The organism is Pseudomonas sp. AK-TSAG1-1 (assembly GCF_056821665.1).
On record NZ_CM165965.1, the window covers coordinates 2,218,438 to 2,333,780 of the forward strand.

Consider the following 115,343-nt stretch of genomic DNA (forward strand, 5'->3'; position numbering starts at 1 on the left):
GCAAAAACATCCTTGAAACCGGCAGTAACTTTGCCGTGGCAGCCACCCGGTTCTCCACGCAAAACTACCTGGATTTCAGCAACGCCGTGCAGTTGCTCGACGCCGAGCGCAATGGGCTGGACACCAGCCTGTTCGGGCGTCCGCGCAGTCGACTGTCACTGACCGCCAACCAGAGTCTGGGCGACTGGGGGCAAGTGGCGTTCAGTGGTTATTCGCAGAATTACTGGAACCTGCCGGGCCGCGATCTGCAGTACCAGTTCAGCTACAACAAGCAGGTCGGCGCGGTCAGTTATGGCGTCAGCGCCAACCGGGCACGGGTCGGTCTGGGCGAGATGGACACCAGCCTGCTGTTCACCGTGAGCATGCCGCTGGAGTTCGGTTCCTCCGTGAACCGCCCGCAGCTGTCGGCGCGGGTCATGCGTGATACCGATGGCCAGTACAGCCAGCAGGCGACCCTGAGCGGCACCGCCGGTGAGGACCGCCAGTACAACTATGGCGTGACTGCCGGCCACGATGGTGCGAGCCGCACCAACAGCACGTCGGTCAACGGTCAGTACATCGGCCCGAAAGCCATCGTCGGTGCGACTGTCAGCCAGGGCGCGGGTTACGACAGCCTGTCGCTCAACGCCAGCGGCAGCGTGGTCGCGCACCCCAACGGCGTGACCCTGACCCCGTATCGCGGCGAAACCATGGCGGTGATCACTGCCGAAGGTGCCGAGGGCGCCAAGGTCGTTGGCTTCCCGGGGCTGAAACTCGATCGCCATGGCAACGCCGTGGTGCCGTACCTGCGTCCGTATGAATTGAACGAAGTGGCAATCGATCCGCTGGGCACCTCGCTGGACGTTGAGCTCAGCGAAACCAGTCAGCAAGTCGCGCCACGTGCCGGTGCCGTGGTCGCGCTCAAATACGGCACCCAGAACGGCCAGGCCCTGCTGCTCAACGTGACGCTGGACGATGGCAGTGCGTTGCCGTTCGGCGCCGGCGTGGTCGATGACCGTGGCGTTTCGGTGGGGGTAGTCGGGCAGGGCGGACAGCTGTATGCCCGGGTCAAGGAAGGTGCACGCCGGTTGTTGATCAGCTGGGGCACCAAGGCCGATCAGCAATGTGCGTTGCCGTTGCCGCCGGGCAAGAGCGAAGGCAAGCAGTTGCAACAAGTGAGCGCGGTGTGCTCGGTGAACCATTCAGATAATCGCGTTGCTTCTGTGAACAGCGCACAGGGGTACAAGTGATGAAGATGATGCGTTTGCTCAAATCGGGTGCGGCGGTGGCGGGTTTGTCGTTGGCAGCGGGTGCCGCCATGGCTGACTGCGGCTTCATTGATGGCACATCGAGCATGGTCAGAACCCAGCCGTTGCTGGGCGGCAATTTGACCGTCGGCCGCGACGTGCCGCTGGGCGCGGAGATTTATCGGCAGACGTTTCAGGCGGCCACGTTTGTGCGGTTGTCGTGCTCTGCCGGGTTGTACAACATCGAGACTCGTCGAGGTCTGCCGGTCAGGCCGCTGGCCTTGTCCTCCTGGGCTGGCACGCCGTGGGCGGGAAATGTCTATCAGAGCGGCGTGCCCGGCATTGGCGTTGCGATCTGGTATGCCGGTAATGCATTGCCATTTTCCGGGAATGGGACCAACTGCGGCAGCGGCACCAATGTGTGTGTCTGGACGTTACAGAACACCCTGACTTTCGACATGTCCTTCATCAAAATTGGTGACGTGTCTCCTGGCACTATTCAGGGCGCCCAGCTACCAACGGTTGACCAGCGCTGGGTGACCAGCAACAACCTTGAAGTCAGTCGTGTGAACTTCTCCGGCAGCATCAACATCGTCTCGCGTACCTGCCAGACCCCGGACGTTTCAGTGCCGATGGGCACGCACATGCTCAACGAGTTTTCCGGCAAAAACTCGTTTACGGCGTGGAAGGATTTCTCCATCGCGCTGAACAACTGCCCGGCGTTCAATGGTTACTACCAGAATACCGGCCCGCGTTGGTTGAGCGACGGCAGCAGCAACAACCTCGACTCACGCAAGAACAACGTCCTGCAGGTGCGCCTGGACCCGACCCGCGCGGCCATCACCCCCAACCTCGGGATCATGAGCCTCAACCCCAGTGCACCCGGCGAAGACCCGGCGGCCACTGGCGTCGGCCTGCAAGTCGCTGACAGCAACGGCACGCCGCTGCCGCTGGCGACGCTGCGCGCCAGCGGCATCACTCCGCGTGCCGTCGAGGGCGCCAGTTACACCATCCCGTTGAAGGCCCGCTACATCCAGACCGGGGACAGCATCACCGCAGGCCCCGCCAATGCCACGGCGACCTTCACCATCAATTACTACTGATTGGCCGACTTGATTGAGCGCAACCCGTCCGGGTCCACAGATCAATAACGACCGGCCCCGGACGCCACTGTTAGGAGTGTTAGATGACTATTGAACGTGTGTTTTCCCACGCGCGCGTATCGGCCTGCCTGCTGATCGTGGCCGGGGCCTTGAGTGCCTGTGCCAGCGCACCGGTGCCCGAGCAGCAGATCACCCTGTCGAGGGATGCCGTCAGTCGCGCGGTGTCCGCCGAAGCGAAGCAATACGCGCCACTGGAGATGAAAGCCGCGCAGGACAAGATGTTTCTGATGGAGCGGGCCATGGGCGAACGTGATTACGTTCAAGTGCGAACCCTGGCCGAACAGATCGAAGCCGATGCCAACCTCGCCGAGCGCAAGGCGCGCGCGGTCAAGTGGCAGAAACAACTGGTCGATGCGCGCAGCGGCATTCAGGTGCTCAAGCAGGAAATGCTGCAAGACCCGGCCACCGGTTTCAACCCGCCAGCCAGCGCTCAATAAGGAACGTTTCATGTCGACTTTCAAATTACTGCCCGTCGTTTCGTTGTGCGCGCTGGTGCTCGCCGGCTGCGCCACACCGCCGGAGAACCCGCAATTGCTGCAAGCCCGTGCGCAGTTCGCCGCACTGCAACACAAACCTGAATCGAACACGCTGGCAGCCCTCGAAACCCGCGAGGCGTTCATTGCCCTGAACAAGGCCGACCAGGCTTCACTCAAGGATCGCAAGGCTCCGGACGTCGAGCAGTTGACCTACCTCGCCAGCCAGAAAATCGCTGTCGCCGAGCAGACCATCGCCATGCGCCAGGCAGAAGGCGGGCTGAAAAAGATTGATGCCGAACGCACGCAGGTGCAACTGGACGTGCGCACCCAGCAGCTCAAGGCCTTGCAGGCAATGAAGGCGCAGAAGACCGAGCGGGGCGAAGTGGTGACTTTCGGTGACGTGCTGTTCGACACCGGCAAGGCCGATTTGAAGTACGGCAGCCAACGCAACTTCGAGCAGTTGGCGCAGTACCTGACGGCCAACCCGGAGCGCAAAGTGCGGATTGAAGGTTTTACCGATGACGTGGGCAGCGATGACTTCAATCAGCGTCTGTCGGAGCGGCGTGCCGATGCGGTGGCATTTGCGCTGAAGCGCATGGGCATCAGCGCTGATCGCCTGATCACCAAGGGTTACGGCAAGCAGTTTCCGATTGCCGACAACGGCAGTGCGCACTCGCGTCAGCTCAATCGTCGGGTGGAGGTGATTCTTTCCTACGGTGCGGCGCCCGTCGGTACTCGCGGTTGATCCATGGCAAGCGAGCCTGCAATGGGCTCGCTTGTTTGATTGTGCTGACACTGGCGGTCAACACCGATCAGTTCTCTTGGGAAATTTCCTACAAGCATAGGGAATTTTCCTACTCAGAATTTTCGCTCAGCTCTCTAAATTGGCAGCCTCTTCGGGTTTGAACCGTGCCATGGCGTGTTTCGAACTCAGTCCGAAAAGCGCCGATGTCGAGATCGGCCCCCCTGAGGTCAAGCGCATGAAAGCCTTTGTTCCTGCATTTCGTCGAACGCCTGTCGCGGTAGCGGTAGCCTTGCTTGTACCGCTGCACGCCAGCGCCTATACCGCTTCGGTCAACAGCGGAGCAGTGGTCTATGACGAAACTGTCACCGCCGGACTGCAATCGATCGGCACCTCTGGCACGGCGTATCGTACGACCGTGAGTGGCAGTGGCTCGCAAAATGTGTTCATGAATGGCGTCACGCACGACACCTTGGTCGACGGTGCGACGCAGAGTGTCTCCAGTGGTGTCAGCCATGGCACGGTGGTCAACAACGGCGGTACACAACTGGTCGGTGCCAGCGGCACTGCCAATGACACCGTTCTCAACGACAGCCAGCAGACGGTGACCCGTTCTACGGCCAATCGCACGCTGATCAACGCCGGTAGCGTGCAGACCCTGGATGTCATGTCCATCGCCAATGACACACAGATTGGCAATAACGGCGTGCAGAACCTGATCAACATGGCCGTTGCCAACGGTAGCGTGATCGAAGCCGGCGGCGAACAGACGCTGCGCAGAGGTGTTTTGGGTGGGGCGGTGGCCAATGACACTCAGGTCCAGGGAGGTACCCAAAGCGTTTACGACACTGGCACGGCCAACCGCAGCACGGTGAGTAACGGCGGCCAGATCAATCTGTACAGCGGCGCGCAGGCCAACGGTGTAGTGGCAGGCGCCGGTGGCACGGTCAATATCATGGACAACGGCGTGAAAACCGTGGACTCGCTGACCCTCGACGGCGGTCGCCTGGCCTTCGTGCCGAGCACCGACGGCAGCTTCAAGACCTTCACCGTCAACGCCTTGTCCGGCAGCGGCAGCATTCTGATGAACACCGATATCGCCAGTCAGCATGATGACTTGCTGGTGGTGCAGGGCGCTGGCCTGGCCAGTGGCGACCACACGCTGATCGTCGGCGATTCAGGCCGCGAACCGACCTCGGCGGACGGGCGTCTAGTGCTGGTGGACACCCATGGCGGCAGCGCGAAGTTCGGCCTCTATGGCGGGCATGTCGATGCCGGCGCGTTCCGCTACACCTTGCAGCAGCAAGGCAATGACTGGGTGTTGGCCAGTTCCGGGAACACGCCAGTAGATCCGGTTACGCCCGTAGATCCGGGTAAACCGGTTGATCCGGTTGATCCGGTAACGCCTGTCGATCCCGGCAAGCCGGTGGATCCGGTAACACCTGTCGATCCGGGTAAACCGGTGGATCCGGTGGCGCCTGTCGACCCGGGTAAACCGGTGGGTCCGGTGACACCCGTCGATCCGATAACGCCGGTTGATCCGGTCACTCCGCCGCGTCCGGTGGACCCGGGTCCGGAGCATCTGTCCAAGGGCAGCAACGCCGCGATTGCCGCACACACCGCAAGTGCCGGTCTGTGGAGTGCGCAAATGAACGCACTGGTCAAACGCCTGGGCGAGTTGCGCCTGGGCCAGGATGACGGCGGTATCTGGACTCGGGCCATCGGCAAGCGCTTCGATGTCAGCGAGCACTCCAGCCGTGCCTACCGCCAAGACATCAGCGGTCTGGAAGTGGGCGCCGACAAGGCGTTCGCCCTCGACAGCGGCAAAGTCTATATCGGTGGCATGCTCGGCACGGCCCGCTCGGACCTGGACTTCGGAGAAGGTGCGTCCGGCGAGATCGACAGCCGTATGTTCGGTGTCTATGCCACCTACCTGAACGACAACGGTGTCTATGTCGACAGCGTGTTGAAGTACAGCCGCTTCGACAACGACATCAAGACCCCGAGCAATCTGGGCGAGTCGGTCAAGGCGTCCTACAACACCAACGGCATCGGTGCGGACATCGAGGTGGGTAAACGCATTGCGCTGAAGGACGGTTGGTTCGTCGAGCCGCAAGTCGAAATCACCGCCACCCGCGTACAAGGTGCGAGCTACACCGCCAGCAACGGGCTGCGGGTCAAGTCCGATGACCTCGATTCGCTGCAGAGCCGCGTCGGCTCGTTGTTTGGGCGCAGTCTGGAACTGAGCAACGGCATGAAAGCCCAGCCGTACGTCAAGGCGTCCTACGTCACCGAGCATGCAGGCGCCAGCAAGGTGCGGGTGAATGGCAATTCGCTCGATGCCGATCTGCCGGGCAATCGTGTCGAACTGGGTTTCGGCGGTGTATTGCAGGTCAGCGAGAAGAGCAAGATTTCGCTGGATGCCGAATACGCCAAAGGCAATGACATCGAGCAACCCTTCGGTGTGACCGTGGGCTATCGCTACCTCTGGTAAGAATAATCGCCGCATGGGTCAGACCTGTGTGGCGATCTTGTCGGCTTTCCAGAGGTTTCTGCCTGTCTTTAGGACTTGTCCTACATAGATCACCAGGGGACTTGGTTAGCGTGATCAGCACATTTCCCACGCTGTTGAATTCTATGTCCTACAAGTGCAGGCGAATTGTAATCGTCGAAGAGCAGCCCGTTCTGCAGTCCCGGATTGTTCGAGTCTTTCACGAGCTGGGCTATCGCGATCTCACGCCAATCCGTTCGTTTCGTGAACTGCTGGCGTTGACGCATTACGCCCATGACCCGTTCGAGCAATACGATCTGCTGATCATCAACGGCGAACTGATTACCGCCGCAGGGATTGATCCGGTGCGGTTCTTTCAGGGCAACCCGCAGATCCGCCATGGCGTGATTCACGATGCCCGGCGTGGTCAGCCCCGGGCCGAGGCGATATTCGTAACCGGTCGAAGACAGCTGTTGATGCTGCGTACGCCGGATCGCCAGAGCCTTGGCGCCGTGCTGGAGCACCTCAATGTCTAGGACGTTTCCCACGCAGCTTCAGACCTTTCCTCACGAGTTGAACGCTCAGGTAGCGGACACTCACAGGCCTTTCACCTACAACGAGCCCACCACCATGTGCAACCCGCCGCTTCGTATCCTGGTGCTTGAAGACCACCCGTTCCAGCGTTCGGTGGCGGTGAGCATGCTGCAGAGCCTGGGATGCCATCAGGTGTTTGAAGCCAGTGATGGGGCGCAGGCGCTGGCGCTGCTGGATGAGGTTGGCACGGTCGACATCGCCCTGTGCGATTTGCAGATGGAGGGCATGGACGGCCTGGAATTCCTGCAACGGATCGGGGCATCGGGGCAAGTGAAGGCGGTGATCATCTGCAGTTCGTTGTCGGCGGATCTGCGTCGCGCGGTGCATCAGATGGTCACGCTGCTCGGCCTGAAACTGTTGGGCGATGTCGGCAAACCGATGCAAGCGCAGGTGTTGGCCGGGCTGTTGGACACGTTCATCGACCGGCCGCCCGTCGCCGATAGCCCGGCCGGGGCTGTGACGTTGGCCAGTGAGGCTTCGGTACGCCAGGCGTTGGCCGAGCAGCAACTGCATGCCTGGTATCAACCCAAATTCAATCTGCACACCGGTGAAGTCTGCGGTGTCGAGGTGTTGTGCCGCTGGCTGCACCCGACCCGGGGAATTATTGCCCCGGCGCAGTTCATGCCGGTGCTGGAGCGCTGCGGCTTGCTCGACGACTTGCTGTTTTCCCAGCTGGAGCAGGCGCTGAAGCTGCACCAGAGCGCCCGGGCCAAAGGCTTTGCACTGAACATGGCGTTCAATCTGCAAACCGTGCAATTGGCCCATCCGGAACTGGCCAACACCCTTAAAACCACGCTGGCGCGGCATGCTGTGACGGGTTCGAGCCTGACTTTCGAACTGACCGAAAGTGGCTTGCTGGAAGCACCGGCCACCAGTCTGGAGAGCCTGGTGCGGCTGCGGATGATGGGCTGTCGCTTGTCCATCGATGACTTCGGCGCCGGGTTTTCTTCATTGCAACGTCTGTGTCAGTTGCCGTTCAACGAAATCAAGCTCGACGCCGAGTTCATCCGCAGCCTTGAGCATGAGCCACGTTGCCGGGCGGCAATCAGCAGCACCCTGGCGCTGGGTGAAACACTGGGCATGGCGGTGGTGATCGAAGGCATCGAAACCGATGCGCAGCGTCGTGAATTGCTGGCGCTGGGGTGTACGCAAGGGCAGGGCTACTGGTACGCACGGCCGATGGCGGGGGCCGATCTGTTGAATTGGCTGCAACGGCGCAACCATGGCAAAGGAACAGATGAATGAGCGGATTTTTAGGAAAGATCCTACAGAGCAGTTCTGGCGCGATGCGTAGTCTTGGCGCACCCACACCTGACCTTCGGGAGATCGAGCATGATCAATAAAACCCTGCGCATCCTGATTGCCGACCCACAGCATTTTCACCGGATGAAAATCGAGCGCCTGTTCAACCACCTCCAATACTTCCGCGTCGCTCCGGTGCAGAGCCTGCTGGAGTTGCTGACGCTGGTGGAATACGGCTGCGAGCCGTTCGACGCGGTGGTCATCAATGCCGAATTGGCGGCTGGGTCGTTGGACCTCTCGGGCTTTTTCCTGAACAACCTGCATGTGCGTCATGTGCTGATTTACAACGAGCCATCAGCCCCGGTGCAGACCCCAGCAGGCTTCGCTCAGGAGAACGTGCAGATCAGCCATGCCGCATTGCCGAACCTGGCAGCGATCGAGCACCTGATGGCCCGCGTCGATGTTAGGCCGGTGTGCGCATCGAATGTCTGGAACCCGGCGTCGGCCTTGCAACGACGGGCCTGAGCACGGTTTGGTGTTTGTCGCAACTGTCAGATCTGACAGGTAGATCCCATGTGATTCCCGTGTAACAGTCATAGCGCAGCCACTGCGTCAGGAGCAGCCGATGCCGGTGGCGCCTTTGTCATGTTGTTGCACGGGGAGCCGTCATGAAGTCAGCGCTGATCGTCGACGATCACCCGGTGGTGCGGGCTGCCGTGAAACTGGTGCTCGAAACCGAGCGCTTCAAGGAAATTCACGAAGCAGCGAGCGCCAGCGAAGCCATGGCATTGCACCGAGAGCACAAGCCCAAACTGGTGGTGCTCGACCTCAAGCTGGCAGGGGTCGGCGGCCTGGAAGTGCTGGAGCGGCTCAAGGCCAACGATCCCGGGTGCAAGGTGCTGATCTTCACTTCCCAGGACCCGCAGTATTATCAGGACCGCTGCCTGCGTGCCGGCGCCTTGGGCTACGTCGCCAAAACCAACCAGCTGCTGCAATTGCACAAGGCGATCCAGGCACTGATGTCGGGCTATTCCTATTTTGCGGCGCCGTCTGACAACGACTATACGTCGGCCCCGTTGCACCGCAGCGAAAAGCAGATGATCGACGAACTCTCCAATCGCGAGCTGAACATCCTCGAGCAATTGGCGCACGGCAAGCCCAACAAACTGATCGCCGAAGACATGCACCTGAGCCATAAAACCGTCAGCACCTACAAAACCCGCTTGATGAAAAAACTCGGGGTGAACTCGACAGTGCACTTGCGCGAATTCGCCAAACGCAATCATCTGATCTGAGTGACCTGATGAGTTCGCGAGGCTGGTTGTGTGTGTTGTGGTTGAGCATCACGACCACCTGTTGGGCCAGTGACTCGCCGCAACGCCTTGAGTTGTTGCCGCAAGCCGGACTGGACAATATCCACATCGCGCTCGATGAGCGTGACCGGCAATGGCTGCGCCAGCACCCGGTATTGCGCATGGGCATCTCCGGCCCGGATTATCCACCGTTCGAAATCACCCGCAATCAGCAAGAGCTGGAAGGGCTCACCGCCGATTACGCCGAGTTGCTGGCGCAATTGCTCGGTGTGCGCATCGACGTGCAGCGCTACGCCAACCGTGACGCGGTGATGGCCGCGCTCAAACGCGGCGAGCTGGACCTGCTGGGCACTTCCAACAACTTTGAACTGGCCGACCCGGACTTCAGGCTGTCGCGCCCCTACGCCGAAGACCAGCCGATGCTGGTGACCCGGCTCGATGAAACGTTACCGGCGGATCTGGCGGGCAAACGCATCGCCATGGTCGAGGACTATCTGCCACTGGCCAGCGTGCAGGCGTTCTATCCCCGGGCGGACGTGCAGCGCTACCCCTCCGCGATGGACGCACTCGGTGCGGTGGCGTTCGGGGTCGATGACGGGTACCTGGGTGACCTGATCAGCGCCAATTACCTGATCAACACCAATTACCGCAATGACCTGCAACTGGCCGGGCCATCGGGGCTGGACGCCAACCCCTTCGGTTTCGCCCTGTTGCGTAGCGAGGTACGCCTCAAACGCATCATCGACAGGGCACTGGCGGTGATTCCCATGGAACGCCGGCAACTGATCGAGCAACGCTGGAGTGCGGGGCGCGCGCAAGTGGCCGCACAGTCTCGGGTACGCCTCAGTGTCAGTGAGCGGGAGTGGCTGGACCAGCATCCGGTGGTACGAGTGGGGGTGATCGAAGACTTCGCGCCGCTGACGTTTTTTGATGCCGAGGGGCGTTTCAGCGGGTTGTCGGCGCAACTGCTCAACCTCATCAGTCAACGCACCGGGCTGCATTTCGAAGTTGTCCGGGGGCGATCGCTGGACCGCCAGATCGAGCAGCTCAAGGCCGGTGAACTCGACGTGTTGCCGGTGGTGACGCCCAGCAGTGAGCGCGAAGCCGAGCTGCAGTTCACCCGTGCATACCTGAACAATCCGTTTGTGCTGGTCGGATCGACAGCGCCCCGCAGCCTTCGTAGCCTCGACGACCTGCAAGGCAAACGGCTGGCGATTTATCGCGGTCATCCGTTGCGCGACTACATTCTGCGGCGCCTGCCGCGAGTGCGTCTGGTCGAGGTCAGCAGCCCCGCCGAGGGCATGGAACTGATTGTCAAAGGCCAGGCCGATGCGACCGTCAGTTCATTGCTGGTGGCGCGCTTTCTGATTGCCCGCCATTACCGCGAGCGCCTGCGCGTCACCAACACCATCGGCGATCAGCCGGCTCGCATCGCTCTGGCTACCGCACCGCAGGCCACGGCGCTGCACACGATCCTGAACAAGGCGCTGCTGAGCATCGCACCGCAGCAGATGGACGAACTGGTCGAGCGCTGGAGCCATGATGTGGTGGTGGAGGAGAGCTATTGGCTGCGCCACCGGCGCGAGATTGTGCTGGGGTTTGCCGCTGCGGCGGGGTTGTTGTTGCTGGCATTGGCCTGGATCGGTTTTCAGCGCTGGCAATTGCGTCAGCGTCAGCAATGGCTGCATCAACTGCAGCAGGCCAAGGATGCCGCCGACGACGCCAACCGGGCCAAGACCACGTTTCTGGCGACCATGAGTCATGAAATCCGCACCCCGATGAACGCCTTGATCGGCATGCTCGAACTGGCGCTTAAACGGGCCGAGGAGGGTGTGACCGACCGCTTGGCGATTCAGGTGGCGTCCGGTGCCGGCCAGCAATTACTGGCGTTGATCGGCGACATTCTCGACATCGCGCGCATTGAGTCGGGGCATCTTTCCCTGGCACCGGAACGGGCCAATCTGCACGAACTGGTGAACTCGGTGTGCCGGGTGTTCGAAGGGCTGGCGCGACAGAAACACCTGGTGTGGCGCGTCGAGCTGGATGCTCACAGTGAAGTCGACGTGATGCTCGATCCGACACGCTTCAAGCAAGTGCTGTCGAACCTGTTGAGCAATGCGATCAAGTTCACCGAACACGGCCAGGTGAGCCTGCAATTGTCGGTGAGCGCGACGCCGCTCGGGCTGTTGGACGTGACGGTGGAGATTGCCGACAGCGGCATCGGTATCAGCGCCGAAGACCAACAGCGCCTGTTCAGCCCGTTTGTTCAGGCCGGCAATCCTGGCCAGTCAGCGCGCAGCGGCTCGGGACTGGGGCTGGTGATCAGCCGCAGCCTCTGCGAAATGATGGGCGGCACGCTGCACCTCGACAGCACGCCGGGCCACGGAACCCGGGTGGAAGTCAGACTGCAGTTGCCACGGCTGAGCCCGCGCAAGCTTGAGTCGACACGCCCCGAAGTCGTGGATAAACCCGCGCGCTCATTGAGTGTGCTGGTGGTGGACGACCATCCGGTCAACCGTCTGTTGCTGTGCTGGCAACTGAGTGAACTCGGCCACCGTACGGTCGACCTTGACGACGGTGAGCAGGGCCTGGAGCGCTGGCGGGCACAGCCGTTTGATGCGCTCATCACCGACTGCAACATGCCGCGACGCAACGGTTACGAACTCGCTCGGGCGATTCGTGACGCCGAGGCGGCGAGTGGCAGGGCGCGTTGCCTGATTCTCGGCTTTACCGCCAATGCACAGATCGAGGAGAAGGTGCGCTGTCTTGCGGCTGGCATGGACGATTGCCTGTTCAAGCCGATCCGCCTGGCTGATCTGGATCTGGCGTTGCGCGCTGCCAGTCACCAGGAGAGAGACCTCGACCCGAACCTGGCAGCGCCGTTGACCGAACTCGATCTGAGCGCGCTGGAGCAGATGGCCGGAGACGATCACGCGGTGATGCAACGACTGCGCGACCAGGTGTTGCGCAGCCTGCAGGACGATCTGCAACGGCTGGAAGATTTGCGTCCCACCCTTGATCCGGGCGATTTACGCACTCTGGCGCATCATATCAAGGGCGGTGCGCAGATGGTCGGTGCCGCGCGAGTGGCGGCGGCCTGTGCGGATCTTGAACAGGCCTGTCGAGACGCTGAAACCCAAGCGGTCGAGCGCTCGGTGGAGGCGCTGCGCGTGGCCATGCTGAGCCTCGCGCAGCGTCTTCAAGGCTGACCGATCAATCCCACTGCGGGGCGATGCCTTTCGGGCTGGTCAGGCGCTGGCCGCGGTCCAGCGTGGCGATCAACGCCATGTCGGCGTCGCTCAGGGTCAGCGCGGTCGCGCCGAGGTTGCTTTGCAGGTTGGCGCGTTTGGTCGACGACGGAATCACCGCGTAACCCAGTTGCATCGCCCAGGCCAGGGTGACTTGCGCCGGGGTGGCCTGCAGGCGTGCGGCGATCTGCTGGATCAGCGGGTCCTTGAGCACTTCGCCATAGGCGAGGGTCATGTACGAGGTGATCTGGATGCCCTGGCTCTGGGCGAACTCGACCACTTTGCGGTTTTGCAGGTATGGGTGCAATTCGATCTGGTTGGTGGCGATGTGGTCGACACCGACGGCTGCGATCGCCTGTTGCATCAGCTCGACGGTGAAGTTGGAAATACCGATCTGCCGGGTCAGGCCCAGACGCTTGGCTTCCAGCAGCGCGCCCATGAATTCGGCGACCGGCACCTGGTTTTCCGGTGATGGCCAGTGAATGAGCGTCAGGTCCAGATAATCGGTTTGCAGCTTGTGCAGGCTTTCCTTGAGACTGTCGATCAGGCGGTCCTGAGCGAAGTTGGCGACCCAGATCTTGCTGGTGATGAACAACTCGTCGCGGGCGATACCGCTGGCAGCGATGGCCTGGCCGACCTCGGCTTCGTTTTCATAGATCTGCGCGGTGTCGATGGCCCGGTAACCGAGTTCAAGGCCCGTGCTCACCGAATCGATGACCACCGGACCTTGCAGGCGAAACGTACCCAGACCAAAAGCGGGAACAGACATTGATGACTCCAGGGTTGCAGTGGGAATGGGCAGGAGTATCCGCGTCTGCGTCCTTGAGAAAAACCGCTGGTGGGGCAAAGCACTGTTGAGCAGAAGTCATGAATCTTTCCCAGGAGTTGTGTGGTCTGGGCTGGCCTCTTCGCGAGCAGGCTCGCTCCCACATTGGATTGCGGTCTCCTGTGGGAGCGAGCCTGCTCGCGAAGGCCGCACCAACGATTCAGGCTATATCGCTCTGCGCAAATTCCTCCCCAGGAAAATCAATCAACGTGCGCACCGACGGTAGCAGTTCCCCGATGCCCTTCCGGCGGCGAATCCATGATGTTCCACCACTTGGGTGAAGTAGTAGAGGCTGTTGAGGTCTTCCACCATCGTTCTCCAGATAGAACGCTAAGGCCGATTTTTGCAGTCTAGTGCATTAATGGATACGGATTTATGCTTAATCCAGTGCATCACTCACCCCAATTGGAGACAACCATGAAAAACATCATTGGTATCTACACCAGCCCGCGCGGCCATTGGGTCGGCGATGGTTTCCCGGTTCGCACACTGTTTTCCTACGACAACCTGGGCCAACACATCAGCCCGTTCCTGCTGCTCGATCACGCCGGCCCGGCGTCATTCACCCCGACCACCGAGCGCCGTGGCGTTGGTCAGCATCCGCACCGTGGTTTCGAAACCGTGACAATCGTCTACGAGGGCGAAGTGCAGCACCGCGACTCGACCGGCAGTGGCGGTGTTATCGGCCCGGGCGATGTGCAATGGATGACCGCCGCTTCGGGGATCCTGCATGAAGAATTCCACTCGGATAACTTCGCCAAAACCGGTGGCAACCTGGAGATGGTGCAGCTGTGGGTCAACCTGCCCGCCAAGGACAAAATGGCTGCGCCGGGCTACCAGACCATTCTCGACAGCGACATTCCGAGCATCGCGCTCAAGGACAACGCCGGCAGCCTGCGCCTGATCGCCGGTGAGTTCGATGGCCACACCGGTCCGTCGCGCACCTTCACCCCGATCGACGTGTGGGACCTGCGCCTGAATGCCGGCAAATTGCTGACGCTGGACCTGCACGAAGGTCGCAACACGGCATTGGTGGTGTTGAAAGGTTCGGTGCAGGTCAACGGTCTGGAAACGGTGCGCGTAGGGCAGTTGGCGCTGTTCGAGCGTGACGGTCATCAGTTGACGCTTGAAGCCAGCCAGGACGCGGTGGTGTTGCTGCTCAGCGGCGAGCCTATCGACGAACCGATTGTCGGCCACGGCCCGTTCGTGATGAACACCGAACAGGAAATTCACCAGGCGTTCGCCGACTTCCAGTCCGGCCGTTTCGGCCAGATGCATGCTTGACGCAAAAAACACTGCGCTCTACACAGGACGCGTAGGCCGGTTCGAAGGCCAGGGACGGCCTGCCCCACCGCCTTCGGGAGCAAGCCCCCTCCTACAGGAAATTTCTATTCCAGGCATTTGCTGCACTTTGCTCCGAGGCAACAAGCCACACACTCGACCCCTGACACACCACAAAATCCATGTGGGAGTGGGCTTGCTCACGAAAGCGGAGTGTCATTCACCGATGATGCTGGCTGACCCACCGCCTTCGGGAGCAAGCCCCCTCCCACAGGAAATCTCTATTCCAGGCATTTGCTGCACTTTGCTCTGAGTCACCCAGACACACTCGACCTCTGACACACCACAAAACCCCTGTGGGAGTGGGCTTGCTCACGAAAGCGGCGGGTCATTCAGCGATGAGGCTGGCTGACTCACCGCCATCGCGAGCAGGCTCACTCCTACAGGGATTTTGGGGTGTTTTCGGGGACGGGTTCATCCTGCCAAATCAATTACTCCTACACTTGCCCAATCTGTGCGATCTTCTCGCGATTGGCCCGTGTCGGAGTGCTTTGATGTTGTCTTTTTTGACTGAACATCCGTTGTTTTGCGCGTTGATCCTGATCCTCCTCGATCTGGGCCTGTGGCGCCTGATCAGCTCCCGTGGCAGCGAATGGAAGCTGCTGGTGCGGGTGCTGATTTTCGGCCTGTTCAGTGCGGTACTGTTCAACGAAGGCCTCAACCCGATGGAGCCGGCGCCGTGGGCCGACAACGTGCCGCTGCACCTGGCGGCGACCGGGTTGCAGATCGGCTGGTGGCTGTTCGGCGCGCGCACCCTGACCGTGTTGATCGGCGCGGTGATGATGCAGCGGGTCGGGCACACCGGGCGCCTGTTGCAGGACCTGCTCGGTGCGGTGATCTTCCTGATTGCGATCATCGCCGCGCTGGCCTACGTGCTCGATCTGCCGGTCAAAGGCGTGCTGGCGACCTCCGGAGCCTTGGCGATCATCGTCGGTCTGGCGTTGCAGAGCACCCTGAGCGACGTGTTCTCCGGGATCGTGCTCAACACCACCAAGCCGTACCAGATCGATGACTGGATCTCGATCGATGGTACCGAAGGCCGGGTCATCGACATCGACTGGCGCGCCACGCGTCTGCAAACCAGTCAGGGCAGCATGGCGGTGATCCCCAACTCGCTGGCGGCCAAGGCCAAGATCATCAACTTCAGCCGGCCGAGCAATATGTTCGGCCTGGCCGTCAGCGTGCAGGTCAGCCCGCATGCGCGACCGACCACGGTGATCGACGCACTCGAACGGGCGATGCAGGGTTGCCGTCCGTTGCTGGACAACCCCTCGCCGAGCGTGGCGCTGAAAAGCTCCACCAGCACCGGCGTCGAATACGAAATCAGTGGCTTCGTGTCGTCGATGGACCAGAAACGTCCGGTGCGCAATCAGCTGTTCGATCTGGCCTACCGGCACTTGCAGGCGTCCGGGGTCAATCTGTTGTCGAGTGTGGAACCGAATGCGCCAAGCGGCCTGTCGCGGCCACGGGCGCTGCTCGACAGTTCACCGATTTTCTCCACCTTGCGCCAGGAAGAGAAAGATACCTTCAGCCAGAACATGACCCTGCAAACCTTTCGTGCCGGCGAGACGATTCTCGACGCCGGGGAGGTCAGCGATCATTTGTTCATCATCGAATCCGGTGTGGTCACCGTGACCCTGACCCGCCACGGCAGCCCGTTCGAATCCGGGCGCATGGGGCCGGGGGAGGTGATCGGCGAGGCCGGTATCCTGTCCGATTCTTCGGTGCCGGCCACCTTCGCGGCGAAAACCTTCTGCGCGCTGTACCGTATCGAGAAGACCTACCTCAAACCCTGCCTGGATGCCCGCCACGACATCAACGAGGCGATGAAGGCCTTGCTCGATTACCGGCTGCACAAGGCCCAGACGCTGACCCAGGACGTGCCGGCCGTGGTGGCGAAAACCGGCTTCCTGCAGTGGTTGCGCAACCGGGTGTGACGCGGTGGTCTACTCGTCTTCCGGGAGATTGGCTATTTGCCCGGGGCAGGGTTGGGACTACCTTAGTCACACATTCACCGGCCCCGGACACTCACCATGAAAGCTCGTACCGATTTCTACACCGCTTCCCCTGACGCCCTGAAAGCGATGATCGCGCTGGAAACCGCGGTCTCGAAACTGCCGCTTGAAAAGACCCTGGTCGAACTGGTCAAGCTGCGCGCTTCGCAGATCAATGGCTGCGCGTTCTGCATCGACATGCACACCGCCGATGCGATCAAAGGCGGCGAGACCCCACGCCGGTTGTTCGCGGTGACCGCATGGCGTGAAGCGCCGTTCTTCACCGAGCGTGAACGCGCTGCGCTGCTGTGGACCGAATCGCTGACCCAACTGAGCCTGACTCACGCCCCGGACGAAGACTACGAAGTCGTCGCCGCGCAGTTCTCGCCCAAGGAAATGGTCGACCTGACTGTGGCGATCAGCACCATCAACAGCTGGAACCGTCTGGCGGTAGGTTTCCGTAAAACCCCTCAGCTCTGACCGTTCACGGTCGATAACTGTGGGAGCGGGCTTGCTCGCGAAGGCGTCGTGTCAGTCACATTAGTGGTTATCTGACACACCGCTTTCGCGAGCAAGCCCGCTCCCACAGTGGAAAGTGCATACCACTCAGAAGGGTGATCAGTGCGCATCCGCACTCGGCGCGGCCGGTGGTTGCACCTTGCGCATCAAGGGCACCATCGCCGTGGCGATGACGAAGCACAGCATGATCATCAGGAAGGTGTCGCCGTAGGTCTGGGTTTGCGCCTCGCGGTACGTCAGCAGCCACAGTTGATGCAGGCCGGCGGTGATCCCGACGTCACCGCTCTGGCCCAGCGTCGCGAGATTGCCGCTGACCTGCGCCAGCCACTGGTTCATCGCCTCGTTGCTGCTGTTCAGATGTTCGGCCAAACGGGTGAAGTGCAGGTTGGTGCGGTCGTTGAGAATGGTCGCACAGGCGGCAATCCCGATCGCTCCACCGAGGTTGCGCATCAGGTTGAACAGGCCCGAGGCGTGCTTGAGCCGCGCCGGTGCCAGGCCTCCCAGAGTCAGAGTCACTGCCGGCGGCACCGCCAGTTGCTGGGCGATCCCGCGCAACGCTTGCGGCAGCATCAACTGAGCGGCGCCCCAGTCGTGGGTGATCGGACTGAACTCCCACATCGACAACGCAAACAAGCCCAGCCCGATCATCATGATCCAGCGCAAATCCATACGATTGGCGAGAAAGGCGTACAGCGGAATCGCCATGATCTGGAACACCCCGGTGGAAAAAACCGCCAGTCCAATGTCCAGCGCGCTGTAACCGCGCACTCGCCCGAGAAACAGCGGCGTCAGGTAAATCGTCGCGAACAGGCCAATGCCGGTGACGAAGGAAAAGAAGCAGCCGAGCGCGAAGTTGCGGTCCTTGAGGGCGCGCAGATCGACGATCGGATTGGCCACATGCAACGTGCGGCCGATAAAGGCCAGACCCGCCAATGCGCTGATCCATGCCGTGGTCAGAATCGTCTGATCGCTGAACCAGTTCCAACGCGGGCCTTCTTCGAGGGTGTATTCAAGGCAGCCGAGAAACAGCGCGAGAAAAACCATGCTCAGGTAGTCCGCGCCTTTGAGCAGCGACAACTCCGGCTGGTCGATTTTCACCAGCATCGGCACCGCCACGGCGACGAAAATGCCTGGCACCAGGTTGATATAGAACAGCCAGTGCCACGACGAAATGTCGGTGATCCAGCCGCCGATCACCGGCCCCAAGGTCGGCGCCAGCGACGCCACCGCACCGATGGTCGCAGCGGCAATCACCCGCTGTTTGCCGGTGAAGAAAAAGAACGCCGTGGTGAACACCAGCGGGATCATCGAGCCGCCGAGAAAACCTTGCAGCGCGCGAAAGGCGATCATGCTCTGGATGTTCCAGGCCACCCCGCAGAGCAGGCTGGCCAGGGTGAAGCCAACCGCCGAAGCGCAGAACAACCAGCGCGTGGAGAACACCCGCGACAGCCAGCCCGACAGCGGAATCACGATGATTTCGGCGATCAGGTAACTGGTCTGCACCCACGCGGTTTCGTCGGTGCCCGCCGAGAGTCCGCCCCCGATGTCACGCAGCGACGCCGAAACGATCTGGATGTCCAGCAACGCGATGAACATGCCGATGCACATCGTGGCGAAGGCGAACACTTTGGTCGCGGTGGCCATGTCGGCGGCATTGAACGGTTGCGCCGGGGCTGCGAGGGCAGTGCTCATGGCGCGACGGCCACGGCGGCGGTTTCAGCTGGCGCGCGGGTGTCGACTTCGGCGGTGACCGACAACCCCGGCCGCAGGTGGCCGAGCACGCCGTCGGCCGGGTCGAGCAGGATTCGCACGGGCACCCTCTGGACGATTTTGGTGAAGTTGCCGGTGGCGTTCTCCGGCGGCAGCACGCTGAATTGCGAACCGGTGGCGGGGGCGAGGCTGTCGAGGCGGCCATGGAACTCCTGGCCGGAGAGCACGTCGGCGCGGATGCTCACCCGTTGTCCGGGGTGCATTCTGGCGAGTTGGTCTTCCTTGAAATTGGCATCGACCCACAGCCCGCTGGCCGGCACCACCGACAACTGCTGCGAACCGGCCTGGGCATAGGCGCCGACCCGCGCGCGGCGGTTGCCGATCACTCCGTCAACCGGTGCGCGCAGTTCGGTGTAGCCGAGGTTCAACTGCGCCAGCTCACGTTCAGCGCGGGCTTGTTGCAGGGCGGCGCGGGCCTGTTGTTTCTGGGTGTCGATGACCGCCAGTTGGCGTTGTGCGGCGAGCAGTTCGGCCTGGGCTCTGGCACTCAAAGCTTGCGCGGTCTTGAAAGTGGCGTCGGCGCGCTGGGCGCTTTCCACCGACACGGCATTGGTGCTCACCAGCCGTTTGTAGCGGGTGTTGTCGTCCCGCGAGCGAGCGGTTTCGGCGCCAGTGGCATCGATGCCGGCACGGGCCTGGCCGATCACCGCTTGTTGCAGTTGTTCGGTGGCGTCGAGGTTGGCCAGCAGCGCCTCTTCGGCAGCCACGGCGCCTTCGGCTTTGGCAAGGTTGGCGCGGTAGTCCCGTGCGTCGAGACGGATCAGCACGTCGCCGGCCTTCACCGACTGGTTGTCGCTGACCAGCACTTCTTCAATGTACCCGGCAACCTTCGGCCCGATCACCGTGACATCGCCACCGATGTAGGCATCGTCGGTCTCCTCCAGAAAACGCCCGGTGCCCCACCAGTGAGCGGCGTACACGCCGACCGCCACCAGCGCGATCAGGCCGGCGCCGGTCAGCAGCAGGCGTTTGCGCAGGAGCGGTTGGGCAGTGGCGACTGCAACAGACAGGTCGGGCTCGAGGGTGGGCATGCTGGTCATGGCGTAATACCTGCGGAAACGGATCGTTATTACGGCTGTAATATGACGCGAGTAATATTTTGTGGCAATTGAATTTTTATGCCGGTCGTCAGTTGCTTATCTCAGCCAATGGCTGGGAGTGGTGCCGCTCATGGCCTTGAAGAACGCAATGAACGCGCTGTCGCTGGCAAACCCCAGCGCGCAGCCGCAGTAACTGATACTGCGCCCGGTGGCGAGCAATTCCATCGCACGCATCAAGCGCCACTGCTGGCGCCATTGCTGATAGCTCATGCCGGTTTCCCGCTGGAAGATCCGCCCGATGGTGCGGCTGCTGGCGCCGATCTGTTGCTCCAGCACGTGCAATTGCGGCGGCAGTTGTTCGGGCGCCAACAGCAGCGACGCCAGGCGTTTGTCTCGGGGCAGGGGCAGCAGCATCGGTTGTTGTGCAGCCTCTCGAATCTCGCTCAGGCACAGGCCAAGCAGATGAAACAGCTTGCCCTGATGCCAATCGCTGGCGAATTCGGCCTGTGCCATCGGTTCCAGCACCGCTCGCAGCAACGGGCTGACTTCAATCACGCACACCTGCTGCGGCAGCTCGCGGCACAGTTCGGGCAGCAGCCAGATCGAACGGTAATCGACGCTCTGTTGCATCACCGCCCGATGGCTGATACCGGCGGGAATCCACGCCGCTCGTGATGGCGGCAGGAGGCACAACTGCTGCGCCAGGGTGATGCGCGTGCAGCCTTGCCGGGTGTAGAGCAGTTGCCCGCGTTGATGGCAGTGCAATCCGGAATCGTGATCGCCAAGGGTGGAAGCGATGCCGATGACCGGTGCGCTGAAGTGATCAGGGTTGAAGGTCGCGTGGGCGTCGAGCCAGGCCATGGATTGTCCGATTTCAGAGATAAGTTGGCAGGGTTTGGATAATACGTCAGTCGAGACTTTTTAAACTCTTCGACGCTTTCACTTTGAAGAGTAAATCTCGATGAACAACAAACCCCTATTGTTGCTGGCGATTGCCCTGCTGATGTTTCCGCAGCTCGCCCAGACGCTCTACAGCCCGGCGCTCGGCGATATCGGCCGGGCCTTTGGCGTCGGGCCACAAGCGGCGGCGCAGACCTTGTCGGTGTATTTCCTGGCGTTCTCCTTCGGGGTGGTGACGTGGGGGCGGGTGTGCGACCGGATCGGTCGGCGTCCAACGATGCTCACGGGGCTGGCGATCTACGCGGCGGCCTGCGTCATCGGTTTGAGTGTGCGCAGTTTCAACGGCTTGTTGCTGGCTCAGGCCGTGGCGGCGTTTGGCGCAGCAGTCGGTTCGGTGGTGACCCAGACACTGTTGCGCGACCGCTTCCACGGCGCGGAACTGGCGCAGGTGTTTTCGCTGGTGGGCATGGCGCTGGCGGCCAGCCCGGCGATTGGCCTGTTCAGTGGCGCAGGGCTGGTGCATGGCTTTGGTTATCGCGGGGTGCTTGTGGCCTTGCTGTTGATCGCAACGGCGTTGTGGCTGTGGAGCTGGCGCGCCTTGCCGGAAACCCGCCCGTCAGCGCGGAGCTCTGTGGGGTTGCTGGACACCCTCGGGCGCATGCTGAGGGATGTTGGCATCTGGCGCTCGGCCCTGTGGATCGCCGCGTTCAACATCGCCCTGTTCAGTTATTACAGCCTCGGCCCGTTCCTGTTCGAACGGCTTGGCCTGAGCGGCGCCGCATTCGGCTACAGCGGGGTGATTCTCGCGTTGGGCTCAGGGTTTGGAGCATGGCTCAACCAACGGTTGCTGCGGCGCGGCTGCCACGCGCTGCAACTGATTCGCCTTGCCGCGATCTGCGCTCTGCTCGGGGGGCTGGGCGTGTGGCGGCTGCAGGACAGTAGCGCATTCGTGCTGCCGATGTTGCTGGTGGTGTTGGCTTTCGGCATGGCGATCCCGAATATTCTCGGTTCGGCGCTGGTCAATTATGCCGATCGCCTGGGCACCGCCGGGGCCCTGCTGGGGCTGTTTTATTACCTGCTGATCGGCGTCGGACTGATGCTCGCTGGCTGGGCGCAAGCCCTCGGGGAAACCCTGATGGCCTGCAGCGGCGTGGCCTTGCTGCTGACATTCAAGGCTGATAAATCAAATGTTTAAGAAATGTAAGCGCTGTAGGAAGCATCTTGCATTTGTGTAGGAAGGCTCTGACTATCACCAGCATTGATGAAGTGGCATTACGCCATTTTATGATTGCAAGGATGTTGCGTGCCGTATTTGCTTCGCGCTGTTTTTCGTCGTCGTTCCACGCGTTGCCCGCTGTTGTCGGCCTTGGTGTTGAGTGCGTGTGCCTCCTCGATTCAAGCGGCTGACCCTGTTGCGCCGGGCCAGGAAGTGCTGCGCCAGCAGCAACAGCAACAGCGCGATCTGCAACAACTTCAGCTGGAGCAACGCAAGCGCCAATTGGAGCGCGGCGCGTTCGGCCCGGCGCCCGCCACACCGGCGATCCCGCAGACAGTCGCCCCCGATGAACGCTGCTGGCCGCTAAGTGGCACGCGCATTGGCGGCGTCACCCTGATCGACAGCGACAAACTCAACGCACGGATCAAACCGTTGCTGGCGCCGTGCATGGGCGTCGGCCAGATCAACCATCTGCTGGCGACCATCACTGCGATCTACGTCGAGCAAGGGTACATCGCCAGCCGCCCGTACCTGTCAAACGCGCCGGCGGCGGGGCAGTCGCTGGATATCATGATCGACGAGGGCTACATCGAGTCCATCGAACTGGCCGATCAGAGCCTGCCCGTGTCATTGGGTGGCGCGTTCCCGCACATGCTCGGCCAGCCGTTGAACCTGCGCGATCTGGAGCAGGGTCTGGATCAGTTGAACCGCTTGCGCTCGATCGACCTGACTGCCGACATTGCCCCCGGCAGCCAGCCCGGTGCGTCGCGGATCATCCTGCGTTCGCGCACCTCCGGGCAGTCGCGCTGGGCGCTGGGGCTGGGGATCGACAACCTCGGCAGCGCCAGCACCGGGCGTGATCGCAACAGCGTCAGCCTGAGCTTCGACAGCCCGCTGCAACTCAACGATCTGTTGAGCCTCAGCGCCAGCGATACCTTGAATCAGGGCGACCGTTACAACCGCAACGCCAGCCTGTATTACGCGATTCCCTACGGCTACTGGACCTACAGCGTGTTCGCCAGCCACGCCGAATACCGCGCGCCGTTCAAACTGCCCAGCGTGACTTTCCACAGCACCGGTATCACCGATCAACTGAGCCTGCGTGCCGACCGCGTGTTGTGGCGCGACCAGAGTCGCCAGCTCAGCGCCAACCTGCAACTGGCGCACAAGGACGTCGACAGCTATCTGGAAAATGCTCGCCTGGGCATTCAGAGCCCGACCCTGACCGTGGCCGAAGCCGGGCTCAATCTGTTCTGGCTCGACCGTGCGGTGTGGAACCTCGACTTCACCTATTCACAAGGCTTGCGCTGGCTGGGCGCCGATGATGACGCCAATCATGCGGTCAATAACGTGCCCAAAGCGCAATTTCGCAAGTATCGCGCCGGCCTCAGCCAGTGGCGCAACGGCCAGTTCGGCGCGCAGGCCTGGCAGTGGCAGAGCCAGCTCAATCTGCAATACAGCCCCGACCCGTTGCCGGCCATCGAACAGTTGCTCGGCACCGACGATTCAGCGGTGCGCGGCTATCGGGTCAGCAGCGCCTCTGGTGCCAGCGGCGCGATCTGGCGCAACACGTTGCGCCTGCCGCTGCGCACCGACTGGCCGGTGCAGATCACCCCGCGCGTGGGCCTGGACAACGGCTGGCTCAAGGTCGACCACGGTGCACCGGGTCAACGCCTGAGCGGCGCCAGCGTCGGGCTCAACCTGGGCTGGAAGAATCTGCAAGTGGACGTCGATTACCAACGCGCCCTCAACACCCCCAACGGTTTGCAGCACGAGCCGGAGACCTGGCTGATGCGCGTGGGGTTACAGATATGAGCACCACCAAGACTCAACAAGCAGTGAACAGACAGCCGTCGGATCTGAGCGCGACAGCCACGGCCAATACTCAATCGCGCGCCGTGATGCCGTACTTACATGGAGACGTTTTTATGCCAGCACACACCTTTGCATTCCATCTTTCTCCTCGGGGCAAATTGCGCTGGGCGATCGCCAGCCTGTTCTTCGCCGTGCACCTGCCCAGCGCCATCGCCGGCGGTGTCGTGGTCGCCCCCGGCCCCGGCGGCACCGCGCAATTGCAGACGCAGGGCGGCGTGCCCATCGTCAATATCGTCGCGCCCAACGGCTCGGGCCTGTCGCACAACCAGTTCCTCGACTACAACGTCGACCGTCAGGGCCTGGTGCTGAACAACGCCTTGCAGGCCGGCCAATCGCAGCTCGCCGGGCAACTGGCGGCCAACCCGCAACTGCAGGGCCAGGCGGCCAGCGTGATCCTCAACGAGGTGATCAGCCGCAACCCTTCGGCGATCAATGGTGCCCAGGAAATCTTCGGCCGCGCCGCCGATTATGTGCTGGCCAACCCTAACGGCATTTCGGTAAACGGCGGCAGTTTCATCAACACGCCGAACGCCAATCTGGTGGTCGGTCGTCCGGAATTGAACGACGGCAAACTGCAGGCTCTGAATACCCGTGACGCCAGCGGTCAGTTGCAGATTCACAGCGCCGGCCTGCGCAACGGCGAGGGCTCGATCAACCTGATCGCCCCGCGTATCGACAGTCAGGGCCGCATCGATGCGCGCGATCAACTGAACCTCACGGTCGGGCGTAATCAGCTGGACTATGCCAGTGGTCAGGTGAAAAACGTGGACCCTGCGGGCAACACCAATGACCAACGCATCGACGCCAGCCTGTTCGGGGCGATGCAGGCCGGGCGCATCAACATCGTCAGCACCGCCGAAGGTGCCGGTGTGCGCGTGGGGGCGGTGCAAGTGGCCGGGCGTGACGGCGTGCAGATTCGCTCTGCTGGCGACCTCAGCGTCAGCGGCGAAGCGATCCCCAACAGCCTGGAAGTGACCCGTGCCGGTATCCGCAGCAGCCAGGGCGATGTCGGCCTGCACAGCGGCAAGGACCTGACGCTGGCCGCTGCCGATGTCAGCGGTCGCGACGTCAGCGTCGATGCCAAGCGCAACCTGACCCTGAGCACCGTCGAAAGCCGCAAGCTCCAGGAGAAGCGCGAGAACTGGAGCAACAGCACCATCGGCATCACCTGGGAAACCTACGACCGCACCCAGACCGACAGCGATTCGCGCCAGCATGGCAGCCAGATCGTCGCCAGCCGCGACGCCAAACTGTCCTCCGGCAAAGACACTGAACTCAAAGCCGCCAAGGTGGAAGCCGCGAAGAATCTCGATGTGCAGAGCGGCGGCGACCTGCGCCTGACCGCAGCCACCGAAAGCCACACCCAGACCGATCAGGGCAACCACCGCAAGCACCTGTGGAAGGCCGACTGGAACACCAGTAGCGAAGACCAGCGCAGCATCGGCAGCCAGTTGAAGGGCGGCAATATTGCCCTGCAAACCGCTGCCTTGTTGCGCTCCGAGGGCGCTGAACTGAACAGCGCCGGCGATGTGAAACTGGCGGGCAAGCAAGTGGACGTCACCACGGCCACACGCACCCATCGCAGCAATGACAACAGTTATTCCGGCGACCTGGTCGGCGGTGGTTTCTTCGGCAAGACCGGTGACGCCGACAAGGGCCAGACCCAGCACCAGGGCAGCAAAATCAACGCCACCGGCAAACTGCTCGTCAAGGCTGACGAAGTGCGCATCAGCGGCAGCCAGGTCCGTGGCGGCACCGAGGCCAGCGTGATCAGCGACCAGGGTTCGCTGGTGATCGACGGCGTGCAGGACACCTCGCACAGCAACAACCACGACAAGGACAGCAAGTTCTTCGGCATCACCAAGGACGAGTCGCGGCAGAACGCCAAGGACAGCACCACGGTGCGCAGCGAACTGGTCTCGGACAGCAACCTCAAGCTCAAGAGCGCCAAGGACATCGAGGTGGCCGGCTCCACGGTCAAGGCCGGCGCTGAGCTGACGGCGGACGCGGCGGGTGATGTGAACGTGCATGCGACGCAGAACACCCACGACAGCAGCTCGACCACCGAGACCCGTGGCTTCGACGCCTATGCCAAGGAGCAAACTGCGGAGCAATACCGCGCCGGGGTGCATTACGAAGACAAGCAGCAGACCGTCACCCGCAACGACGTCAACCAGCAAGGCTCAAGCCTCAGCGGTGGCAGCGTGCAGGTGAATGCCGGCGGCGATCTGACAATCAAGGGCAGTGAGGTCAAATCCACTGCGGGCGACACCACGCTGAGCGGCAAGAACGTGTCGTTGCTGGCCGAGCAGGACAGCCACAAAACCTCGACCGATACCTCCAGCACCGGCGGCGGTTTCTACTACACCGGTGGCCTCGACCGTGCCGGCAGTGGCGTTGATTTCGCCCACAGCACCACACAAGACACCAGCAGCAAGACCACCGCGCAAACCACCGCTGTGCAGAGCAGCGGCGCCCTGAACATCAACGCCGACAAACTGGTAACTGAAGGCGCGCAGGTCAAGGCCGGCAACGGTCTGAACGTCGCGGCCAACGAGATCGACAACCGCGCGGCCAGCAACACTGATAGCAGCACGCACAGCCAGAGCAACTGGTCGGCGGACATCGGCGCCAATGTCGAGTACAAGGATGTCGCCCGTCCGATCGCAGGTGCGGTCAAGGATGTGCTCAACGGCAAGGTGCCGGACAAGGAAGCCCTGAGCAATCTCGGCCAGCCGAACGTCGGCATCGACGTCGCGATCGGTCACGGCAGCGCGGACAAGTCCGAGCAGAACAGCAACGCGGTGGTCAGCCGTTTCGACGGTGGCAGCGTCGACGTGAAAACCGCCGGCACCCTGCACGATCAGGGCACGCAGTACAGCGCCAGCACCGGCAAGGTCAACATCAGCGCCGACAAACTGGTTGCCGATGCTGCGAGCAACACCCACAGCAGCACCGACAACTCGGTGGACGCGAAGGTCGACGTGCGCGTTTACACCAAGACCGGCGAAGACGTGAACGTCGCCGGCAGCGGCGCGGGCGGCAATCGCTACAGCAGCAAGGACAGCAGCACGGCGGTGGTTGGCGGCTATGCCGGCAACCAGGGCGTGAACATCAATGTCGGGGGTGACGCGCAGTTCGCCGGCAGCCGTTTCGATGGCGGGCAGGGCGGTGTGAGCATCAAGACTGGCGGCGATCTGGCGCTGAACCAGGCCAACGACCGCCAAAGCAGCAGCGACTCCAGCCTGCGCGGCAACGGCTCGCTGACCGTCGGCACCTTGCCGGGCACCGATGGCACCAACGTCGACCTCGGCGCCGGGTTCCAGCTCGACCACACCGGCAAGCAGACCAATGACAGTCAGGCCCACGTCGCCAGCATCAGCGGCAACGGTGCGGTGCAACTGAGCAGCGGCGGCAATCAGGTCCAGCAAGGCACGCAGATCGACAGCGCGGGCGCCATCGATCTGCACGCTGACGGCAAGCTTGACCTGCAAGCGGCCACCGATACGCATACCGCAACCGGGAGCAATCTCGGCGGTGGCTTGAAGGGTGGCGGCAGCAAGTCCAGTAGCGAGAAGAGTCGGGATCAGGGCGGCAATCTGAGCGGCAACTTCAACATCGGTCGGGTCAACGAAAACTCGCAAACCCTGACCGGTGGCCAGCTCAACAGCTACAGCGGTATCGCGTTGAGCGGTGATGCAGTGCACCTGCAAGGCACGCAAGTCGGCGCGCCGCACGTCACCGTCGATGCGCAGAAGGGCGGTTTCGTCCAGGAGTCGGCGCAGTCCACCGAGAGCCGCAACAACTGGAACGTCGCGCTGAATGCCGGCGGTAACCTGAGCAGCAAGACCCCGACCGCCGCTGACGAAAAGGCCAGCAGCGATCACGGCTTCAACGCCGGGGCCAAGGTTGGCGTCGATTACCTGCAAGGCACCACCCAGCAGAACAGCCAGATCAAGGCTGACACTGTGGTGCTGAACAGTGCCGGTGATGCACAGCTGTCGGGTGCGCGGATCGACGCGAATACGGTCAGCGGCAAGGTTGCCGGTGATCTGACTGTCGACAGCCGTCAGGACTCGAAGACCCAAGCCAAGGTTGACGTTGATCTGGGCCTGACCGCGAAGAAAAATCCACCGAGCGACAAGGAAAAACTCGCTGGCACCGACTACAAGCCGACGCTGAAGGCGCAGGGCGAATACACGCACAAGGACAGCGTGGCGCAGGCCTCCGGCATCAGTGGCAATCAAGGTGTGAAGTTGAACGTTGGTGGTGGCACCCAACTGACCGGCGCGCGGATATCGGCGCCTGAAGGCAAGGTCGATCTGGGCGGTTCGAAGGTGGGTAGCAGCGATCTGGTCAACCGTGAGTACGGCGTGAAAGCCGGGTTGGACCTGCCGCAGAAAACCGACGAGAACGCACCGAAGGTGTCCTTCGATAACGGCAATCTGAAAGTCGGTCCGGTGACCCTGAGCGGCAATCTGGACAGCCAGACCCTGCAAGCCGGGATCGACGAAAAAGGCTAAGCACTACCGCTGTAAAAGCTGTGGGAGCGGGCTTGCTCGCGAAGGCGGTGATTCAGTCGATAAATCAGCTGACTGAATCGACGCCTTCGCGAGCAAGCCCGCTCCCACATTAGTCTTCTGTCTCGACCAGATCCGACTATTAGTTCGACGCCTTCGCCTTACCCGCATTCAGCAGCACGATCACCGCCAGCAGCGCGGACAGGATCGAACCCAGCAACACGCCAACCTTCACCGAGTCGACCAACTGCGGTGCGCCCGGGAACGCCAGCGCACCGATGAACAGGCTCATGGTGAAGCCGATCCCGCAGAGCAGGGCGACACCGTACAGTTGCAGCCAGCTGGCACCTTGCGGCAGTTGCGCCAGACCACTGCGAATCGCCAGTGCGCCGAGGCCGAGGATGCCGATCTGCTTGCCGAACAACAGGCCCAGCGCCACGCCAAGCGGTACCGGCTCGAGCAGGTTGCTCGGGGAAATGCCAGCCAGCGACACGCCGGCGTTGGCGAAGCCAAAGATCGGCACAACAGCGAACGCCACCCACGGATGCATTTTTTCCTCGAGGTACAGCAGCGGAGAGTTGTGCTCGTCTTCCGGATTACCCAGCGGAATGCACAGCGCCAGAATTACCCCGGCGAGGGTCGCGTGGATGCCCGATTGCAGCATGAAGAACCACAGCAGGGCGCCGGCGATCAGGTACGGCCAGAGTTTTCTGACACCGCAACGGTTAAGGATCACCAAAAACGCGATCACTGCCAGCGACGCCAGCAACATGCTCACCGACAGCCCGCTGGTGTAGAAAATCGCGATGATCACCACCGCACCCAGGTCATCAAGGATGGCCAGCGCCGACAGGAAGATTTTCAGCGAAACGGGTACGCGTTTGCCCAACAGCGACAGCACGCCCAAGGCGAAAGCGATGTCGGTGGCAGCGGGAATCGCCCAGCCGCTCAAGGTTTGCGGATTGCCCCAGTTGATCGCGACATAGATCAGTGCCGGCACCAGCATTCCGCCCAAGGCGGCGAAACCCGGTAGCGCGCGTTGGCCCCAGGTCGACAGCTGGCCGGCGAGCATTTCGCGTTTGATTTCCAAGCCCACCAGCATGAAGAAGATCGCCATCAGGCCATCATTCACCCAATGCTCGATCGACAAACCGGCGATCTTGATGTGCAGGGTCGAGAAGTACGTGGCCGCCCACGGCGAATTGGCGATCAGCAGTGCGGCGAGCGCAGCCGTCATCAGGATCAGGCCACCGGCAGATTCGGCAGCGAAAAAACGGGAGAGAAAGGCCATCGCAGACGGCGAGCCCTGACGGGCTTGGGTAGCATGCAGGCGTGACGGATCGTGGCTCATAGGCACGGCAACTCCGCGCGGCGGCCCGACCTGCGCTGAATTAAACCTGCCCTGCCGCGTTGTTGCGGTGGCACCCGGGCGGCATTTTACACAATAGCGGGGGGCTTGGGGGGAACGCGGGGGCAGTTTCGCTGACAGGTACGCCCGGGGCTGTGAAGGGCTGCAAGGAAAGCGACGGTGGGTCGCTGCCCGGCAATTTCTCGATACGAAGAAAGGGCCTTGCAGTTGTGTGCTTAGCTGTACGCCGTTTGTTTTAGCCTCTGACCTTATACAAAAATGAAAATAGCATTCGTCGCTTTACTCGGTTTGTTATCAGTCACTCAAGCGGCACCGTCCGTTGCGGATAATGCCAACGGCAAGAATCTGTATACGCAGCGATGTGCCGTGTGCCACGGCGCAGATATCAAGGCAACAGGGCCTTTGGCCAACAAAAGCAAGCCGCCGACCCCTGACCTGACAACAGGCGCTTTCAAGAAGCGCCTGAATGATTATCCGGGCGTTATCGTATCGTCGATAATCCTTCGGCCCAATGGAAACCTGATTCCAGACACCTTGCGGGAGAACGGCGTAAAGATCGCGCCGCACGCCTGGAGCGTCAGGGATCTGCGCGATCTGCATCAGTACATGAGTGAGGTGATTGCAAAATCACGATGATCCCGAGATGAGCGGCGAATTGTGGGTCTTCAAAAAACATGAGTCTTCATGGTTTGGTTTTCGGCCGTGCTGAAGTGCTGACTTGGTCTGGCTGTATCAGAGTTTTAGCCGTTGATGTGTTGTGGAAGCTTTTTTGAAAGTGCGCAACTTCTTGCGCACTTGTTCCGCATATTTGGCTCGATAAATCGCTGCAGCCCAAGTAGATCGAGGCCTGCAGCCAAGTGCGCAGCTTCTTGCACACCACTGCGCAACTTCTTGCGCACTTTTCCTTTATTTTTGCGGATTTATCCCAGCATCCGCGAGGAAAACGCTCGCAAGCCACGGTTTATAAGGCCCGAAAAAAGTTGGCATGTAATTTGATGGCAGATGGCCGCCTCCTAGGTGATTTCACCTATGACTCATCCACTGATCCAGCAAGGAGCACCTCCCATGGCAACACCAGCGTACATGTCGGTTACCGGCGAAAAACAAGGTCTGATCACTGCCGGCGCATTCACCGCCGACTCCGTTGGCAACACCTACCAGGAAGGCCACGAAGACCAGGTCATGGTTCAGGCTTTCAGCCACGACGTGATCATCCCGCGTGACCCACAATCCGGTCAGCCAACCGGTCAGCGCGTTCACAAGCCAGTTGTGATCACCAAAGTCTACGACAAGGCTTCGCCTCTGCTGCAAGCTGCTCTGACCTCCGGCGAGCGCATGAGCGAAATCGTGATCCAGTGGTACCGTACTTCTGCTCAAGGTACTCAAGAGCACTACTACACCACCAAACTGGAAGACGCGATCATCGTCGCCATCAACAACAAAATGCACAACTGCCAGGATCCAGGCAACTCGCACTTCACCCACCTGGAAGAAGTGCAGTTCACCTACCGCAAAATCACCTGGACCCACGAAGTATCCGGTACTTCGGGTTCCGATGACTGGCGTGCTCCAGTCGTTTAATTACGGCTGATTGTTGTACTGCCCCGGCCAGTGCGGCTGGCCGGGGCGGCTTTGACCTACAGATTTTTTTGCGTGCGCCACGCTTCACGGACGGGCGCCCGTCGCAGCATTGCGCGAGGAACAAGGGATGTTCTCACCGGCCAACCAGCCTCATTTCAATCTGACCATCGATGGCGCGGACAGCGATTTCCAGGTGCTATCGTTCACCGGGAAAGAGGCGCTCAACACCCCCTTCGAGTTCGAGCTGGAACTGGTCAGTGAGAAAGCCTCGATCAACCTCGAAAGCCTGCTGCACAAACTCGCGTTCCTGCAGTTGTCACCCAGCGGCACGGGGATTCACGGGCTGATCTACAGCATCGCCCAGGGCGAGGCCGGCAAGCGCCTGACCCGCTACAAAATCTCCCTGCGCCCGCAGCTGTCGTACCTCGCGCATCGGGTCAACCAGCGCATCTTCCAGCAGATGACCGTGCAGCAGATCATCAGCAAGGTGCTGGAAGAACACGGCATCCTCGCCAGCGACTATCACTTCCAGCTGAGCGCGATTTACCCGGAGCGCATCTACTGCGTGCAGTACGACGAAAGCGACCTGCATTTCGTCCAGCGTCTGTGCGAGGAGGAGGGGATTCACTACCACTTCCAGCACACGTCCAGCGTCCACAAACTGATGTTCGGCGATGACCAGACGGTGTTCCCGAAACTGGCGCCCGTGGCCTATCAGCAGGACTCAGGACTGGTCGCCGACAAACCGGTGGTCAAGCGTTTCGGCCTGCGTCTGGCCACCCGCACCAGTCGCACCACGCGGCGCGATTACGACTTCGTCAAACCGAAAATCGAGCTCGAAAGCGATGCCAAGAGCAGCGCCCAGCCGGATCTGGAAGACTACGATTACCCGGGCCGTTTCGTCGATCGCGAGCGTGGCAAGCACCTCGCCAATCGCGCACTGGAACGCCATCGCAGCGACTATCGGCTGGCCGAGGGCAACAGCGATCAGCCGATTCTGGTCAGCGGGCATTTCCTCGCCCTGACCGAACACGCCAACCCGACGTGGAACGATCTGTGGCTGCTGACCGAGATCTTCCACGAAGGCAAACAGCCGCAAGTGCTGGAAGAGTCGGTGACCAGCGACACCACCGACAACAAGGACGATTTCCACCAAGGGTATCGCAACCGCTTCAACGCGATCCCGTGGGACGTGCCGTACCGTCCGCCGCTCGATCACCCGAAACCGAAGGTGCTCGGCACCCAGAGCGCGGTGGTCTGTGGCCCCGAGGGCGAAGAGATCTACTGCGACCAGTACGGCCGTGTGAAGGTGCAGTTCTTCTGGGACCGCGAAGGCGAGCACGACGACAAGACCAGTTGCTGGATGCGCGTGGCGTCGAACTGGGCCGCCGAAACCTTTGGCGCGATCAACATTCCGCGGGTCGGCATGGAGGTGTTGATCACCTTCCTCGAAGGCGATCCCGACCAGCCGCTGATCACCGGTTGCCTGTACCACGGCGCCAACCTGCCGCCGTACAAACTGCCGGACTTCAAGACCCTGGCCACGGTCAAGAGCAAGGAATACAAGGGCAGCCGCGCCAACGAACTGCGCATTGACGACACCACCAGCGAAATCAGCATCGCGCTGCGCAGTGACCACGGCGCGAGCGCGATCAATCTCGGTTATCTGACCCATCCGCGCCCGAGCGGCGGACAGCCGCGTGGCGAAGGTTTCGAGTTACGCACCGACCGCCACGGCGCCGTGCGTGCCGGGGCCGGTCTGCTGATCACCACCGAGCCGCGCCCGAACGAATCGAAACACCATAAGGATCTACCGGAAACCGCTGAACGCCTCGCCACCGCGAGCGATCAGCAGGACGGCTTCGCCACCCAGGCCAAAGAGCTTCAGGCCCAAGAGGCTGGCGATCAGGACGACGTCGCCAAAGCCCTGCACGCGCAGCATCAAGGTGTGCTTGGCAGTGGCCCGGCGAACATGACCGCCAACGAATTTCCGGAGTTCACCGAGCCGCATCTGGTGCTCGCGAGTCCCGCCGGCATCGCCCTGACCACGCCGCGCTCCAGCCACATCGCCACCGGCGAACACCTGGCGCTGAGCAGCACCGGGCACACCAGTTTTTCCATCGGCAAACGCCTGCTGGCCAGTGCCAGCCGTGGCATGCGCCTGTTCGTGCAGAGCATGGGCTGGCGCCTGGTCGCGGCGTCCGGTGACATCGACGTCAAGGCACTGAAGGACAGCATCAACCTGCTGGCCAAACTCAACATCACCGCCAACGCCGACCGCATCACCCTCACTGCCAAAACCGAACTGGTGATCCAGGGCGGCGGCAGCGCCACGACCTACAACGCCGGCGGCATCACCCACGCCACCAGCGGCCCGTACACCGCCCACGCGGCGAACTTCGCCTACACCGGCGCGAAAAGTCTCGCCGGGGTGTTCCCGGAACCGCCGAAACCGGGCAAGGGCAATCTGGAATTGTTCAACCAGTACGCCGGGCGTCAGGGCATCAAGGACGGCGATTACGAAGTCATCGATGCGCTGGGCAAAAGCATCAAGGGCAAGCTCGACGGCAAGGGTTTTGCCAGCGTCGCGGGTGCAGCGCCGGGGCCGGCGCGGGTGCTGTTCGGCAAGGACCCGGCGGACACCTGGAGCGATAGCAGTTACATCGGCAAGCCGGAGTGGCCGTTGAATCCGCCGGGTGTCGAAGACATTCCGAGTCAGGTGCAGGCCATGGTGGCGCAGGCGTTGCCGAGCAAGAACTGGGATCTGTTGGAGAAGGGCAAGGAATTGGCACAGAAAGGGATGGGCGCGGTGCAGACCGCACAAGGCGCGATGCAAACGGCGCAGCAGGTGAAAGGCGCCGTGCAGGGCGGAATGGCCGGGCTGCCGAAACTGGCGAGTGCGGCGATGCCGAGTGCGTCGGGAATTCTCGGTGCGGCGAGTAAGGCGGGCAAGTTGCCGAGTCTGCCGGCGCCGACGCTTCCAAAACCTTCCTTGAAAACCCCGGGCCTGCTGGCGGGTGAGATGCTGTCATGACCACTGAAAATGCTGTTGTAAAACGTGAACCTCAAGTTGCCATCGTTCCCCTGAATGCCATCGAAATTCAGGATGTCGCCAGCGGTGCGGCGACTTTCGACGCTTGGCTTCAATCCGCCAGTGGTGGGGTGGTCACTCTCGACCGGATTAAGAACGTCGCCGGCGCCTTACCCGTGATGGGCAACATCATGGCGCTTGTCGATGCGCTGGGTGACATCGTCACGCTGTCGAATGCCCAGAAGCGTGATTTGCTGGCTTGGGCCAGTCTGGGCATCAACCTGATCGGTGTTTTGCCGCTGCCACCGGCGATGGCAGCAGCCCGTATGACGTTGCGCCCAACACTGTTTCTGGTACGTCAGGAGATGAGGGCCAGCAGTAAGATGCTGATCAGTTCGTCGGTCATCGAGATCCTGATCGGGCATTTGAACGAGTCCATCATCGGCACGCTCGACGATTTCGTTGAGCAGGCCAAAGGCAAGTTGCCCGGTATTCTGGCGGACGCTGGCAAGCTGGGTGAAGACGTTATCAACGAAATTGCCAAAGGCCTCGACACAGTTGCCAATGGCAAACTCGATGCCAAGGGTGATGCGCAGGCGGCTAGCCAAAAAATCAGCGCTGCTGGCGACCAGCTCCTGAACGATCCACTTGCGGCGATCGACAATATATTCGGAGCCGCTGCCAGCGCGTACAAGGCTGCAGGCAAAGGCTTAGCCAACAGTGCCGCTGATCACCTGCTGCCCGATGATGTGAAGAAGCGGGTTGCCACGGAAACCGCAAAACTGCGTGCGATGGGGCCGGAGCTGCGCACCCAGTTGAGTAAGCTGGACGATGAGTCCGTCCAGAACTCCATCGGTTGGTTACTGCTGATACTGTCAAGTGCCGTCACCCTGTGGCGCAAGCGCAATGCCCATGGTCAGAGTGCCGCAGTCCATACGGAGAAGACCAGTCAGGCCAAGCACATGGCTTCAGAGGGCCAGTTGGGTGTTAACCAAAAGCAAGCTCCGGCGAAAGGCGCGCCCAATCCAAAGAAAGGCCCCTGTGAATGCGCCACGGACTTCAGCATCAATTTCGCCTTGGGTTCGGAAAGCCTCAGCCATACCGATTTCAGCCTGCCCGGCCCCTTCCCGATCGAGTGGAAACGCGCTTACAACTCCCGCCTTGATGCCTACGATCAGAGCGAACTCGGCGCTCGCTGGATCAGCGAGTTCACCACACGTTTCGATTGCGTGGATGATGGCCTGACCTTCTACGGCGCCGATGGCCGCGAGCACAGCTATCCGCTGCCCAAAGTCGGCCTGTTCCACTACGACGCCATCGAAAACATCACACTGGTTCGCAGTGGAGAAGACCAGTTGCTGTTGTGCCGTGGCTTCGAACGCAAGGAAACCTACGTCCGCCGTGGCCAGCGCTTTGTGCTGAGCAACATCTCCCTGCGCAACGGTGCCGGGATCATGTTGCATTACGAGCATCGCTACGGCGAACACTCGCTGCTCTCGGACCTGATCACTTATCAGGAAAACGACACCAGCAAGGTGCACTTGCACCTCGGCACGATGATCGACGATCACGGCCGGTTTATCGGCCTCTGGCAGATCGTTGACGGCAAGCCGTTGCGACAACTTTGTGCGTACCAATACGACACCTATGGCGACCTGATTCAGGCGCAGGACGAGAACGGCGCAGTCTGGTCGTATCAGTTCCAGCATCACCTGATCACCCGCTACACCGACCGCACCGGGCGCGGCATGAACCTGCAGTGGGACGGTTCAAGCGCCAAGGCCAAAGCCGTGCGCGAATGGGCCGATGACGGCAGCTTCGACACGCGCCTGGAGTGGGACGAAAACATCCGTCTGACCTACGTCACCGACGCGCTCGGAAACGAGACCTGGCACTACTACGACATCCTTGGCTACACCTATCGCATTCGCTACGCGGACGAGCGTTCGGAATGGTTCTTCCGCGACGAGGCCAAGAACATCGTGCGCCGCGTGAATGCCGATGGCAGCACAGATCGCTACAGTTACGATGAGCGCAGCAATCTGCTTGAGCACATCCGCGCCGATCACACGGTGATGCATTACGCCTATGACGATCAGGACTTGCTGATCAAGATCAGCGATGCCGAGGGCGGTCAGTGGCAACGCGCTTATGACGACCAAGGCAACCTGGTCGAAGCGCTCGATCCGTTGGGCAACAAAACCGAATACGCCTACAACAAATCCGGCCAGCCCACCGCGATCAAGGACGCCAACGGCAACGAAAAAACTCTGGACTACAATGACGCCGGGCAACTGGTTGAGTACGTCGATTGCTCGGGCAAGACCAGCGCTTGGGAATACAACGAACTCGGGCAGATGATCTGCTTCACCGACGCGGCCGGCAACGCCACCGAATACGAATACAAGGCCGGCCAACTGGTGCTGATCAAGCACCCGGACAAGACCGAAGAGCGTTTTGAGCGTGATGCCGAAGGTCGGCTGCTGGCGCATGTCGACGGTCTCGATCGTTGCACCACGTGGAGCTACAGCGCTGCCGGTTTGATCGCCGAACGTGTCGATGCCGCCGAGCAAACCCTGCGCTACCGCTGGGACCGTCTCGGACGGCTAACGGCCCTGGAAAACGAAAACGAACAACGTGCGCACTTCCACTACGACCCGGTCGGACGCCTGCTCGAAGAACGCGGCTTTGATGGGCGCAGCACGCGTTATCAGTACGACCCACTGACGGGTCGCCTGGCCCAAACGATCAATGGCCAACGTGTAATCTCGTTGAGCTTCGACCCGATGGGCCGCTTGACCGAGCGTCGCGCCACCTTGGGCGATCAGTCGCAAAGCGAAACCTTCGCCTACGATGGCAACGGCAATATGGTGCTGGCCGACAACGCCGACAGCCGCCTGCAATGGTTCCACGACCCAGCCGGCAATTTGCTGCGCGAGCACCAACATTATCTCGGACTGGAAAAACCCACCGTTGCGATCTGGCAGCACGAGTACGACGTGCTCAACCAGCGTGTTGCCACCGTTCGCCCCGACGGCCACCGCGTCAGTTGGCTCACTTACGGTAGCGGCCACCTGCTGGGCATGCGTCTGGATGAGCGCGAACTGATCGGTTACGAACGCGACGACCTGCACCGCGAAATCGCCCGCCATCAAGGCAATCACCTGCTGCAAACCCAAAGCTGGGACCCGGCCGGACGCTTGCAGGAGCAACTGCTGGGGCGCAGCGATGACAAAAGCATTCTGCTCAAGCGCGAATACAAATACGACGCTGCCGGCCAACTGACTGACATCAACGACAGTCGTCGTGGCCCGCTCGCCTACCGTTACGATCCCGTCGGCCGACTGCTCAGCGCCGTGACGCATCAAGGCGTTGAAACGTTCGCCTTCGACCCGGCCGGTAACCTGCTGGATGACAAGACTGCCGAAATCCGTCGTCCACTGGATCTGACGTCACCGCGCAGCAAACTGGTCGACAACCTGCTGCGCGAATACGCCGGCACGCATTACGACTACGACGAACGCGGCAACCAGATCCAGCGCTGGCAAAACGGCCAACGCTCCGATATGCGCTGGGACCTGTTTGATCGACTGGTGCATTTTGAGGACCCGCGCCTGAGCGTGGATTTCGCCTACGACGCACTGGGACGCCGCCTACACAAAAACTCCCGCGCACACTACAAACAGCGGCCTGAAGCAGGTTCCCTCTGGAACAGAAACGAACACGCCCGCAAGCAGCGCGAATTCGGCTGCGGCTTTACCTTGTACGGCTGGGATGGCGACAACCTCGCTTGGGAAAGCAGCCCGGCGCAGAGCGATGGCGAGCCGGGACGCACGGTGCACTATGTTTTCGAGCCGGGCACTTTTGTCCCAGTTGCGCAGGCTGTACGGCATGCGCCGATCAATCTGATTGGGCTACCGGATTACAGCGGTGAATACAGCCTCGATGAAGACCCGGTTTGGAATCACAAGGCAACGGCATTACCGTTTGATGCGTTGGCCTGGTATCAGTGTGATCACCTGGGCACGCCGCAGGAATTGACGGATTCGCAAGGCAACTTGGCCTGGACCGCGCAGTGCAAGGCGTGGGGGCAGGTGACGGAACAGCGTTCAGAATGGGCGCGGCAGCATGGTGTGACGAATCCGATACGGTTCCAGGGGCAGTATCACGATCATGAGACGGGGCTGCATTACAACAGGCATCGGTATTACGACCCAAGCGTTGGTCGGTTTATAAGTAAAGACCCTGCCCGCTGGGCAGGAGGGCTGAATTTTTATGCCTACGCGCCAAATCCTATCCAATGGGTGGATCCACTTGGGTTGGCTCGTGTTAAGGGGATAACGCCGAATAATAAGGGAACCCGCACAACCATAGAAAGTGACAACCTTCCACAAACTGAGATAGGTTTCAGCAAGCGTGCTCTAGGCAATGGTATCCATGATCCAGTAGTGGCTGAACTTTATGAGGATGTTCATATTGACGATCGTTCTGTCTTTCATGGTGATTGCGGCGAGGCGGACGCCCTTAGCAATATTGCGAAAAAATACAACGTTAAGACAGTCGATGAGTTGAAGGCTCTAACTAAAGGTGGCAGATCAACGACGCACAGGAATGATGGCGTTTTGAAGCCATTCTGTAAGTCATGTAAACAAGTTATGGGTAGGCTAGAAATGGAAGATGGAGCCACACAATGATTGATAGTATAGAAGTTAAAGAGTTTGATGATCTGGAGGAGCAGTTGCTTGATGCGAATGTTTCTTATGGCGAGATGACGCGTGAGTACGCTAGTTATCTAATGGGTCTTATCCAAAGAGGTGAGTTAAAAACTATTGCTGCCAGCAAGTTGGAAAAGTTGGTGCCGTTCTTGAAAGAGGCCATCTTGCGCGAGCGTATCGAAAGTGATGAAGTACTTCGAAAGAAGCTCACTGTCGATCTCTGGAAAATGGAGCAGCAAAGTCGCAAGGAAGATGAAGATTTTGCAAATTTCATCCGAGGTGTGCTCTATTGCTATGGTACAGAGGAGGTTTGGGAAGAGGAGGGCGATGGTCCAACCCCTATCTATCTTTACTTTTTGATCCTGAAAAAAATATTGCCGGGTCTGAGGAAAGATTTTATTAGTAGTTTTAATCGATTCCTTGGCGGGCGCAGATAAGCCATTCTCTGTTTTTTTGTCGGGCTCAGATAATAATGGCTGGAGAGAATCTCTCCAGCATTACTTAGGCCAGAACTACAAATATAGTGCAATCGGTTCATAAGAAATTTTAATCGCAAGGCTCAAAACACAACCCCGGACAAATACACAATGCAGGTTGGACAATAGTGGGGGCTGATTTGTTTTTGCAATGAGTTATGAATGCAAGCTGGTGTTCGACGACACCACCTCAGCCAGCAAAGTAATGAAGGAACTAGAGGGCAGCGGCGCATGTGTTCGCGTGCAACAGCCTGGTGACCTCTACCTGAAAGATCAGTCGCTCAACAGCAGCGCTGATTATGACGCTCGATTGATCTATGAAAGTGAGAGCGTTCTGTGGCTTCAGGTCAATTTCAAGTCATTGAGCCTTTACCAAACCATGCTCTCGGCGTTGGGCGGCAGCGACTGTAGATGTCTTGAGGATGGTGACGACGATGAAAAGATGCCGCTCAAGGAAGCATTTCGCACCAAGGGCAATTTTTGCAGAACTGTTGATGGTCTGCATCGTGCGTCCGTGCAAATAAACAGGCCATGGTCAAAGGAGTAACAACATGAAAGACGCCATTCGCTTGGGCGACTCCACCACTCACGGTGGCAAGGTCCTCGAAGCGTTCTCCCGGACCGACCTCAACGGTAAGCCGATTGCCGGGGTTGGTCACAAGGTCAGTTGCCCCCTGTGCAAGGGGATTTTCCCGATTGCCGAGGGCAGCAGCACTTACACCGTGGACGGCACATCCATCGCGCTGGACGGTATGAAAACCGCCTGTGGGGCGGCGCTGATTGCCAGTGGCCCGAAAGGTACCGTGATCAGCTAAGTATCTGAATTTCGATTAGGCATACTTCAACGTCACGTATTAAATCGCCCCTGATTTCCTAGACGGCTTCGACTGGCTCCCGTTAACTGTTCTCTGCACGTTGTTACTGCGGTGTATTCTGGTTAAGTGAAATGCAAGCGATCGGTCGTCACAGATGTAGATTACTGGTCAGCGGCAATGCACATGAATGATCGAATCCGTGAAATGGTACAACCACGCTGTAAACCGGTTTTATGCGCTGTTAACCACAGTGGTTAAGCACGCAGCCTTCTGCCAGACGTATTGCCGACATTTCAGAGGTGTTGATGAGGGGCCTGCGACGGGTACTACTCCCAGCTTCTCCATGTGACTGACCGTCTGTTTTGAGGTTAAGCAAAAGGTTTTGGCAAGCTCACTTCCCAAAATTTGGAGATGTCGAACGAATTTGTATCGATCCACCACGATTGTCCCGCTGCGGGCCGGCCGCCGCGGGAAGTAAAACAGCCGTTTTTGCATAGCACTTTGATAGTATTGACTGGCAGCTTTAGTTGATTGGCTGCTTGCGCAATATTTAACAAGGGAGGCAGGGTGGCGGCGAGGTGCCTAGCTTGTGTCAGATCAACGGCAATCGTCTTATTGCCGCATGCAGAGATGCCTCTATATCCGTGAAGCTCGCCTTCGGCGATCAACCTTTTTAGCAATGGAACGTTAAGGTTGAGTGTTTTTGATGCGACCTCCAAGGACGCCAACTGCTTTGGTTCACTGCGTAAATGGGAGCCGAGATGCGAATTGCCTCGGACACAGTCTGGATGAAGTGAATGTGTTTCAAGCTCAGAACGAACAAAATCAAAGGCGTGGCTCGTGAGTCCTTCATAGATATTCATTCTCAAACGATCTACATGTCTTGCGGCTGAATTCCTCTTGGCGTTTGCAATACGCGCATCCAGTTTTTGAAGCGAGCAATGAAAGGAAGCTGGCCAGTCCGACAAGAGTCGGCCGGCCATCGAGGTCATTTGATACCTCTGCTTCGTGAGCGTCGACGGTGCCAAATAGTCCGCTCAGCGGTGCCAAATCCGACGCGCGCTTACACATCTTTCTTGAAAACCTACACGAATCCGGCTTCCAAGGAATAAATTGCCGGGCTTAATAGGAAGCATTACTATTCACGCCCCTTTCCACAGCACGCTGTCATGAACCCCATGCTGCCCCGCAGACCCGGCTTTTTCGAGCATTACGAAGAGTTGATCGGCACCTGGACCCGCCGCCTGCGCAATCGCGCGCAGGCCGAGGATCTGGCGCACGACACCTTTGTGCGGGTGCTCGAATCCGATTCGGCAGCGGTGCAGCAGCCACGGGCGTATCTGCACCAGACCGCACGCAACATTGCGGTCGACGGTTATCGGCGTGAGGACCGGCGGGGTGCCATGGAGTCGCAGGCAATCGATCACAGTGTGTCGTCAACTGGCGACCCGGAGCATTACATGCATGCGATCCAGTTGGCCGACTCCATCGAGCGGGCGCTTCAGGAATTGCCGGTCAATTGCCGCAGGATTTTCGTCTGGCAGAAGATCGAAGGCCTGACCCAGGCCGAAATCGCCGAGCGCCTGGGGCTGTCCAGAAACATGGTCGAAAAGTATATGATCCGCACCCTGCGGCACTTGCGCGATCGTCTCGACGGCTTGCAGTCATGAGTGCTCGCCGCTTTTCATCCCCAGCCCGACAGGACATTCCATGATGGATACCCGTGATTGCGCGTGCGGGCAAACAACGGTGCGCGATGAGGCAGCACGCTGGTTTGTGCGTTTGCAGGAGCCACTCATCAGTGCCGACGAACAGCAGCGCTTCGACGCCTGGCTGAACCAGCATCCGCAACACCGTGACGAATTTCAGTTGCTGCAAGGTTTGTGGACGGCGGCTGATCTGCTGCCGGCGCCGCGTCTGCAGGCCCTTGTTGCAACACCGCCAGCGCGTCGCGAACGACGTCCGTTGCTGCGTTATGCGGTGGCCGCCAGTGTGCTCGCGGTGGCACTCGGGCTCGGTCTGTTCAGCGGGCTCAATCATCCGGGCGGCTACCGCGCCGAGTTCGTCACGGCACTGGGCGAGCGCAAGCATGTGGCGTTGCCGGACGGATCGGTGATCGACCTCAACAGCCGCAGCCGTTTGCAGGTGCGTTATGAACAGGATCGCCGGCTGATTGAATTGACCGAGGGCGAGGCGATGTTCAGCGTCGAGCACGACACCTCGCGACCGTTCGTGGTCGAGGCCGGCAGCGGCAAGGTCACGGTCACCGGCACGCGTTTCGATGTGCGCCGCGATCTGACGCAAACCCGGGTTGCGGTGGAGCAGGGCACGGTCAAGGTGCAGGGGCGCAATGCGCCGGACAATCAATTCATCAACCTGACCGCAGGCCTCGGCACCCATATCGATGCCGAGGGCAAAGTCGCTGCAGCCTATGCGGTCAACCCTGGCGAACTGACGGCCTGGCGTGGCGGAAAACTGGTGTTCACCAACGCCAGCCTCAGTGAAGTGGTAGCCGAAGTGTCGCGTTATCGCGAGAAACCGCTGACTGTCAGCAACCCTGCGGTAGGCAGTCTGCGCCTGACCAGCGTGTTCAAATCCGACAACACTGATGCCTTGCTCAAGGCCCTTCCAGGCATCCTTCCGGTGGCCGTTCGCACCCATGCCGATGGCAGTCAGGAAATAATTTCAAAATAAAATTCAGGTTTTTTTCGAGTTCATCGTCTTCCTGTTCAACTGCAACTGGTTTGCATTAACAGACGCACACTCTTGCGATCCACAGGACAACGTTCGACGTGAAAAACACCTCAGCCAACAACAAAAAATCCCCTTGGTTGCCGCTGGCTCTTGCGCTGGCGGTCAACGCTGCTGTGCCGCTGGCCTTCGCCGGTGACGCCATTCACATCCGTGCACAGCCCTTGGGCCAGGCCCTGAGTGAACTGGGTCAGCAAACTTCGCTGCAAGTGTTTTTCAGCCCGGACCTGGTCGCCGGTAAACAGGCACCGGCGGTCGATGGCAATATTTCGCCGGAGCAGGCGCTGCGTCAGTTGCTGCAAGGCAGCGGTCTGGACTACCAGCTCAACGAAGGCTCGGTGACCTTGGCACCGGCCGCCACTGCCGCTACTAACGGTCCACTGGAACTGGGCGTGACCGACATCAAAGTGGTCGGCGACTGGCTCGGCGACGCCGATGCCGCCGTGGTACAGAACCACCCGGGCGCACGCACGGTGATCCGCCGCGAAGCGATGGTCGAGCAGGGCGCGATGAACGTCAGTGACGTGCTCAAGCGCGTGCCGGGCGTGCAGGTACAGGATTCCAACGGCACTGGCGGCAGCGACATCGCGTTGAACGTCGGCGTGCGGGGGCTGACTTCGCGTCTGTCGCCACGCTCCACTGTGCTGATTGACGGCGTACCGGCCGCGTTCGCGCCGTACGGCCAGCCGCAATTGTCGATGGCGCCGATCTCCTCGGGCAACCTCGACAGCATCGACGTGGTGCGTGGCGCCGGCTCCGTGCGTTACGGGCCGCAAAACGTTGGCGGCGTGATCAACTTTGTTACCCGTGCCATCCCGGAAAAAGCCACCGGGGAAATCGGCACCACTCTGGAGACCACCCGTTACGGCGGCTGGAAGCACATCGACACGGCGTTCCTCGGTGGCACCGCCGACAATGGCATGGGCGTGGCGCTGCTGTATTCCGGGGTCAACGGCAACGGTTACCGCGAGCGCAACAACGACAACGATATCGACGACGTGCTGCTCAAGACCCATTGGGCACCGACCGATCAGGACGATTTCAGCCTCAACTTCCATTATTACGACGCCAGCGCCGACATGCCCGGCGGCCTGACGCAGAAGCAGTACGACGACAAACCGTACGACTCGGTGCGCGACTACGACAACTTCAGCGGCCGGCGCAAAGACGTGTCGTTCAAGTGGATCCGCCAGATCGACGAGCGTACTCAGGCAGAAATTCTGACCTACTACACCGACAGCTTCCGGGGCAGCACCATCGCTGCTCGCGACCAGAAAACCCTCAGCTCGTACCCGCGTTCCTACTACACCCTGGGTGTCGAGCCGCGCGTGTCGCGGGTGTTTGACGTGGGCCCGACCACGCAGGAAGTCAGCGTCGGTTATCGCTACCTGAAAGAGGCCATGCACGAGCAGTCGAGCCGTCTGGCGCTGGTCAACAACCAACCGGTGGTCACTCGCACCTCAGACGGCCATGTGTTCCAAGACCGCACCGGTGGCACCGAGGCCAACTCGGTGTATGTCGACAACAAGATCGACGTTGGCAACTGGACCATCACCCCGGGCATTCGCTTCGAACACATCAGCACCGACTGGCATGACCGCGCCGTGCTCGATACTTCGGGCAAACGCGTGCCGGAGAAAAACCGCAGCATCGAAAGCAACGAACCGCTGCCGGCGCTGAGCGTGATGTATCACCTGTCGGACGCGTGGAAACTGTTCGCCAACTACGAAACCTCGTTCGGCAGCCTGCAGTATTTCCAGCTCGGCCAGGGCGGTTCGGGTGACCAGACCGCCAACGGTCTGGAGCCGGAAAAGGCCAAGACCTACGAGATCGGCACGCGCTATAACGATGACGTGTGGGGCGGGGAAGTGACGCTGTTCTACATCGACTTCGATGACGAGCTGCAATACATCAGCAACGACGTGGGCTGGACCAACCTTGGCGCAACCAAGCACCAGGGCATCGAAGCGTCGGTGCATTACGACATGGCGGCGCTCGATCCGCGCCTCGACGGGCTGACCGCCAACGCCGGTTTCACTTACACCCGTGCGACCTACGAAGGTGAGATTCCGGGCTTCAAGGGCCGTGATCTGCCGTTCTATTCGCGGCAGGTGGCGACCGTAGGGTTGCGCTACGACATCAACCGCTGGACGTACAACATCGACGGTTTCGCCCAATCGAAGCAGCGCTCGCCGGGCACCGGGGTCAACGCCGATGGCAGCTTCAACGGCAACTACATCACCGAAGGCACGGCCGACGGACAGTACGGCGACATCCCGGGCTACGTGACCTGGAACGTGCGCGGCGGGTATGACTTCGGCCCGCAGGTTTCGAACCTGAAGCTCGGCGCCGGGGTGAAAAACATCTTCGACAAGCAGTACTTCACCCGTTCCAGCGACAACAACTCGGGGATGTATGTAGGCGCGCCGCGGACGTTCTTTGTGCAGGCCAGTGTAGGTTTCTGATAAACCGTGTCGTCCCCGTCGCGAGCAGGCTCACTCCTACAGATTCAGGGTGATACTTGTAGGCGTGAGCCTGCTCGCGAGGCTTTTAGACTTTGAGTGTTTTGCCGCCGATGGCCACTGCCACCAGCAGCACCGCCATCAGCCCGAAAGCGAAACTCAAACTGCTGGCATGGGCGACAAAACCGATCACCGCCGGCCCCGCCAGAATCCCTGCATAACCCAATGTAGTAATGGCTGGCACCGCGATGCTTTCCGGCATCACCGTCTGCTTGCCCACAGCGGTGTAGAGCACTGGCACGATGTTCGAGCAGCCGGCACCAACCAGCGCATAGCCCACCAGCGCCGCCTCCCAGCTCGGGGCGAAGGTCGCCAGAAACAGGCCGGCCGCCGCCAACAGACCGCCGAACAGAATAATCCGCGTGGCCCCCACACTGCGCACGATCCGGTCCCCCATCAAGCGTCCCGCCGTCATGGTCAGGGCAAATGCTGCGTAACCCAGACCCGCGTACGCCGTGTCGATTCCGCGTTCCTGCGCGAGGAACACCGCGCTCCAGTCCAGCGCCGCGCCTTCGGTGAGGAACACGATGAAACACATTCCGCCGATGAACAGCACGATGCCGTGGGGCACGGCGAACGCCGGTCCCGAGCTTTCACTGCCGTACGGCAGCATGTGGGGCACCGCTTTGAACAGCGCACCGATCAACACCGCAACCACCACCAGCATTGCCGCCAGCGGCGTCAGCCCAAGGCCGAGCAGGGCACTTACACCCGCCGCGCCGACAATCCCGCCGAGGCTGAACAGGCCGTGAAACCCCGACATCATGTTTTTACCGCTGGCCCGTTCGACGATCACCGCTTGCAGGTTGACGGTTGAATCCACCGTGCCCAAACCGGCGCCGAACATGAACAGCGTGGCGATCAGCGCCGGAATCGCCGACACCGTCGCCAGCAACGGCAACGCCGCGCAAATCAGCAGGGTGCCGCCGGTGGCCACTTTGCGGCAGCCGAACCGAGTGGCGAGAATCCCCGCCAGCGGCATCGCCAGAATCGAGCCAACCCCCAGGCACAGCAACAGCAGGCCCAACGTCCCTTCATCGAGCCCGGCCCGGGCCTTGGCGTACGGCACCAGCGGCGCCCACGCGGCAATGCCGAGTCCGGCGATGAAGAAAGCGATGCGCGTCGACATCTGTTGCAGGCGTCCGGGGACGAAGGTGTCTTGGGGGGTGAGGCTGGTCATATCGATCCTTGGCAAAAAACGTCGCGTCCCCGAATGACCATGCTGGCGCGGCGAGGTTCGATCGCAGGTCACGGGGAAGTGCAGCCGACATCCTAACCTGTAGGCGTTCGCCTGCTTGCGATAGCGCAGTGTCAGTCAAAAAATATATCGACTGATGCGCCGCTTTCGCGAGCAAGCCCGCTCCCACATTGAAAGGCGGGGGCTCACAGATCTGCTGTCATGCGCAGATTCCTGTGGGAGCGGGCTTGCTCGCGAAAGCGGCAGTTCAGGCGAAAACCGGATGCCTGACAGACCGCCTTCGTGAGCAGGCTCACTCCCACATTGAAAGGCGGGGGCTCAGCGATTTGCTGTCATGCACGGATTCCTGTGGGAGCGGGCTTGCTCGCGAAAGCGGTGGTTCAGGCGAAAACCGGATGCCTGACAGACCGCCTTCGTGAGCAAGCCCACTCCCACATTGAAAGGCGGGCGCTCACAGATCTGCTGTCATGCGCAGATTCCTGTGGGAGCGGGCTTGCTCGCGAAAGCGGCGGCTCAGGCGAAAACCGGATGCCTGACAGACCGCCTTCGTGAGCAAGCCCACTCCCACATTGAAAGGCGGGCGCTCACAGATCTGCTGTCATGCACAGATTCCTGTGGGAGCGGGCTTGCTCGCGAAGGCGGTGGTTCAGGCGAAAACCGGATGCCTGACAGACCGCCTTCGTGAGCAAGCCCACTCCCACATTGAAAGGCGGGCGCTCACAGGTCTGCTGTCATGCACAGATTCCTGTGGGAGCGGGCTTGCTCGCGAAAGCGGCGGCTCAGGCGAAACACCGGGTGCCTGACAGACCGCCTTCGTGAGCAAGCCCACTCCCACATTGAAAGGCGGGCGCTCACAGGTCTGCTGTCATGCACGGATTCCTGTGGGAGCGGGCTTGCTCGCGAAAGCGGTGGTTCAGGCGAAACACCGGGTGCCTGACAGACTGCCTTCGTGAGCAAGCCCACTCCCACATTGAAAGGCGGGGGCTCAGCGATTTGCTGTCATGCACGGATTCGTGTGGGAGCGGGCTTGCTCGCGAAGGCGGCGGTTCAGGCGAAACACCGGGTGCCTGACAGACCGCCTTCGCCAGCAGGCTCGCTCCCGCAGGCGATTGCGTTTTACAGTGGCCGATTCAGGGGATTTAACAGTAAGGGTCGGTGATGACGCAGTTCTTTGATGCGCGGGGCAATATTTACGGGGTGATTTCGCCGCAGACACTTCGCGATTCGGGGATCGATTTGCCGATCGGTGCCGCGCAGTGTGCTTTGTCGAGACTGGCATGGAGTCAGGCGGCGATTGCCCTGTGTTGCGACTGGCCCGAAGGCGAACGCCCGGCCGGCAGCAAATCCCACCGCAGCGACGGCCTGCTGATCGGTCCGTTCCAGTCAGCGCCGCCGTTCGACGTGCTCATCGTCAACACCGACGGCACCCTGGCAGAGCGCAGCGGCAACGGCCTGACGATTTTTTCCCAATCGTTGCTGGAGCAGGCATTGATGCCGGCGGAAGGCGCGTTATTGCGGGTTTATCACGACAAGGGTGACGCCGTGGAAACCTCGGTGAAACCGGCGGAAGTCGATGGTGTGCGCGGCTTCTGGCTGGACCTCGGTCAACCGTGCTTCGGGCCGTCGGCGGTGGGTGCGCAGACTGTTGAACGTCGTGAGTTCAATGGTCATGAAGTCAGCCACGTAGCGCCATTGGCCCAGCTCGATCCCGCGTGGCAGCACAGTCAGTTCGTGCGCATCGGCAACCCGCATTGCGTGACGTTGCTGACCGACGTTGCCGCGTTGCCGAGCAATCGGCAAATGGGCGAATCGCCCTGGGCCGAAGGCCTGACCCGTATCGCTTACGCCATGCCCGTCGGCGCCGGGCAACCTTGTCCGGCGGGCGTTAATCTGCAGTGGGCCGCGCGCGAATCGGCGCAACGCATCGTCGCCCGGGTGTTCGAGCGCGGGGAAGGGCCGACGGCGTCTTCCGGCACCAGTGCCAGCGCGGTGGCTTGTGCGGCGTGGTCGGTGGGCTGGGTGGCGAGCGGTGCGGTGCAGGTGGTCATGCCGGGCGGGACGGCGCCTGTTTTGCTTGAACAGGAGCGGGGGGAATTGGTGCGGGTGAGGCTGTTTGGTACGGCTCGATCGATGGGTTGAAGCGGCAATCGCCTTCGCGAGCAGGCTCGCTCCCACAGGGAATGCAGCCCATGTGGGAGCGAGCCTGCTCGCGAAGGGGTCAGTCGATTCAGCTCAGATCGGCACTGAACTCCACCACCGGCATCTGCCGCTTCATCAGCACTTTGCCACCGCGAATCGAATACAGCGGCAGACCCTGACTGCGGATCACCTCGTAATCGCTGTCCGCCGACAGAATCAGCAGGTTTGCCGGGCGACCCGGTTCCAACCCGTAACGTTCGCCCAGGTGCATGGTCCTGGCGCTGTTGTCGGTGACCAGATCCAGCGCGTTCTGCAAGTTGCGGTAACCGAGCATGTGGCAGATGTGCAAGCCGGCTTCGAGCACGCGCAGGATGTTGCCGTTGCCAAGCGGGTACCACGGATCGACGATGGAGTCCTGGCCGAAACACACGTTCATGCCGGCTTCGAGCAGCTCGTTGACCCGGGTCACGCCACGGCGTTTCGGGAAGTTGTCGAAGCGCCCCTGCAAGTGAATGCTTTCGGTCGGGCACGAGACAAAACTGATCCCGGAATGCCCGAGCAGGCGGAACAGTTTGGCGCAGTAGGCGTTGTCGTAAGAGCCCATCGCCGTGGTGTGGCTGGCGGTGACCCGTGCGCCCATGTCGCGGCTGCGCGCCTCTTCGGCGAGCACTTCGAGGAAGCGCGAATGCGGGTCGTCGGTTTCGTCGCAGTGCACGTCCACCAGGCAGCCGGTACGTTCGGCCAGGTCCATCAGAAACTTCACTGAGCTGACGCCCTGATCGCGGGTGTACTCGAAATGCGGAATGCCACCGACCACATCGGCGCCCATGCGAATCGCTTCTTCCATCAGCTCGCGACCGTTGCGGAACGACTCGATGCCTTCCTGCGGGAACGCAACGATTTGCAGGTCGATGAGATGACGGCTTTCCTCGCGCACTTCGAGCATCGCCTTGAGCGCCGTGAGCTGCGGGTCGGTGACGTCGACGTGGGTGCGCACGTGCTGGATGCCATGGGCGGCCAGCGTCTGAATGGTCTTCTTGGCGCGGGTCTTGGTGTCCTCTTCGGTGATGGTGACCTTGCGTTCGCCCCAGCACTCGATGCCCTCGAACAGTGTGCCGCTCATGTTCCAGCGCGGCTCGCCGGCGGTGAGGGTGGCGTCGAGATGAATGTGCGGTTCGACGAACGGCGGCACCACCAGATTGCCGCCGGCGTCGAGGTCGCCGGGGTTGAGGTTCGGGGCTTCGGTCTGGCGGCCGATGCTGCGGATCAGGCCGTCTTCGAGGTGCAATTCGTGCAAACCTTCCTGGTTACGCAGTCGGGCGTTGATGATGTGCATCAGGCGAATCCTTCTTATAGGTCTTGTAGTGGCGCAGTGGCGCGACGGGCGCCGAGCAGGCCGGTGACGATGACATACGTTAGCGCGGCGGCGGCGATCCCTACCAGCGGCGCGATCCACGGCGAGTGGAACGCAGCGAGCGTGCCGACCGCGTAAGCTCCCAGCCCCGGCCAGTTGAATGCCGGCAGCCGCGCGTCGGCCAGGCGTGGATAGCGCCCGCGCCAGCGGAAGAAAAAGTCGGCCATGATCACCCCGCCAATCGGTGGGATCACCGTGCCCAGCAGAATCAGGTAGGGCACCAGCATGTCGTACATGCCCAGCAAGGCGAGCAGGGTGCCGATCACCGCACCCGCCAGGGTCACCGTCTTGCGCCGTCCGGTGCGCAGCAGGTTGCAACCGGCGACGGCGAAGTTGTAGATGGTGTTGTCCTGAGTGCTCCAGATATTGAGTAACAGCATCGCCATCGCCGCCATGGCGAAGCCTTGCAACAGCAACACCTCAACCACGTCCGGCTGCTGATAGACGATCGCACCGTAGGCGCCGATCAGCACCATAAGACCGTTGCCGATGAAAAAACCGATCAGGCTGGCCAGTACCGCTACCCGTGCCGAACGCGAGAAGCGTGTCCAGTTGGTGGCTTGGGTCGCGCCGCTGACGAAGGTGCCGAACACCAGGGTGATCGCGGTCGACCAGTCCAGTGAACCCGTCGGCACCACGCTGAGCAAACCGTCTAGGCCGCCGACTTTGACCGTGGCGACCCACATCGACAGCATCAGCAGCAACATCATCGCCGGCACCGCGATGTACGACAGAATCTCCAGACCGCGATAACCGACATACGCCGTGGCGCAGAACATCAGGCCGAACAGCACCATCAGGCCGAGCACTGTGCCTTGATCCAGTTCAAAGTATTTGCCCAGCACTACCGCAGCGGTCGCGGTGCCCCAGGCGTACCAGCCGATCTGAGTGAAACCGAGGATCAGGTCGCTGAGCTTGCTGCCGACCTCGCCGAAACAGAATCGCCCCATCAACACCGAGTTGAGGCCGCTCTTGAAGGCGATGTAACCCAGGCCTGCCGCGTACAGCCCGAGCAACAGATTGCCGACGATGATCACCACGAGCATCTCACTGAAACTGAAGGCCACGCCGAGCTTGCCGCCAGCAAACATGGTCGCGGTGAAGAAGGTGAAACCCAGCAGCACCATCGCCGTCGAGGCCAGGCCTTTGCGCGCGTGCAGGGGGACTTCGCTGAGGGGGTAGTCGTTACCGGGATCGTTCTGCGTCATGGGGGCGTTCCTTGCTGAAAGGGGAGGACGCGGGGTGGGTTGCAGTGGTCGTGCCAAATGCCGATTGGCGCGGGTTATGTATAGACGAGTCGTGTGGATTGGCGCGAAAGCAGTGCAACTGGGCGCACCGAAGCCCAATGTGGGAGCGAGCCTGATCGCGAAAGCGGAGTGTCAGGCGACCTCTGCAGTGACTGACATACCGTATTCGCGAGCAGGCTCGCTCCCACAAGGGATTGGGTATGGTTCAGAGAAATCTCAATAACGCGGCGACGATGGCTTCGGGGGCGTCTTCCTGGACGAGGTGGCCGGCGTTGCGGATGGCGTGGAATTGCGCACCGGGGATCATCGCGTGCAACGCCCGGCCCCGTTCGATGGGGATCCACTGATCCTCTTCCCCCCAGAGAATCTGCACCGGGCAGCGAATCATCGGGTACAAACTTTCGGCTTCTTGGGTATAGCGTTCGTCCATTTGCGCGATCTGCCGATAGAACGCCGCTTGCCCCGGATCGCCGAGCCACGGTTGCACGTAGGGCGCCAGTTCGGCGTCGGGGATGTCGCGGTGAATCGCCCCGCGAATGTAGGTCGGGACGATGGCGCGCTGGATGTAGTCCGGCAGGCCGCTGAACGCTGCTTCATGCCGGCGGACATGCTGCACGAACGGCGAACCCCACGGCGTCAGCGCCACCGGATCGATCAGCGTGAGGCTGCGGTAGTCCTTGCCATTGAGCAAATGCGTGCGCAACGCGGTGGCGCCGCCGAAGTCGTGGGCGACCACGTCCGGGCGCTGGATGTTCCAGTGATCGAGCAACCGCGAGAGAAGTTGATTCTGCACGCCGAGGGAAACATCGGCGTGAGGTTTAGCGGAGCGCCCGTAGCCCAGGAGGTCGAAATAATGCACCCGGTGGCTGGCGAAGAAATGCGGCGCGATGCGGTGCCACACACAGGAAGAAAACGGTGTGCCATGCACGAACACCAGCGGCGGGCCGTCACCGCGCACGGCATGGCGTATTTGATGCCCGTTGAAATCAAAGACCTGATCCAGCAGCCAGTCCGTCATCGGCCTGTCCTCTTGGCGGGTTTGAGCCAAAAAGCATAGGCATAAAAAAACAGCCTCGGGGGCTGTTCTCTGTTTTCCTGACAAACACCGATCCTTTGTAGGAGTGAGCCTGCTCGCGATAGCGGTGTATCAGTCGACATCCATGTTGAATGTCAATCTGCTATCGCGAGCAGGCTCACTCCTACAAGGGGGATTCGCGTTGCGTTATTCGCCGCGATAGATGCAACCACTGGTGCAGGTCTCGTGAATCCGGATCGCGCTGAGTTCCGGCAGCAGTGGCTTCAATTCATTCCAGATGAATTTCGCCAGCACTTCGCTGGTCGGGTTTTCCAGGCCGGGAATATCGTTCAGGTAATTGTGGTCCAGACGCTCGTACAGCGGCTTGAAGATCGCCTTGATTTCCGAGAAGTCGCGGATCCAGCCAGTGTGCGGATCGAGGTCGCCGCTGAGGTGAATCGCCACTTTGAACGAGTGACCGTGCAAGCGGCCGCACTTGTGGCCGTCCGGTACGTGCGGCAGGCGGTGGGCGGATTCGAATGTAAATTCCTTGAAGATTTCCACAGTATTTTCGGCTCTGTTCAGGTGGCGTTCGCCGCAGCGATTCGGGCAGGCGGCGAGTTTACCAGCTTGTGTTTGGCGATGCGGGAAAACACTGACTAAAGGGTCAGCAAGCGCTCGGCGAGGCGACCGCTGGCGCTCAGCTCAAGAAACTCGTCGCCCAGGCGGCGGCTCTCGTCCATTGCCGCGTGCCAGTATTTCTGCCGGCTCGGCGCATCCCCCATGAAGCGCTTGAAGTCGTTGCGGTCGGGCAGCTTGCCGTAAGGCAGGCGCGCCAGATACTCCTTCGATGGCGCGAGCAACAGCACGTCCTGCAAGCGCTCGACCGAGGCGCGGCGCCAGGGCAGGGTCTTGTCGAACCAGCCGGGGATCACCCGGTCGGTGAAGTGTGGATAGAGCACGATGCCGTCGCCGCTGTAGGGCAGGTCAAGGTGATAGTCGAGCAGACCGCCGTCGCGGAACGTGCCGGCGCCGGCACCCGGCAGGTCGCGCACGCCTTCCATGACCATCGGGATCGAGCCGGAGGCCAGCAGCGCCTGCCGCAGGTTGCCGGCGTTGAGGGCGACGAAGCGTGACGGGAAGTCGTGCAGCGCGTTGACCGGTGGCGCGAGGCGCGGGTCGTGAATGATCAGGCGTTCGAAGTGCCGCGACAGCCGCGCCCGCCCGCGCAGGTTATCGGCGATCACCGAACCCAGCGCCAGGCCGAGGCGAGCGCGATGGTCATCGGCCAGGCGCCCGTGGCTTTTGACCACCATGATGTTCAGGCGGTAGTCGGCATTGTTGAGGATGCTGGCATCGCGGCCGTCGAGCAGGTCATTGAGCATGCGCTGCGAGCTCTGGCTGATCTCGGCCATGGTCACGCCCTTGTTGAAATTCTGCTCGGCGTACAGTTGGCCGAGACGGCGAATGCCTTCGGCTGCATCCGGCAGACAGGCGCTGGCGAAGCGCCAGGAGCCGACCGACGCGCCGATCAGCGAGCGCTCACGCGGCGCGCTGGGCAGCCATTCGCCGAACAACGCCAGATCCAGCCCCTGAATCCCCAGTGCCTTCGGCCCTCCGGCGGCACCGGGCAGGGTGCCGACGTCAGCGGCGTTCAGGCCTTGGGCACGAATGCGCGCCATGGCCCGAGGGCCAGCCTTGAGGGTGAGGGCGGGGAACTTGATGTGGATGGCGGTCATACCGGTCTCGATCGTTAGCAAGCGAACAATTATAAGCACATGTTGCAAAACCTTGTAGGAGTGAGCCTGCTCGCGAAAGCGTTGTATCAGATACGTGAATGTTGAATGACACACCGCTATCGCGAGCAGGCTCACTCCTACAGGGGGAAATGTGTTGAGCCGGGGCAATGATGGCCATTCAGTTTCAGTTAAGTTGATCCCGCTAAGGTGCCGACCGGAGCAACACATAAAAAACGGAGACACCCATGAAAACCCTGACTGCCCTGTCCATTGCCTCGATCATCGGCCTGACTGCCAGCCTCGCCCACGCCCGCGATCTTGGCCCCGATGAAGCCCTGCGCCTGCGCGACGCTGGTACTATCGTGTCCTTCGAGAAGCTCAACGCCACGGCGCTGGCCAAACACCCGGGTTCGACCATCACCGATACCGAGCTGGAAGAGCAGTACGGCAAGTACATCTACCAGATCGAAATGCGTGACCCACAGGGGTTGGAGTGGGACCTGGAATTGGACGCGGTCAGTGGGCAAGTGCTCAAGGATCATCAGGATACTTAATGAAGCCGTATTTGTTACAGCCACGCACCGGGAGCCGCCTGGCCCTGGTGCTATTGGCATTCTGCTCGGTGGCGGTGGCCCGTGATCTTGGCCCCGATGAAGCGCTGCGCCTGCGTCAGCAGGGGGTGATTCTGCCGCTGGAGCAAGTGCTGCAAAAGGCGCTGGATCGCTATCCGGGGGCCAAACTGCTGGAAGTCGAGCTGGAGGAAAAGCACGACGTCTATGTTTACGAAGTCGAGCTGCTGACAGTCGACGGGGTGGCGCGCGAGTTGCACCTGAAGGCCGACAGCGGCGAATTACTGAAAGACAAGGAAGATTGATCGATGCGTTTGCTTCTGGTGGAAGACCACGTGCCGCTGGCCGACGAATTGCTCGCCGGCCTGCAACGTCAGGGTTATGCGGTGGACTGGTTGGCGGACGGGCGCGATGCGGTCTATCAGGGCAGCAGCGAGCCTTATGACCTGATCATCCTTGACCTCGGTCTGCCCGGCGTTCCGGGGCTTGAGGTGTTGGCGCAATGGCGCGCCGGAGGCCTGTCGACCCCGGTGCTGATCCTCACCGCCCGCGATTCCTGGGCCGAGCGCATCGAAGGCCTGAAGGCCGGTGCCGACGATTACCTGACCAAACCGTTTCATCCCGAAGAGCTGCACTTGCGGGTGCAGTCGCTGTTGCGCCGCTCCAAGGGCCAGGCCAACCAGCCGACGCTGAAGGCCGCGGGGCTGCATCTGGATGAGGGTCGTCAATGCGTGATGCGCGACGGCAGCGAGATTCAACTGACCGCCGCCGAATTCCGCCTGCTGCGCTATTTCATGCTGCACCCGGAACAGATCCTGTCGAAAACCCACCTCGCCGAGCACCTCTACGACGGCGAGACCGAGCGTGATTCCAACGTTCTCGAAGTCCACGTCAATCACCTGCGGCGCAAGCTGGGCAAAGCCGTGATCGAAACCCGTCGCGGCCAGGGTTACCTGTTCGGCGGACAAGCTTCGTGAGGTCGATCCAGCGCCGCTTGAGCCTGGGGTTGATCAGCGTGATGGTGATCGTCGGCGTGGTGCTGGCGCAGATCAGCCTGTGGTTGTTCGAAGTGGGGCTGCAGCGCTATCTCGAAGCCGGCTTGCGCAACGACAGCGAAAGCCTGCTGGTGGCGCTGGTGCGTGGCCCGCAAGGCTTGCAACTGGATGAGCGGCACCTGTCGCCGGCGTATCAGCGACCGTTTTCCGGGCATTACTTCCGTATCGATTTTGCCGACAGCCACTGGCGCTCGCGGTCGCTGTGGGATCAGGACTTGCCGCTGCTCGAACATCCCGGTCTGCACAGCAACCTGCAACTGGGCCCGGACGGCCAGCAGTTGCTGGTGTTGCGTTCCGATTACCGGCGCCTGGGGCAGTCGATCTCGATCAGTGTCGCGCAGGATTACACCCCGGTGCGCGAGAGCTTCCAGCGCATGCGTCAGATCGGGCTTGGTCTCGGGCTGGCCGGTTTGCTGCTGATTCTGCTGCTGCAACGCATCACCGTGCGCCGCGCCTTGCGCCCGCTGGAGCGGGCGCGCGAGCAGATCGCCCAGTTGCAGCAGGGCCAGCGTTCGCAACTCGACGATCAGGTGCCGGTGGAACTGGAGCCACTGGTGGCGCAGATCAACCATTTGCTCGCCCACACCGAAGACAGCCTCAAGCGCTCACGCAATGCGCTGGGCAATCTGGGGCATGCGTTGAAGACGCCGCTGGCGGTGCTGTTGAGCCTGGCGTCGAGCGAAAAACTCGATGCGCATCCGGAGTTGCGCAAGATCCTCAAGGACCAATTGGAACAGGTGCAGCAGCGGCTCAATCGCGAACTGAATCGCGCGCGCCTGTCCGGTGATGCGCTGCCCGGTGCGCTGTTCGATTGTGACGCGGAACTGCCGGGGCTGTTGGCGACGCTGAACATGATCCACGGCGAGCATTTGGCGCTGAGCTACGTCGCGCCGCCGGGGCTGCAACTGCCGTGGGATCGTGAGGATTTGCTGGAGCTGCTCGGCAACCTGCTGGACAACGCCTGCAAATGGGCGGACGCCGAGGTGCGCCTGAGTGTGATCGAGCGCACGGATGGCTTTGCCCTGAGCGTGGAAGATGACGGCCCGGGGATCCCCGAACAGCAGCGCAGTCAGGTGTTCAGTCGGGGCACGAGGCTGGATGAGCAGACCCACGGGCATGGTCTGGGGCTGGGGATCGTCCGGGACATCGTCGAGACGTGGGGCGGGTTGCTGGTGTTGGGCGAGAGCGAGTGGGGCGGGTTGAAGGTGGTGATCGAGTTGCCTAAGCGCTGATCCCGGTCAGTCCCCAACCCCCTGTGGGAGCGGGCTTGCTCGCGAAGGCAGTGTGTCAGTCAGTATTGCTTTGTCTGATACACCGCTTTCGCGAGCAAGCCCGCTCCCACATTGGAATTCAGCTGGATGCAAGTCCGCGTCAGACCCGGAACTGATCCATCAGACTCTGCTGCTGATTCGCCAGGCTGTTTAGCGACTGACTCACCCGCGCCGACTCGTTGGCCTGCCCGGACAGCGATTCGGTCACGTCACGGATGGTCGCCACGTTGTTGTTGATCTCCTCGGCCACCGCGCTCTGTTCTTCCGCCGCGCTGGCGATCTGCAGGTTCATGTCGCTGATCACCGTCACTGCATCGCCGATCTGGCGCAGTGCGGTCACCGCTTGCCCGACCTGTTCGACACTGCCCTGGGCCTGACGATGACTGTTGCCCATCGAGCCGACCACGTCCTGGGTGCCGGTCTGCAGTTGCTCAATCACTTGACGGGTTTCTTCCACCGATTCCTGCGTGCGGCGGGCGAGGTTGCGCACCTCGTCGGCGACCACGGCAAAACCACGACCGGCCTCACCGGCACGCGCCGCTTCGATCGCGGCGTTGAGCGCCAGCAGGTTGGTTTGTTCGGCGATGGCGCGGATGGTTTCCAGCACGGTGCCGATCTTCTCGCTGTTGGCGGCCAGGCCTTCGACCTGGACCATCGCTGCGCTCATGTCGGCGGCGAGGGTGTCGATGCTCGCGGTGGTGCGGTCGATCACGGTCAGGCCCTGACGCGTGGCGCGATCGGCGTCCTTTGCCGCTTCGGCGGCTTGCGCGGCGCTGCGTGCGACGTCTTGCGCAGTGGCGCTCATTTCGTGAGACGCGGTGGCGACCTGATCGACCTGGCGGTATTGCTGCTCCATGCCAGCGCTGGTCTGGGTGGCAATGGCCGAAGACTGGTCGGCGGTGTTGCGTGCGTCCTGCACCGAGCGTTTCACCTCGGCGATGATTGGCTGCAACTTGTCGAGGAACTTGTTGAACCAGCCGGCCAACTGCCCGAGCTCATCCTGTTTGTCATAGGCCAGACGGCGGGTCAGATCACCTTCGCCACTGGCGATGTCTTCGAGCATGTTGGCCACGCCGAGGATCGGTTTGGTCACGCTGCGCGCCATCAGCCACACCAGCAGCAAGCCGACCAAGGCTGCGAGCACGCCGAGGCTCAGTTCGATCAGGGTGCCTGAATTGTTGCTCGCATCCAGTTGCTGCTTGAGCGCTTCGGCGCGGCTGACCAAGACCTTTTCCGGCACATCGAGCAGCACGCCCCACGCCGGGCCGCCGGGGATCGGCTGGAACGGCGACAGCACTTTCAACTGGCCGTTGCTGTGCAGGCTGCTGACGCTGCTGCTGGCGCCGAGTTGACGCAGCAGTTCAGCACCGCTGACGGTGTCCACGGCATCCAGACGCTTGCTCAGCTTGCTCGCGTCCGGGCTGTAACCGGCGAGCAGGCCGGTGGGGCTGATGATGCTCACGGCGGTCTGGCCGTCATAGAGCTTTTTGCTCGCGCCCTGGCTGATCGCTTGCAGGCTGTTGAGGTTGATGTCCACCGACAGCGAGGCGATCACTTTGCCGTTGACCATCAGCGGGAAGACGATGCTGGTCATCAGCACGTTCTGGCCGTCGATCACGTAGAAGTACGGTTCGATCACGCACGGCTTGAGCGTGGTGCGCGGGCAGGTGAACCAGGCGTTGGCGGCCTGGCCGCTGGGGCCGGTGCTGGTGTCGGCCATGTCGCTTTCCGGCAGGGCCATCGAGGTGACTTTGCCGGGAGTCGGCTGCGACCAGTACAAGGCGAAACGGCCCTTGTCGTTGCTGCCCAGTTCGGCCTGACCGGCGAACAGTTCATCCTTGCCGTCCAGTGCGTTGGCTTCGAACACCAGCGACAGGCCGAGCAGTTCCGGGTTGGCCTGCAGGGCGGATTTGACCTGACGGGTCATGTCTTCGCGCAGATCGAAGGCATCGAGGAAGCGCTTTTCTGCCTGTTCACGCAGGAACAGCACCTGGCGCGAGAAGCCATGGCCGTATTGATAGGCGTCCATGAACTGCTGGCGAATGCCGGCAGCCTGCACTTCGCCTTGCGATTCAATGCGCGCCTGGGCCGATTCGGTCAGCATCTCCATGCTCGACGCCTTCACCAGCTCGGAGCTGTGCTCCATGCGGTACAGCGAAAGACCCACCAGCAGGGTCACGATGCCCGCCAGGCAGAGGCCGGCGAGCAGGGTGATTTTCCATTGAATGGAAAGTTGTCTGAGCGACATGGAGACGTCCTTATTCGATAAATATCTGAGACTTTGCACTGTAACGGCCGCGTTTCAGCTTTCTTTATTGTTCAAGTGCAATATGACCGATTGCCGCAGTCGCCGAATTCCGCCTGCAGGGTTCCTCATCGGTTGTTACATTCGCTCGCTTTGACACTGCGGTCACTCTGCGGCACAGTGCGCGCCCTTCTAATAAGACCCTCTTTGCAAATCCGCCGGTGCTCCGTGGGCGGACTCATCCTGTCTGGCGGTGATGATTTCATCGCAGTGTTTTTTGAGGTAGTGAAATGAATGCAGTGATTGCTGCGGTCGGCATCATGCTGATCCTCAGCCTGTCCCGTGTGCACGTGGTGATCGCCCTGATCGTCGGTGCGCTGGTCGGTGGCCTGACCGGTGGTCTGGGCATCGACGCCACGCTCAAGGCGTTCAACAGCGGCCTGGGCGGGGGGGCGACCGTGGCGTTGTCCTACGCGCTGCTCGGCGCTTTCGCGGTGGCGATTGCCAAGTCCGGTCTGGCCCATGCGCTGGCCGACAAGGCCCTGGCGATGGTTGACCGGCAACACGCGACCGGTGGCGGCAGCGTCAAATGGCTGCTGATCGGCCTGCTCTGGGTGGTGGCGATTGCCTCGCAGAACATCCTGCCGATCCACATTGCGTTCATTCCGCTGCTGGTGCCGCCGCTTTTATATGTGCTGACCAAGCTGCAACTCGATCGTCGTCTGATCGCCTGCGTCATGACCTTCGGCCTGATCACCCCGTACATGTTCCTGCCGGTGGGTTTCGGCAACATCTTCCTCAATGAAATCCTGCTGGCCAACGTCGCGCGCAGTGGCGTCGACATCAGTGGCATCAACGTCACCCACGCCATGGGCATTCCGGCGCTGGGCATGGTGTTCGGCCTGGCCATGGCATTCATCAGTTACCGCAAGAAGCGCGTCTACGACCTGGCGAAAATCGAGCAGGTCGAGCAGGTGGCGGTGCAGTACAACCCGCTAAGCCTGATGATCGCCGGTGTGGCGATTGCAGCGGCGTTCATTGTGCAACTGCTGCTGGACTCGATGATTATCGGGGCGCTGGTCGGTTTTCTGATCTTCTCGGTGTCGGGCATCGTCAAGTGGCGCGAGACCGATGACCTGTTCACCGAAGGTATGAAGATGATGGCGATGATCGGCTTCATCATGATCGCCGCGTCCGGGTTCGCCGAAGTGATGAAGGCCACCGGGCAGGTGCAGACCCTGGTCGAATCGTCGGCTTCGTGGATCAATCACAGCAAGGGCGTCGGCGCACTGTTGATGTTGCTGGTCGGGCTGCTGGTGACCATGGGCATCGGTTCGTCGTTCTCCACCGTGCCGATCCTTGCGGCGATTTTCGTGCCGCTGTGCGTGCAACTGGGCTTCAGCCCGCTGGCGATCGTCTGCATCGTCGGCACTGCCGGGGCCTTGGGCGACGCTGGTTCGCCGGCTTCGGATTCGACCCTCGGGCCGACCTCCGGTCTGAACATCGACGGCCAGCATCACCATATCTGGGACACCGTGGTCCCGACCTTCCTGCATTACAACCTGCCGTTGCTGGCGTTCGGCTGGGTGGCCGCGATGGTCCTCTGACCACCACAAATCCCAAACTGTGGGAGCGGGCTTGCTCGCGAAAGCGTCGTGTCAGTCAACAATTGTGTTTCTGATACACCGCCTTCGCGAGCAAGCCCGCTCCCACAGGGATACGAGGCATCTCCAGACTCAACTTTTGCTTGCGCGTGCCGTTAACGCCTTTAACCACGCCAATAAAACCAAAAGAGTGAGCTCCCCCCATGCGCTTGAGTCTCAAGGCCAAAGTCCTGTCGCTTGCCGTCCTGCCGGTGTTGCTCTTTGCGCTGGTCATCAGCCTGACCACGCTGTTCATCCTCAAGCAACAGGCGCACACCGAGGTCGAGCAGACCCGCGAGCGTTTGCTCGCCGACGCCAAGGCCACGCTGCAAAGTTACGTCGCCGTGGCCATGACCACGATCAAGCCGTTGTATGACGCAGCCGCCCCCGGTGATAACGAGGCGCGGGCGCAGGCGATCAAGCTGCTGTCGGGGATCCGCTACGGCAAGGACGGCTACTTCTTCGGCTACGACTCCGAGACCGTGCGCCTGTTCAAGGCCAACGACCCTGAAGGCGTGGGCAAAAGCTTCAAGGACAACCGCGACCCCAATGGCGTTTACGTCAATCGCGGCCTGGTGAGCGTGGCGAAGGACGGCACCCACTATCTGCAATACAGCTCGCCGTTGCCGGGTAACGCCAACGTGCTGGTGCCGAAACTCGGCTACACCGAGTACCTGGCGAAGTGGGACATGGCGGTGGGTACGTCGGTCAACCTCGACGGCATTGAAGCGCAGGTGGCGGTGGTCGAAGGCCAGGTGCAGGAGCGGATGGAAGGCGTGATCCTCAGCATCGTCGGCGTGGCGGTGCTGGTACTGTTGGTGATCGCCGCAGCGGGGATGCTGCTGGCCAATGCCATTTTGCGGCCGCTGACTCTGATGAAAGCCAACCTCGACGACATCGCGGCGGGCGAGGGCGACCTGACGCGCCGGCTGAACATCACCAGCCAGGACGAACTCGGCGAACTGGCTGGCTCGTTCAACCGTTTCGTCGACAAGATCCACGGCCTGGTGCGGCAGATCACCGAGATGACCACGCAACTGACTGGCCTGGTGACCCAGGTCTCGGATCAGGCCCAGCGCTCTGATCAGGCGATGGAGCGTCAGCGCCACGAGACCGATCAAGTCGCCACGGCGATCAACGAGATGTCTGCCGCCGCTCAGGAAGTGGCCAAGAGCGCGCAGAATGCCGCCGTCGCCGCACAGCAGACCGATGAAGAAGGTCAGAGCGCCAAGCGCGTGGTGGCCGGCAGCATCAAACAGATTCATGCGCTGGTGGATGACATTCGCAGCAGCGGCGTGTCACTCGACAGCCTGCAGCAGGACGTGTCGTCGATTGTCGGCGTGCTCGGGGTGATCCGCTCGATTGCCGAGCAGACCAACCTGCTGGCGCTGAACGCTGCGATTGAAGCGGCGCGTGCCGGGGAGGCCGGGCGTGGCTTTGCGGTGGTGGCGGACGAAGTGCGGGCACTGGCCAGCCGCACGCAGATCAGCACCCAGGAAATTCAGGGCATGATCGATCGCTTGCAGGCGGGCACGCAGTCGGCGGTCGAGGCGATGCGCCGGTCCAGCGAGGCGGGCGATGGCACCTCGGCGCAGGCCAATCAGGCCGGGGCGTCGCTGGATGCGATGGCGGAGCTGATCGCGACCATCAACTCGATGAACGCGCAGATCGCCAGTGCTGCCGAGGAACAAACGGCGGTGGCCGAGGAGATCAACCGCAGCGTGCATCAGATTGCGGTGGCGGTGGACAGCGTGGCGGATGAGACCCAGTTGGGCGCGCAGACCTCGCGCAGCTTGGCCGAACTTGGCCAGCGATTGGGCAAACTGGTGGGCCAGTTCCGTATTTAAAGGTTGCTGCAAAAACTTTGTGGGAGCGTGCTTGCTCGCGAATGCGCTGTGTCAGATACAGAATGGCTGACGGACACGACGCTTTCGCGAGCACGCCCGCTCCCACATTGGGTTTTGTGCAAGGCTCAGGGTCTGTCCCAGTAGGGGATTTCGCCGAAGCATTCCATGAAGAAATCAATCACCGTGCGCACCTTCACCGACAGCCGCCGGCTCCCCGGCCACAGCACGGCAATCTGCTGCGGCTCCAGGCTGTTCGACACCTGATATTCCCCCAGCACCGGCACCAGCGTGCCTTCGCGTACCGCTTCACCAATCAGCCATGACGGAAACATCACCAGCCCCAGACCCTGTTCGGCGGCCTGGGTGAGGGTGTCGGCGTGGTTGCCGGTGATCGGGCCTTTGACCGAGTAGGGTGTCCAATCGCCCTGATCCTGCCGGAAGAACCAGCGCTGCTGGCCGGTCGCACCTTTGTAGGCCAGGCACTGGTGTTGCGCGAGTTCGTCGGGATGTTGTGGTGTGCCGTGCTGCTTGAGATACGCCGGGCTGGCCGCGACCTGAAAGCGGTGCGGTGCGAGAATCCGTGCCTGCATGCTCGAATCGTGCAGCGGGCCGATGCGGAACAGCAGGTCGGCGCCTTCTTGCAGCGGGTCGACGTAATGGTCGGTCTGCTGGATGTCCAGTTGCAGCTTCGGATAGCGCGCACATAACTGCCCGAGCCACGGTGTCAGATGCCGTTGGCCGAACACCACCGGCGCGTTGATCCGCACCAGTCCGGTGGGGTCGCTTTGCTGTTCCTGCAACGCCTGTTCGGCTTCCTCCAATTGCACCAGCACCAGCCGCGCGTGGTGGCCGAGCATGCGCCCGGCTTCCGTTGGCGTCACGGCGCGGGTGTGGCGGTAGAGCAATTGCTGGTTCAGCGCCTGCTCCATCAACTGGATTTGCCGCGAAATCGAAGAGGGCGCAACACCCTCGCGGCGGGCGACTTCGGAAAAGCTGCCATGGTCGAGCACCGCCACAAACAGCCTGAGTGTCTTGAATCCCAGTTCATTGAGCCCGTGCATGAGTCGTCCTGCTGTGCGGGTTGCGCAAAAGTGTTGTCCGGATGCTCCCATTTATCGCACAGCGTCGCCAGCCGATAATCCGCGCCATCGTTTATTTGCACAGGTTTTGGTTATGCAGACGTTGGATGAGGTGAATGTGGCGACGCCGGTGCGCAAGCCGGGGTTGCGCCTGTTGTTGCTGCCGCTGGTGATTCTGGCCGGTATGGGCTTGTCGGTGGAGGCGGGTCTGCTCGGGCCGTTGGGGGTTCAGGTCGGGCATCTGTGGGCGACCTTGAGCATCTTCGGCGTGGGCTCGGCGATCCTGTTTCTGCTGTTGCTGTTCGCGGGGCCGCAGAAGGGCCCGGCGCTGACCGATCTGCCGCGCTGGCAATTGATCGGCGGCTTTCTCGGACCGATGTATGTGGTGGTGCTGACCCTGGCGACGCCACATATCGGAATTGCGATGACGATGATCGCGATTCTCTCGGGGCAGGTGGGCAAGAGTGTGCTGATCGACCATTTCGGCTGGTTCGGCGCGACGCGCAAGAAGGTCAATGCCGAACGCTGGCTGGCGTTGGGCCTGATTGTGGTGGCACTGGTTTTGATTGCGCGGGGTTGAAGATGAGTCTGATTATTTTGTTGGCGGTGGTGGTGTTGGCCGGTGCGGTGTTGAGTGTGCAGGCGGCGATCAATGGACGCCTGGGTGAGACCGTCGGGGTGTTGCGCAGCAGTCTGCTGACGTTTTTTGTCGGCGCGGTGACGACCGGGTTGTTGATTGTGTTTTTCGAGCCGGCGCATGCGGTGAGTTTGCTCGATGTGCCGAAGTGGCAGGTCTGCGGTGCTTTGTTCGGGGTGGTTTACATGATGGTGATGGTCGGTGCGGTGCCGGTGGTGGGGACGGCGGTGGCGACTGTTGCGGTGATTGTCGGGCAGTTGGGGATGGGGATGTTGATCGATAATTTTGGCTGGTTGGGGAATCCGGCGATCGAGCTTTCGTCTTCTCGGGTGTTGGCGATGGTTTGTCTGGGGTTGGCGTTGGTTTTTATGTACCGGAGCGGTGTTCGTCGTTCTGATTGAGTTTTGGGTGCATATCCGTTTTTTGGGTGGGGGCTGAGCAGGGTTCCGCCCTTACGGCGGGTCACTTTTGACAAACGCCTCAAAAGTAACCAAAAAGGCTTGCCCCGGCGTTCGGCCCTCGCCGTGGCTCGGGTTCCTTCATTGCGGGATTCATCCGGGGGCATCGCCTCCGGTTTGCTTCGCTGCACCTCCTCTCGATGTGTTTGGCTGCGCCAAACGGTCGCTGCGCTCCCACCCCCGGATAAACCCCTCCACTCAGCCTGCCGAAGGGGCCGGTACGGCAAGATCAAGAGCTTTCGGCGAGCTGACACTCGGCCATTTGAGTGGGGCGGCTTCGCCGCATGCCGGGCACGCTCTTTAAACTGTAGGAGCTCGCTCGCGATGGCGGCCTACGAGCCGACCAATCTCCAACTGAACACCCACATTCCCATTGTGGGAGCGGGCTCGCTCGCGAAGGCGGCCTACGAGCCGACCAATCTCCAACTGACCCCGCCCATTCCCACTGTGGGAGCGGGCTTGCTCGCGAAGACGGCCTACCCGCCAACCAATCTCTAACTGAATACACCCAATCCCATGCATGAACTGCCGAAGGCTGTGATCTTTTGATCTTCTATGCCTTTGGCTCTCGATGTGGCTGTTGATCTCAAGCCCCTTCGGATGGACACCACAGCGAGGGAACGCTGAGCCTAAGCGAGGTGCCGTACGCCGGAGGCAAAGCCTTTTGGTTCCTTTTTTCGTTTGAAAAAGAGACTCGCGGTAAGAGCGAAGCCGCCAGCGGCAGCCCCCGAAGAAACGGATATTCACCCTCATCGCCAGCAGAAACGGATATCCCCCCAATCCGCAGGTAAAACGCAGAACAGAACTGCTCTTGCTTCGAAAAAATCCAGATCAAAAGTTCGCAGCCTTCGGCAGCTCCTACACTGATCTTTACGGCTTGCCCCGGCAAGCCGCAGACAACCACCAAAAAAGGAGTCCGCCCCCATGCCAGATAGAAAATGCGATTGCCCCAACTGCAAATGCACAATCAAGGAAGGCGACCACGCCTACGCCGTACACGGCAAACACTACTGCTGTGAAGCCTGCGCGCACCACCACAAGGGTGGCGAGGAGTGTTCAAGCAAGGGCTGCCATTGCGCCCACCCCAAATGACGACATGCAAAAAAAAGTGGAGCCTAATCAGGCTCCACTTCCAGTTTCAGGCTTTCATCATCCAGCCGTTCGGTATGGCGTACCGTGCCTTGCAGCCGTCGACCTTCAACCCTGACCACCACGGTTTTCGCCTGGTCGAGGTCTTCCGGTAACGGTGCCGGTACGCGCAGGGCGAAGCAGTATGGGTCATCTTCGACGGGTTCCAGGCCCACTCGACAGTCGACGCTTTTGGTGATGCGGCCGAACAGGGTGTCAAGGCCGTAGTCCAGATGCGCCGGGCTGAAGATGCTGGTCATGTGTATTCCCCCAAATGTCCCCATTGCCTGGCGAGAGTCTAGCTCGCCGGTCGCCATGTGACATTTTCCACGCCGAATTTTTCCGCCATCGGTTTGCTGGTCTTTTGCACTTTTTCCCGGCCGAAACGTGGGATGCGACCCACGCCGGCGTCGCAGCTTGCCCAGTGCCACGCCTCGGCATTGTCCATTTTGTCCGAACGGATAATGAACGATTTGGGCGTGCCGTGAAGGGTGTAGTCGATGACAAACAGTTTTGCGTTGTTCATAAAGCCCGTATTCCTCCCTGTGGTATTAGAAGGATCGCGGCGCGCCGGGAAAATTCACTCGGATTGTCCGACGGTATCTATCGTTGGCGACACATCGGCGCACTGGTTACCATGGCCGCTCTGCCAACCCCAATGAATGCTCGCCATGGCCCTCGCTGCGCCTCCCGATCTGAGTGATACCGATGTGCCGGTGCAACCGCTGGCGCGCACCTATCCGCGTGGGTTATTCATCGAGCCGCACGAGCATGTCTGGGGTCAGTTGCTGTATGCGATGAGCGGGGTGATGTGGGTCGAGACCCCGCATGAAGCGCTGGTGGTGCCGCCGCAACGGGCGGTGTGGTTGCCGCCCGGGGTGCCGCACGGGATTCGCGTGGTTTCGGACTTGCAGATGCGCAACATCTATCTGCGTCCGGCGCTGGCGGCGACGCTGGATGCCACGGTGCAGGTGATCGAGGTTGCAGGGCTGCTGCGTGAGTTGATCGTCGGGCTGGTCGAGCAGGGTGACAGCGGTGAGCCGGCCTATTACGACGCATTGGTCGGTCTGGCGTTGCTGGAGCTCAAGCGTGCCCGGCGCTCGCAATTGAAGATCGCGCTGCCGGACGATTCCGATCGACGCCTGATGAACCTGTGTCAGGCGGTGATGGCGGCGCCGTCGCTGGACATTCCTTTCGAGCAGCACGCGGAAAACGCCGGGGCCAGTGTGCGTACGCTGGCGCGGTTGTTCAAGGACAGCCTCGGTATGGGCTTCGCCGAATGGCGGCGGCAGGTGCAACTGGCGACGGCCGTGGCGGAGTTGATTCAGGGCGTGCCAGTGAGTGCGATCGCTCGGCAGCTGGGCTATTCGCCGAGCAGTTTCAGCGACATGTTCCGCCGGGAACTGGGCGTAGCACCCTCGCAATTCATGAGCACCTGAACACAACCCCTGTGGGAGCGAGCCTGCTCGCGAAAGCGCCGGGTCAGTGACTTCATTCTTCACAGGCATACCGCATTCGCGAGCAGGCTCGCTCCTACAGTGGGGTGTGGCGAATTCAACGGATTTGGCCGAAATTCAGAAGTCCTTGGCCGGCGCCTCCGCCGATCCTTCCCTAGACTCTGCCCATCCCTTTCACGCGGCGGAGTTCCCCCATGAACTACCTGATTTCGCTGGCCATCGGTCTGGGCGTCGGCCTGCTCTATGGCGCGCTGCATTTTCGTTCGCCGGCACCTCCGGCCATCGCCCTGGTGGGGCTGCTCGGCATGCTCGCGGGTGAGCAGTTGTGGCCGCTGGGCCGGCAACTGGTCGCTGGCTGGTTCTCGTGAATTTTTCTTTCTCCCTTCGGTGGATGTCCTCATGAAAGCACTGCAATTCGATAAAACCGGCGACCTGTCCTCCCTGCGTTTGGTCGACGTAGCCACTCCGGTGCCCGGCGCTGACGACGTGCTGGTCGAGATCAAGGCGGCCGGTCTGAACCCCAGCGACGTGAAGAACGTGCTCGGGCGTTTCCCCTACACCACATTGCCACGGATTCCAGGGCGCGATTTCGCCGGCGTCGTGGTTGCAGGGCCGCAGGCCTTACTTGGTCAGGAGGTGTGGGGCACCGGGCGCGAGCTGGGATTTTTCGCCGATGGCTCGCATGCGCAATTCGTCAAGCTGCCGGCCAACGGCGTGGCGCATAAACCGTCGCACCTGAGCTTCGCCCAGGCTGCCAGCCTCGGCGTGCCGTACACCACGGCATGGGATGCGCTGGAACGCAGCCTGGTGAGTGCTGAAACCCGTTTGCTGGTGATCGGTGGCGGTGCGGTGGCGACGGCGGCGTTGGCGTTGGCCAAGGTCCGTGGGGCGCAGATACTCGCGGCGGCGCGGCGGCCAGAGCAGGTCAAGGACTTGCAGGCACAGGGTTTTCAGACGATTCAGCTGGATAAGCCCGAAGACCTCGGTGCACAGGTCCACGCGGTGTACAGCGGCGGCGCCGATGTGATCTTCGACACCACCGGTTTCTGGCTGCCGGCCTCGGTGGCGGCGCTGGCACCGTTCGGTCGTATCGCGATTATCGCGGCCCCGGTCGACGGCCATGTGCAGTTGCCGGCGCTGGCGCTGTACCGCAAGGGCGGTTCGGTGGTCGGGATCAACTCTCTGCTGTATGGCGTGCAAGCTTGCGCGGCGATGCTGGAGCAGTTCGGGCGGTTCTTCGATGAGGATCGGCTGCCATTGCCGCAGGATTTGGTCGAGGTGCCATTGGCGGAGGGGTTGCAGCGCTATGCCGAGGTGAATCAGGGCAGTGGCGACAAAACTATCCTTATCCCTTAACGCCACAAAACAACTGTGGGAGCGAGCCTGCTCGCCAAAGCGGCTCGCCATTCAACCAAAGACTGCCTGGCCCACCGCCTTCGGGAGCAAGCCCCCTCCCACATTTGAAACGCATCCCCCTGTGGGAGCGAGCCTGCTCGCGAAAGCGGTATTTCATTCAACCAAAAACCGCCTGACCCACCACCCTCGGGAGCAAGCCCCCTCCCACATTTGAAACGCATCCCCCTGTGGGAGCGGGCTTGCTCGCGAAAACGGTATTTCATTCAACCAAAAACCGCCTGACCCACCACCCTCGGGAGCAAGCCCCCTCCCACATTTGAAACGCATCCCCCTGTGGGAGCGGGCTTGCTCGCGAAAACGGTATTTCATTCAACCAAAAACCGCCTGACCCACCACCTTCGGCAGCAAGCCCCCTCCCACATTTGAAACGCATCCCCCTGTGGGAGCGGGCTTGCTCGCGAAAGCGGTATTTCATTCAACCAAAAACCGCCTGACCCACCGCCTTCGGGAGCAAGCCCCCTCCCACATTTGAAACGCATCCCCCTGTGGGAGCGAGCCTGCTCGCGAAAGCGGTATTTCATTCAACCAAAAACCGCCTGACCCACCGCCTTCGGGAGCAAGCCCCCTCCCACATTTGAAACGCATCCCCCTGTGGGAGCGAGCCTGCTCGCGAAAGCGGTATTTCATTCAACCAAAAACCGCCTGACCCACCACCTTCGGGAGCAAGCCCCCTCCCACAGTCAGAACGCAAGCCCGCGCCCACATTTTTTGCTGCACAGGCTTCAGGATTGCGGGACGCCGTTCTCCCACGCCGACCAGTTTTTCAGGATGTCCTGCACCAGCGGATTACCCGTGCGATAGAGATTCTCCAGCGCCGGCACGAAGCCGCCTTGATCGGCGTACTTGAGCAGGTTATCCACTTCGCTGCCGCCCGGTGCGGGCCGGTCGAAGTCGGAGCCAGCACGCACTACCGCCAGTCGTTGCACGTCCACCAGACCTTCGCGACTGGCGCGCAGCAAGGCCTCGTAGGTCGAGTTGTCTTCCTGTTGCGTGGTGCAATATTCACCTTTGTTGTCGGTCAGCAGTTGGGTCCAGACCTCGGCGCGTTCGCTCAGGCGTGTGCCGGAGAACCAGGTGTTGCCCGCCAGCGTATCGCAGCGGGTAACCACTGGCGGCTGGTTGGCCGGGGCAGACGGGTATTTCAGGCGCCACGCCGCCGATTCCTTGCTTTCGCTCAGCTCGACCTTGTGGCTCAGGGCGAAGGCTTTCGCCTGTAATGTCGGGTTGAGTTCGAAGACTTCGGTCTTGTAGTCCAGCGGCGGTTTTTCGTTGGGGCCCTTGGTGTTGATGCCGAGGTAACCGGTCGGCCAGCTCGACGGCGCGTCGCGCGAATCCAGTTCCCATTGCGTACCGAATTCCACCAGATAGTGCGCCCACGCGGCGGTGCCGATGGTCCCGTGTTTCGGGCTGATGCCGGCGATCCCGGCGATCAGGAAGTAGCTTTTGCGCAGATCGAATTTCGGCGACAGGGCCAAGGCCAGGGTCGAGGCGGCGGCATTGGTCTGGCCCATGCCGGTGGTCAACAGGCACACCTGCTGCGCGTTGCAGCGGATGGTCGGGTATTCGGCGGACAACCCCGGCACGCGGATTTCCTGCTTGAGGTTAAGGCGCTCGATCCAGTGCTGTGCCTCGGGGGCGAACATGGTGATCAGCACCACTTTCGGCTGGATCGGCGCTTCAGCCGCCCATGTGGTGGAAGAGAGCAGGGCCGCAGCGGCCAGGGTCAGACGCGTCATTGCTTGCATGAGAATCTCCTGAATTCAGAACTGATAGCCGATGCCGGCGTAGTAACCCCACCCGTTGGAGCGTGCGCGGAAGTTGCCGTCGCCGAAGTTCAGCTCGCTGCCGTCCTCCCAGTTGCCGCCGTTGTGGAAATAACGGCCGACCAGGGTGAAGCGCAAGTGGGTGAACGAGTACAGCAACACGTTGGTTGCCACCGTGGCATTGGCGGTGCGCGCCGGGTTGTCCTTGTGCAGGTCCGAGCCAAAATCGAAGTTGGTGAAGCCGATGTAGGTCAGCGAGGCACCGTTGCTGAATTTGTCGATGGGTACGATGTACTTGAGCTGCGCGCGGTAACCGTCCCACGAATACTCATTGCTCGCGCCGTAGTTTTCCCACTGGTAGCGCCCGTACAGGTTGGCCGACAGGTTGACCCGCGAATGAGTGTCGATGTCGGTGCCCAAGCCGCTGTACAGCGTGTTGGCGCGATTCTCCTTACGGCTGCCGTGATCGTAGATCCAGTCGAACGCCACGTACCATTCCTTGAACGGACCGATGGCCAGACTGCGGCCGGCGAGGTAGTCAATGGAAATGCGGGGTTCGTGCTCCATGAACACCGGTGAGCCGTGGTCCCACACGCCTTTGTCGTGGCTGTTGCCGATGTTGAAGATCTTCGGAATGTCGACGTAGCCGTACAGCTCGAACGGCCCCTTGCGCCCGAAGTATTCGTATTCCAGGTAGATATCGTCGGCCGGTTGCGGGCCGAAGCTGATGTCCTTGCTGCCGATCAGCGTCAGGTCCTGGTTGTACCAGTCCGACAGATAGGCGCCTTGTTTCGGCGGACTGGCTTCGGGGCTGAGGGTTTCGCCCTGGGCAGATTCTTCGGGCAAGGCCGGCTGCGCCAGCGCGCTGTGGCTGAGAACTCCGGTAACGCCGGTCAGTAGCAAGGAAACAGCAAACGTGCGCGCAAATGGGGCGCGAAGAGGGGAAGCGGCGTGCATTCAAAGTCCTTTTTTGCGGATCGAGGCCCGGGTTCTGCGGGTCTGTACGGTTTTGTCACGAAAAAGCCGTTATAGGCAGGTCGCAAACGTTTGCACAAGGCGTACCAATTTTCCAGATACAGCTATTTCACTGTGGGAGCGGGCTTGCTCGCGAAGGCGTCGGGTCAGCTGACACAGGCTTCATCGTTACACCGCTTTCGCGAGCAAGCCCGCTCCCACGGGGGGGCACCATGAGGTCAAAATCCTGTGTTTGCTGGTCGAAAGCCTCGGTTTAGACGGCCTAGTATTAAAGTATTAACACCATTTAATCAGTGCCCCATGGCGGGGCGTCTACTAGCTTTGTCCCCAATCAACGGTTTTGTGATGACCGTCGCAGTCTTGATTCGCGTGTGGAATAAGCACGGCTGCACGCCTTCAAGGAAGAAATTGGCCACGACAAGGAGTAGCCCGTGGAAGCAAGGTTCGGTGTCGCCCTCGTTTCGCGTTTTTCCCCTCTTTCCCTTGCTGTGCACCTGAGCGTTGCCGGCCTTCTGTTCGGCGGGGTCAGCGAGCAGGCGCTCGCGACCTGCTCGGCGGCGGGCTCGACGATTACGTGTACGGGTGTTCCGACCCTGCCGCTGTTTCTCAATGACTACAGCAGCGCCACCAGCGGCCTGACGGTCAACGTCGCCAACGGCGCGCAGATGAACGCCACGCTCGGCGGCAAGGTCATCAACCTGACCGGGGCCAATATCAACCTGAACAACTCCGGCACCCTCGACCCGGCCTTACTGGGCCTGGTCTCGATCCTCAGTGGCGGCGCATTCATCGGCACCGGCGCGACCAGCACGGTGAGCATCGTCAACAACACTACCGGGCTCATTCGCGGTACCGGCATGTTGCTCGGTCTCAACCTGACCAGCATCGATGGGCTGGGGATTGCCGTGAACAACTCGGTGTCGGGTACTACGACCATCACCAACGACGGCACGATTACCTCGACCGGACTGTCGGTCGGCGGGATCACCCTGGCCGATACGCCAGTGGTCGGGGTCTATGGCGGTTCGCAAGTCAACATGACCAACAGTGCCAGTGGCACGATCAACGGCCGGGTCGCGTTCGAGACGTCGGTGGCGGGCAACACGTTCACCAACGCCGGCAACATCACCGGCGGCGTGTCGATGGGCGCGGGCAGTACCAACACCTTTTACGCGATCACCGGTTCGAGCGTTAACGTCGGTGACGGCGTGCAAGTGACCGTCGGCCTCGGTGGCCTGATCGGCGTCAACCTGACTTTCGCTCCGACCGGGACCATCGATGGTGGTGCGAGCGGTACCAACAGCCTGATCCTGCAAAACCCGATCGGCCTCGGCGGCGGCACCACCGGCACCGGCACCGCGTCCAGCTCGACCTACGTCAACTTCAACAACCTGACCCTCAACAGCGGCACCTGGACTTTGCAGGGGCCGTTGGTCAGTGGCGCAACCACCCTCAACGGCGGTGTTGCGCAGTTCAACAACAACGCCACGTTTGGCAGCGGTGTGATCACTTCCAACGGCGGGATCATTCAAGCCAGCAACGCCGGTCTGAACCTCGGCAATCTGATCTCGCTCGGCGCCGGCGGCCTGACCGTGCAAGGCATCAACGGCTCGACCCTGAGTGGAGTGATCTCCGGCAGCGGCGGCCTGACCAAGATTGGCAGCGGCCAGTTGAACCTCAACGGCATCAACACCTACACCGGCAACACCGTTCTCAACGGTGGCGTGGTGGCGGTGGGTAACAACTCGGCATTCAGCACTGGCGGCATTACCATCGGCGGCTCTTCCAGCTTGTCGACGTCGGGACCGATTTCGCTGAGCAATGCGCTGACCCTCAACAGCACCCTGACCGCGACCGGCACCGGTGCACTGACCCTTGGCGGGTTGATCAGCGGCGCCGCCAACCTGACCAAAACCGGCAGCGGCAGTCTGACCCTCAACGGCGCCAACACCGGTTTCAGCGGGATTACCACCCTGAGCGCCGGCACCTTGCGTGTCGGCAACAACAACGCATTGGGTACCGGCGTACTCAACACCAGCAACGGCACCAGCCTCGACAGCACCGCCAACGTGACACTGGCCAATAACGTCGGGATCACTGGCGCGCTGAACGTGCTGGGCAGCAACGCCCTGACGTTGTCCGGCATCCTGTCCGGCACCGGCGGCATTACCAAGAGTGGCAGCGCCAGCCTGACCCTGACCGGCAACAACACCAACAGCGGCACCACTACTCTCAATGGCGGTACTTTGCTGGTAGGCAGTAACACCGCCCTCGGCACGGGTGCGTTGAACGCAGCGGCTGGCACTACGCTGGATGCAACGACTGCGGTGACGTTGGCCAACGCTGTGGCGCTGGCGGCGGATCTGACCATTGGCGGCACGCAGGCATTGGGCCTGAGCGGCGTCATCAGCGGCGCCGGCAATCTGATCAAGAACGGCACCGCGAACCTGACCCTCAGCGGCAACAACACGTTTGCCGGCGGCACTGCGCTCAATGCCGGTACGCTGATCGTCGGCTCCAACACCGCGCTCGGTACCGGCGCACTGACCACGGCGGCGGATACCACCCTCGACGCCAGCACCGCTGTGGCGCTGAGCAACGCTGTCGCCCTCGGTGGCAATCTGAACGTCGCCGGCAACGCCAACCTGACCCTCGGTGGCGTCGTCAGCGGCAGCGGCGGTTTGACCAAGAACGGCGCGGCCAACCTGATTCTCAACGGTGCCAACACGTTCAGCGGTGGCACCACCCTCAATGCCGGCACCCTGACCGTCGGCAATGCCGCGGCACTGGGCAGCGGTAGCCTGACCGTCGCCAACGCCGCGACCCTCGACAGCAACACCTCGGTCATCCTGAACAACAACGTCGCGCTCAACGGCAACCTGGCCATCGGCGGCAGCAACGGCATGATCCTCGGTGGCGTGCTCAGCGGCGCCAGTCAGTTGATCAAGAACGGCACCGCCAACCTGACCCTGAACGGCGTCAATACCTTCACCGGTGGCACGGCGCTCAATGCCGGCAGCCTGACCGTTGGCAACGGCGCGGCACTCGGCACCGGCACGCTGACCGTCGGTGGTGCGGGCGCAACACTCAACAGCAGCGCCAACGTGACGCTGAACAACGCGATTGCGTTGAACTCCAACCTCACCGCCGGCGGCGCCAACCCGCTGACTCTCGGCGGCGTGATCAGTGGTGGCAGCAACCTGATCAAGACCGGCGCCTCGACCCTGACCCTGACCGGCAACAACACCTACACCGGCGCTACGTCGTTGAATGCCGGGACACTGATCGTCGGTTCCAACACCGCCCTCGGCACCGGCGTGCTCAACGCCGGCAACAACACCACGCTGGACGCCAGCACCGCGACGAGCCTAGCCAACAACGTCAATCTCGGTGGCAACGTGACCATCGGCGGCAGCAACGCGCTGACCCTCGCGGGTGTGGTCTCCGGTGTCGGTGGTTTGACCAAAAGCGGCCCCGCCGACCTGATTCTCAACGGCGCCAATACTTACTTCGGCAACACCGCGTTGAACGTCGGCAAATTGATCGTCGGCAGCAACACCGCGCTGGGCAGCGGTGCATTGAACGCGGCGGCCGGCACCACGCTGGATACCAACACTGCCGTTACTCTGGGCAATCAGGTCAACCTCGCCGGCGCGCTCAATGTCGGTGGCAGTGCGGATCTGACCCTTACCGGCACCGTCGCCGGAGCTGGCAGCCTGGTGAAAAACGGTGCGGCCAACCTGAACCTCAACGGCACCAACACCTACATCGGCGGCACCACACTCAACGCCGGTACGGTAACCGTCGGCAACAGTTCGGCGCTGGGCACCGGTGCCTTGACGGTTGGCGGCGCGGCGACGCTGGACAGCAGTTCGCCGCTGGCCAGTCTGGCTAACGCAGTCGTGCTCAATGCGGCACTTGGCGTCGGCGGCACCCAAGACCTGACCCTCGGCGGCGTAATCAGCGGCGCCGGTCAGTTGACCAAGAACGGCGCGGCCAACCTGACCGTCAACGGCACCAACACCTACAGTGGCGGCACCACGCTCAATGCCGGTACGCTGACACTGGGCTCGGCCGCTGCACTGGGCAGTGGCGGCCTGACCGTCGGCGGTGCTTCGACGCTGGATACCAGCACCGGCATGACCGTCGGCAACAACATCACCCTCAACGCCGGCCTGACCCTGGCCGGCAGCAACACCCTGAACCTCAGCGGTGTGATTGATGGCGCCGGCAGCCTGACCAAGGATGGCTTTGGCGATCTGACGCTCAGCGGCAACAACACCTTCACTGGCGCGCTGAACATCGCCTCCGGCAGCGTCACCACCGTGAGCAGCGGGGCGCTGGGCAACACCTCCGGCGCCAACATCAGCGCCGGTGCCAATCTCTATCTCAACAGCAGCGCCAGCCTCGACGGGCTGAGCGGCAGCGGCAGTGTGCAGATCGCCGGCGGTAATACTCTGACCGTCGGCGGTGTGAGCAATACCAGCACCTTCGACGGCGACCTCGGTGGCAGCGGTGCCCTGACCAAAGTCGGTACCGGGACGTTGAACCTCACCGGCAGCAGCGGTATCACCGGCAATACCAACGTTAACGCAGGTACGCTGAATCTCACCGGTTCGCTGGCCAGCACCCAGCTCAACATCAACAACGGCGCCACCCTCACAGGCACCGGTTCGGCGCTTGGTTTCATCACCATCAACAGCGGCGGTCATCTGGCGTTGTCCTCGGGCAATACCTTGTCCACCTCGTCGCTGATCCTCACCGCCAACAGCAATGTCGACGCGAGCCTTGCAACGCCATCGACCAGCTCGCTGATGAACATCGGCGGCAACCTGACCCTCGACGGCAATCTCAATGTCACCGATGCCGGCGGGTTCGGTGTCGGTGTCTACCGCCTGTTCAACTACATCGGCGCGCTGACCGACAACGGCCTGACCGTGGCCGGTGTGCCGGTGGGTTACGGCCTCGGCGACATACTCGTGCAGACCCTGGGTAATCAGGTCAACCTGATCGTGTCGGCGCCGAATACCAACCTGCGTTTCTGGGACGGCAGCCAGACCATCCCCAACGGTACGGTGGATGGCGGCACTGGCACGTGGAATGCCGGCGGCACCAACTGGACCAACTCCAACGGCACGCTGAACCAGACCTGGGCCGGCGACTTCGCAGTGTTCCAGGGCACGGCGGGCACGGTGTCGGTCAACGGCACGCAACTGTTCACCGGCATGCAATTCCTCACCGATGGCTACAACGTGGTGAACGGCACGGCGGGGCTGCTGACTGCGGTCAACGGCAGCGGCGGAACCACGGCGCTGCGCGTTGATCCGGGCGTGACCGCCACCGTCGGCGTGAACATCGACGGCAGCGGCATTCTCAACAAACTCGACGCCGGTACTCTGGTGCTCAACGGGGCCAACACCTACACCGGAGGCACCCAACTGGATGGCGGCACGCTGGTGGTCGGCAGCAATACCGCGCTGGGCACTGGCGCGTTGATCGCCAATGCCGGTACGCAACTGGACAGCAACACCGCCGTGACACTGGCCAACGCGGCCACGCTCAACGGCAACCTCACCGTACTCGGCAGCAATGCGCTGACCCTCAACGGTGTCATTTCCGGCACAGGCGGCTTGATCAAGAACGGTTCGGCCAGCCTGACCCTCGGCGGCAACAACGCCTTCCTCGGGCCGGTGGCACTGAACGCGGGCGGTCTGATTCTAGCGTCGAACAGCGCGCTGGGCTCGGCCACCCTAAACGCGGCGAATGGCACCACACTGGATGCCAACGGCGCCTTTACGGCGGGTAATGCGATCAACTTGGCGGGCAACCTCGGCATCGTCGGCAGCAACGACCTGACACTCAGCGGCGCCATCAACGGCGCCGGCAGCCTGACCAAGAACGGCGCGGCCAACCTGATCCTGAGCGGCGCCAACAACTTCCTCGGCGGCATCACCCTCAATGCCGGCACCCTGACCGCCGGCAGCAACGGCGCCCTCGGCCTGGGCAACCTGACCGTGGCCGGTGCCTCATCGCTGGACAGCAACACATCGGTGTCGCTGGGCAACAACGTGGTACTCAACGCCAGCCTGACCAGCACCGGCACCAGCGACGTAGCCCTCAGCGGCGTCGTCAGCGGCGCGGGCGGCCTGATCAAGAACGGCGCCTCCAACCTGACCCTCAACGGCATCAACACCTACAGCGGCGGCACCACGCTGAACGCCGGCACCTTGACCCTCGGCACCTCGTCAGGCCTGGGCTCCGGCGCGTTGACCGTGGCCGGTGCTTCGACCCTCGACACCACGGCGCCTCTGGTACTGGCCAATAACCTCAACGTCAATGCCAATCTCAGCGTGGCGGGCAACAACAACCTGACCTTGGGTGGCGTGATCGCCGGGGCAGGTACCCTGACCAAGAACGGTCTGGCCGACCTGACGCTGTCCGGCAACAACACTTTCAGCGGCACCTTCGATGTGCAGTCTGGCAGCCTGACCACGCTGGGCAACTCGGCACTGGGCAGCAACGCCGGAGTCAATCTCGGCGCTGCGGCGACTCTCAACCTTGGCGGTTCGGGCAGCCTTGCCAGCCTGACCGGCAGCGGCACCGCACTGATCGGCGGCGGCAACACGCTGAGCATCGGCGGTAACAACGCCAGCAGCATTTTCGACGGCGTGCTCACCGGAACCGGCGAGTTGAACAAACTCGGCACCGGTACGCTGACGCTGACCGGCATCAACAGCCTGACCGGCAACACCACGGTCAATGCCGGCACCTTGAACGTCAACGGCTCGCTGGACAGCGCCAGTGTGCTAGTCAACAACGGCGGCACGCTGGGTGGCAGCGGCTCGCTCGGCGGAGCCGTTACGGTGGCTGATGGTGGTCATCTGGCCGGTGCTACTGGCAGCACCCTGTCGGTGAATTCGCTGGTGTTCAACGCCAACTCGAACTTCGATGTCGGCCTCGGCGCTCCGGTCTCCGGTGGCGGCAATGCGCTGGTCAATGTCGGCGGTAATCTGACCCTCGACGGCACCCTCAACGTCAGCGACATCGGTGGTTTTGGCAGCGGCGTGTATCGCCTGATCAACTACACCGGCGGCCTGACCGACAACGGCATGCTGATCGGCACGGTGCCGGGCAGCGTCACCCCGGGTGATCTGACCCTGCAAACCGCGCTGGCCAACCAGATCAACCTATTGGTCACCGCACCGGGCGTCACCGTGCAGTTCTGGGACGGCAACCAACTGGTGGCCAACGGTTCGGTCGATGGCGGCAGCGGTACCTGGGGCACCGGCACCACCAACTGGACCGACGTCAACGGCACCACCAATCAGGCCTGGACCAACAACTTCGCGGTGTTCCAGGGCACGCCGGGCACGGTCACCGTCAACGGCGCGCAAACCATCACCGGCATGCAGTTCGTCACCGATGGCTACAGCCTGCAGAACGGCACGGCGGGTTCGCTGAACCTGGTCAACGGTTCGCTGGGTAACGCCACGGTGCGCGTCGATCCGAACGCCACCGCGACCCTCGGCGTAGCGCTCAACGGCGCCGGCACCCTGGGCAAGTACGACACCGGTACGCTGGTGCTCAACGCCGCCAACGGCTACACCGGCGGCACCGCGCTCAACGGCGGCAAGATCGTCGTCGGCAATAACTCGGCGCTCGGTACCGGCGTGTTGACGGCTGCGGCCGGCACGGCACTGGACAGCAACGCGGCGGTCAGCCTCGCCAACAATGTGGTGCTCAATGGCGGCCTGAGCGTCGCCGGCAGCAACGCCTTGACCCTCGACGGCGTAGTCAGCGGCGCAGGCAGCCTGATCAAGGCCGGCGCATCGAGCCTGACCCTCAACGGCAGCAACACCTACAGTGGCGGCACTCAGCTCGCTGGCGGCACGCTGGTGCTGGGTAACAACAGCGCAATCAGCAGCGGCGCACTGAGCGTGACCGGCAACGGCACCCTCGACAGCACCTCGGCGCTGCAACTGGCCAACGCGATCAACCTCGGCTCGCAACTGACCCTGGCCGGCAACCAGAACACCACGCTGCTTGGCGCTGTCACTGGCACCGGCAGCCTGGTGAAAAACGGCAGCGGCAGCCTGCTGCTCAGCGGCGCCAACACTTACAGCGGGGGCACCACGCTGAACGGCGGCAGTACTACCGGCGACACCAGCAGCCTGCAAGGCGCCATCGTCAACAACGCGGCGCTGACCTTCGCGCAGAACGCCGATGGCAGCTACACCGGCAACCTCACCGGCGCCGGCACGCTGACCAAAACCGGCACCGGCCAGTTGCTGCTGACTGGCAATAACACCTTCACCGGGAACACCTCGGTGCAGGCTGGCAACCTGCTCGTCAATGGCGTACTCAACAGCGCCAACGTCAGCGTCGCCAGCGGCGCGAAAATCGGTGGCAGCGGGCAACTGGGCGGCAACGTGCAACTGGCCAGCGGTGCAACGCTGACCGGTGGCGGCACGGCCACACCGCTGTCGGTCGGCGCGCTGACGTTGTCCTCGGGCACTAATCTGGACTTCAGTCTCGGCTCGGCCGCCAGTTCCACCACGGTGGTCAACGTCGCCGGCAACCTGACCCTCGACGGCACGCTGAACATCAGCAACGCCGGCGGCTTCGGCACCGGGGTCTATCAACTGTTCCGCTACGGCGGCAGCCTGACCGACAATGGTCTGGTCTACGGCAGCCTGCCGGTCTCGGCAGCCAACCTGACCCTGCAAACCGCGATTGCCAATCAGGTCAACCTGCTGGTGCAGGGCACACCGGGTGAAGTGCAGTTCTGGAACGGCGGCACCACCAACCCTGACGGCAGCATCGGCGGCGGCAGTGGCGTGTGGGGGCCAGGGACCAACTGGACCGATCCAAGCGGCACTCAAGCGTTGGCTAACAATGGTCAGTTCGCCGTGTTCGGCGGTCAGGCCGGCACCGTCACCGTGCTGGGCAATCAGAACTTCACCGGCCTGCAGTTCCTCACCAGCGGCTATAGCCTGGTGCCGGGGGCTGGCGGGACGTTGACGCCGGTCAACGGTGCCGGCGGTAGCCTGGCGCCGGTGCGGGTCAATGCCGGGGGCAGCGCAGAAATCGATGTGCCGCTGATCGGCACCGGAGGTATCGAGAAACTTGACGCCGGTACTCTGATTCTCACTGGCGCCAACACCTACAGCGGTGGCACCACGGTCAGCGGCGGTACGCTGATCGGTAACACCACCAGTCTGCAAGGCAACATCACCGACAACGCCACGCTGGTGTTCCAGCAAAATGCCAATGGCCAGTTCAATGGCATCCTGAGCGGCACCGGGGAGCTGGCCAAACGCGGCACTGGCACCTTGTTGCTTACTGGTAATCAACCGTTCAGCGGCACCGTGTCCGTCGATCAAGGCGCGCTGCAAGTCGGCAGCCGTGGAGCGCGGGCTTCGCTGGGCGGGCAGGTCACCGTCGCCAACGGCGCAGGCCTGAGCGGTAATGGCAGCGTCGGTTCGGTGGTCAACCACGGTGTGGTGGCTTCCGGTGGTGCCGACGGCACCTTGAGCGTGGCCGGCAACCTGACCAACGCGGCGGACGGTGTGCTGGCGCTGACGGTCAGTTCGCCAACCGCCACACCACTGGCAGTGGGTGGCACGGCGGCGCTGGGTGGCGGTCTGGTGGTCAACAGCCTTGCGCCGTTCACCGGCAACACCACTTACTCGCTGATCACCGCGGGTGGCGGCTTGACCGGCACCTTCAGTGCGGCCGATCTGCCGCAGTACGCGTTCCTCAGCAGCTCGCTGGTCTATGGTGCCGATTCGGTCACCCTGGCCGTGAGCCGCAACGGCAACTCGTTCGCCGACGTCGCGGCCACCGGCAACCAGCGCGGTGCCGCCACGGCACTGACCAATAACGGGGCGGCCGGCGCGGCGCTGCAGAACCAGATCGTCAACCTCAGTGTGGCCGGTGCGCGTAATGCCTTCGACAGCCTGTCCGGCGAAATCCACGCCAGCACCGCAAGCGCCATGCTTGAGGATTCGCGCTTCATCCGCGAAGCGGTCAATGACCGCATGCGTCAGCCGTCGTGCAGCGCCTCGGACGACCCACGCAGAACCCTGGCACCGAGCGATACGCAACTGAGCAGCAACGGTTGCCACGGGGAAATGGTCGGCTGGATTCGGGCCATCGGTGCATGGGGTGACATGGGCGGCGACAGCAACACGGCGAAAGTCGATCGCAACCTCGGCGGTTTCATGCTCGGCACCGACAAGGCGCTGGACGATACCTGGCGTGCCGGGATGGCGGCCGGCTACACCCGCAGCAACCTCAACGCACATGATCGCAACTCCGATGCGAAGGTCGACAGCTACCACCTGGCGGGTTATCTGAACTCGCAGTTCGATGCACTGGCCGTGCGTCTCGGCGCGGCTTACAGCTGGCACAGCATCGAAACCAAACGCGATGTCAGCGTCGGCAGCTACAACGATCGCCTGAAGGCCGATTACGACGCGCGCAGTGCTCAGGTGTTCGGTGAAGTGGGCTACGCGATCAGCGCCGCAGGCGTCGCCATCGAACCGTTCGCCGGTCTGGCTTACGTCAACTACGACAGCGACACCGCCAAGGAAAAAGGCGGAGTGGGGCGCTTGAAGGCCGACGCCGATCAGGACATCACCTACTCGACCCTCGGTGTGCGCATCGGCAAGTTGGTGACCCTGGCCAACGGCAGCCAACTGACGCCACGTGCGGCCATCGGCTGGCGTCATGCCTACGGCGACACCAAGCCTGACGCCGACCTGACCTTCATCGACGGCGGCGCCTCGTTCAGCACCCAAGGTGTGCCGATTGCCAAGGACAGCGCACTGCTCGAAGCCGGCATCGACTTCCAGGTCACCCCGACCGGCAAGCTGGGCATCGGTTACTCGGGTCAGGTGTCGAGCGACAACAACGACAGCGCGTTCAACATCAGCTTCAGTCAAAGCTTCTGAATCATGGTCGAAGTACTTTAGCCGCCCGAAAGGGCGGTTTTTTTTTGCCGGGCGTAATAGAGCGGCTTTTATCGGTTCGGCGATGAAGTGGTGGCGACCGGTCGATCGCTTTCGCGAGCAGGCCCGTTCCCACCATTGGAATGCGTTCCCCCTGTGGGAGCGGGCTTGCTCGCGAAGGGGCCATGACATTCAGCGCAAAAATCTGCCAGCTCGCGCTCTGCTAGAATTCGCCCCATTCCCTGCCAGAGACTCTCCCATGAGCGAGCCGATTCGTCTGACCCAATACAGCCACGGTGCCGGTTGTGGCTGCAAGATTTCCCCGCAGGTGCTGGAAGTGATTCTGGCCGGTAGCGGTGCGCAAAACCTCGATCCGAAACTCTGGGTCGGCAATGCTTCGCGTGATGACGCGGCGGTGTACGAGATCGATGCCGAGCGCGGTGTGGTATCGACCACTGACTTCTTCATGCCGATTGTCGACGACCCGTTCGATTTCGGCCGGATAGCCGCGACCAACGCGATCAGCGACATCTATGCGATGGGCGGCGATCCGTTGATGGCGATCGCAATCCTTGGCTGGCCGGTCAATGTACTGGCGCCGGAAGTGGCGCGGGAAGTGATTCGCGGCGGTCGAGCCGTGTGTGACGCCGCCGGCATTCCGCTGGCCGGTGGGCATTCGATCGATGCGCCGGAGCCGATCTTCGGTCTGGCCGTGACCGGGCTGGTCGAAAAACGCCACATGAAACGCAACGACACGGCGACCGCCGGCTGCCTGCTGTACCTGACCAAACCGCTGGGCATCGGCATCCTCACCACCGCCGAAAAGAAGGGCAAATTGCGCCCCGACGACGTCGGCGTGGCCCGCGACTGGATGTGCACCCTGAACAAACCCGGCAGCCGTTTCGGCAAACTCGCCGGCGTCACTGCGATGACCGACGTCACCGGTTTCGGCTTGCTCGGGCATCTGGTGGAAATGGCCGACGGCAGCCACCTGACTGCGCGTATCGGCTACAACCATGTGCCGCGTCTGGACAGCGTCGAGTACTACCTCGAACAGGGCTGCGTGCCCGGCGGCACCTTGCGCAACTTCGACAGCTATTCAAGCAAGCTCGGCCGTCTGCAGGAGTTGCACAAGCGCGTGCTGTGCGACCCGCAAACCAGTGGCGGCCTGCTGATTGCGGTCACCCCTGAAGGCAACGCCGAGTTCCTCGCGGTCGCCGCCGAACTGGGCTTGAACCTGGCGCCGATCGGCGAACTGATCGAACGACAGACCCACGCAGTCGAGGTGATTTGATGTCACGCGACTGCACCGATTACCGCGACATTTTCCTCAACGACCGGCCGATGATGGACGCCCGTGCGCCGGTCGAGTTTCACAAAGGCGCGTTCCCCGGTGTGGTCAACCTGCCGCTGATGAACGACATCGAACGGCAGAAGGTTGGCACCTGCTACAAGCAGCACGGCCAGCAGGCTGCCATCGAACTGGGCCAGCAGTTGGTGTCTGGCACGGTGAAGGCCGAGCGCATTCAGGCCTGGGCCGATTTCGCCCGGGCCCATCCTGATGGATACCTCTATTGTTTTCGTGGCGGCTTGCGCTCGCAGATCACTCAACAGTGGCTGCGCGACGAGGCCGGTATCGACTATCCGCGTGTCGGTGGCGGTTACAAGGCCATGCGTAACTTTCTGATCGACACCCTTGAGCAGGGCCTCGCCCAGTGTGATTTCGTGTTGTTGGGTGGCATGACCGGCACCGGCAAGACTGAGGTGCTGGTGCAGTTGCGCAACGGCCTGGATCTGGAAGGCCACGCCAATCATCGGGGCTCCAGTTTCGGCAAACGCGCCACCGGGCAACCGTCGAACATCGATTTTGAAAACCGTCTGGCCATCGACATCCTCAAGAAGCGCGATGCCGGTATCGAGCAGTTCGTGCTGGAAGACGAGAGTCGGGTGGTCGGCAGTTGTGCGCTGCCGTTGCCGCTGTATCAGGGCATGCAGCAGTACCCGATGGTCTGGCTGGAAGACAGTTTTGAGGATCGGGTCGAGCGGATCCTGCGTGATTACGTGGTGGACCTTTCAGCCGAGTTTTCCACAGTGCATGGCGAAGACGGCTTCGATTTGTTTTCCGAGCGTTTGCTGGAAAGCCTGAACAATGTGCAGAAGCGGCTTGGTGGCGAGCGGCATCGGCGATTGCTGCTTTTGATGGAGGACGCGCTGGCCGATCAGGCAGGTCGCGGGGCGGTGGATTTGCACCGTGGCTGGATCGAAGGGCTACTGCGTGAGTATTACGACCCGATGTATGCGTTCCAGCGTGAGAAGAAGGGCGGACGGATCGAGTTTGCCGGGGAGCAGGGGGCGGTGCTGGAGTATCTGCGTGAGCGGGTGAATCAGCGGATTTGAGGGTGTCTGGGCGGGCCTCTTCGCGAGCAAGCCCGCTCCCACACTGGATCTTCACGGGGCAGGCATCCCCTGTGGGAGCGGGCTTGCTCGCGAAAGGGTCGGCACAGGCACCGCAGGAATCAAGTCGGGCAGGTGACCTTGCCGTTATCCAGCCCCTGCTTGTAGCTGTGGCTCTGCAAGCTGGCCTTGCCGTTGTGCCAGGTCAGGGTCAGCACATACAGCGAATCGAAGTCGCCGGCCGCCCAGTCGTCGGTGATGGTCTGCTTTTCGCCGACCGCCTTGCCCGCGACCTTGTTGATCAGCTCCGGCAGGTAGCCGTGCGACCACGCGGTATAGATCGTTGAGTTGTGGTACTTGTCTTCGGTCAATTCACGCGCCAGGTCGCTGGTGTCGTTGGCCGAGAACTCGATGTTCACCGGCAGGCCGAGCTTGATCGCGGCGGGGCTGATGGTCATCAGCGGGCGAATATAGCTGTAGGAGTTGTCCTGCTCACCTTCCTCGACATTGCGCGTCGGGTTGGCGGCGAACACGTAATCGGCCTTGCCGAATTTTTCCGGCAGCAGGGTCGACAGCTCGATCGCCCGGTTCAGGCCCTGGCAGTTCAACTGGCCGAGACCGCCGGCGGGTTTTTCCGCGTGGCGCAGGAAGACCAGGGTCTGGGTGCCGTCCACCGGTTGGGCGCGAATCTGGCTCGATTCCAGCGACAGGAGCAACGCACTGACTGCCAGCAGGGCGGGCAGAGCCACATAAGCACGATGTTTGAAGCGTTTGGCGAAACGCATAAGGTTCGTCATGTATTAAAAGGTTCTTCAGCGTGTTCGGTTAAGGCTGACAAACCCTTACACCGCAGGCTCCCAGCACCAGGTGTTGTCCATGTCGTGTGTCGCGCTTCCCTTGCGAAAGGCATAGCTCAGAGTCCCCTGAGGCCGGTTTGGTTCGATTCGCGCCAGAGCGCCGCACTCTAACGGCAACGATGAGCGACTGATGGCAGAGGTTAACCACAGGATGTTGCGGATTTAAGTCCCGCCTGTGTCTGTCCGGTAAAGAACCCGAGCTTGAGCGGCCGATCATGGATTATGCTCAGGCCTTTAATTTGTGACTGGATGCTTCCCATGACTGATCTGTCCGCGTTCCCGATCACCCGGAAATGGCCGGCGCAATACCCTGACTGGATTCAGCTCTACTCCCTGCCGACCCCCAATGGCGTCAAGGTCTCGATCATGCTCGAGGAGATCGGCCTGCCGTACGAGCCGCACCGCGTGGGCTTCGACACGCAGGACCAGTTGTCCCCCGAGTTCCTGTCGCTGAACCCCAACAACAAGATCCCGGCGATCCTCGACCCGCACGGCCCCGAAGGCCAACCGCTGCCGCTGTTCGAATCCGGCGCGATCCTGATCTACCTCGCCGACAAGAGCGGCCAGTTGCTGGCGCAGGAAGGCGCGCTGCGCTACGAGACGATTCAGTGGCTGATGTTCCAGATGGGCGGAATCGGTCCGATGTTCGGCCAGCTGGGTTTTTTCAACAAATTTGCCGGCAAGGACTACGAGGACAAGCGTCCGCGTGATCGCTATGTCGAGGAGAGCAGGCGCTTGCTCAACGTACTCGACAAACGCCTGGACGGCCGTGACTGGATCATGGGCGAGCGCTACACCATCGCCGACATCGCCACGTTCCCGTGGGTGCGCAACCTGATCGGCTTTTATGAGGCCGGGGATCTGGTTGGCATCAGCAATTTCCCGAACGTCACTCGGGTGCTGGAGCGCTTTCTGGCGCGCCCGGCGGTCATTCAGGGCCTGACCATTCCTTCCTGATTTGCGCATTCCCCCCCCTTGTGGGAGCGGGCTTGCTCGCGAAGGCGTTGTGTCAGGCAACGCGTTTGTTGCTGATACACCGCCTTCGCGAGCAAGCCCGCTCCCACAGGAGATTTGTGCTGTGACGCAAGGATTATTGCGCAGCCGGTAATGCACTCTTGATTGATCCAGGTTTGTACCTGCGCCCGACGAAGGCATAAGCTTCGCCCCCTACGACTTTCGTCTCATCTTCCGATTTCAGGAAAGCCCCATGTCCAGCCAGTTCCCCGAAGCACGTCCCCGCCGTCTGCGCCGCAATGCGAGCCTGCGCAGTCTGTTCCAGGAAACCGAGTTCACCCTGAATGATCTGGTGCTGCCGATTTTCGTCGAAGAAGAGATCGACGACTTCGTGCCGATCAAGAGCATGCCGGGGGTGATGCGTATTCCCGAGCGCAAGCTGGCCAGTGAAATCGAGCGCTATGCCCGTGCCGGCATCAAGTCGGTGATGACCTTCGGCGTGTCCCATCATCTGGATGCCAACGGCAGTGACACCTGGCGCGAAAACGGCCTGGTCTCGCGCATGTCGCGCATTGCCAAGGACGCGGTGCCGGAGATGATCGTGATGTCCGACACCTGCTTCTGCGAATACACCGACCACGGCCACTGCGGCGTGATGCACCACCACGAAGTCGACAACGACCAGACCCTGATCAACCTCGGCAAGCAAGCCGTGGCGGCGGCGCGTGCCGGTGCCGATGTGATCGCGCCGTCGGCGGCGATGGACGGCCAGGTGCAGGCGATTCGCCGCGCGCTGGACGAGGCCGGGTTCACCCAGACCGCGATCATGGCTTACTCGACCAAATTCGCCTCGGCGCTGTATGGTCCGTTCCGCGAAGCCGGTGGCAGCGCGCTCAAGGGCGATCGCAAAAGCTATCAGATGAACCCGATGAATCGCCGCGAAGCCCTGCGTGAGTCGCTGCTCGACGAGCAGGAAGGCGCCGACGCGCTGATGGTCAAACCGGCCGGCGCGTACCTGGACATCATCCGCGACATTCGTGAAGCCTCGAACCTGCCGCTGTCGGCGTATCAGGTCAGCGGCGAGTACGCGATGATCAAGTTCGGCGCTCAGGCTGGAGCGATCGACGAGGATCGCGTGGTGCGCGAAAGCCTGGGCGCGATCAAGCGTGCGGGTGCGGACCTGATCTTCACTTACTTTGCGATGGATCTGGCGCTGGCGGGGATCTGACAAACACCACACCCCCCCTGTGGGGGCGGGCTTGCCCGCGAAGGCGTTGTGTCAGTCAATCTATTCGTTGCTGATACATCGCCTTCGCGAGCAAGCCCGCTCCCACATTGGCGTTGTGCTGTGTCAGGGGCCGGCAAAGAATGGCCGGATCCCGTGATCGCGAAAATACCGCTCGATCACCTTCGGATCGGCGCTGTTATCAGCAATCGCCACATAGGTGTCCGGGCGCAGCAAGTAGAAGCCGTTACGTCCCAACCCCGCCGTTTCAAACGCAGGACGCCAGTCGAACACGTGCAGCGGCAGGTGGTGTTCGTTGCACCAGGCGATCATCTCGTCGCTGGTGTCGCCGTACACATGCACCTGCCAGCAGGGCTGCCGGAGCGGCTCATAGTTATCGCCCTCACCATCATGCGCCCACGGCAAGCGGTCACCGCCGTGCACGTGGCCGGCGCTGCCCTGGCTCAGCGGCATGCCGCGATAGTTGAGGGTGACTTGCGAGACGGTGCGAAACAGGAACTCGCGACTGGCCTCGAAGGTGGCCATTTTCGGAATCAGAAACGGCGCCAGGCGCGTGCGCAGCAGATCGGCAATGCGCCCCTCGGCGGTGACGAAGGTGAACACCTTGTCAGTGGTCGAGACCAGTCGGCGGGCGAAGGCGATGCGTTCGGTTTCATAGCTGTCGAGCAGTTTCGTCGTAGCGCTGCCGTCGAGCACGGCGGCGAGTTTCCATGCCAGGTTGATCGCATCGCCGATGCCGGTGTTCATGCCCTGGCCGCCAGCGGGGCTGTGCACGTGCGCCGCATCGCCGAGCAGAAACGTCCGGCCGCTGCGAAAGTGCTCGGCCACCCGGTGATGCACGCGGTAGGTGGAGAACCAGTTGACCTCGTTGATGTGGACTTTCAGGTGTTCGATGGCGCGGCTGCTGACGTCGGCAAATTGCAGGGTTTCGGCGTGGTCGGCGCGTTCGTCGCGTACCGTGCCGATCAGCCGCGCACGGCCTTCGCCGGCCAGCGGAAATACCGCGAGAAAATCTGCTTCGTCCAGATCCAGGTGCAACTCGCCATTGAGCGCCGGGCCGCTGGCTTGCACATCCGCGACGTAGAAAATCTGCTGATAGGTGCCGCCGGGAAAACCGGTGTCGAGGGTTTTGCGCACCACCGAGCGCGCGCCGTCGCAACCCGCGAGAAAGCACGCCTGGCAAACTTCCTGGCGCCCGTCCGGCAAGCGCAGATGCGCCGTGAGGCCGTCACCGGTTTCGTCGAAACTCTCAAGTTCGGTGTTGCGCTCAACCACCACGCCATAGTCTTCGAGGCGTTCGAGCAGCAACCGTTCGTGTTGGTCCTGAGGGAAGATTTCAATGAACGAGTAGGGCGTCAGGCCTTCGCCGATGCGCGTGAGCGGCAACTGTGCGACCGGCTTGCCCTTGACCCAGAAGTTCGCCGCCGCGACCTTGTGACCGTTGCGCACCACGGTGTCGGCCAGGTCTAGTTGCCGGTACAACTCCAGGGTCCGCGCCTGCACCGCCAGCGCACGCGAGGTGGTGCCGGGGGCGGAGGTCTTGTCGAGAATGCGCACGCGCACGCCCAGTTTGCTCAGCCACAGAGCCAGCACCAGACCGGTCGGGCCGGCGCCGATGATCAGTACGTCGCTGCGGTTCATGGGCCTGTCCTCTGGTGGCTGTGCAGCAAGTATGGATCAGCAGGGCAGGGCGGCCAGTCCGACCGTCATCGCGAGCAGGCGCGCTCCACACTGAAGGATGTACGGCAACGCGATGTGGGAGCTAGCCTGCTCGCGAAAAGTCTTTCCAGACGCCACAAAAGCCAAAAAGGCCCCGCAACTGTAAAGCTGCGGGGCCTTTTCATTGTGCGGCGAGGCTTAGAAGTCGATTGTCCCCGACAGTTTCGCCACCCGTGGCTCACCCTGGGTCAGATAACCGCCCTGAGCCGATTCCCAGTATTTCTTGTTGGCCAGGTTCTCGACGCCCAGACGCAACGTCACGTCTTTCTGCGAAACCTTGAAGGCGTAACGCGCACCGGCGTCGAAGCGGTTCCAGGTCGGCAGGCTGAGGTTGTTGGCCGCGTCGGCGTACTGGCCGCCGGTGCGCAGCATCCGCGCATTCAGTGCCACGCCTTGCAGGCCCGGCACGTCCCAGTCGGCGCCGGCATTGAACTGGAAGCTCGGCACGCCGATCGCGCGGTTGCCGTCGTTGGCGCCGTTCTGGGTGTTGCGCAGTTCTGTGTCCATCAGGGTCAGGCCGCTGATCAGGCGCAGGCCGCTGAGCGGCTCGCCGAACACGTTCATTTCCACACCTTTGTTGATCTGCTCGCCCTCACGCACGTAGGTGCAGGTGGTGGCGCTGTTGATTTCGCAGTAACCGTCGCTTGGCTGCTCGATGCGATAGACGCCCAGGCTCGCGCCGTAAGTGCCCATGTCGACCTTGACCCCGGCCTCGGTCTGCTTGGAACGTGCCGGTGCATAGACTTCGTTGCCGTTGGTCACTTTGAAACCGCCGGTACTGGTCGGCGAGGTCGGGCCTTGGGCCAGGCCTTCGATGTGGTTGGCGTAGAACGAGACATGCTCCCACGGCTTGAACACGATGCCGTAGACCGGTGTGGTGATCGATTCGTCGTAACTCGACTTGCGACTGCCACTGCCATAACTGGCGTAGTTGTAGCCTTGCACCACCAGTTGCTGACGACGCAGGCCGGCGGTGATCAGCAGACGGTCATCGAAGAAACCGAGGGTGTCGGAGAGCGCGAGGCTGCGGTTGAAGGTCTTGCCGACAATGCCCGGATCGCTGACGTCGCCGCCGGAAAAGTTGCCGACCGGCGACGGGGTCTCGACCGGGTGGTAGATGTTGTTGGCGTACTTGGTCAGGTCGAAATCATAGGCGCTGCGCTGTTCGGCCCACAGACCGCTCAGGCCGAAATTGAGCTTGTGGCTGACGGCGCCGGTGGTGAATTTGCCGTTCAGTCCGGCCATCAGACTGGTGTTGTCTTCATCGTGGGGGATGAACGAGCCGGTGGTGAACGAGGCGCCGCTGTTGCCCACCAGGGTGGTCGAGTTGTAACGACCGACTTCGCGGGTGTGCTTGGCGCCGCCGGCGACGTATGCAGTCCAGTTGTCGTTCAGGTCGTACTCGGCGCGCAGCATGCCGAAGGTGTCTTCGATGTCGGTGTAGCCCCACTTCGGCGCGTAGTTGGTGTCGGCCGATGGCGCGTCCGGGATGTGCGTGGCGGTACCCAGGTTGACCGAGTTGCGGCCACCGTTGACGCGTTCCTTCTGGTAGGCGAAGTCACCGGAAAGGCGCAGTGCGTCGCCACGGTAGTCGAGGCCGATGGCGAACAGTTTCGAGCGCTGGTTTTCGTGATCGATGCCGGTATCGCCTTCGCGCTGAGACAGGTTGATCCGTGCGCCGAAGCGGTTGTCTTCGCCGAAACGCTGGCCAATGTCGAAGTGTTGACCGATGCGGCCTTCACTGTTGATGTCGGTGGTGTAGCGGCGCAGCGGCTCGTCGCCGGCGCGTTTGGGCTGCAGGTTGACGCCGCCGCCGATGCCCGAGCCGGTCGGGGTCACGCCGTTGATGAAGGCGTTCGGGCCTTTGAATACTTCCACACGCTCCAGCGCATCGCTGGAAATGATCTGCCGTGGCAGCACGCCGTACAGACCGTTATAGGAAATGTCATCGCCATTGAGCGGCAGGCCGCGAATCATGAACACCTGCGCCTGGTTGGAGAAACCGGAAGCCTGGCGCACCGATGCATCGTTGAGCAGGACGTCGGCAACGTTTTCGGCCTGTTGATCCTGAATCAGCTGTTCGGTGTACGACGCGGCGCTGAACGGCACGTCCATCATGTCCTGATTGCCCAGCACGCCGAGCTGGCCGCCACGGGCTACCTGACCGCCGGAATAGGCCGGGGGCAGGGCGTTGGGGGTTGGTGCCTGGGCATTGATGTTGACGTTGTCGAGGACCAGCTCTTTGCCGTTTTCATCGGCTGCGTAGGCGGTAACGCTCAGGGAGCACAGCAGGGCGAGAAGGGTCGGGCGAAAAGGGACACCGGGTCGAGCTGGAGTGGGCATGTTTCGTACCTGGCGGCGCGCCGCCGATGAGAAAATGTTGAACGGCGCGGGGAACTCCTTGCGCAAATGCGACTCCAGGCGCAAATGATAGGAGTTCGCAGTAACGTTTTGCAAACTCTTTTATCGAGTCTGCCTGTATCCGGACTCTGCCAAGGGAACGGGGCTTGCGCGGTTGCAGTCCTAGCCTGCAACACACCTTTGATCGTATGGTGAACCCGGCTCAACGCATGCCAAGGAGCGCTATGCACCCCCCTCGATTACTGATCACCCTTGCCGCACTGCTGGTATTGGCCGGTTGCGCCGGCCAGCGCAATCAAGAGGCGGTACCGCGCGCGCCCGCCGAAGTGAAGGCCGAGATCGTGCGGCTGATGCCGGCAAAAGTGCCCGACCGCCAAGGCTGGGCCACTGATATCTACGCCGCGTTCGCCGCGCAGGACATCAGTCCGACCACGCAAAACCTCTGTTCGGTGCTGGCCGTGGCCGAGCAGGAATCGACTTTTCAGGTCGACCCGACCGTGCCGGGTCTGGGCAAGATCGCCCGCGACGAAATCGACCGCCGCGCCGGCAAGGCGCACATCCCGGGGATGCTGGTCAGCGCCGCCCTGGCGGTGCGTTCGCCCACCGGCAAGACTTACAGCGAACGCCTGAGCGCGGCGCGCAGCGAAAAAGAGTTGAGCGCGATCTTCGACGATTTCATCGGCATGGTGCCGATGGGTCGCACGCTGTTTGGCGGATTCAACCCGGTGCACACCGCCGGGCCAATGCAGGTCAGCATCGAATTCGCCGAGCAACACGCCAAGGCGTATCCGTACCCGGTCGGTGGCACGATCCGCCATGAAGTGTTTACCCGCCGTGGTGGCATGTATTTCGGTATCGCCCATTTGCTCGGCTACCCGGTCAGTTACCGCGAACCGCTGTACCGTTTCGCCGACTTCAATGCCGGTTGGTACGCCAGTCGCAATGCGGCGTTTCAGAACGCGGTCAGCCGCGCCTCGGGCATTGCGCTGGCGCTGGATGGCGATCTGATCCGCTACGACTCGATCATGCCCGGCAGCACCGAGCTGGCGGTGCGCACCCTCGGCAAGTCGCTGGGCATGCGCAACCCGACCATTCGCGATCAACTGGAGCAGGGCAAGACTTTGGCATTCGAGGAAACCAAGCTCTATCGACGCGTGTTCGAGCTGGCCGAGCAGGCGGAAGGCAAGACATTGCCCCGTGCGATATTGCCGGGGATCGTGCTGCAGAGTCCGAAAATCACCCGCAAACTGACCACCGCATGGTTCGCCAAACGAGTGGATGAGCGTTACAGGCGTTGCATGGCCAAGGGTTGACCCTGCCGTTGGCGGCGAAGCAGCTACAGTTGACCCTGAAGACCGCGCACACAAGTTAAAGGGAGGCGTCATGTATCAACTCTATGGGCACAGAAACTCGGGCGCAGCGGCCATCGAAGCGGCACTGGAGTTGTGCCAGATCGCCTATCGCTTCATCGATATCGAAGCCTCGACCGAAGCGGCCGAGGCACTGTCGCGCCTCAATCCACTGAAACAGGTACCGACCCTGCAATTGCCCGACGGCAGTGCGATCACCGAGAGTGTGGCGATTCTGATTCACCTGGGCCTGAGCTTTCCCGAGTCTGGTCTGTTGCCGGCCAAGGCCGTCGATCGCGATCAGGCGATTCGTGGCATGGTCTACATCGCCAGCAATTGCTATGCGGCCATCGGTGTCATCGATTACCCCGAGCGCTGGCTGGTGATGCCTGACGAAGCCTCGCGGCAGAACCTGATGGCCGGCGCCCGTGAGCGCTTGCACTGGAGTTGGGAAGTGTTTGCCGACCAGTTTTCCGCCGAGCTGTACCTGGACGACGAGACGCCTGGAGCGCTGGACCTGCTGGCGGCGGTGGTGACGCGCTGGGCGGGCAGTCGCGAACACCTGCGCCAGACCCGCCCGGGGTTTTATGCGTGGTTGCAGCGCATCGACCGGCACCCGGTGCTGGCGCCGGTGTTTGCGCGGCATTGGCCGTCCTGAACACCCCATAAGCCCATTTGGGAGCGAGCCTGCTCGCGAAAGCGCTATATCAGTCAAAAATGCTGCGACTGACAGGACGCTTTCGCGAGCAGGCTCGCTCCCACAGGGTATGGGGGGGAATTCTGAGGGGCTATTCTCCGCGAATATACTGCTCCAGCTGCTTGATCAGCTCCGCCTGTTCGGCGATCGCTTCTTTCACCAGGTCGCCAATCGACAGCAAGCCGATCAGCTTGCCATCCTGCACCACCGGCAAGTGCCGCAGGCGTTTGTCGGACATGATGCCCAGACAGGTGTCGACGGTCTGATGGGTGTCCACGGTGATCACCGGCGAAACCATGATGTCACGCACCGGCGTGCCTACCGACGAGCGCCCATGCAGCACCAGTTTGCGCGCGTAATCACGCTCACTGATGATGCCGACTACCTGGTCGTCTTCTACCACCAGCAAGGCCCCGACGTTTTTCTCGGCCATCTTCATCAGCGCTTCGAGCACCATGTGATCGGGCTTGATCTGGTGCACTTCCTGATTTTTCTGATCTTTGAGCTTGAGCAGTTGGGCGACGGTCTTCATGGCGGTTACTCAGGTGTTGTCGTTGTTCTCCAAGCATCGTAGACCCTTGCGCGCAGGGCAAGGTGGCAAAGCGGCAGATAGCACGCAAAAAACGTCATTTGCCGAATTTTCTTGCCCCATCACCACAGGAGTCAGGTCAACAGGGAAACCCTGTATCAGGACGGGCAGCGTAGAATGCCCCTCTGATTCAATTCCTGAGGTCGCAGTGGTGGATTTACAGCAGGGCTTCGTCCTGACCCGGCATTGGCGCGATACCCCGGCCGGCACCGAAGTCGAGTTCTGGCTGGCGACCGACGCCGGGCCGCGCCGTGTGCGCCTGGCGCCGCAGACGTCAGTGGCGTTTATCCCCGCCGCACAGCGTGAGGCGGCCGAGCGCCTGCTGCACGACGAGAAAAACGTCGAACTGCGCCCGCTGGCCCTGCAGGATTTCGAACATCGCCCGGTGCTCGGCCTGTATTGCCAGCAACACGGCCAGTTGATGCGCCTGGAAACCGCGCTCAGCCGCGCCGGCGTCGACGTCTTCGAGGCCGACGTGCGCCCGCCGGAGCGCTACCTGATGGAGCGTTTCATCACCGCACCGGTGTTGTTCGGCGGTACGCCTGATGCCGACGGCGTCTTGCTCAATGCCCAGCTCAAACCTGATCCCAAGTACCGACCTCGACTGCGGCTGGTCTCGCTGGACATCGAAACCACGGAAACCGGCGAGCTGTATTCCATTGCTCTTGAGGGCTGTGGCCAGCGCCAGGTGTACATGCTCGGCGCGCCCAACGGTGACGCGAGCATCGTCGACTTCGATCTGGAGTACTGCGATTCGCGCACCGTCATCCTGAAGAAACTCAACGACTGGTTTGCCCGCCACGACCCTGACGCAATCATCGGCTGGAACGTCGTGCAGTTCGACTTGCGCATCCTCCACGAGCACGCGCGCCGCCTCGGTGTGCCGCTGAAAATCGGCCGTGGCGGCGACGAAATGCAGTGGCGCGAACACGGCAGCCGCACCCATTACTTTGCTTCGGCAGCGGGGCGGCTGATCATCGACGGCATTGAATCGCTGCGTTCGGCGACCTGGAGTTTCCCTTCGTTCAGCCTGGAAAACGTCGCCCAGACCCTGCTCGGCGAGGGCAAGTCGATCGACAACCCGTACCAGCGCATGGACGAAATCAACCGCATGTTCGCCGAGGACAAACCGGCGCTCGCCAAGTACAACCTCAAGGACTGCGAACTGGTCACGCGGATCTTCGCCAAGACCGAACTGCTGACGTTTCTGCTCGAACGCGCCAGCGTCACCGGCCTGCCGGCCGATCGCAGCGGCGGCTCGGTGGCGGCGTTCACCCATTTGTATATGCCGCTGATGCACCGTCAGGGCTTTGTCGCGCCGAATCTGGGCACCAATCCGCCACAGGCCAGCCCGGGCGGCTTCGTCATGGATTCGCAGCCGGGGCTGTACGAGTCGGTGCTGGTGCTCGACTACAAAAGCCTGTACCCGTCGATCATCCGCACCTTTCTGATCGACCCGGTGGGGCTGATCGAAGGCCTGCAGCACCCGGACGACGCCGATTCGGTGCCGGGGTTTCGCGGCGCGCGTTTCTCACGCACCCGGCATTGCCTGCCGTCGATTGTCGCGCGGGTCGCCGAAGGCCGCGAGACCGCCAAGCGCGAACACAACGCGCCACTGTCGCAAGCGCTGAAGATCATCATGAACGCCTTCTACGGCGTGCTCGGCTCCAGTGGTTGCCGGTTTTTCGATACGCGCCTGGCGTCGTCGATCACCTTGCGCGGCCACGAGATCATGCTGCGCACGCGCAAACTCATCGAAGAGCAGGGCCATGCGGTGATCTACGGCGACACCGACTCGACCTTCGTCTGGCTGCGTCGCCCGCACGGACAGGAAGAAGCAGCGCAGATCGGGCAGGCGCTGGTCAGGCACGTCAACGACTGGTGGCGCGAGCATGTGCGCGAGGAGTACGGCCTGCAAAGCGCCCTCGAATTGCAGTACGAAACCCACTACAAACGCTTTCTGATGCCGACCATTCGCGGCGCGGAAGAGGGCAGCAAGAAACGCTATGCCGGGCTCGTGACCCGCGCCGACGGTAGCGAAGAAATGGTCTACAAGGGCCTGGAAACCGTGCGCACCGACTGGTCGCTGCTGGCGCGGCAGTTCCAGCAGGAACTCTACGAGCGAATCTTCCAGCGCAAGCCGTATCAGGATTACGTGCGCGATTACGTGCGCAAGACCCTCGCCGGTGAATTCGATGATCGACTGGTTTACCGCAAGCGCCTGCGCCGTACCCTCGACGACTACGAACGCAACGTGCCGCCGCATGTTCGAGCGGCGCGGCTGGCCGACGATTACAACGCGCAGCACGGTCGCCCGCGGCAGTATCAGAACGGTGGCTGGATCAGTTACGTCATCACCCTGGCCGGGCCGGAACCGCTGGAAGTGCGCCGTGCCGCGATCGATTACGACCACTACATCAGCCGTCAGCTGCAACCGGTGGCGGATGCGATTCTGCCGTTTGTCGATGACGATTTCTCAACCCTGATCGGGGGGCAACTGGGCTTGTTTTGAATCCAGCAGTTGCAGGGTCCATTCGTCGAGGATGCCGTGGAAGTAGCGTTCCAGAGCCTGCGTGAACGGGCAGTCGGCGGCGCTGAACTGGGCAAACAGGGTCATTGAGGAGTGGAACTTCAGATCATCAGGGTGACCGAAAATCTCGGCAATCGAACGCTGGCGGATGTTCAGCACCAGCTGCGTGCAGATGCGCAGCCGCGCGCCGAGCAGGTCGTGGGCCAGATAGGCCCGGGCTTCCTCGGCAGACTGAATGGCGAAGCGCCGGGACATCTCGCTGCCACCCAGCCCGGCGAACTGCGGGAACACAAACCACATCCAGTGGCTGCGCTTGCGCCCCTCGTCGAGCTCCCGCTGGACGCGCTCGAAGACCGGGTCCTGAGCCTGGACGAAACGCTGCAGGTTGAACGGGTCGTACTGATCAGTGCTTCTCATGCCGAAGCCCTCGCCAGTGGTCAGCGACTCAGACCATCGCCAGCCGCTGCTTGCGTTGTGGCGCTTTGAATACCTGATCCAGCGCCGCCAGATCCCCGGCGTCCAGTTGCAACTGCGCCGCTTGTGCATTGAGTTGCACGTGTTCGGGCCGCACAGCCTTGGGAATCGCAATCACCCCATCCTGACGCAGAATCCACGCCAGCGAAACCTGCGCCGGGGTCACGCTGTGACGAGCGGCAATCTTGCTCAGCACCGGTTCAGCCAGCATCGCACCGCCCTGGCCAATCGGGCAGTACGCCATCAGCGGCATGCGCTGCTGTTGGCACCAGGGCAGCAGATCGAATTCGACGCCGCGCTCTTCCAGGTTGTAAAGCACCTGATTGGTCGCGCAGGCCGGGGAGGCCAGCTCTTGTAGGTCGTCGACGTCGAAATTCGACACGCCCCAACGGCCGATCTTGCCGTCCGCGCGCAAACGCTCGAAGGCTTCGACGGTTTCTTCCAGTGGATACTGGCCGCGCCAATGCAGCAGATAGAGGTCGATGTAATCGGTATCGAGCCGGCGCAGGCTGCGCTCGCACGCTTGCGGGATGCCTTTGCGGCTGGCGTTATGCGGATAGACCTTGCTCACCAGGAACACCTGGTCGCGCAGGCCGGCGATGGCTTCGCCGACGACAGATTCGGCGCCGCCTTCGGCGTACATTTCTGCGCTGTCGATGAGGCTCATGCCGAGTTCGATGCCTTGGCGCAGCGCCGCTACTTCACGCTTGTGCGCCGAGCGGTCTTCGCCCATGCGCCAAGTGCCCTGGCCGATGACCGGAACCTGCACGCCTGCCAACTCGAGAGTACGCATTCAAACCTCCTGTGCTGATGGTCGATACCTTGGTGGGCAGCAGGATAGCGCAGGGGTTCCAATGGCTTCCAGAAAGGAAGTAAATCGGGGTTGTGGCGAGGGGATAAATCCCCTCGCCACAGGAACCCGCTTCACCCTTGGCGGGTGTCAGGCAGGCTATTTCGCGGAAAACTTCAACACCACGCTGTGGTGGTAAGTCTGCCCCGGATCGAGACGCGTGCTTGGGAAATCCGGCTGATTCGGCGAATCCGGATAGTGTTGGGTCTCCAGGGTAAACGCGCCCCAGTGCGGATAGACCTTGCCACCCTTGCCCTTGACCGTGCCATCGAGGAAGTTGCTGGTGTAGAACTGCACGCCCGGCTCGCTGGTGAACAACTGCAAATGGCGCCCGGACTGCGGATCGCTGACCTCGGCGGCAACCTTGCTCACCTCACCGTTGGTATCCAGCACCCAGTTGAAATCAAAGCCGCCCTGTTTCGGTTCGGCGAATTTCAGCTGCGGGTGATCGGCCTTGATGTGCGCGCCGATGGCGGTGGGCCGGGTGAAATCCATCGGCGTGCCAGCCACGGGGGCCAGTTCTCCGGTCGGGATCAGTTTGCCGGTCACGGGCGTGTAACGGCTGGCGTGCAGGGTGGCGAGCTGTTTCAGCACGTCGCCATTGCCGGCACCGGCGAGGTTGAAGTAGCTGTGGTTGGTCAGGTTCAGCACCGTCGGTTTATCGGTGCTGGCCGTGTAGTCGATGCGCAGTTCGTTGCTGTCGGTCAGGCGATAGGTCACTTGCGTGGTGAGGTTGCCGGGGAAGCCCATTTCACCGTCCGCCGACAGGTAGGTCAGGGTCACACCGACTGAGTCCTTGTCTTTGACCGGCTCGGCTTTCCAGACCTTTTTATCAAAACCCAGCGTGCCGCCGTGCAAGGCGTTGGATTTGTCGTTCTGCGGCACCTGATAGCGCTTGCCATCGAGTTCGAACGCGCCGTCGGCCAGGCGATTGCCGAAACGGCCGATGGTCGCACCGAAATACGCCGTACCCTTTTGGTAGCCCTGAACATCGTCGAAGCCCAGCACCACATCGGCAGACTTGCCGTGTTTGTCCGGTACCAGCAGCGATTGCAGGGTCGCGCCGTAGGTAATGACAGTCGCCTGCATGCCGTGGCTGTTGCGCAGGACGTACTGCTCGACAGGTGTGCCGTCATTGGTTTTGCCGAAGGTTTTGTGTTCAGCAGTCAGGCCGCTGGCGTGGGCGCTGGCAGTGGCGATCATCAGGGACAGTCCTATACCGCAAAGCAGGTGACGGGAATGATGCATGGTTGACCTTCCTTTTTGTTGTTGTTTTCGAGCGCGACGTTCCATCGGTAAAATCGAATGGATGGATGTCGAAATTAGTCGGACTAAATGGTTGTCAGGTAAAAATTTATAGCGGGTTAATCGTTTATATCAACAATAAAGACTGACTAATTTGCTTGGCGTTCGTTCGCCAAAAATCGACTGAGCCAATCCGCCACTGCACTTTTTCGCAATTACCGGCTCTATCCATGGCCAGGATGCGGCGACGCCCGCCGCGCAGGAATGTGCCCGTTCGAGAATTCATGCCGAGTGTTTGTGACCTGATCGCTGCTGTTGTTCGCCGCCCGTGCCTGCTGCTGGTGTGCCTGTTGTCGTTATTGTTCAGCGGTTGCAGCCACCAGGACGGCAACGGTTTCATCGCTCAGATACGTGAGGGGCAGCCGCAGGAATTCCTGCAGACCAGTGTCGACCGCATGGCCACATTGGCGATGCGCGACAACCTCAACAGCCTTTACCGGTTGATGGGCAAACTGTATTTGCGCAATCCGGAAGAACTGCGCAAGTCGGGTTTCCTCGACATCAACACCGCCGTGAAACAGGTACGCCTGGCGGTCGAGCAGCAGCAACCGTTGCCAGTGCTGGGCGGGCGCAAGGATCTGGCGGCGCTCAGTTACGCGATGAGTCCGCAATTTCTCGGTGACCGGGTCGGCGCGTTCATCTATGCCATCAGCAGCATGCTGGTCACCGCCCACGGCAATCGCATCGAGTTCTATATGACCGATGCGATCAACCCGACCTTCGTCCACAACGCGGCGCGCAATATCGAGAAAGCCACGTGGATTCTGTCCCAGCGGCAGAACAAGGAAGGTCAGCCGCTGCTGTTCTCCAATGAAATCTCGGAGGAGGGCAGTAACCTCAGTTTTGCCACCGAGTTCGGCAAGATCGTCGCGCGGCTCGACTTGCTGACGCAGATGCTCGACGAGCGCTACCGGCGCATTGGCCTGAATTACGCGCAAAGTCTGTTGTTCCTGAATTTTTTGCCGGTGCAGTAAGCCGAGTCGGGTAGAGTGGCGGTCGGATGGTTTGTATACAATCTTCCGTCATCTTGACTCCAAGGGAGCTGCACCTGTCATGACCGACTCCGCAAGCACCGAATTCACCCGCATCGATCACGCCGCCCGCAGCGAAAAACTGCCATACGCGGCGTTGCTGGCGTTCGCCATGACCGGCTTCATCGCCATCCTCACCGAAACACTGCCGGCCGGGCTGCTGCCGCAAATCGGCGAAGGGCTTGGGGTGAGCGAAGTGCTCGCCGGGCAACTGGTGACCCTGTATGCGCTGGGCTCGATTGTCGCGGCGATCCCGCTGACCGTGGCCACCCGAGGTTGGCCACGGCGGCGGGTGCTGCTGATGACGGTCGGTGGTTTCCTGCTGTTCAACACGGTGACCACCTTCTCCAGCCACTACGGCCTGACGCTGGCCTCGCGATTCCTCGCCGGGATGGCGGCGGGGCTGTCGTGGGGGATCATGGCGGGTTACGCGCGGGGAATCGTGCCGGTGCATCAGCAGGGGCGAGCACTGGCGATCGCCATGCTTGGCACCCCGGTGGCGCTGTCGCTGGGCACCCCGGCGGGAACCTGGCTGGGCAACCTGATCGGCTGGCGCGCCTCGTTCGGGATCATGTCGGCGCTGGCATTGGTGCTGGCGGCGTGGATCGTCATTGTGGTGCCGGACCGTCCCGGCCAGGCCAGCGCCGAACGCCTGCCGTTGCTGCAATCGCTGCGTCTGCCGGGCGTGCGGCCGGTGCTGGTCGTGGTCCTGACCTGGATGCTCGGGCACAACATTCTCTATACCTACATTGCACCGTTCCTGATGCAGGCCGGACTGGCCGAGCGGGTCGATCTGGTGCTGCTGGTGTTCGGCCTGTGTTCGCTGGTGGGGATCTGGATCATCGGCGTGCTGGTGGATCGCTGGTTACGCTGGCTGACCCTGATCAGCCTCGCGGTGTTTGCCGTGACCGCACTGGTGCTGGCGCTGGTGGCACCGTCGCCGTGGCTGATCTACGCCTGCATGGCCGTGTGGGGCCTGTCGTTCGGCGGCTCGGCGACGTTACTGCTGACGGCAGCGGCGGACTCGGCCGGGGAGCATGTGGACGTGGTGCAGGCGATGCTCACCACCTCCTGGAACGTGGCGATTGCCGGCGGTGGCTTGTTCGGCGGGTTGCTGCTGGACCGAGCGGGGGCGATGTCGTTTCCGTGGGCGCTGCTGATTTTGTCGCTGATCGCACTGGCGACGGTGTGGATCAACCGTCATCACAGCTTCAAACCGGGCCGGCGCGTGCATTGATCTACCAAACACCGCATCACCCCTGTGGGGGCGGGCTCGCTCGCGAAAGCGGCTTGTCAGTCAACTCATGCGTCGACTGCTACGCCCCCTTCGCGAGCAAGCCCGCTCCCACAGCGGATAGGGGGTGTAGCGGGAAGGCATAACCATAGACCGCATCGATATATGTGGTTATATGAAAAATCGCTATGCTGCGGGCCAGATTTTTCCTGTCGTTTTTCTGGACGTCTTAATGGAATTGGCAAATTTCGGCCTGGTCATCGCCGGGTTGGTGGTGGGTTTTATTGTCGGTATGACCGGAGTCGGCGGCGGTTCGTTGATGACGCCGATCCTGCTGTGGTTCGGCATCAACCCGGCAACCGCAGTGGGCACCGACCTGTTGTACGCGGCCATTACCAAATCCAGTGGCGTGCTCGTTCATAAAAAGAACAACAACATCGACTGGGCCATCACCGGCTGGCTGACCCTCGGCAGCGTGCCGGCGGTTGCCATGACCCTGTGGTTCCTCAGCACCCTGCACACTGCACCCGACGCGATGAACGCGATCATCAAGCAAGCCCTGGGCTTCGTGCTGTTCGCCACGGCGCTGGCGATTCTGTTCAAGAAGCGCTTGCTGGCATTCGCCCACAAACGCGCTGGCGGCAACTACAACCCGAGTGGCGTGCGCCTGAACGTGATGACCGTGATCACCGGTCTGATCCTTGGCACCATGGTTGCTCTGACCTCGATCGGTGCCGGCGCTCTGGGCACCGTGGCGTTGTTCATCCTTTATCCGTTGCTGCCGACCCGACGTCTGGTCGGCACGGAAATCGCCCATGCCGTGCCATTGACCCTGGTCGCCGGCCTCGGCCACGCCAGCATGGGCAACATGGATTGGGGCGTGCTGGGTTTCCTGCTGGTGGGTTCGCTGCCGGGCATCTGGCTCGGCAGCCATCTCACCGGGCGCATTTCCGATGAATTGCTGCGCCCGTGCCTGGCAACCATGCTGCTGTTGATCGGCTACAAGCTGGCGTTCTGATCGATTGCCATGAGCGAAACCACCCTGCATTGCAACGAGCGTCTGGCTATCACCGTCGCCCCCCGGGAAATGCGTATGAGCCATTGGCTGTATGCGCCGCGCGTGGTCGATCAACAGAACGGGCGGGTGCTGCTGGACCTGAGTGACAGCCTGTGGGATCTGCTGTCCACGGCCGACGAAACGGCCAGTGGCATTGATCTGGTGCTGCGCAAGTATCCGGGGGATCGCCCGGCGGTAACGCTGAGTGTCAGCCTGGAGGACGGACAGCTCCGGATTGCCGGGCACCTTGTCGATGCTGCAATGCTGGAGTCCGCGCTGGGCTGACTCCTCATCAAAGGATCAACGCTGGATGACAAATTTCATCACCGTCACCGGCAGATCGTCGTACACCAGATCCTCGACCACCTCCCAACCCAGGCGCGCATACAGCGCTTGCGCGGCGTCGGTGTACAGATACAACTGCGAGACGCCAAGTGCGGCGGCTTCATCGACGATCCTGTTGACCAGTTGCGAAGCGACGCCACGTCCGCGCTCTTCTGCCTTCACATAGACCCCTGCCAGCCACGGCGTCAGTTGCGGGCGGATCTTCATGTCGCTGGCGATCAGCAGAGCGCCACCGAGCAACCTGCCGTCTTCAATGGCCACCACCACGCTTGGGATCGTGCCCTTGCCGCAAGCCGCGCGCATACGATTGGTCCGGGCCTCAAGGGTGTCTGCGGGGCGGAATTGGCCCCACTCCTTGAAATTGAGCTCGGCCAGTTCCTCAATCAGGTGCGGGTGGTCACACAGATAATCGATGTGCATGCGGGTGAACTCCATTTCGTCGGCAGAGCAGCCACCCTACTGTGCTCATAAAAGGTAATCAAATCCCCATTGCGATCACGCCGATGATGTTGCGCAATGTCGTGGCTGTCCTAAGCTTCTGACAAGGCGAAACATATTTGCCGGGCATGCCCGGAACAATCGCCACGATGCGCAATCATTAGAGCGTGGATATCAAAAGGAGATGCGCATGCTCATCAGGTCACTGACCCTGACACTCTTGCTGGCGATTGCCGGCCCCTTGTTCGCCGCAGAAAACGATTCGCCCATCGCCGGGGACATGGGCCGATCCAGACCGCTGATCGTCATCGCCTCCAGCACCGTCGATCCGGTGTGGGTAGGCCTGAAAAAGTCGCTGGAAGATCCGGCGAACAAGAAGGGTGTCACCGATCGCAACATCAAGGTCTACACCATCCTCAATATGGCCGGTCAGCTTGACGGCAAGGATCTCGGCCAGCAGGACACCATGGCCCTGCTGCGCTCGCTGAAGCTGGGCGCGGGGGCGTATCCGAAAGTGTTCCTGTTGGGCAAGGACGGCGAGACCAAGCTGTCGGCCTCGGGCGATGAAGCGAAGTCGGTCGATCTGAAGAAAATCTTCGACACGGTGGATGCGCTGCCGGCGAGTGAGAAAGACATCAGCGCACCGACCGTGGCCGAAACTGCCGCCGCTGCCGCTGAGCCTTCAGCCAAAAAAGGCGACAAGGGCGCCAAGTCGGCCAAACCAGCGAAACCCGCAAAACCCGCCAAGCCACCGGAAATGCCGGATGACTGATCCCGCGACCTGAAACAGAAAATGGGCGACCTGCGCAGGTCGCCCATTTTTTTTCGCAGCTTTTGAGCGTTAGTCAGTCAGTGCACTGAAGATGCTATGCGCAATCTTCACCCGCTCGGCATTCGGGTAGTTCTTGTTCGCCAGAATCACGATGCCGATGTCTTTCGACGGCACGAAGGCCACGTAGGCACCGAAACCGCCGGTGGCGCCGGTTTTGTTGTAGAGCACATTGGCCGGTTCAGGCTGTGGTGAGGCCAGCCATGTGACCTTGTGCGCCTCCATGGCCATTTCCGTAGAGTTGCCGGCTTGCAGCCGCGCGAGGCTGATCGGGTAGGGGTAGCGTTCCCAGCCAAGACCCTGGGTCATGTCGCCGACGGTGTAGTAACCGGTGTGGGTATTGGCGATGGCGTGTTGCAGCGGTTGTTCAAGGCCGGCCGGTTTCAGGTTGGCCTGCACGTAACGCAACAGGTCCGCCGCGCTGGTCTTGATGCCATAGGCTTCGGCATCCAGTGCGCCGGGGCTGACGCGCACCGGCTGGTCGTTCTTGTCATAGCCCTGAGCGTAGAGTTTTTCTTCGGACGCCGGCACCTGCAGGTAGGTGTGTTGCAGGCCGAGTTTTGGCAGCAGGGTTTCGCCTATCGCCTGATCAAACGGCTGGCCAAGGCTTTTCGCCGCCAGGTAGCCGAACAGGCCCAGGCTCGGGTTGGAATACAGGCGATGGCTGCCGGCCGGATACAACGGTTTCCACTGCTGGTAGTAACCGAGCATCTTGTCCGCCGAATCCGCTTCGGCCGGGAATTGCAGCGGCAGGCCACCAGCGGTGTAGGTGCCCAGTTGCAACACGCTGATGTGGTCGAAGGCGCTGCCCTTGAGGTCCGGCCACAGATGGCTGGCCTGGGTCGCCAAGTCCAGTTTGCCAGTGGCCTGGGCATAACCGGCGAGTGTCGCGGTGTAGGTCTTGCTCACCGAGCCGACTTCGAACAGGGTGTTTTCACTGACCGCTTGTCCGGTGTCCTTGGCGGCAATGCCGTAGTTAAAGTAATGCGCCTGGCCGTTAATCGTGATGGCCACGGCCAGGCCGGGGATGTGCTGTTGCTGCATCACCGGGGCCACGGTGTTTTTCACCAGGACTTGCAGTTGCTCGTCGCCGGGCGTGGCGGCGATGCACGCGGTGGCGCCGAAAATAAGGCCGAAGGCGCTGCAGGAAATGACTTTGCTCGGGGTGATGAAGGACATGAGTGAACCACTCTCCATGAGTGTTGATGGTGTTATCCCGCTACACTGCGGGCGATTTTCCCGTTGGGCGGCTGATCAGCGCCGTCAATTTAGGCAGTCCGGGGGCAATCGACAAACGATGAATTTTCGCATGAGCCATTAGAAAAATTTGGGACTGGGCATGATTCGACCGCAATTGCCGCTCAATGCACTGCGCGCATTCGAAGCTTCGGCGCGGCATCTGAGCTTTACCCGCGCTGCCGTGGAGCTGTGCGTGACCCAGGCAGCGGTGAGCCATCAGGTCAAAAGCCTCGAGGCGCAACTCAACGTTACCCTGTTCAAGCGCCTGCCGCGTGGGTTGATGCTCACCGGTGAAGGCGAAACCCTGCTGCCGGTGCTGACCACTTCATTTGATCACATTGCGCAGATGCTCGAACGACTGGCCGGTGGACAGTACCGCGAAACGTTGACCGTCGGGGCGGTGGGGACGTTCGCGGTCGGCTGGTTGTTGCCCCGGCTGGCGGACTTTCAGGCAACCCACCCGCTGATTGATTTGCGCCTGTCGACCCACAACAACCGGGTCGACGTCGCTGCTGAAGGACTGGATTACGCGATTCGTTTCGGCGCCGGGGCGTGGCATGGCATTGAGGCAACGCGACTGATCGAGGCGCCGCTGTCGGTGCTGTGCGTACCGGAAATCGCCCGGCAACTGCACACGCCGGGAGACCTGCTGCAACAGCGTCTGCTGCGCTCCTATCGCACCGATGAATGGCCAGAGTGGTTTCACGCTGCCGGCCTGGCGACCCACGCCGCGCCGCCACAGAGCATTGTGTTCGACTCATCGCTGGCAATGATGGAGGCCGCGCTGCAGGGCAGCGGGGTGGCGCTGGCGCCGCCGTTGATGTTCGCCCGGCAACTGGCGGCGGACTTGATTTGCCAGCCGTTCGCGATTGAAATCACCACCGGCAGCTATTGGCTGACACGATTGCAGTCGCGGCCGGAAACGGCGGCGATGAGCGCGTTCAAACAGTGGTTGCTACAAATCTCCGCCTGATACACCCCCCCCACAGGTTGAATGCGCGCGCTGTAGGAGTGAGCCTGCTCGCGATAAGGTCATTCGCCTCACTAAAGATCCTCGATCAGACTTCAACCGGTCGCACCACCACCCGCCGTTCCAGATTCAACGCCAGCACACTGATCAACACCACGGCAGCCCCTACCAGCACCATCAGCGACGGCTGCTCGCCCAGACCTACCGAAGCAAAGGCCATCGCCGTTGGCGGAATCAGGTACAGGCTCATCGTCGCCCGGCTCAAATCCACATGCTTGAGCACAAAGCCCCAGGCCAGATACGCCAGCGCACTGGGAAATATCCCCAATGCCAGCACTGCCCACTGCACCCGCAGCGGCGCCTTCAACACCGCGTCACTCAGCCCCGGCAGGTAAATCAGCAACAGCAGCGTCCCCGACCACACCGCGTAACACGCAAGGCTAAAACCGTCATAACGCCGCGCGTGATGTTTCTGCAGAGCGAAATAAATGCTCCACGACAGCGCTGCCAGCAGGATCAGCAAGCCATGCGCGTCGATCCGCCCCAGGCCCCGATCGGCGCTGACCACGATCACCACGCCGATCAGCCCCAGCAGCACACAACTCCAGCGCCAGGCACTGACCTGATCCTTGAACAGGTAGCGCGCCAGCAGCGTACTGAACAGCGGGCTGGTTTGCGCCAGTACGCTGGAGGCGCCGGCACTGACGCTTTGCTGGCCGATGTTCAGCGCCACGTGATGCAGGCTGACCGCGAACAACCCCAATGCGAACAGCAGCGGCACGTCGCGTCGTTGCGGCAGGCGAATGCCCTTGAACGCCGCGATCAGCGCCATGAACAGCGATGCCAGGAGAAACCGCAGCAACGCCAGATGGCCGGGTTCATAGGCTTGCAGTCCGAGATGGATGCCGGTCGGCGAATAGGCCCAGCAGGCGACCACGAAGACCATGGCCAGAACGACTTTCAAAGGGGAGGGGGACGACATGATGAGCGCACCAGTGAGGTTGATGCGCCGAGTATCCGGGCGCGAAATCATTCGCCACAACTGACTTATACTGTGCTCAATGTTCACTTTGAGTGATGAGTATGGAGCTGGCACAGATCCGCATGTTCAAGTCCGTGGCCGATGAGGGCAGCATTGTCCGGGCCGCTGAAAAGTTGTTTTGCGTGCCGTCCAACATCACTGCGCGGATCAAGGCGCTGGAGGCGGAACTGGGTGTCGCGTTGTTTCTGCGCGAAGGGCGCGGGCTGCGAATCAGCCCGGCGGGGCAGACGTTTCTGGCGTATGCAGAGAAGATTCTGGCGCTGACCGCCGAAGCCAAGCGTGCAGTTGATCCCGCTGCCGAACCGTCCGGCCCGCTGCGCATTGGCGCCATCGAGTCTTCGGCCACCGGGCGTTTGCCTCGGCTGTTGGCGAAATTTCATCAGCGCTACCCGCAGGTGGCGCTGGAACTGACCACCGGCACCTGGGGCCAGTTGCTCGACGACACCGTCAGCCATCGCCTCGACGGCGCCATCGTTGCGGTGGATGTCGAGCGCTCGCAGCTCAAGCGCACACCGATGTACCGCGAGGAGCTGTTGCTGATTGCCTCGACGTCATTCGGGACGGTGCGCGACATCCACGATCTGCAGGACAAGACCGTGTTCATGTGGCCGCAGGGCTGTCCATATCGGGCGGCACTAGAGCACTGGCTGTTGCGTCAGGGGCAGGCGCTGCCGATTGTCAGCCTGGCGAGTTACGGGGCGATTGTCGGTTGCGTGAGTGCCGGTGCCGGGGTCGCGCTGGTGCCCAAAGGCGTGTACGAGCAATACGCCAAAGGGGCCGGGTGTGTCGGCTACGAATTCCCCGAGCTGACGGCCATCGAAAACCTGTTCTACTGGCACGAAAACGCCGGGGTGCACCCGGCGCGTGAGGCATTTGTAGCGATGTTGCGCGAGGAGTTTCAGGCCTGAGAGCCGGTGACATCGCGCATCAACAATCCAAAGCGCAAATCCACCGCATCCGGAATCGGCAGATACACCGTGTGCCCATCGCCCGGGGCGACTTCGATGGCCTCGCCCTTGGCACTCTGCAACTGGTGCAGATCGAAGTGGAAATTGCCCTTGGGCGTCATCAGCTCCAGGTGATCACCCAGTGCAAAGCGGTTCTTCACCTTGACCTCGGCCAGCCGGTCGCGGCGCTCGCCGGTCAACTCGCCGACGAACTGCTGGCGCTCCGACACCGAGCTGCCGTTCTGATAATTCTGGTATTCGTCATGCACATGCCGGCGCAGGAAGCCTTCGGTGTAGCCGCGCTGCGCCAGTGACTCGAGATCGGTCATCAGGCTGCGGTCGAACTCGCGCCCGGCCACGGCATCGTCGATCGCCCGGCGATAGACCTGAGTGGTGCGCGCGCAATAGAAGTGCGACTTGGTGCGGCCTTCGATCTTCAGCGAGTGCACGCCCATGCGGGCCAGGCGCTCGACGTGCTGCACCGCGCGCAGATCCTTGGCGTTCATGATGTAAGTGCCGTGCTCATCCTCGAATGCGGGCATCAGTTCGTCCGGGCGATTGGCTTCCTGCAGCAGGAACACTTGATCGGTCGGTGCACCGATGCCCAGGGTCGGCTCGGGCTGGAAGGTCTGCACGATTTCGCCGAGCTGATTTTCCGTGGCCTGCTGCGCCGAGTATTTCCAGCGGCAGGCGTTGGTGCAGGTGCCCTGATTGGCGTCGCGCTTGTTCATGTAGCCCGACAGCAGGCAGCGCCCGGAGTATGCCATGCACAGCGCACCATGAACGAACACTTCCAGCTCCATGCCTGGCACCTGCTCGCGGATTTCGCCGATTTCCTCCAGCGACAATTCCCGCGAGAGGATGATCCGGCTCAGTCCCTGGTGTTGCCAGAACTCGACGCTTGCCCAGTTCACCGTGTTGGCTTGTACCGAGAGGTGGATCGGCATCTGTGGAAAGTGCCGGCGCACCAGCATGATCAGCCCCGGGTCGGACATGATCAGCGCGTCCGGCGCCATCTCGATCACCGGCGCCAGGTCCTTGAGGAAGGTTTTCAGTTTGGCGTTGTGCGGGGCGATGTTGACCACCACGTAGAAGCGCTTGCCCTGAGCCTGCGCTTCGCGAATGCCGAGTGCGAGGTTGGCGTGGTCGAACTCGTTGTTGCGCACCCGCAGGCTGTAACGCGGCTGCCCGGCGTAGACCGCATCGGCGCCGTAGGCGAAGGCGTAGCGCATGTTCTTCAGGGTGCCGGCGGGGGCAAGCAGTTCCGGGGCGGCGAGGGGCAGGTCAGGGATCATGGCGGCATCGGTCGCAAAAGCGCGGCAGGGTAGTGCAACTGCCATCGTGGAGTATTGATCTGGATCTACCTTTGCGCAGGTCGCGCTGATCTGTGCAGAACAAGCACAGATCATGTGCCGGTTTCACTGTGTTCGGTGCAGTGCAGGCTTCTTAAGATGGGCGCATCCACTCAACCGAAGCAGGAACATCCCATGCAGAACTTTACTCGTCGTTGGCTTGCCGCTTGTGCATTTTCCGGTGTGTTGGCCAGCACCGCAGCGATGGCCGACAACCACCCGACCATTCGGGCGATGTCCGGCGCGACACCGGTCGATCATTTGCCGGCCGGCAAATCGGCACTGCTGGTGATCGATTTCCAGAATGAATACTTCAGCGGCAGGATGCCGATCCCGGACGGTGCAGCCGCCCTGGCGAAAACCCGTGAACTGATCACCTTCGCCGACCACCACAAAATCCCGGTTTATCACGTACAGCACGTCGCGCCGGCGGGTTCGGCGGTGTTCGCCATCGATGGCGAGACGGTAAAGTTCCACAAGGACATGCAGCCACGGGCCAGGGATGTGGTGCTGCAAAAGAGCACCGTCAGCGTGTTCGCCAGTACCGACCTTGACCAGCAGTTGAAAAAAGCCGGCATCCAGACGCTGATCATTTCCGGCCTGATGACCCACGCTTGTGTAGCGGGTGCGGCACGGGATGCCGCGCCATTGGGCTACAACGTGATCGTCGCCGCCGATGCCTCGGCGACCCGCGCCATCACCCGGATCAACGGCGTGTCCATCGACAAGGACTCCCTGCACAAGGCGGCACTGGCAGAAGTCGAAGACACCTTCGGCGACGTGCTCAGCACCGAGCAGATTGTGCAGTTGCCAGTGCGCTGACGGCGTTTGCCGTTCGGCAACTATGCTCCATGAACAAAGATGGCACTCGCGCGCGCCCCGGCGGACTAAGTTGCGGGGCGTGCGAGACGCCTGACTGACATGGATCGGACATGAACGAGAAAACCCTGCAATTCAAATCCCTCACCGTGTTGCTGTTATTGGTGACGGTCGCTTTCATCTGGATTCTGTTGCCCTTCTACGGCGCGGTGTTCTGGGCGGTGATCCTCGGCATTCTGTTTGCGCCGATGCAACGCCGTTTGCAGCAGAAATTCGGCTGGCAACGCAACCTGACGTCTTTATGCACGCTGGGCATTTGCCTGATCATCGCGATTCTGCCGGTGATCATCCTCAGCGTGTTGTTGGTCCAGGAAGGCGCGACGCTGTACAACAACATCGAAAGCGGCCAACTGGACATCGGTGCCTATCTGGCACAGTTCAAACACAGCCTGCCGCCGTACTTTCAGCACTTGCTCGACCGCTTCGGCATGGGCGAACTCAACGGGCTGCGCGAGAAAATCGTCAAGGCGTCGATGCAGGGCAGCCAGGTGCTGGCCACTCAGGCGTTCAGTTTCGGCCAGGGCACGTTCGAGTTCGTGGTCAGCTTCGGCATCATGCTGTACCTGCTGTTTTTCTTTCTGCGTGATGGCGCCGAACTGGTGCGCAAGATCCGCACCGCCGTGCCGCTGGAGGAGCACCAGAAACGCCGCTTGCAGCTGAAATTCAATCGGGTGGTACGCGCGACCGTGAAAGGCAACCTGGTGGTGGCGGTCACTCAGGGCGCATTGGGCGGGGCGATTTTCTGGTTTCTCGATATCCCCAGCGCGTTGCTGTGGGCGGTGTTGATGGGGTTTCTGTCGCTGCTGCCGGCAGTGGGGGCGGGGATCGTCTGGGCGCCGGTGGCGGTGTACTTCCTGCTCAGCGGGATGATCTGGCAGGGCGTGGTGCTGGGGTTGTTCGGGGTCTTCGTGATCGGCTTGGTCGACAACGTGCTACGGCCGATTCTGGTGGGCAAGGACACGCGCATGCCCGATTACATGATTCTGATCTCGACCCTCGGCGGCCTGGCGGTGTTCGGCCTCAACGGTTTCGTGATCGGGCCGCTGATCGCGGCGCTGTTCATGTCCAGCTGGGCGCTGTTCATCGAGACCAAACCGAAAGTCCAGTTGCCTTAAGCGTGGAACGGCGCGCTGACGATTTTCTGCGACAGGGCCTGCGCCGCCGGCAGCGACGTGAGCGGGCCACTGATCGGCTCGCCGTCACGCACCAGATACCAGCAGGCGAGCAATCCCGTCGCTCTGAGGGAGGCGGGAACAGCGCTGCCGATAACGGACATGATTTGAACCTGAGCCATGAAAAGTACCTCCATCAATCTATGGAGCTACCTTATGGATTCGCTGCGCTCAGGGACAATCAACGCTTTCGATAGTCGTCATTGATAACAGTGAGGACTGTTTCAGTCGACAACCTGATCAAGCATGTGCACCACTTCGCGCTCATTGAGCAGGCCCTTGTGTACCAGATTCTCGGCCAATAGCGAAAGAAACTTGGCGCAGCGGTGGCCTTCCAGGTGCTTGAGTTCGGTCAGCGCGCTGTACACCTTGCTTGAGGTGCATAAGCCGACGATGCGGTGCGGGTTTTGAGTAGGCATACAGTCGTCCTTGTTGTTATCAACCTGTTGTTTACGGACGGATTCAGATTGCGGTTCCGTCATGACAAATAAATGACCGTTTTGCGATTTGCCCCCAACGGTCAAGTCCATCATGCCGACTTTAACGGTTCAAACTGTCCCGACAGCGACCTTTACAAGATTTTTTCAGACTTTGCCCGACCGACGGTCATAAAAAAGCCCCGCTATAAAGCGGGGCTTCGTATTGCTGTTACCAGCGACCACCGTAGTAGTGCGGGTGGCCGTAGTAACCGCGTGGTGGGCCGTAGTAAACCGGGCCCGGCACGTAAACCGGTTGTTGCACGTAAACCGGGGCTGGCTGGTAGTAGACCGGTGGCGGCGGCTGTTGCACATAAACCGGTGCCGGTTGAGCGTAAACAGGCTGTTGCACATAGACCGGCCGGTCCTGATTGATCAATGCCGAGCCGATGATGGCCGAGCCGACAATCGCACCAAATACTGCCGGACCCTGCCAGCCACCGCCGTGGGCTTCTGCCTGACCTGTGATAGCGAATGCACCAATCAACAAGGCCACGATGGGGAGTTTACGAATCATGATAATTCCTCGGTTCTTCGACCCGGCGTCCGGGCCTGCACCAGGCCCAAAGTTGTCGCGGGGATACTTCTATGACAGCGAAATTCTGAAAATCAGCACAGCCGCTGGGTAAATTTTGTGTAAGGTCTGTACCGGCTTCTTTACCGGTGGGTCAAAGGGGCACGCGGCCCGTTGCAGACAGGCGCTCATGATCGTTCAGAACCCGATGGAATGGCTAACTCCGTCCATCCGAAAGTCCGTTTGAAGGAGAAGTTTCATGCAGATGAATCCCAACAAAGACACCCAGCTGTGCATGTCCCTGTCCGGGCGCCCGGGTAATTTCGGTCTGCGCTTTCATAACCATCTGTATGGACAGTTGGGCCTGAATTTCTATTACAAGGCGTTCAGCAGTCAGGACCTGTCGGGTGCCGTGGGCGGAATTCGTGCACTGGGGATTCGTGGCTGCGGCGTGTCGATGCCGTTCAAGGAAGCGTGCATCGCGCTGGTCGATGAACTGGATGCGTCGGCGGCGGCGATCCAGTCGATCAACACCATCGTCAACACCCAGGGCCACCTCAAGGCCTACAACACCGATTACATTGCCATCGCGCAGTTATTGGAAACCCACGCGGTGCCGCAAGGTACGACGTTCGCCCTGCGCGGCAGCGGCGGCATGGCCAAAGCGGTGGCCAGCGCCTTGCGCGATGGTGGCTACAAAAACGGTTTGATCGTGGCGCGCAATGAGCGCGCCGGCCGGGCACTGGCGGACTCGCTGGGTTATCGCTGGCAGGCGGAACTGGGCGAAGAACGTCCGCAAATGCTGATCAACGTCACACCGGTGGGCATGGACGGTGGGCCGGAGGCGGGGCAACTGGCGTTCGCGCCTGAAGTGATCAAGGCGGCTGACACCGTGTTTGATGTGGTGGCGATTCCGTCGGAAACGCCGCTGATCGTGCGTGGCCGGGCTGAGGGTAAAAAGGTCATTACCGGGTTGGAAGTGATTGCGATCCAGGCGCTGGAGCAATTCGTGTTGTACACGGGTGTGCGACCGACTGAAGAGCAGTTTGCGGCAGCGGTGGCGTTTGCACGTAGTTGATTGCGTGTATGCAGGACTGGCCTCATCGCGAGCTGGCTCACTCCTGCAATGAAATGCATGGCCCTGTGGGAGCGAGCCTGCTCGCGAAGGCAGCAACCCGGTCTCAGATCGGGTTACCTATACTGCGATATCAGCAAGCAAAGACTTGCCCCCTCATAAAAACCTGATCGAGGCTCCCCATGCATCCGCCCATCCTCAACCTGCACCAGGTCGAACTCGAACCTTTACCCGAAGCCCTCGCCCCCGAAGGCGAAACCGCGGCTCGTTACCAGCAACGCATGGCCCGCATCGGCCAGCAGTTGGGCGCGCAGAAACTGGGCTATCGGCTGTACGCACTGCCGCCGGGCATGCGCGGCAGTCCGTTTCACAGTCATCGGGTCAATGAAGAGATGTTCTATGTGGTGGCGGGCGC

91 protein-coding genes and 1 pseudogene (2 of these 92 only partly in view) are annotated in these 115,343 nt (G+C 61.6%); 59 read left to right on the forward strand and 33 right to left on the reverse strand.

Annotated features, from left to right (window positions below):
- From AC1UK9_RS10065 to AC1UK9_RS10110, 10 genes are all read left to right on the forward strand, one after another.
- A protein-coding gene (locus tag AC1UK9_RS10065) for a fimbria/pilus outer membrane usher protein (RefSeq protein WP_482579952.1) crosses the window boundary here: on the forward strand, positions 1-1,229 show its final stretch. 1,369 nt of this gene lie to the left of the window's left edge; the window shows 1,229 of its 2,598 coding nt (coding positions 1,370-2,598); the start codon falls outside the window, past its left edge; it ends in the stop codon at positions 1,227-1,229.
- Positions 1,229-2,329 carry a fimbrial protein gene (locus AC1UK9_RS10070; RefSeq protein ID WP_482579953.1) on the forward strand — a complete coding sequence of 367 codons (1,101 nt, stop codon included), beginning with the start codon at positions 1,229-1,231 and terminating at the stop codon, positions 2,327-2,329. Before AC1UK9_RS10065 ends, AC1UK9_RS10070 begins: the two co-directional genes overlap by 1 nt.
- An 83-nt stretch (positions 2,330-2,412) precedes the next feature.
- Positions 2,413-2,826, forward strand: a complete 414-nt coding sequence (locus tag AC1UK9_RS10075) for a DUF4398 domain-containing protein (protein ID WP_482579954.1) — start codon at positions 2,413-2,415, stop codon at positions 2,824-2,826.
- 10 nt (positions 2,827-2,836) lie between these two features.
- The gene (locus AC1UK9_RS10080; RefSeq protein ID WP_482579955.1) at positions 2,837-3,610 is read left to right on the forward strand and encodes an OmpA family protein; all 774 of its coding nucleotides are present in this window, start codon (positions 2,837-2,839) and stop codon (positions 3,608-3,610) included.
- Between the two features lie 169 nt (positions 3,611-3,779).
- Complete coding sequence (locus tag AC1UK9_RS10085) at positions 3,780-6,101, forward strand: autotransporter outer membrane beta-barrel domain-containing protein (RefSeq protein WP_482579956.1); 2,322 nt, start codon at positions 3,780-3,782, stop codon at positions 6,099-6,101.
- 143 nt (positions 6,102-6,244) lie between these two features.
- Positions 6,245-6,634 (forward strand): hypothetical protein, encoded by a 390-nt coding sequence (locus AC1UK9_RS10090; RefSeq protein ID WP_482579957.1) that lies wholly within the window; start codon positions 6,245-6,247, stop codon positions 6,632-6,634.
- 94 nt (positions 6,635-6,728) lie between these two features.
- Positions 6,729-7,937, forward strand: coding sequence for an EAL domain-containing response regulator (locus tag AC1UK9_RS10095; protein ID WP_473015086.1), 1,209 nt, complete (start codon positions 6,729-6,731; stop codon positions 7,935-7,937).
- Positions 7,938-8,024: 87 nt separating this feature from the next.
- Positions 8,025-8,459 (forward strand): hypothetical protein, encoded by a 435-nt coding sequence (locus AC1UK9_RS10100; protein ID WP_025110412.1) that lies wholly within the window; start codon positions 8,025-8,027, stop codon positions 8,457-8,459.
- A 143-nt stretch (positions 8,460-8,602) separates the two neighbouring features.
- Complete coding sequence (locus AC1UK9_RS10105) at positions 8,603-9,229, forward strand: response regulator transcription factor (RefSeq protein WP_025110413.1); 627 nt, start codon at positions 8,603-8,605, stop codon at positions 9,227-9,229.
- An 8-nt stretch (positions 9,230-9,237) separates the two neighbouring features.
- The gene (locus AC1UK9_RS10110) at positions 9,238-12,456 is read left to right on the forward strand and encodes a transporter substrate-binding domain-containing protein (RefSeq protein WP_482579958.1); all 3,219 of its coding nucleotides are present in this window, start codon (positions 9,238-9,240) and stop codon (positions 12,454-12,456) included.
- A gap of 4 nt (positions 12,457-12,460) precedes the next feature.
- On the opposite strand, the gene dkgB is transcribed toward AC1UK9_RS10110, so the two are convergent.
- On the reverse strand, positions 12,461-13,264 hold the full coding sequence (dkgB, locus tag AC1UK9_RS10115) for a 2,5-didehydrogluconate reductase DkgB (RefSeq protein ID WP_482579959.1): 804 nt from the start codon (positions 13,262-13,264) through the stop codon (positions 12,461-12,463).
- Between the two features lie 474 nt (positions 13,265-13,738).
- Here dkgB and AC1UK9_RS10120 point away from each other — a divergent pair, with 474 nt between their 5' ends.
- The 3 genes from AC1UK9_RS10120 to AC1UK9_RS10130 all read left to right on the forward strand — a co-directional run bounded on the left by AC1UK9_RS10120 (position 13,739) and on the right by AC1UK9_RS10130 (position 17,136).
- Complete coding sequence (locus tag AC1UK9_RS10120; protein WP_482579960.1) at positions 13,739-14,605, forward strand: pirin family protein; 867 nt, start codon at positions 13,739-13,741, stop codon at positions 14,603-14,605.
- 551 nt (positions 14,606-15,156) lie between these two features.
- Positions 15,157-16,599 (forward strand): mechanosensitive ion channel domain-containing protein, encoded by a 1,443-nt coding sequence (locus AC1UK9_RS10125; protein ID WP_025110417.1) that lies wholly within the window; start codon positions 15,157-15,159, stop codon positions 16,597-16,599.
- Positions 16,600-16,695: 96 nt separating this feature from the next.
- Entirely contained in the window at positions 16,696-17,136 is a 441-nt protein-coding gene (locus AC1UK9_RS10130) for a carboxymuconolactone decarboxylase family protein (protein ID WP_025110418.1), read from the forward strand.
- A gap of 138 nt (positions 17,137-17,274) precedes the next feature.
- Here the strand turns inward: AC1UK9_RS10130 and AC1UK9_RS10135 are convergent, their stop codons facing one another.
- The 3 genes from AC1UK9_RS10135 to AC1UK9_RS10145 all read right to left on the reverse strand — a co-directional run bounded on the left by AC1UK9_RS10135 (position 17,275) and on the right by AC1UK9_RS10145 (position 20,846).
- On the reverse strand, positions 17,275-18,867 hold the full coding sequence (locus AC1UK9_RS10135; protein WP_482579961.1) for a DHA2 family efflux MFS transporter permease subunit: 1,593 nt from the start codon (positions 18,865-18,867) through the stop codon (positions 17,275-17,277).
- Positions 18,864-19,985, reverse strand: coding sequence for an HlyD family secretion protein (locus AC1UK9_RS10140; RefSeq protein WP_473015094.1), 1,122 nt, complete (start codon positions 19,983-19,985; stop codon positions 18,864-18,866). The genes AC1UK9_RS10135 and AC1UK9_RS10140 overlap by 4 nt, the downstream gene beginning before the upstream one ends.
- Positions 19,986-20,081: 96 nt before the next feature.
- Positions 20,082-20,846: an AraC family transcriptional regulator gene (locus AC1UK9_RS10145; RefSeq protein WP_482579962.1), complete on the reverse strand. Its 765-nt coding sequence runs from the start codon at positions 20,844-20,846 to the stop codon at positions 20,082-20,084.
- A 100-nt stretch (positions 20,847-20,946) separates the two neighbouring features.
- Between AC1UK9_RS10145 and AC1UK9_RS10150 the strand changes: the two genes are divergently transcribed.
- The 3 genes from AC1UK9_RS10150 to AC1UK9_RS10160 all read left to right on the forward strand — a co-directional run bounded on the left by AC1UK9_RS10150 (position 20,947) and on the right by AC1UK9_RS10160 (position 28,499).
- Positions 20,947-22,080 carry an MFS transporter gene (locus AC1UK9_RS10150; protein ID WP_482579963.1) on the forward strand — a complete coding sequence of 378 codons (1,134 nt, stop codon included), beginning with the start codon at positions 20,947-20,949 and terminating at the stop codon, positions 22,078-22,080.
- 108 nt (positions 22,081-22,188) lie between these two features.
- Positions 22,189-23,916, forward strand: coding sequence for a ShlB/FhaC/HecB family hemolysin secretion/activation protein (locus AC1UK9_RS10155; protein WP_482579964.1), 1,728 nt, complete (start codon positions 22,189-22,191; stop codon positions 23,914-23,916).
- 113 nt (positions 23,917-24,029) lie between these two features.
- Positions 24,030-28,499, forward strand: a complete 4,470-nt coding sequence (locus tag AC1UK9_RS10160) for a hemagglutinin repeat-containing protein (protein ID WP_482579965.1) — start codon at positions 24,030-24,032, stop codon at positions 28,497-28,499.
- A 139-nt stretch (positions 28,500-28,638) separates the two neighbouring features.
- Here the strand turns inward: AC1UK9_RS10160 and nhaA are convergent, their stop codons facing one another.
- Positions 28,639-29,847 carry a Na+/H+ antiporter NhaA gene (nhaA, locus tag AC1UK9_RS10165; RefSeq protein ID WP_482579966.1) on the reverse strand — a complete coding sequence of 403 codons (1,209 nt, stop codon included), beginning with the start codon at positions 29,845-29,847 and terminating at the stop codon, positions 28,639-28,641.
- Between the two features lie 276 nt (positions 29,848-30,123).
- On the opposite strand from nhaA, the gene AC1UK9_RS10170 reads away from it, so the two are divergent.
- The 7 genes from AC1UK9_RS10170 to AC1UK9_RS10200 all read left to right on the forward strand — a co-directional run bounded on the left by AC1UK9_RS10170 (position 30,124) and on the right by AC1UK9_RS10200 (position 40,483).
- Positions 30,124-30,501 (forward strand): c-type cytochrome, encoded by a 378-nt coding sequence (locus AC1UK9_RS10170; protein WP_482579967.1) that lies wholly within the window; start codon positions 30,124-30,126, stop codon positions 30,499-30,501.
- A gap of 429 nt (positions 30,502-30,930) precedes the next feature.
- Positions 30,931-31,446, forward strand: a complete 516-nt coding sequence (locus tag AC1UK9_RS10175; RefSeq protein ID WP_047601845.1) for an Hcp family type VI secretion system effector — start codon at positions 30,931-30,933, stop codon at positions 31,444-31,446.
- A gap of 127 nt (positions 31,447-31,573) precedes the next feature.
- On the forward strand, positions 31,574-34,480 hold the full coding sequence (locus AC1UK9_RS10180) for a type VI secretion system Vgr family protein (RefSeq protein ID WP_482579968.1): 2,907 nt from the start codon (positions 31,574-31,576) through the stop codon (positions 34,478-34,480).
- Positions 34,477-39,171 (forward strand): RHS repeat-associated core domain-containing protein, encoded by a 4,695-nt coding sequence (locus AC1UK9_RS10185; RefSeq protein ID WP_482579969.1) that lies wholly within the window; start codon positions 34,477-34,479, stop codon positions 39,169-39,171. Before AC1UK9_RS10180 ends, AC1UK9_RS10185 begins: the two co-directional genes overlap by 4 nt.
- A complete protein-coding gene (locus tag AC1UK9_RS10190) occupies positions 39,168-39,629 on the forward strand; it encodes a hypothetical protein (RefSeq protein ID WP_482579970.1) in 462 nt (153 codons plus the stop codon). Before AC1UK9_RS10185 ends, AC1UK9_RS10190 begins: the two co-directional genes overlap by 4 nt.
- A 211-nt stretch (positions 39,630-39,840) precedes the next feature.
- Positions 39,841-40,215: a hypothetical protein gene (locus tag AC1UK9_RS10195; protein WP_482579971.1), complete on the forward strand. Its 375-nt coding sequence runs from the start codon at positions 39,841-39,843 to the stop codon at positions 40,213-40,215.
- A gap of 4 nt (positions 40,216-40,219) precedes the next feature.
- A complete protein-coding gene (locus tag AC1UK9_RS10200) occupies positions 40,220-40,483 on the forward strand; it encodes a PAAR domain-containing protein (RefSeq protein ID WP_025113563.1) in 264 nt (87 codons plus the stop codon).
- A gap of 368 nt (positions 40,484-40,851) precedes the next feature.
- Here AC1UK9_RS10200 and AC1UK9_RS10205 read toward each other — a convergent pair whose 3' ends face one another.
- A complete protein-coding gene (locus AC1UK9_RS10205; RefSeq protein ID WP_482579972.1) occupies positions 40,852-41,475 on the reverse strand; it encodes a hypothetical protein in 624 nt (207 codons plus the stop codon).
- 177 nt (positions 41,476-41,652) lie between these two features.
- On the opposite strand from AC1UK9_RS10205, the gene AC1UK9_RS10210 reads away from it, so the two are divergent.
- From AC1UK9_RS10210 to AC1UK9_RS10220, 3 genes are all read left to right on the forward strand, one after another.
- Complete coding sequence (locus tag AC1UK9_RS10210) at positions 41,653-42,153, forward strand: sigma-70 family RNA polymerase sigma factor (RefSeq protein ID WP_482579973.1); 501 nt, start codon at positions 41,653-41,655, stop codon at positions 42,151-42,153.
- 40 nt (positions 42,154-42,193) lie between these two features.
- Positions 42,194-43,177: a FecR family protein gene (locus tag AC1UK9_RS10215; RefSeq protein WP_482579974.1), complete on the forward strand. Its 984-nt coding sequence runs from the start codon at positions 42,194-42,196 to the stop codon at positions 43,175-43,177.
- A 98-nt stretch (positions 43,178-43,275) separates the two neighbouring features.
- On the forward strand, positions 43,276-45,699 hold the full coding sequence (locus AC1UK9_RS10220) for a TonB-dependent siderophore receptor (protein ID WP_482579975.1): 2,424 nt from the start codon (positions 43,276-43,278) through the stop codon (positions 45,697-45,699).
- Between the two features lie 85 nt (positions 45,700-45,784).
- On the opposite strand, the gene AC1UK9_RS10225 is transcribed toward AC1UK9_RS10220, so the two are convergent.
- On the reverse strand, positions 45,785-46,936 hold the full coding sequence (locus AC1UK9_RS10225) for an MFS transporter (RefSeq protein ID WP_482579976.1): 1,152 nt from the start codon (positions 46,934-46,936) through the stop codon (positions 45,785-45,787).
- Between the two features lie 1,176 nt (positions 46,937-48,112).
- Here AC1UK9_RS10225 and AC1UK9_RS10230 point away from each other — a divergent pair.
- The gene (locus tag AC1UK9_RS10230) at positions 48,113-49,093 is read left to right on the forward strand and encodes a diaminopimelate epimerase (protein ID WP_482579977.1); all 981 of its coding nucleotides are present in this window, start codon (positions 48,113-48,115) and stop codon (positions 49,091-49,093) included.
- A gap of 88 nt (positions 49,094-49,181) precedes the next feature.
- Here the strand turns inward: AC1UK9_RS10230 and codA are convergent, their stop codons facing one another.
- From codA to AC1UK9_RS10255, 5 genes are all read right to left on the reverse strand, one after another.
- A complete protein-coding gene (gene codA / locus AC1UK9_RS10235; RefSeq protein ID WP_482579978.1) occupies positions 49,182-50,429 on the reverse strand; it encodes a cytosine deaminase in 1,248 nt (415 codons plus the stop codon).
- 14 nt (positions 50,430-50,443) lie between these two features.
- Positions 50,444-51,715 carry a cytosine permease gene (gene codB, locus AC1UK9_RS10240; RefSeq protein WP_473015106.1) on the reverse strand — a complete coding sequence of 424 codons (1,272 nt, stop codon included), beginning with the start codon at positions 51,713-51,715 and terminating at the stop codon, positions 50,444-50,446.
- A gap of 244 nt (positions 51,716-51,959) precedes the next feature.
- The gene (locus tag AC1UK9_RS10245; protein WP_025108850.1) at positions 51,960-52,772 is read right to left on the reverse strand and encodes an alpha/beta fold hydrolase; all 813 of its coding nucleotides are present in this window, start codon (positions 52,770-52,772) and stop codon (positions 51,960-51,962) included.
- Between the two features lie 204 nt (positions 52,773-52,976).
- A complete protein-coding gene (gene queD, locus AC1UK9_RS10250; protein WP_007955941.1) occupies positions 52,977-53,333 on the reverse strand; it encodes a 6-carboxytetrahydropterin synthase QueD in 357 nt (118 codons plus the stop codon).
- A gap of 95 nt (positions 53,334-53,428) precedes the next feature.
- Positions 53,429-54,508 (reverse strand): patatin-like phospholipase family protein, encoded by a 1,080-nt coding sequence (locus tag AC1UK9_RS10255; RefSeq protein WP_482579979.1) that lies wholly within the window; start codon positions 54,506-54,508, stop codon positions 53,429-53,431.
- Positions 54,509-54,753: 245 nt separating this feature from the next.
- Here AC1UK9_RS10255 and AC1UK9_RS10260 point away from each other — a divergent pair, with 245 nt between their 5' ends.
- Genes AC1UK9_RS10260 through AC1UK9_RS10275 form a run of 4 tightly spaced genes read left to right on the forward strand, consistent with a single transcriptional unit; the run spans position 54,754 to position 57,364 of the window.
- Positions 54,754-55,062, forward strand: a complete 309-nt coding sequence (locus tag AC1UK9_RS10260; protein ID WP_025108852.1) for a PepSY domain-containing protein — start codon at positions 54,754-54,756, stop codon at positions 55,060-55,062.
- The gene (locus tag AC1UK9_RS10265) at positions 55,062-55,382 is read left to right on the forward strand and encodes a PepSY domain-containing protein (protein ID WP_025108853.1); all 321 of its coding nucleotides are present in this window, start codon (positions 55,062-55,064) and stop codon (positions 55,380-55,382) included. The genes AC1UK9_RS10260 and AC1UK9_RS10265 overlap by 1 nt, the downstream gene beginning before the upstream one ends.
- Before the next feature lie 3 nt (positions 55,383-55,385).
- The gene (locus tag AC1UK9_RS10270; protein WP_473015109.1) at positions 55,386-56,054 is read left to right on the forward strand and encodes a response regulator transcription factor; all 669 of its coding nucleotides are present in this window, start codon (positions 55,386-55,388) and stop codon (positions 56,052-56,054) included.
- Complete coding sequence (locus AC1UK9_RS10275; RefSeq protein WP_473015110.1) at positions 56,051-57,364, forward strand: sensor histidine kinase; 1,314 nt, start codon at positions 56,051-56,053, stop codon at positions 57,362-57,364. Before AC1UK9_RS10270 ends, AC1UK9_RS10275 begins: the two co-directional genes overlap by 4 nt.
- Before the next feature lie 139 nt (positions 57,365-57,503).
- Here the strand turns inward: AC1UK9_RS10275 and AC1UK9_RS10280 are convergent, their stop codons facing one another.
- Together AC1UK9_RS10280 and AC1UK9_RS10285 are read right to left on the reverse strand one after the other, a co-directional pair.
- Positions 57,504-58,259, reverse strand: coding sequence for a methyl-accepting chemotaxis protein (locus AC1UK9_RS10280; protein WP_371262551.1), 756 nt, complete (start codon positions 58,257-58,259; stop codon positions 57,504-57,506).
- Positions 58,260-58,409: 150 nt separating this feature from the next.
- Positions 58,410-59,651: pseudogene (locus AC1UK9_RS10285) on the reverse strand (cache domain-containing protein); the annotation flags it as partial.
- Between the two features lie 287 nt (positions 59,652-59,938).
- Between AC1UK9_RS10285 and AC1UK9_RS10290 the strand changes: the two are divergent.
- On the forward strand, positions 59,939-61,255 hold the full coding sequence (locus tag AC1UK9_RS10290; protein WP_025108857.1) for a Na+/H+ antiporter family protein: 1,317 nt from the start codon (positions 59,939-59,941) through the stop codon (positions 61,253-61,255).
- Between the two features lie 200 nt (positions 61,256-61,455).
- Positions 61,456-63,138, forward strand: a complete 1,683-nt coding sequence (locus AC1UK9_RS10295; protein WP_025108858.1) for a methyl-accepting chemotaxis protein — start codon at positions 61,456-61,458, stop codon at positions 63,136-63,138.
- 125 nt (positions 63,139-63,263) lie between these two features.
- Here AC1UK9_RS10295 and AC1UK9_RS10300 read toward each other — a convergent pair whose 3' ends face one another.
- Positions 63,264-64,199: a LysR family transcriptional regulator gene (locus AC1UK9_RS10300; RefSeq protein ID WP_025108859.1), complete on the reverse strand. Its 936-nt coding sequence runs from the start codon at positions 64,197-64,199 to the stop codon at positions 63,264-63,266.
- 112 nt (positions 64,200-64,311) lie between these two features.
- Between AC1UK9_RS10300 and AC1UK9_RS10305 the strand changes: the two genes are divergently transcribed.
- The 4 genes from AC1UK9_RS10305 to AC1UK9_RS10320 all read left to right on the forward strand — a co-directional run bounded on the left by AC1UK9_RS10305 (position 64,312) and on the right by AC1UK9_RS10320 (position 66,404).
- Positions 64,312-64,797 (forward strand): DMT family transporter, encoded by a 486-nt coding sequence (locus AC1UK9_RS10305; RefSeq protein WP_482579980.1) that lies wholly within the window; start codon positions 64,312-64,314, stop codon positions 64,795-64,797.
- Between the two features lie 2 nt (positions 64,798-64,799).
- Entirely contained in the window at positions 64,800-65,255 is a 456-nt protein-coding gene (locus tag AC1UK9_RS10310; RefSeq protein WP_482579981.1) for a DMT family transporter, read from the forward strand.
- Between the two features lie 381 nt (positions 65,256-65,636).
- On the forward strand, positions 65,637-65,810 hold the full coding sequence (locus AC1UK9_RS10315; RefSeq protein ID WP_482579982.1) for a hypothetical protein: 174 nt from the start codon (positions 65,637-65,639) through the stop codon (positions 65,808-65,810).
- A gap of 426 nt (positions 65,811-66,236) precedes the next feature.
- Entirely contained in the window at positions 66,237-66,404 is a 168-nt protein-coding gene (locus AC1UK9_RS10320) for a metallothionein (RefSeq protein WP_081730276.1), read from the forward strand.
- Positions 66,405-66,427: 23 nt separating this feature from the next.
- Here AC1UK9_RS10320 and AC1UK9_RS10325 read toward each other — a convergent pair whose 3' ends face one another.
- Positions 66,428-66,700 carry a hypothetical protein gene (locus AC1UK9_RS10325; protein ID WP_025108863.1) on the reverse strand — a complete coding sequence of 91 codons (273 nt, stop codon included), beginning with the start codon at positions 66,698-66,700 and terminating at the stop codon, positions 66,428-66,430.
- A gap of 38 nt (positions 66,701-66,738) precedes the next feature.
- Positions 66,739-66,966, reverse strand: coding sequence for a DUF6555 family protein (locus tag AC1UK9_RS10330; RefSeq protein ID WP_003223528.1), 228 nt, complete (start codon positions 66,964-66,966; stop codon positions 66,739-66,741).
- 145 nt (positions 66,967-67,111) lie between these two features.
- On the opposite strand from AC1UK9_RS10330, the gene AC1UK9_RS10335 reads away from it, so the two are divergent.
- From AC1UK9_RS10335 to AC1UK9_RS10345, 3 genes are all read left to right on the forward strand, one after another.
- Positions 67,112-67,879 (forward strand): AraC family transcriptional regulator, encoded by a 768-nt coding sequence (locus AC1UK9_RS10335; protein ID WP_482579983.1) that lies wholly within the window; start codon positions 67,112-67,114, stop codon positions 67,877-67,879.
- Between the two features lie 212 nt (positions 67,880-68,091).
- Positions 68,092-68,265 (forward strand): DUF1427 family protein, encoded by a 174-nt coding sequence (locus AC1UK9_RS10340; RefSeq protein ID WP_081794837.1) that lies wholly within the window; start codon positions 68,092-68,094, stop codon positions 68,263-68,265.
- A 31-nt stretch (positions 68,266-68,296) separates the two neighbouring features.
- Positions 68,297-69,253 carry a quinone oxidoreductase family protein gene (locus AC1UK9_RS10345; RefSeq protein WP_482579984.1) on the forward strand — a complete coding sequence of 319 codons (957 nt, stop codon included), beginning with the start codon at positions 68,297-68,299 and terminating at the stop codon, positions 69,251-69,253.
- Positions 69,254-70,035: 782 nt separating this feature from the next.
- On the opposite strand, the gene AC1UK9_RS10350 is transcribed toward AC1UK9_RS10345, so the two are convergent.
- A complete protein-coding gene (locus tag AC1UK9_RS10350; protein ID WP_482579985.1) occupies positions 70,036-71,058 on the reverse strand; it encodes a purine-nucleoside phosphorylase in 1,023 nt (340 codons plus the stop codon).
- A 15-nt stretch (positions 71,059-71,073) separates the two neighbouring features.
- On the reverse strand, positions 71,074-72,033 hold the full coding sequence (locus AC1UK9_RS10355) for a nucleoside-specific channel-forming protein Tsx (RefSeq protein ID WP_025108867.1): 960 nt from the start codon (positions 72,031-72,033) through the stop codon (positions 71,074-71,076).
- 449 nt (positions 72,034-72,482) lie between these two features.
- Here AC1UK9_RS10355 and AC1UK9_RS10360 point away from each other — a divergent pair, with 449 nt between their 5' ends.
- From AC1UK9_RS10360 to mnmH, 3 genes are all read left to right on the forward strand, one after another.
- The gene (locus tag AC1UK9_RS10360; RefSeq protein ID WP_482579986.1) at positions 72,483-83,006 is read left to right on the forward strand and encodes an autotransporter-associated beta strand repeat-containing protein; all 10,524 of its coding nucleotides are present in this window, start codon (positions 72,483-72,485) and stop codon (positions 83,004-83,006) included.
- Between the two features lie 256 nt (positions 83,007-83,262).
- A complete protein-coding gene (gene selD / locus AC1UK9_RS10365) occupies positions 83,263-84,297 on the forward strand; it encodes a selenide, water dikinase SelD (RefSeq protein ID WP_482579987.1) in 1,035 nt (344 codons plus the stop codon).
- The gene (mnmH, locus tag AC1UK9_RS10370) at positions 84,297-85,400 is read left to right on the forward strand and encodes a tRNA 2-selenouridine(34) synthase MnmH (protein WP_482579988.1); all 1,104 of its coding nucleotides are present in this window, start codon (positions 84,297-84,299) and stop codon (positions 85,398-85,400) included. The genes selD and mnmH overlap by 1 nt, the downstream gene beginning before the upstream one ends.
- Before the next feature lie 119 nt (positions 85,401-85,519).
- On the opposite strand, the gene AC1UK9_RS10375 is transcribed toward mnmH, so the two are convergent.
- On the reverse strand, positions 85,520-86,194 hold the full coding sequence (locus AC1UK9_RS10375; protein WP_025108871.1) for a hypothetical protein: 675 nt from the start codon (positions 86,192-86,194) through the stop codon (positions 85,520-85,522).
- A 318-nt stretch (positions 86,195-86,512) separates the two neighbouring features.
- Here AC1UK9_RS10375 and AC1UK9_RS10380 point away from each other — a divergent pair, with 318 nt between their 5' ends.
- Both AC1UK9_RS10380 and hemB read left to right on the forward strand, forming a co-directional pair.
- On the forward strand, positions 86,513-87,211 hold the full coding sequence (locus AC1UK9_RS10380; protein WP_482579989.1) for a glutathione binding-like protein: 699 nt from the start codon (positions 86,513-86,515) through the stop codon (positions 87,209-87,211).
- A gap of 250 nt (positions 87,212-87,461) precedes the next feature.
- Positions 87,462-88,436, forward strand: a complete 975-nt coding sequence (hemB, locus tag AC1UK9_RS10385) for a porphobilinogen synthase (RefSeq protein ID WP_025108873.1) — start codon at positions 87,462-87,464, stop codon at positions 88,434-88,436.
- A 123-nt stretch (positions 88,437-88,559) separates the two neighbouring features.
- Here the strand turns inward: hemB and AC1UK9_RS10390 are convergent, their stop codons facing one another.
- Both AC1UK9_RS10390 and AC1UK9_RS10395 read right to left on the reverse strand, forming a co-directional pair.
- Positions 88,560-90,095 carry an FAD-dependent oxidoreductase gene (locus AC1UK9_RS10390; RefSeq protein ID WP_482579990.1) on the reverse strand — a complete coding sequence of 512 codons (1,536 nt, stop codon included), beginning with the start codon at positions 90,093-90,095 and terminating at the stop codon, positions 88,560-88,562.
- 216 nt (positions 90,096-90,311) lie between these two features.
- On the reverse strand, positions 90,312-92,516 hold the full coding sequence (locus AC1UK9_RS10395) for a TonB-dependent receptor (protein ID WP_473015122.1): 2,205 nt from the start codon (positions 92,514-92,516) through the stop codon (positions 90,312-90,314).
- 242 nt (positions 92,517-92,758) lie between these two features.
- On the opposite strand from AC1UK9_RS10395, the gene AC1UK9_RS10400 reads away from it, so the two are divergent.
- Together AC1UK9_RS10400 and AC1UK9_RS10405 are read left to right on the forward strand one after the other, a co-directional pair.
- Positions 92,759-93,847 carry a DUF1615 domain-containing protein gene (locus AC1UK9_RS10400; RefSeq protein ID WP_025108876.1) on the forward strand — a complete coding sequence of 363 codons (1,089 nt, stop codon included), beginning with the start codon at positions 92,759-92,761 and terminating at the stop codon, positions 93,845-93,847.
- 70 nt (positions 93,848-93,917) lie between these two features.
- The gene (locus AC1UK9_RS10405) at positions 93,918-94,541 is read left to right on the forward strand and encodes a glutathione S-transferase N-terminal domain-containing protein (protein WP_025108877.1); all 624 of its coding nucleotides are present in this window, start codon (positions 93,918-93,920) and stop codon (positions 94,539-94,541) included.
- A 130-nt stretch (positions 94,542-94,671) separates the two neighbouring features.
- On the opposite strand, the gene AC1UK9_RS10410 is transcribed toward AC1UK9_RS10405, so the two are convergent.
- Complete coding sequence (locus AC1UK9_RS10410) at positions 94,672-95,112, reverse strand: CBS domain-containing protein (RefSeq protein WP_025108878.1); 441 nt, start codon at positions 95,110-95,112, stop codon at positions 94,672-94,674.
- A gap of 208 nt (positions 95,113-95,320) precedes the next feature.
- On the opposite strand from AC1UK9_RS10410, the gene AC1UK9_RS10415 reads away from it, so the two are divergent.
- Positions 95,321-97,681, forward strand: coding sequence for a DNA polymerase II (locus tag AC1UK9_RS10415; RefSeq protein WP_482579991.1), 2,361 nt, complete (start codon positions 95,321-95,323; stop codon positions 97,679-97,681).
- Here AC1UK9_RS10415 and AC1UK9_RS10420 read toward each other — a convergent pair.
- From AC1UK9_RS10420 to AC1UK9_RS10430, 3 genes are all read right to left on the reverse strand, one after another.
- Positions 97,646-98,116 carry a DUF1810 domain-containing protein gene (locus tag AC1UK9_RS10420; protein WP_025108880.1) on the reverse strand — a complete coding sequence of 157 codons (471 nt, stop codon included), beginning with the start codon at positions 98,114-98,116 and terminating at the stop codon, positions 97,646-97,648. The genes AC1UK9_RS10415 and AC1UK9_RS10420 overlap by 36 nt on opposite strands.
- 28 nt (positions 98,117-98,144) lie before the next feature.
- The gene (locus tag AC1UK9_RS10425; RefSeq protein WP_482579992.1) at positions 98,145-98,966 is read right to left on the reverse strand and encodes an aldo/keto reductase; all 822 of its coding nucleotides are present in this window, start codon (positions 98,964-98,966) and stop codon (positions 98,145-98,147) included.
- 156 nt (positions 98,967-99,122) lie between these two features.
- On the reverse strand, positions 99,123-100,271 hold the full coding sequence (locus AC1UK9_RS10430) for an aldose epimerase family protein (RefSeq protein ID WP_482579993.1): 1,149 nt from the start codon (positions 100,269-100,271) through the stop codon (positions 99,123-99,125).
- A gap of 281 nt (positions 100,272-100,552) precedes the next feature.
- Here AC1UK9_RS10430 and AC1UK9_RS10435 point away from each other — a divergent pair, with 281 nt between their 5' ends.
- The 4 genes from AC1UK9_RS10435 to AC1UK9_RS10450 all read left to right on the forward strand — a co-directional run bounded on the left by AC1UK9_RS10435 (position 100,553) and on the right by AC1UK9_RS10450 (position 103,935).
- Complete coding sequence (locus AC1UK9_RS10435) at positions 100,553-101,302, forward strand: hypothetical protein (RefSeq protein WP_482579994.1); 750 nt, start codon at positions 100,553-100,555, stop codon at positions 101,300-101,302.
- A 79-nt stretch (positions 101,303-101,381) separates the two neighbouring features.
- Positions 101,382-102,596: an MFS transporter gene (locus AC1UK9_RS10440; protein ID WP_482579995.1), complete on the forward strand. Its 1,215-nt coding sequence runs from the start codon at positions 101,382-101,384 to the stop codon at positions 102,594-102,596.
- Positions 102,597-102,825: 229 nt separating this feature from the next.
- A complete protein-coding gene (locus tag AC1UK9_RS10445) occupies positions 102,826-103,611 on the forward strand; it encodes a sulfite exporter TauE/SafE family protein (protein WP_025108885.1) in 786 nt (261 codons plus the stop codon).
- A 9-nt stretch (positions 103,612-103,620) separates the two neighbouring features.
- Complete coding sequence (locus tag AC1UK9_RS10450) at positions 103,621-103,935, forward strand: hypothetical protein (protein WP_482579996.1); 315 nt, start codon at positions 103,621-103,623, stop codon at positions 103,933-103,935.
- 15 nt (positions 103,936-103,950) lie between these two features.
- Here the strand turns inward: AC1UK9_RS10450 and AC1UK9_RS10455 are convergent, their stop codons facing one another.
- The gene (locus tag AC1UK9_RS10455; RefSeq protein ID WP_025108887.1) at positions 103,951-104,415 is read right to left on the reverse strand and encodes a GNAT family N-acetyltransferase; all 465 of its coding nucleotides are present in this window, start codon (positions 104,413-104,415) and stop codon (positions 103,951-103,953) included.
- A gap of 208 nt (positions 104,416-104,623) precedes the next feature.
- Here AC1UK9_RS10455 and AC1UK9_RS10460 point away from each other — a divergent pair, with 208 nt between their 5' ends.
- Positions 104,624-105,205, forward strand: coding sequence for a DUF4174 domain-containing protein (locus tag AC1UK9_RS10460; protein WP_025108888.1), 582 nt, complete (start codon positions 104,624-104,626; stop codon positions 105,203-105,205).
- Between the two features lie 69 nt (positions 105,206-105,274).
- On the opposite strand, the gene ampC is transcribed toward AC1UK9_RS10460, so the two are convergent.
- Positions 105,275-106,441 carry a class C beta-lactamase gene (gene ampC, locus AC1UK9_RS10465; protein WP_482579997.1) on the reverse strand — a complete coding sequence of 389 codons (1,167 nt, stop codon included), beginning with the start codon at positions 106,439-106,441 and terminating at the stop codon, positions 105,275-105,277.
- Between the two features lie 160 nt (positions 106,442-106,601).
- Between ampC and AC1UK9_RS10470 the strand changes: the two genes are divergently transcribed.
- Positions 106,602-107,474, forward strand: coding sequence for a LysR family transcriptional regulator (locus AC1UK9_RS10470; RefSeq protein ID WP_482579998.1), 873 nt, complete (start codon positions 106,602-106,604; stop codon positions 107,472-107,474).
- An 85-nt stretch (positions 107,475-107,559) separates the two neighbouring features.
- Here AC1UK9_RS10470 and AC1UK9_RS10475 read toward each other — a convergent pair whose 3' ends face one another.
- Positions 107,560-108,453 carry a DMT family transporter gene (locus tag AC1UK9_RS10475; RefSeq protein WP_029977406.1) on the reverse strand — a complete coding sequence of 298 codons (894 nt, stop codon included), beginning with the start codon at positions 108,451-108,453 and terminating at the stop codon, positions 107,560-107,562.
- A gap of 101 nt (positions 108,454-108,554) precedes the next feature.
- Between AC1UK9_RS10475 and AC1UK9_RS10480 the strand changes: the two genes are divergently transcribed.
- A complete protein-coding gene (locus tag AC1UK9_RS10480; protein ID WP_473015978.1) occupies positions 108,555-109,421 on the forward strand; it encodes a LysR family transcriptional regulator in 867 nt (288 codons plus the stop codon).
- Here AC1UK9_RS10480 and trhP read toward each other — a convergent pair.
- A complete protein-coding gene (gene trhP / locus AC1UK9_RS10485) occupies positions 109,412-110,755 on the reverse strand; it encodes a prephenate-dependent tRNA uridine(34) hydroxylase TrhP (protein ID WP_482579999.1) in 1,344 nt (447 codons plus the stop codon). The genes AC1UK9_RS10480 and trhP overlap by 10 nt on opposite strands.
- Before the next feature lie 192 nt (positions 110,756-110,947).
- Here trhP and AC1UK9_RS10490 point away from each other — a divergent pair, with 192 nt between their 5' ends.
- Positions 110,948-111,634 carry a cysteine hydrolase family protein gene (locus tag AC1UK9_RS10490; protein ID WP_482580000.1) on the forward strand — a complete coding sequence of 229 codons (687 nt, stop codon included), beginning with the start codon at positions 110,948-110,950 and terminating at the stop codon, positions 111,632-111,634.
- Positions 111,635-111,744: 110 nt separating this feature from the next.
- The gene (locus AC1UK9_RS10495; protein WP_473015140.1) at positions 111,745-112,806 is read left to right on the forward strand and encodes an AI-2E family transporter; all 1,062 of its coding nucleotides are present in this window, start codon (positions 111,745-111,747) and stop codon (positions 112,804-112,806) included.
- Here the strand turns inward: AC1UK9_RS10495 and AC1UK9_RS10500 are convergent.
- The 3 genes from AC1UK9_RS10500 to AC1UK9_RS10510 form a co-directional block, all read right to left on the reverse strand.
- Positions 112,803-112,985, reverse strand: a complete 183-nt coding sequence (locus AC1UK9_RS10500; protein ID WP_025108896.1) for a hypothetical protein — start codon at positions 112,983-112,985, stop codon at positions 112,803-112,805. The genes AC1UK9_RS10495 and AC1UK9_RS10500 overlap by 4 nt on opposite strands.
- Before the next feature lie 102 nt (positions 112,986-113,087).
- Complete coding sequence (locus tag AC1UK9_RS10505) at positions 113,088-113,282, reverse strand: hypothetical protein (protein WP_025108897.1); 195 nt, start codon at positions 113,280-113,282, stop codon at positions 113,088-113,090.
- 229 nt (positions 113,283-113,511) lie between these two features.
- A complete protein-coding gene (locus AC1UK9_RS10510; protein WP_025108898.1) occupies positions 113,512-113,856 on the reverse strand; it encodes a hypothetical protein in 345 nt (114 codons plus the stop codon).
- Between the two features lie 256 nt (positions 113,857-114,112).
- On the opposite strand from AC1UK9_RS10510, the gene AC1UK9_RS10515 reads away from it, so the two are divergent.
- Positions 114,113-114,931, forward strand: a complete 819-nt coding sequence (locus AC1UK9_RS10515; RefSeq protein ID WP_482580001.1) for a shikimate 5-dehydrogenase — start codon at positions 114,113-114,115, stop codon at positions 114,929-114,931.
- Positions 114,932-115,110: 179 nt separating this feature from the next.
- A protein-coding gene (locus AC1UK9_RS10520) for a cupin domain-containing protein (RefSeq protein WP_025108900.1) crosses the window boundary here: on the forward strand, positions 115,111-115,343 show its beginning. The gene runs 286 nt beyond the window's last position; the window shows 233 of its 519 coding nt (coding positions 1-233); the start codon lies at positions 115,111-115,113; its stop codon lies beyond the right edge, outside the window.

Coding starts and splice junctions, on each gene's coding strand:
- AC1UK9_RS10070 (WP_482579953.1), top strand. CDS start 1,229: ATGAAGATGATGCGTTTGCTCAAATCGGGTGCGGCGGTGGCGGGTTTG.
- AC1UK9_RS10075 (WP_482579954.1), top strand. CDS start 2,413: ATGACTATTGAACGTGTGTTTTCCCACGCGCGCGTATCGGCCTGCCTG.
- AC1UK9_RS10080 (WP_482579955.1), top strand. CDS start 2,837: ATGTCGACTTTCAAATTACTGCCCGTCGTTTCGTTGTGCGCGCTGGTG.
- AC1UK9_RS10085 (WP_482579956.1), top strand. CDS start 3,780: ATGGCGTGTTTCGAACTCAGTCCGAAAAGCGCCGATGTCGAGATCGGC.
- AC1UK9_RS10090 (WP_482579957.1), top strand. CDS start 6,245: ATGTCCTACAAGTGCAGGCGAATTGTAATCGTCGAAGAGCAGCCCGTT.
- AC1UK9_RS10095 (WP_473015086.1), top strand. CDS start 6,729: ATGTGCAACCCGCCGCTTCGTATCCTGGTGCTTGAAGACCACCCGTTC.
- AC1UK9_RS10100 (WP_025110412.1), top strand. CDS start 8,025: ATGATCAATAAAACCCTGCGCATCCTGATTGCCGACCCACAGCATTTT.
- AC1UK9_RS10105 (WP_025110413.1), top strand. CDS start 8,603: ATGAAGTCAGCGCTGATCGTCGACGATCACCCGGTGGTGCGGGCTGCC.
- AC1UK9_RS10110 (WP_482579958.1), top strand. CDS start 9,238: ATGAGTTCGCGAGGCTGGTTGTGTGTGTTGTGGTTGAGCATCACGACC.
- dkgB (WP_482579959.1), bottom strand. CDS start 13,264: ATGTCTGTTCCCGCTTTTGGTCTGGGTACGTTTCGCCTGCAAGGTCCG.
- AC1UK9_RS10120 (WP_482579960.1), top strand. CDS start 13,739: ATGAAAAACATCATTGGTATCTACACCAGCCCGCGCGGCCATTGGGTC.
- AC1UK9_RS10125 (WP_025110417.1), top strand. CDS start 15,157: ATGTTGTCTTTTTTGACTGAACATCCGTTGTTTTGCGCGTTGATCCTG.
- AC1UK9_RS10130 (WP_025110418.1), top strand. CDS start 16,696: ATGAAAGCTCGTACCGATTTCTACACCGCTTCCCCTGACGCCCTGAAA.
- AC1UK9_RS10135 (WP_482579961.1), bottom strand. CDS start 18,867: ATGAGCACTGCCCTCGCAGCCCCGGCGCAACCGTTCAATGCCGCCGAC.
- AC1UK9_RS10140 (WP_473015094.1), bottom strand. CDS start 19,985: ATGACCAGCATGCCCACCCTCGAGCCCGACCTGTCTGTTGCAGTCGCC.
- AC1UK9_RS10145 (WP_482579962.1), bottom strand. CDS start 20,846: ATGGCCTGGCTCGACGCCCACGCGACCTTCAACCCTGATCACTTCAGC.
- AC1UK9_RS10150 (WP_482579963.1), top strand. CDS start 20,947: ATGAACAACAAACCCCTATTGTTGCTGGCGATTGCCCTGCTGATGTTT.
- AC1UK9_RS10160 (WP_482579965.1), top strand. CDS start 24,030: ATGCCAGCACACACCTTTGCATTCCATCTTTCTCCTCGGGGCAAATTG.
- nhaA (WP_482579966.1), bottom strand. CDS start 29,847: ATGAGCCACGATCCGTCACGCCTGCATGCTACCCAAGCCCGTCAGGGC.
- AC1UK9_RS10170 (WP_482579967.1), top strand. CDS start 30,124: ATGAAAATAGCATTCGTCGCTTTACTCGGTTTGTTATCAGTCACTCAA.
- AC1UK9_RS10175 (WP_047601845.1), top strand. CDS start 30,931: ATGGCAACACCAGCGTACATGTCGGTTACCGGCGAAAAACAAGGTCTG.
- AC1UK9_RS10180 (WP_482579968.1), top strand. CDS start 31,574: ATGTTCTCACCGGCCAACCAGCCTCATTTCAATCTGACCATCGATGGC.
- AC1UK9_RS10185 (WP_482579969.1), top strand. CDS start 34,477: ATGACCACTGAAAATGCTGTTGTAAAACGTGAACCTCAAGTTGCCATC.
- AC1UK9_RS10190 (WP_482579970.1), top strand. CDS start 39,168: ATGATTGATAGTATAGAAGTTAAAGAGTTTGATGATCTGGAGGAGCAG.
- AC1UK9_RS10200 (WP_025113563.1), top strand. CDS start 40,220: ATGAAAGACGCCATTCGCTTGGGCGACTCCACCACTCACGGTGGCAAG.
- AC1UK9_RS10205 (WP_482579972.1), bottom strand. CDS start 41,475: ATGACCTCGATGGCCGGCCGACTCTTGTCGGACTGGCCAGCTTCCTTT.
- AC1UK9_RS10210 (WP_482579973.1), top strand. CDS start 41,653: ATGAACCCCATGCTGCCCCGCAGACCCGGCTTTTTCGAGCATTACGAA.
- AC1UK9_RS10215 (WP_482579974.1), top strand. CDS start 42,194: ATGATGGATACCCGTGATTGCGCGTGCGGGCAAACAACGGTGCGCGAT.
- AC1UK9_RS10225 (WP_482579976.1), bottom strand. CDS start 46,936: ATGACCAGCCTCACCCCCCAAGACACCTTCGTCCCCGGACGCCTGCAA.
- AC1UK9_RS10230 (WP_482579977.1), top strand. CDS start 48,113: ATGACGCAGTTCTTTGATGCGCGGGGCAATATTTACGGGGTGATTTCG.
- codA (WP_482579978.1), bottom strand. CDS start 50,429: ATGCACATCATCAACGCCCGACTGCGTAACCAGGAAGGTTTGCACGAA.
- codB (WP_473015106.1), bottom strand. CDS start 51,715: ATGACGCAGAACGATCCCGGTAACGACTACCCCCTCAGCGAAGTCCCC.
- AC1UK9_RS10245 (WP_025108850.1), bottom strand. CDS start 52,772: ATGACGGACTGGCTGCTGGATCAGGTCTTTGATTTCAACGGGCATCAA.
- AC1UK9_RS10255 (WP_482579979.1), bottom strand. CDS start 54,508: ATGACCGCCATCCACATCAAGTTCCCCGCCCTCACCCTCAAGGCTGGC.
- AC1UK9_RS10260 (WP_025108852.1), top strand. CDS start 54,754: ATGAAAACCCTGACTGCCCTGTCCATTGCCTCGATCATCGGCCTGACT.
- AC1UK9_RS10265 (WP_025108853.1), top strand. CDS start 55,062: ATGAAGCCGTATTTGTTACAGCCACGCACCGGGAGCCGCCTGGCCCTG.
- AC1UK9_RS10270 (WP_473015109.1), top strand. CDS start 55,386: ATGCGTTTGCTTCTGGTGGAAGACCACGTGCCGCTGGCCGACGAATTG.
- AC1UK9_RS10280 (WP_371262551.1), bottom strand. CDS start 58,259: ATGGAGCAGCAATACCGCCAGGTCGATCAGGTCGCCACCGCGTCTCAC.
- AC1UK9_RS10290 (WP_025108857.1), top strand. CDS start 59,939: ATGAATGCAGTGATTGCTGCGGTCGGCATCATGCTGATCCTCAGCCTG.
- AC1UK9_RS10295 (WP_025108858.1), top strand. CDS start 61,456: ATGCGCTTGAGTCTCAAGGCCAAAGTCCTGTCGCTTGCCGTCCTGCCG.
- AC1UK9_RS10300 (WP_025108859.1), bottom strand. CDS start 64,199: ATGCACGGGCTCAATGAACTGGGATTCAAGACACTCAGGCTGTTTGTG.
- AC1UK9_RS10305 (WP_482579980.1), top strand. CDS start 64,312: ATGCAGACGTTGGATGAGGTGAATGTGGCGACGCCGGTGCGCAAGCCG.
- AC1UK9_RS10310 (WP_482579981.1), top strand. CDS start 64,800: ATGAGTCTGATTATTTTGTTGGCGGTGGTGGTGTTGGCCGGTGCGGTG.
- AC1UK9_RS10315 (WP_482579982.1), top strand. CDS start 65,637: ATGGCGGCCTACGAGCCGACCAATCTCCAACTGAACACCCACATTCCC.
- AC1UK9_RS10320 (WP_081730276.1), top strand. CDS start 66,237: ATGCCAGATAGAAAATGCGATTGCCCCAACTGCAAATGCACAATCAAG.
- AC1UK9_RS10325 (WP_025108863.1), bottom strand. CDS start 66,700: ATGACCAGCATCTTCAGCCCGGCGCATCTGGACTACGGCCTTGACACC.
- AC1UK9_RS10330 (WP_003223528.1), bottom strand. CDS start 66,966: ATGAACAACGCAAAACTGTTTGTCATCGACTACACCCTTCACGGCACG.
- AC1UK9_RS10335 (WP_482579983.1), top strand. CDS start 67,112: ATGGCCCTCGCTGCGCCTCCCGATCTGAGTGATACCGATGTGCCGGTG.
- AC1UK9_RS10340 (WP_081794837.1), top strand. CDS start 68,092: ATGAACTACCTGATTTCGCTGGCCATCGGTCTGGGCGTCGGCCTGCTC.
- AC1UK9_RS10345 (WP_482579984.1), top strand. CDS start 68,297: ATGAAAGCACTGCAATTCGATAAAACCGGCGACCTGTCCTCCCTGCGT.
- AC1UK9_RS10350 (WP_482579985.1), bottom strand. CDS start 71,058: ATGCAAGCAATGACGCGTCTGACCCTGGCCGCTGCGGCCCTGCTCTCT.
- AC1UK9_RS10355 (WP_025108867.1), bottom strand. CDS start 72,033: ATGCACGCCGCTTCCCCTCTTCGCGCCCCATTTGCGCGCACGTTTGCT.
- selD (WP_482579987.1), top strand. CDS start 83,263: ATGAGCGAGCCGATTCGTCTGACCCAATACAGCCACGGTGCCGGTTGT.
- mnmH (WP_482579988.1), top strand. CDS start 84,297: ATGTCACGCGACTGCACCGATTACCGCGACATTTTCCTCAACGACCGG.
- AC1UK9_RS10375 (WP_025108871.1), bottom strand. CDS start 86,194: ATGACGAACCTTATGCGTTTCGCCAAACGCTTCAAACATCGTGCTTAT.
- AC1UK9_RS10380 (WP_482579989.1), top strand. CDS start 86,513: ATGACTGATCTGTCCGCGTTCCCGATCACCCGGAAATGGCCGGCGCAA.
- hemB (WP_025108873.1), top strand. CDS start 87,462: ATGTCCAGCCAGTTCCCCGAAGCACGTCCCCGCCGTCTGCGCCGCAAT.
- AC1UK9_RS10390 (WP_482579990.1), bottom strand. CDS start 90,095: ATGAACCGCAGCGACGTACTGATCATCGGCGCCGGCCCGACCGGTCTG.
- AC1UK9_RS10395 (WP_473015122.1), bottom strand. CDS start 92,516: ATGCCCACTCCAGCTCGACCCGGTGTCCCTTTTCGCCCGACCCTTCTC.
- AC1UK9_RS10400 (WP_025108876.1), top strand. CDS start 92,759: ATGCACCCCCCTCGATTACTGATCACCCTTGCCGCACTGCTGGTATTG.
- AC1UK9_RS10405 (WP_025108877.1), top strand. CDS start 93,918: ATGTATCAACTCTATGGGCACAGAAACTCGGGCGCAGCGGCCATCGAA.
- AC1UK9_RS10410 (WP_025108878.1), bottom strand. CDS start 95,112: ATGAAGACCGTCGCCCAACTGCTCAAGCTCAAAGATCAGAAAAATCAG.
- AC1UK9_RS10420 (WP_025108880.1), bottom strand. CDS start 98,116: ATGAGAAGCACTGATCAGTACGACCCGTTCAACCTGCAGCGTTTCGTC.
- AC1UK9_RS10425 (WP_482579992.1), bottom strand. CDS start 98,966: ATGCGTACTCTCGAGTTGGCAGGCGTGCAGGTTCCGGTCATCGGCCAG.
- AC1UK9_RS10430 (WP_482579993.1), bottom strand. CDS start 100,271: ATGCATCATTCCCGTCACCTGCTTTGCGGTATAGGACTGTCCCTGATG.
- AC1UK9_RS10435 (WP_482579994.1), top strand. CDS start 100,553: ATGCCGAGTGTTTGTGACCTGATCGCTGCTGTTGTTCGCCGCCCGTGC.
- AC1UK9_RS10440 (WP_482579995.1), top strand. CDS start 101,382: ATGACCGACTCCGCAAGCACCGAATTCACCCGCATCGATCACGCCGCC.
- AC1UK9_RS10445 (WP_025108885.1), top strand. CDS start 102,826: ATGGAATTGGCAAATTTCGGCCTGGTCATCGCCGGGTTGGTGGTGGGT.
- AC1UK9_RS10450 (WP_482579996.1), top strand. CDS start 103,621: ATGAGCGAAACCACCCTGCATTGCAACGAGCGTCTGGCTATCACCGTC.
- AC1UK9_RS10455 (WP_025108887.1), bottom strand. CDS start 104,415: ATGCACATCGATTATCTGTGTGACCACCCGCACCTGATTGAGGAACTG.
- AC1UK9_RS10460 (WP_025108888.1), top strand. CDS start 104,624: ATGCTCATCAGGTCACTGACCCTGACACTCTTGCTGGCGATTGCCGGC.
- ampC (WP_482579997.1), bottom strand. CDS start 106,441: ATGTCCTTCATCACCCCGAGCAAAGTCATTTCCTGCAGCGCCTTCGGC.
- AC1UK9_RS10470 (WP_482579998.1), top strand. CDS start 106,602: ATGATTCGACCGCAATTGCCGCTCAATGCACTGCGCGCATTCGAAGCT.
- AC1UK9_RS10475 (WP_029977406.1), bottom strand. CDS start 108,453: ATGTCGTCCCCCTCCCCTTTGAAAGTCGTTCTGGCCATGGTCTTCGTG.
- AC1UK9_RS10480 (WP_473015978.1), top strand. CDS start 108,555: ATGGAGCTGGCACAGATCCGCATGTTCAAGTCCGTGGCCGATGAGGGC.
- trhP (WP_482579999.1), bottom strand. CDS start 110,755: ATGATCCCTGACCTGCCCCTCGCCGCCCCGGAACTGCTTGCCCCCGCC.
- AC1UK9_RS10490 (WP_482580000.1), top strand. CDS start 110,948: ATGCAGAACTTTACTCGTCGTTGGCTTGCCGCTTGTGCATTTTCCGGT.
- AC1UK9_RS10495 (WP_473015140.1), top strand. CDS start 111,745: ATGAACGAGAAAACCCTGCAATTCAAATCCCTCACCGTGTTGCTGTTA.
- AC1UK9_RS10500 (WP_025108896.1), bottom strand. CDS start 112,985: ATGGCTCAGGTTCAAATCATGTCCGTTATCGGCAGCGCTGTTCCCGCC.
- AC1UK9_RS10505 (WP_025108897.1), bottom strand. CDS start 113,282: ATGCCTACTCAAAACCCGCACCGCATCGTCGGCTTATGCACCTCAAGC.
- AC1UK9_RS10510 (WP_025108898.1), bottom strand. CDS start 113,856: ATGATTCGTAAACTCCCCATCGTGGCCTTGTTGATTGGTGCATTCGCT.
- AC1UK9_RS10515 (WP_482580001.1), top strand. CDS start 114,113: ATGCAGATGAATCCCAACAAAGACACCCAGCTGTGCATGTCCCTGTCC.